This window comes from Lachnoclostridium sp. An131, from assembly GCF_002160825.1.
GTDB lineage: Bacteria > Bacillota > Clostridia > Lachnospirales > Lachnospiraceae > Laedolimicola.
The window spans coordinates 57672-173014 of record NZ_NFLI01000004.1; the positions used below are offsets into that span (position 1 = coordinate 57672).

Genomic DNA, 115343 nt, shown 5'->3' on the forward strand with positions numbered 1-115343 from the left:
GTCAGCATAATCTGGCGAATCCGCTCATCCGGATAATTCTGGCGGAGCTGCTCCAGAAGCTCCTTCGCAGAGACCTCCTTTTTCTCATACACAAGCTCCTTCAGGGCCGCCATGCTGTCAGCTACGTTCGCCACCTGGATCAGCTGTACGCCGGACTTATTGTAGACAGCTCCCCCTGCGGTCACATCCACGCCTCTCTCCATGCAGTTATCTATTACGCTGGAAAGCATCGGGGAAACCATGTATTTCTTATGCATCTCTTCGATGATCTGGAGTCCCGTCTCCATCTTCTCCAGGAAATAATACATCTGTTTTTTGTATGCTTCCTCCAGCTCCTCAAAGGTCTTGAAATCCTCCAGAGTGCCAAGCTTCAGGCCAAGCTGCTTTCCTGTCTCCATGCAGACACCGTCATTCAGCGTCAGCTCCAGGCATTTCACCATATTAAACATGCCTGCGTCACTGAAGCCAAGGGCATTGCCCGGAACGCTCAATTCCACGCAGCCTACAACTGCATAATTCATTGCGTCCTCATGCGAATAGCCGGCGTTTTCCAGAGCAGGGGTTACGGCCTCATCGTTGAAGAGCTGCGGCATACCCGTTCCCAGGCTGATTACCTGAGTCACATGGCGCAGGAAGGTATCCGGCGAATTTTTATGGACGCGGGCCGACAGATTCGGCTGCCGCATCCTCACATGCTCCTGCGCATGCAGGAACAGATGGCTCAGCTCGTTGACGGCGTCGCTGCCGTCCGCCTTCCTTCCGCCCACCGCGATGTTGAAGCCGATGGGAAAGCCTGCGAAAAAGGCGGCTCCATCCGTATTTCTCATATATACAATCTGATTAAACTTGATAAAGACTGCATCCAGAATCTCCTGGGCTTCCTGAAGCGTCAGCCTTCCTTCGTCGATGTCCTTCCGGTAATAGGGATACAGATACTGATCCGCCCGTCCCGGAGAAAAGGAAGAAGCATTCGACTCCAGCTGCAGCAGCACGATCAGAAACCACATGGACTGTACTGCCTCGCGGAAGCTTTCTGCCGGCTTCTCAGACAGATTCCGGCAGACCGAAGCGATATTCCGGTAATCCTCCTTTTTCTCTTCCGGCGCATCCTTTAAGAGCTCCTCCGCCAGATCCGCGTACCGCCTGATAAAATGGCAGGCGCCCTCCAGCACAATGCATTCTGTCCTGTAAAACTCTTTATGCTCCTCATCTGCCGCCTCAAGCTTTTCCTGCGCCTTCGCAAGCAGACCCGCAGGGCCTTCCGCGATCCACTCCTTTACGTTCGGGCAGATATGTCCCTGGGCGTGATCCTTCTGGTTCAGCTTGCCGACTACCTCCCGTTCCTTGATATCAGAAGGCAGAGCCGCGCTGACATTATCCTCCAGCGTCATTCCCTCCCAGAACGGAACCAGCTCTTGAAAGAAATACTCCCGATCCTCCGGCCTTACGTGAAACTGATCCTGGGGCCTCGTCTCCAGCTCGTCGATCTCTTTTTCCAGCCATTTGATGCCGCCCTCCGGAAATACGACTCCGGCGCAGGACTCCCTGGTTCTGTTGCCGACGATGATCTCTCCGTCACGGATGCAGATTCCTATCTTCTCCATGGCCTCCCGCAGCGCCCAGGCCCGTTTCATCGCTACAGACTCTCCGCTGTGCTCCCGGTACGCCCGGGTAATCAGCTTCGCCTGCTCCACAGAAAGATATCTGGGCTCATCCAGCGTTTCCTCCCGAAGCTTCCGGATTCTCTCCGTCATCGGTATCTGCCTTACCTGTTCCACAAATTTTTTCATATGGCTGTCTCCTCCTTCCGCCTTGATCCAATTCTGTCCTCTATAGAACTCTACTCCGTCCTGTCATTTATACAATAATCAGCTTTGTCTGCTGTTCTATTCGTCTTCTGTCCTCCTCTGGCATCCCATCGTCTGTGATCACCAAATCGATATCGCTCCAGGGAACGCCGTCTACCATAGTGCCGCGCGTACATTTCGAGCTGTCGAAAGCCGCGATCACCAGCCGGCTGTTCTTTGCGTAGAGCTTTTTCACATCCCGGTCGTCAAAAGAAACCGCTCCGATCCCGTCACACTCCATAATCCCCGAGGTGCCCAGGACCGAAACGCTCATGTTGACGCCTTTCAGGTTTTCTCTTGTCCAGTAGCCGTAAAAACCGTTGTCAATTATCCGGAGCGCTCCTCCCGTAAACTGGATGGCGGAGTTTTTCTCCTGGGCATAGAGCTGGGCTATATCCAGAGAATTCGTCACGACCGTAATGTTAAGCTTCTTTACCAGCAGCTTCGCTACATGCCAGGTCGTGTTGCCCACATCGAGGCCGACGCTGAAATCTCCGTCCGGTATGTGGCGCATCACCTCTGCCGCAATCCTTTCCTTGGCCTCCTGGTTCTGTGACGCACGCTGCCAGATCGCTTCATCCTGATTGTCATTTTTTCTAATCAGCTGCACTCTTCCATGCATTCTCTGTATCATGCCCTGTCGTTCCATCTCAATCAGATCCTTGCGGATCGTCTCGTCAGACACCTTCAGTGTGGATATCAGATAGCTCACAGGAAGCTCGTCCTGTTCTGCCAGCATTTCAAGTATCCTGTTCCTTCTGTCTGTCAGCTGCTTTCCTTTCATAATTTACCAGCCAGACCTCCTGCCAAAATCACGCAAGGGTACCGCAAAGTCAGAAACCGTCTCCCTGAGACCTGTCTTTACAGCACCCCTGCCATCTGCATTATACTTCTCCTGAGACGTCCAGTCTAAAAAAATTGATTACTTACGCTTTTTTCTTTTTCTTTCTGGACGTAACCATACTCTGGAAGATTTCCACATAAGCAGCCACAACGATCACAAGGCCCGTTGCCACGTACTGCCAGTATGTGTTTACATTCATAACTACAAGGCCTACCTTCAATCCCGAGAAAAGAATCGCGCCCAATACAGTTCCCCAGGGATTTCCGCGTCCGCCTGCCATACTCGTACCGCCGATAGCGGCTGCTGCGATGGCGTTCATCTCCCATCCGTTTCCGGTCGTGGGATCTCCGGTTCCCAGCTTCGCCACCTGGATAACGCCTGCCAGCGCCGTACCCAGCATACCGATTGCGTAAGCCATCATCTGAATCAGCTCCACGCGCACACCGGAGAGTCTCGCCGCTTCCATATTTCCGCCGATTGCATAGATATATGTACCAAGGCGGGTTTTCCGAAGCAGAATATAGACAATCACAGCCCACACCAGGAAGATTACAATAGAAATGCGGATATCGCCGATAATCTTAAAGTTCAGCATATCACGGTAGGAATCCGGAACGCCAAGCACAGGATATCCATTTGTAATGATGTAAGCAACACCGCGGTATACAGACTGGGTACCCATGGTAGCGATGAACGGCTGCAGCTTCATCTTCGAAATCAGGAAGCCATTCAGCAGGCCTGCGAGGAAGCCTACAATCAGGCCTACCAGCATACAAAGCACCGGATTCACGCCTGCCACTGCAAGCTGCGCCACCACGCAGCCGGCAAACGCCAGCGCGGAGCCTACAGAAATATCGATACCGCCGGTGATAATCGGCAGCATGATGCCCACACCCATCAGGCCGTAAATCGTCGCCTGATCCAGAATATCAATCAGGTTCACAGGGCGGAGATAAGCGGGATTCAAAACACCGAAAATCAGCGCCATTGCCAGGATGGCGATAATAACGCTCAGCTCCCGGAAATTGTTTTTAAAAAGCTTTTTCATCATGTCTGGCTACCTCCTACTGCATAGGTAATAATACGTTCTTCTTCAAATTCTTGACGTTCCAGCTCTCCAACCAGATGGCCCTCTCTCATAATCAGCATACGGTCACTCATGCCGACTACCTCTGTCATCTCAGAAGACACCATGATAATGGATTTTCCAGAAGCGACAATCTCCTCCATCAGCTTGTAAATCTCCGCCTTCGCCCCGATATCGATACCTTTGGTCGGTTCGTCCATAATCAGGATGTCCGCATCTGTGGAAAGCCACTTTGCCAGAATTACCTTCTGAGCGTTGCCGCCTGAAAGGCTCACGGTCATAAATTCCGGATCGTTGGGCGTCAGGCCTACCGTCTTACCTACCTTCAGCGCATTGTCATCCTTGATCTTCCGGTTGACAAAAATGCCCTTCATATACTTTTTCAGGCTTGCCAGCGCAATATTGTCTGCATTATTGAAGTTCTTTACAAAGCCCTCTTCCTTACGGTTCTCAGATACCAGGCCGATGCCCATTTTTACAGTCGTGTTCGGCGTACGGTTTTCCGGAAGCTTCTGCCCGTTGTAGTACACATCGCCTCCATAGGTCTTATCTGCCCCAAAGATCGCGCGCATCACCTCAGTACGCATAGCTCCTACAAGTCCGAAAAAGCCCAGAATCTCGCCCTTATACAGCTCAAAGCTGATATCCTCAAAGCCTGCGGGGCCGCTCAAGTGCTCTACCTTCAGGACTACCTTGCTTCTGTCAGCGCAGGACGGCTTCTGCCGGCGCGCAAACATGGACACGTCACGGCCCACCATGTTCTGCACCAGGACCTCCTCCGTCGTGTCTGCAAGATTCAGCGTTGTGATATACTGTCCGTCCCGGAGAATGCTTGCCCGGTCACAGATTTCAAAAATCTCATCCATCTTATGGCTGATATATAAGATTGTTATGCCCTGTGCCTTCAGGTCCCGGATAATTCCAAACAGGGTCTTAACTTCCGCGTTACTTAAAGATGATGTAGGCTCGTCAAAGGAGATAACCTTTGCATGGCGGTACAGAGCCTTTGCGATCTGAATCATCTGTTTTTTTCCGGCTGAAAGACTGCCCACCTTGTCATCCGCCTTAAAATCGCAGCCCAGCCTGTCCAGCAGCTCCTGTGTTTCCTGCTCCATCTTCTTTTTGTCCAGCAGCACTCCCTTCTGGGGCTCGCCGCCCAGCATCAGGTTCTGAGCTACTGTCAGTTCAGGAACAACATTGATTTCCTGATGCACCTTCGCGATTCCGAAATCAATCGCGTCCAGCGCGTTTTTAAATTTTACTTCTTTCCCCTCAATAAAAACCTTACCTTCGGTGGCCGGAAACATTCCGTGCAGAATATTCAACAGAGTTGATTTACCGGCACCATTCTCGCCAAGCAGCGCATGCACTTCCCCTTCCTTCACTGAAAAGGACACGTCGTCTAACGCCTTCTGGCCTGGAAAAATCTTGGTGATATGCTGAAACTCAATATATTTTTCCACTGATACGCCACCTCTCTTAGTCCAATGCTTCTTGCTTCCGTATAAATGTCCGGAGCAGCCATGCTGCCCCGGACATCCTTTCTGCTTTACCTTCTCTGTAAACCGGGTTTACTTGTCAAGATTATTCCTCTACAGTGAATCCAGTCCATCCAAGAACTTCCTCATTGCTCAGGTCGCAGTTCTCAGAATCGATAACAGCGTGCGGAGAGTAGATCTTTTCCGGAACGTCCTGTCCAGCCAGTGTACGAACCAGCATCTCTACTGCTACCTGTGCCTGATAATACGGGAAGTCATTGACAGTCGCGCTCAGCTCTCCAGCCTTGATGGAGTCCAGAGCCTCAGTCGTTCCGTCTGTACCAACTACCAGAACCTTGCCCAGCAGGTCAGCTTCCTTTACAGCCTCCAGAACACCCATTGCCATGGTGTCATTGTTTGCATAGAAAGCGCCGATATCCGGATTGTTCTGAATGATTGTCGTAGCGATATCCTTTGCCTTGGTGCGGTCCCAGTCAGCGTTCTGCTGTGCCACTACCTCGATATCCGGATAGTTTGCTTCCATGTAGTCTACAAAGCAGTCTGTACGAAGACGTGCAGCCTCTGCAGTCGGAAGACCCTGGATTACAGCTACCTTTCCTGTTCCGCCAAGCTTTGTGGCAATCCACTCTGCTGCCATCTCAGCAGTCTCTTTGTGGTATGCTACTACTTCCGGAAGGTCTACGTTCGCATCCTTATCATTTACATAGGTCATCGGGATGCCTGCTTCCTGTGCCGCCTCGATAGCAGCTGTCAGGTTTGTATCGGAAATCGGGGCTACCATCAGCGCGTCATAATCGCCGTTGCTCATAGCCTTCATTACGGTTTCCTGACCCTGTACGTCAGACTCGCCTGCCGCAGACTGTGCTGTTACGGTTACATCCAGTCCAAGCTCCTGAAGAGCCGCTGCCGCTGCCTCTGCGCCTTCCTTCTCCATTCTCCAGAACTCGTTCTCGAAGGCCTTGCCGCAGAATCCGATGTTGAAGGTCATATCCTTTGCTGCTGCCGGAATCGCTCCAAGCTCTTCCTTAATGTCGTCGTACCTTACATGAGTATCTGCAGTCTCGGCTGCATCCTCTGTCTCAGCTGCGTCCGTCGTCTCCTCTGCCGCTGCATCGGTCGTCTCTTCCGTTTCTGCCGCGTCTGTCGTCTCCTCGGTTGTGGTGCTCGCCGTATCATCTGTTCCACCGCCGCAGCCAGCAAGCAGTGTGGCCGTCATAGCGCAGGCAAGCAATGTTGCAAGCAATCTCTTCTTCATTTTTGCTTCCTCCCTGATAGTATGAAGTTTTTGTCTGGTCAGCAGCTCCATTCTTTCCAACTCAAAATCCAACAAACTCCACTCTATTCCAACCGAGTTTGGGGTTTTCTTTTGGAAAATTGGATTTGCATTCCCAAGTGATGTTATGATTTTAACACTGTCTCCCGGTCTTGTCAACCGAAAATAGAACTTTTCTACAATTTTTATTGTGTTTTATCTCCATTTTATGGGAATTACGACAATTTCCATTTGCTTTTTCCATCCATTTATTATATAATTTCATGAGAGCCTGTTTCAAATCCAAAAGCACGGTTTAAAACTTGGATTTCCAATTTTGTTTTGTGTTTTCCAACTTTTATCCTTTTTTCTTAAAACAGGAAAAATACCAGTAGAAAGGAATCTGCAGCTATGAGCAAACAAATCGTTATTCTTGGCAGCATCAACTATGACATCACAGCCTCTGCGGAACGGCTTCCCGCCCGCGGGGAGACGGTAGCCGGCTTCTCTGTCGATATGTTCGGAGGCGGCAAGGGCGCAAACCAGGCCGTTCAGTCGGCTCAGATGGGCGTTCCCACCGCCATGATCGGACAGGTCGGAAACGACATGCAGGGCAGCGCCGTACTGGAAGCCCTCAAATCCAAAGGCATCAACTGCAGCCGCATTCATGTTTCCGAAACGAACCGGACCGGCTGCGCTTCCATCTACGTCGATCCGAACGGAGACAACATGCTGGTTTACGCTCCGGGAGCAAACCACCATATTACAAAGGAAATGATCGACAACGGACGCGACGTCATCGAGCAGGCAGCCGTTTTCATTACCCAGACCGAGATCAATATGGACGCTGTGATTTACGGCCTGAAGCTGGCCCGCGAGGCAGGAGCCATCACAATCCTGAACCCGGCGCCGGCCCTTCCCCTTCCCGAGGAGGTGTATCCTCTTGTGGACTTCATTACGCCGAATGAGACAGAAAGTGAATTCTACACCGGCATCCTGCGTTCCGATATGCCCATCGAAGAGTGGAAAGAAAAGACCGCCCAGTGGTTCATGGACAAAGGCGTAAAAAATCTCTGCGTCACCATGGGAGAAAAGGGCGCTTTCTATTCTAATGGAACAGAAGCCATCAGCGTTCCCGCCTTCCCCATCACAGCAGTGGATACCACCGCTGCCGGAGACTCCTTCCACGGCGGACTGGCCTACGGACTGGCAAACGGCTATGACATCGAGACCTGCCTGAAGATCGGAAGCGCCTGCGGCGCTCTCTCTGCGATGACTCTCGGCGCACAGAACTCGATCCAGCCGGAGGAGCGCGTGCTTGCCTTTTTGAAGGAGCGCGGAGTGGAACTCTGATTTCCACCCGAATTCTTACAAAACATCAGGATATAAAAATACAGAAACGCAAAAATCCGGAAGAGCTTCCTGCGGCTGCAGGCCTGCTCCTCCGGATTTTTTCTCAGCCTCTGAGGCGTTCTACAGCCGCCATAAACGCCCGGGCGCGCTCCGGATCGACCTCGTTCTTCCAGTTTCCGTCCTTCTTAAAATAGCTTCCCACGATCGCTCCGTCTGCACAGCCCAGAAGCTCCGGAATATTTTCCACAGTCAGTCCGCTTCCCAGGAAAATCGGCAGTCCGACACGCTTCTTGCAGCTTTCCACCTTATCTACGCTGGGCGGCATTCCCGTGTCAAATCCCGTGACGATCACTGCGTCTCCGTCCTGCGCCTCGATATCCATCGCCTGCTCTTCCACGCTGCGGTCATGAATAATATAGTGGCTTCCGTGCTTTACATTGACGTCGCACAGGAACGCGATATCCTCTGCCTTCAGGCTGCTTCTCATGCGCGCCAGCTGTCCGCCGATGGCCTCGATATATCCCGACTGGGAAATGAAGGCGTTGCACCATTCGAACACCCGCACCCAGCGGGCTCCGCCTGCCACCGCGCAGGCCAGCGCCTTGTCCGCTCCGTTCATATGAATCTCCGCGCCCACAGGGATGGAGACAGAATTCGCCACCTCATAGACGCCTACGGCCACAGCCGCCACCGTCTCCGGCCCAATCTTTTCTCCCTGGAGATAGGGAATGTCCCACATATTCTCCACCTGAACGCCGTCCACGCCGGCGTCCTCCAGCATTTTTGCCTCTTCCTTTGCAGTCTCAAGGATTTTTTTCATTCCCATCGACGCCGGATCATACAGCGGCGATCCCGGAAGCGGGCGCAGATGCACCATTCCGATAATCGGCTTTTTCTTTGTAAATATCTTGTCCAGTCTCTGCATCTTAAAACCTCCCTTTTACTCTCCCATAATCCTTTGAATCAGTTCCTTTTTCTGCTCAGCCTCTTCCGAAGCCAAATACCCTGCCGTAATTTCAGACACAAAGGTCTCTCCGCCCGGAAGGCTGCGGACATTTCCTTTCTCCTTCTCCGCCAGGTAGCCTTCCGGCTCTGCCGTTCCGGGAAGCACCATGCCCATCGCCTGCCAGTCCCTGTGATATACGATCCAGCGCACTGCACAGTTCAGCACATTCGCGTCATAGGTCGTATAATCCGCACTTCCGTCCGGATGCTGGTACAGATAATGTACAAAGCCGTTTTCATCCTTCACCGGACTGCGCAGGAAGGTTACGATCTCCGGATCGTAGACGTCGTCCTTCCCGATAACGCGGGTTACCGACACATCCTCTCTTACCCGGTCCAGGAGCTCCAGGAACTTCGGATTCACCTCGCTGTACTGCGGAATACTCAGGCGGGCAGACATATGCTCCTCATCCCACGGAAGAGTCTGATAGATTTTCGCCCCGGCCTCCGCCGCATTGTTGATATGGCACTGGTACATCAGATCCATCGGAGCGCTTCCCATATTCTCCACCTCCAGGCGGATATCGATAAGCGAAGAGCCCGCATACAGCTTCGTCATCGGGCGGGCGGCATAATGATCCGCAAAGACCTTATAGTACTCGTACAGCCCCGTCACCGCCAGGTAGCGCCCCTTCTCATCCTCTCCGGAGACAATGGCTGCCTCGTCGTAGGTCACGTAAGGAAGCTCCCCATGGTGCGGATGCGTATCCTTCTCAGACGGGCAGCCCATGCGGAGGATTCCGCAGTGCATGACATAGCAGCCATACGTATCGCGGAATTCCTTCCGGAATTTCGGAATACGGCAGGCATTTTTCATCTTCAGGGATCGTCCGCAGAATACGGCGTCCCAGACCATCTGCCCCTGATAGGGAAGTACGACGATATAACCCTTGCTGTTCTCAAGCTTCACCCCGCAGACGCCGCTGTCGTACCGGAACAGATAGGCCTTCAGCTCTCCGTCGTCCAGAAACAGCTGTTCCTTATCGGAAAACATCTGCTCTCTTAACTGAATTTTCATACCCTTCTCCTTTCCTGCTCCTCCAGATACTCCCGCATCACCTCAGCTGCCAGGGCATGATCCTCTTCCTCCGTAAGCCCGGAGACTGTGACCGTCCCTGCGATTCCCATACCGCGCACCTGCACCGGCACACTGCCTCCGGCAGCCGCGTAGTCCGCTCCGTTTAATCCGTACCTGGGACCGATGGAATCATTTTTCAGCTGCATGTACAGCGATTTCTCATAGGAGCTTTCAAAAAAAGTATACACCGTATTTTCCTTGCGCGCAATCCATCGTTCGTTGACCGGCGCCGTACCGTCCATCGCCATATAAAACAGCCTCCTGCGGTTCAGCGTCACACTGGCCGCAATGCAGAGCCCCCGTTCCTCAGCCTTCTGATGAAGCCTGCAGCCAAGCTGCCAGGCCACTGCGCTGTCAAAGCGTTCAAAGACCAGATCCTCCCAGCACGCTCTGGCAGCCCTGGTTTTCTCTTCCCATTCTGTTTTTTCCATCTGTCTGATACCCCCGTTTCTTCTGTTTTGTAAGCAAAAGGCCCGGACAGGGAAGCTGCGCTTCCGGGCCGGGCCTTTTGAAAAAGCCTTTCAGGCAGGACTCCTTCTGCCCCTTTACCGGATCACTCCGAACTCCTTCAGGCAGATTTCCACGGCGTCCCAGGTATCGGTCCATACCATTCCCGCCTCTTTCGCCTTTGAGGTATCAAGCCGCACGTCCCGGTTATGATCCAGATACTTCACCGTATCCTCCTTCAGTACCTGAGGCAGCTTATCCTCCATACCAAGCAGGCGGATAATATGCTCCACAATCTCATAACGGCTGTGATTATTTGTCGCGCCCAGGTGATAGGTTCCGTAGGGGCTCTCGAACAGCCTCTCAAAATTGGCAATCGTCTCATAGACGTAAGCCATACCGCGGAATTCGTGCCGGGACGCCACGATCGTCTCCTGGTTCCAGAGCTTGGTCAGCGTATCCCAGAGGATTCCGTTGGACATGTTTTTTCCGCGCTCAGGAAGGCCGAACATCCAGGTAAACCGGGCAATCCAGAGCTCTCCCAGAATATTCCTCAAAAGTCCTTCCGCTTCCAGCTTGTTTTCGCCGTATACGGTATTGGGCACTGCCTCGTCCTCCTCCTGAAAGGGTGAGCCTGCCGTATTGCCGTTGAATACCTGCTCAGAGCTGATAAATACCATTGCGCTTTTGTATTTGGCTGCCGCCTCTGCCACATTTACCGCGCCGTCCACATTGATCCGGTGAGCCACATCCGGATGCTGATTACAGAAATCCGTCACCGCAATCGCGCCGGCGTGAACGATAATGTCCGGCCGGTATTCACCCACGCAGGCATCCACCGCTTTCGCATCTGTAAAATCCAGCTCCTCCTTATCCGTTACCAGAAATTCATACTTGTCCCTGTAGTAGTCCGCCAGTCTGGAGCAGAAAAATCCCTTTCCGCCAGTCAGCATAATCTTTTTCATAACTGCAAATCTCCTTTCTGATTCTCGTCCTGATTTGACCGGAAATCCTTCCTGTGTCTTCCGAAATTCCATTTCTGTCCTTATTATAATTCCGATCTGACTTATTTTCCATAGATTTTCTGCAAAATTCCCGACAACTTTCAAGGAAAAACTTGAAGTTTCAAGTTTTCCCTGTCATTTCTTGAAATTACATGCTATAATGTCGTCAAGCATTATACCGCGCCGCATGGCATCCCCCGGGAGAACCAATTTTCACATTCCTATCAGCGGTAATAAAGAAGGAGGAAAACTCTTATGAAGGCGTCCGAAATCTCCGAACGCAGAAATCAGATCGTAGAGCTTCTGAAAGAAAAGAAATTTCTTAAAATCACAGAAGCAGTAAAGCTTCTGGACGTATCGCACGAGACCGTGCGCCAGGATTTCAATTACCTAGAAAAAAGAGGCCTTTTGAAAAAGGTGTACGGCGGGGCGCAGCTCGCCGAAAACGGCCCGACCGCCGATCTGCAGTTCCGGGAAACCTCCCATTACGCCGAAAAGCTCGCTATCGCCCGGGAGGCCTTAAGGCTGATCCCTTCCGGCCCCTGCACCATCGGCCTGGACAGCGGAAGCACTGTGGCATTCCTGGCCTCAGAGATGAGAGCGCTCTCGCCCAAAACTATCTTTACCAACTCCTGGGCAAGCATGACCGCTCTCCTGGACAGCGGACATGACCTGTATTTCAGCGGCGGCCGCCTGATACGGAGTGACATGTCCTTCCATGGAAATATCACCCGGAACGCCTTTGAAAACATTGCCATGGATCTCTGCTTCATGGGCTCCAGCGGCGTCTGGAACCACAGCGGAATCTGCTCAGCCTCCTATCCTGAGCTGGACGCCAAGCGCCAGTTTATAGAGCGGAGCAGCACAAAGGTGGTGCTGATGGACAGCTCCAAATTTGCCACCTCATCCTTTATCGAGGTGGCCAAATGGAATGAAATCGATATTCTGATTACTGACAGCCACATCGCCGCGGAGATGAAATACCGTCTGGAGCAGGAGCTTAAGGTCATCACGGCAGTCCCTGCGCGCTAAACGCGCAGGGACTGCCGTGCTTTGTTTGAATAAGGCTGTGTAAAACAGGGCCGCTTAACCGGACTCTCCCAGGTGGCTGGAGTACACATTCAGCGACTGCTCCAGCTGCGCTGCGGCACCCTCCGTATCATCCGCCAGCCCACTCACATCCTGCCAGCCCAGATGAATCTCACTCTTCTGCCAGCCGGAAAAATAGTTGTCCGCCGCACTCTCATACTCCTCTTCTGAGATAGCGTTCCCGTCCGCATCCTTGCAGCTCACACTCATATCCGGCCATATCGGAGACGATCACCTCGTATCTGCCATTGCGGTCCAGATCCGCCACCGCATACTGGCACAGCTCGCCCGCGTATTCCAAATCCGGGCACCACTGACTTCTGTTCTCCGCAATCACCCGCAGCTGCTCATCGACACTCCTGTGCCCGTTCAGGGAATCCAGGTAATCCCAATATTCCTCCTTAACGCTCATGATGGTCTCTATGCTGTCCGTATAAGAGTTTTTCATCAGATATTCCGTCATGATGTAATTTATAAAGGGTGGATTACACCACCGAAAATTACATCATGACTGCGGCTCATTTGTGGCGAATGAAAAGACCGTTGTGATGAAGGAGGGATGCCCTGCACCTGACCGTAACTGTCAACTCCACACATTCCCACAAAGGAGGCCGTTATGAAACTGACCTACACCCAATATGGGGATTATCTGATTCCCAATCTCGTATTGTCAGACACAAGGGAGTACCACATCTGCAAATATGGCCGGATGCGCCGTGTCTATCTGAAAGACCACCGTCCGGCCCTTTACAGTATCCTGCTGCTCACGGAAAAACTCTTTCCCCATTTGGCAGAGATCGACGCTGCCTGCAAAACCCGGCTGGACATCATCGAGACTGCCCTGATGCGCCGGGAAGGCGTGACCGAGGCACTGAAAGCCGCCGATCAGATGGAGTGGGTGCGCCGGAGAAATGGCATCCACAGCCGGGCAGAAGAAATCGTTCTGCATGAACTTGTGTACGCAGAATAAGCAGCAATGCCCTCACAGCAAGCCGTATAAGCCTGCCGTGAGGGCATTTTTCGTTATTTCAGCAACTTCCAGTATCCTTTGCGGTCGGAACCGATGCGCTCAATCAAGCCAGCCCCTTTGAGCATTTTTAATCTAAGCGACACGGTTTTCCGGCTCAGAGACAGGTTTTCGGCAAGGAAAGTCGTTGTGTATGCTGGATCGACGGCAAGGAGATTCAGAATTTTCAGTGATGTCTCATCCAGCGTATCTGTCACCTTATCTGTTACCTTTTCTGTCACCCTGCCGGTAACAGAACGGATGACCCGATCTTCCGGTGCGGTGAATTTTATCATAATGTCACCGGGATTGATGGTATATTCCGGCTGTGGTACGCCGTCCTTTTCACAAGCAGAGCAGATTTTCTCAATGCCACGTCCCCAGCTCTCAATAAAGCCCGCCAGATAGAACACATGGGCAATGTTGGGGTTGTAGGGGCTGGAAGCGTGCTTGTTCATCAGGTTTTCCAGCGTCCAGTTTTCCGGCAGGCATCCGCAGTTGGCGATGTACAGCTTATCTTCGTAGACACTGATCTGGATGGGTACGCCGGATTGGTACTGCTTGTGGCATAAGGCGTTCAGCAAGGCTTCCCGCAGGGCTTCTTCCGGCACAAAGTACCGCTCGATCCGCTGCATCCCCTCATACGTGATTTTGGCCCTCATGTACTTGAGATACACCAGCTCCACGATCTTGTCGATCTGTTCCAGAATGGAACCGTGGATTTCATCCTGATACAGCAAATCCGAGTCTGTCTCAAAATAGCCGATTTTCACATACGCACCCAGCTGCCATTTCTCCGGGTCTTTGCTAAACAGGAGCATGGCTGCATTGGTCAGATACGGGCCGTTCATCAGGTGCAGCTTTTCCATCAGCACGTCTTTTGGCTCATCCAGCACGCTTCGGTCAATGCGTCCCTTTTTGGCGGCCCACTGCTTAAAATGAGCCACCGTTTCGTCATCCACATCGTCCAGCGAAAAAGCCGGTAGCGGCAGATTGTCCCAGGTAGCACCCCGCTTGCGCATGAGGAAGGCCTCCAGCGCCGGGCCGGTCAGAATCTGCCGGGTGCTGCCGCTGCGGTAGTAGTAGACGCCCTTGCAGGAGATGCCGATGGGATACGGCGGCACGTCGATCTCAATGTATTCCTTGCCGTCCTCGTCCAACAGGTTGACACCGACAATAATGCCCATTGCGTCCCGGATTTTATTGGGAATGTCCTCCAGCAGCTTGCGGGCGTTAGGCAGGCCCACGACATTCCCTTCGTCATCGCAGCCGATATAGATTTTGCCGCCCTGCGCGTTGGCGTAGCCGCAGATCCATTCGAGATATTCGTCCTTCCACTTGCTTTTCCATTCCGTATTCTGGCTCTCAGGCATTTTCGTCACCATCCTGTTCTTTCTGTTTTCCCCGGCTTTTATAAACATTATACTGGTTTTTGCACCGTGCGCTGCAAAAAACGGCGTTGGCGCGGCTGCTCATAAACACCTTCTGGCAGTGCTTGCACAGCCGCAGCGGTCTTGCCTCGTCCACCAGCATGAAGCTGAACATCATCTGGATACCCAGCAAAAGCGAGTGGAAGTCCCAGTAAATCGTCGGCTTTTCCAGCAGCTCGATGTGGTAGCTGGGCGCGATCCCGCCAAAGGCCGCCATCGCCTTGCGGTACAGGTTCCGAGTTCCCTCATCGATGGAATCGTAATCGTGGTAATACAAAATGGAAGTCGTCAGCGTGAAGGCCCAGTCCTTGAGCTGCTGGGCGATCCAATCGTAGGGTTCCGCATATTCACGTTGGAAGCTCATCGTTTTCGCCATTGGCTCGTCGGCAAAGGTCATGGTCAGCGCGATCATCGTGCGGTCATTTGAAACCGTCCAGTCAGATTCCACGCCCTTTTTCACCATGTCCAGTTGCTCAAAGGGATAGAACAGCGCCAGATAATCCTCCGTCTCCATCGTCTCTGCCTTGATGAAGTGATTCTTCGGCAGGTAAACAGCCTCGTAATCCATGAAAGACGGCGTGGTGGGCAGCGCCGTCATCAAGCCCAGCAGGCCGTACTTTGTGACAAATTCCAGAATGGCCGTTTCCACGTCCACATCTTTCCTGCGGCCCATCATCAGCATCCCCACATTAAGCGCGTCCAGCACCATACCGGGCATCTCCTTCATGGGGTTATACACATCGGGCTTCGCGTCTTTCGCCGGTGTGACGTACCGCTTTCCATCAGCGGCGGTTTTCAGCTCATAGCGGTCATACCGCACCCAATGAGAACGGGACTGTTCAAACAGATTCTTCATGCCACCGTTCCTCACTTCCAATCGTCAATACCATACTTTTCGAGTAGCGACTGGGCGTATTCCTTGCCCGTTTCGGTCAAATAAACGCTCTTGCTCCTGCGGCTACCCTGACGGATCAAATCTTCATCGTCCAGTCCATTCAGCACATCAAAATCGTAACCTTTCCAGGCATAGAAGTGTTTGGCTTCCGCGAACTTTTCCCGTTCGCAAAAACGGGAAAGATAAATCAACATCATGGTCAGTTCTTTCATGGCCTGCTTTGCTTCGGTATGTTCCATGAATACCCTCCTTCTACCATGTAATCTTACTTCATAGTTTTATATTACTCGCTGCCCTTGCCGCCGTCAAGGGCGGCTTTTTTCCTGCGCCGTTTGGTCTTGTTCTCCCGGCGTATCACAGCGTCTTTTCCCTTTTCCCCAAGCAACGCAGCATATTCCTCCATAAACTGCCGCTCCCGCAGCGTCAGGCTTTTGCCTTCATCCTGCATCTGACACAGATGGGCATACAACTTCTTTTGCAGTTTCTTTCGGATGGTGTTGCGCACCTTGCGGATCTCTGCGCGGTGGAACAGCGAAGAACAGCTGCTTGCCTGGAGGGAGGCGTGGGCCACAGCGGCGAACCGCTGCCTGGAGCTGGCCGGTCACGACAGCCGCATCGATCACCGCAGCCATGCCGAGCGTGGCCTGGAGGAACGACCTACGATCCACGAGGGCGTAGTTGCCAGAGCCATGGAGAAAAAAGGTATTATCTTTGACCGGTGTGAACTGAACCGGCAGATCAAGGCGGACAATGCCTTGCTCCGGGAGCTGAGGGGACAGGTCAAAAAGCTGGCTCAGACAGTCAAAAATACCATCCCGGCACTTGCCGAGGCCATGGAGAATCTGCGTAAAAATCTGCTGCTGTTCTGTTATCAGCTGGGGTATCTCCGCAAGGGCAAGGAACGCCTGAACGCTTCGCTGAATACGTTGCGCCCTGCCCTCACGCAGTACAATCAGCTGGCAAAGGACATACGGAATAAGATGAAAGAACGCCGCAGTCTGCTCTCCGAGAAAAAGTCATTCCCTGCTGTCCATGTGTTCCGGCACCGGGAACTGGCGGCTAAAATTGCGGCGCTGACAGAGGATCTGGAGGAACTGCGTTCGGAAAAGAATCTGCTTCTGGCGTCGCTGGCATATTCCGAGGAAAATGCTGCCGATCAATTCCCTAAAGACATCGCTGCCATGGAGCAGAACCTGAAACGACTGGAAGAACAGGAGCAGAAATATTCCGCTGAGTTGGATGCTGCCCTGAATGAGTATGCCGGGCTTCGGGAGCAGGCCCACGGCTTCGACCCGGTGCAGCTGCATGAAGCAAGGCATGCCATCCGCCCCGGCAAGGAGCAGGAAGCGGAGAACCGGGTACAGCAGGTTTACGGCGAGAAGTACAGCCCGCTTTTGATGTTTGACAGCAAAAAGGCGGTTTCTCGGATGCTGAATGAAGATATAGAACAGCAGGCAGTACGGAGAATGGTGCGGCAGGCGCAGAAAGAGCACCCGATTTTTAAGTCAAAAAAAGATGATAAGGGACAGGAGCGGTGATGCCATTTCTGTCCCTTATCTTTTGTTATTGGTTATAGGTTTACCGTATACAGCGCAGACAGCTATCCCGCTTGGCGCAACACATCCGTCTGCGCTATTGATTTAGGGAAAACATAACAGTAAGTCGTGTTAAAATCAGACATTTAACGGGAATAGAAGTTTGAGAAAAACGCGCTGGGCGTTTTGCTCGCTGTTAAAACTGAAGTATCGCTTCTCGCCGCTCCCATCGTATAGCTCAAACTCTGATTCGGATATTTTCAAGGCGTACTCCAGTTGGTTCAGGGCTACATATACGGCCAGCTCCCATTCGATTCGGTCGTTCAGCTCCTGTGCGAAAATTCTGTCATAGATCCATGCAAATTCCTCATAATCAATTCCATTTTCCAGGAATTGCAGCCAGAGTCCGACCTTCTGCGGGAAGGATAACACGTCCAGGTAGTCCTGCTGTTCCTGATCTTCTGACAGATTCCCATAACAGTAGCAGGTACTCTGATGTAACCACGGGATGTACTCCCGTTCAAATGCCTCGCACAGATCCCAATCTGCCACAAGAATCCCGCTCTGCCAGTCCATATGCTGACAGAGCAAGTTCACCATCGCAGCGTCCTCTGTGTCGGCACATTCAATCCGCAGGCAGAGAGAACGGATGCTGTCCGCATAGCAGCCTGAGATTGTTTTTTGAACCGCATAGAATTTTCCGTTTTGCTGGTCCAGCAACAATGCTGCCGTTTCCTGTGAAGAAAGTTCTGTGCCAAAGATGCCGATTTTCCATTTTGGTCGGAGAGCGATCAGATACCCGCCGAATGTCTGCCAGAAATCCTGCTCGGAAAACGCAAAATTGCGAAAAAGGATATAGAGGCTATGCGCATCTTTTTTAATTCCAACGCTGGTGACCGGCATAGCCTGCGCCCAGGTGCAAAGGTCGCACAGAAATTGCAGCAGGAGTTTCCGTGTAATGTTACCCTTAAAATCGGGAACGGGGATTTCTTCCCGTTGCGATTCTTTAAAATAGTGCATCTCCTCCATAGCCGTCCACCTCTGTCACAGGATTCCCATCCGCTGTGCGATCTCGATATTGATTTTGAGCACATTGACAGTCTCCTCGCCAAAGACGCCAAAGACTTTGCCCTGGGTATTTTCTGACACGATATCTTCGATCTCTTCCTCTGTAAGCCCGGACGCTTCAGCGATCCGGGGGATCTGTATTTCGGCGGAAGCCGGGGAAATGTGCGGATCCAGGCCGGAACCGGAGGCCGTCAGCAAATCGGTGGGGATATCCTCCCGCTTTACGCCGGGATTTTTCTCCAGAAATGCCTTGATGTCCGCCTCCACGCGTTCGGCCAGCGCCGGATTGGTCGCCGCGTAATTGTTGGAACCGGAACCGATTCCGGGAAATTCCGTGCCGTCATTGTAGTACAGCTTCCCATCCTCCCCTTCCACATATACATTGTAATGATACGCAGAGGGACGGCTCCACATATAATAATCCTCGGTAAATTCCTGGCCGACATATTCCGCGCCTACCGTTTGCCCGTTGACCGTGAGAAGATTCCCGCCTGCCTGGTGAGGGAAAATCAGGGCGGACAGCCCTGTCAGCAGGCAGGGGAACAGCAGGCCGCAGACCAGCATCAGAATAACCGTAACGCCGATTGTTTGACGTGCGCTATGTAATATACGTTTAACAGATTCTTTCATCCCATATCCACCTTTCTTTAAAAACCAACCACACCGATTGCCGTAAGCATCGGAGCAATCAACGTATCAATAATCTTGATTCCGACAAACGGCGTGATGACGCCGCCAAGGCCATAAATCAGCATATTCCGTGCCAGCAGTCGCCCGGAGGACATAGGCCGGTATTTTACGCCCTTCATGGCCAGGGGAATCAGGCAGGGGATAATGATGGCGTTAAAGATCAGTGCTGACAAAATCGCACTGTAGGGCGTCGCCAGGTGCATGATGTTCAAAACGCTCAACTGCGGGATCGCCATCATAAACATGGCGGGAATAATGGCAAAATATTTTGCAATGTCATTGGCGATGGAGAAAGTCGTCAGGCTGCCTCGCGTAATCAGAAGCTGCTTACCAATCTCCACGACCTCCAGAATCTTCGTGGGATCGGAGTCCAGATCCACCATATTGGCAGCTTCTTTGGCCGCGGTGGTGCCGCTGTTCATGGCAAGGCCCACATTCGCCTGCGCCAGCGCGGGCGCGTCGTTGGTGCCGTCGCCGGTCATGGCAACGATTTTGCCCTCTGCCTGCTCTTTTTTGATGATGTCAATCTTATCTTCCGGCTTGCATTCAGCAATAAAACCGTCCACGCCCGCTTCTTTGGCGATAGTCGCTGCGGTCAGCGGATTGTCGCCGGTACACATAATGGTCTTGATGCCAATGGCGCGCAGGCGCTCAAATCGCTCCACCATGCCGGGCTTCACAGTGTCTTTCAGATAGATAACACCCAGAATTCGGTTGTTTTCACAGACCGTCAGCGGCGTACCGCCAAGGCTGGAAATTTTGTCAACCTGCTCATGCAGGTCGGCGGGGATCGTACCGCCCATAGACTTTACATACTGCTCAATGGCTTCGGCCGCCCCCTTTCGTACTTTTGTGCCGTCGGGCAGGTCCACGCCGCTCATCCGGGTCTGCGCAGTAAATTCAATATATGCAGCGCCCGCCGCGTCCTGGCTCGTATCGCCCAGATGACGAGCAAGCTCCAATGTGGACTTGCCCTCTGGGGTATCGTCATGCAAGCTTGTCAGGGCGGCGCAGCGGATCAGTTCGCTGCGGGAGGCGCCTCCCACGGGGAAGAAATCGGCGGCCAGGCGGTTGCCGTAGGTGATGGTGCCGGTTTTATCCAGAATCATGGTGTCCACATCGCCGCAGGCCTCCACAGCCTTGCCGGACATAGCGATGACATTGAACCGGGTCACGCGGTCCATACCTGCAATGCCGATGGCGGAAAGCAGGCCGCCAATGGTCGTCGGGATCAGGCATACGCAAAGAGCGATCAGGGTAGAAGTTTGCAGCTGTACGCCGGAATACAGTCCAATCGGATACAGCGTTACGATAACGATCAGAAAAATGATGGTCAAAGAGACCAAAAGCGTATTCAGCGCGATTTCGTTGGGCGTCTTTTTTCGGGAAGCGCCTTCGACCAGAGCGATCATGCGGTCAAGAAAGCTGCTGCCCGGGTCAGAGGTGATGCGGATTTTCAGCCAGTCGGATACGATCGTTGTGCCGCCGGTCACGGAACAGAAATCGCCGCCGGATTCCCGCACCACCGGAGCGGACTCACCCGTGATGGCCGACTCGTCTACCGAAGCGATGCCCTCAATAACCTCTCCGTCGCCGGGGATGATCTCGCCCGCCTTCACCATGACGACATCGCCTTTTTTCAATTCGCTGGACAGAACTGTTTTCTCCGTGCCGTCCTCCAGCAGCAGACGGGCCTGTGTATCCTTCTGCGTCTTTTTCAGACTGGCGGCTTGCGCTTTGCCCCGTCCTTCCGCCACTGATTCTGCGAAGTTTGCGAACAGGACGGTGACAAACAGCACCGCACAGACGATCATATTGTATGCTCTCAAATTTGTACCCGAACTGACATCCCCAAAAAGGCCCGGGAAAAATGAAAGTACAAATGTGATAAAGAAGCCGATTTCCACAACAAACATGACGGGATTTTTCATCATGTAAACAGGATTCAGCTTTGTAAAGGAGCCGATAACTGCTTGGCGTAAAATTGCAGGCGTGACCAGCTTCTGATTCCTTTTGCTCATGGTAATTCCTCCTTATGCCCAAAGGGTCAAATGTTCGGCAACGGGGCCAAGCGCCAGCACTGGGAAGAAGGTCAACGCCGCAAAGATGTAAACGACAAACACCAAAATGACGGCAAAGCCCATGGTATCGGTATGAAGCGTACCTGCCGATTCACTGACAAACCGCTTTTTCATCAGAGACCCCGCAATTGCAAACTGCAAGACGATCGAGAGATAACGGCCGAAGAACATGACAAGACCGGTGGTAATATTCCAGAACAACGTGTTGTCCGCCAGACCTTCAAAGCCAGAGCCGTTGTTGGCTGCCGAAGACGCGAATTCATAGAGCACCTGCGAAAGCCCATGGTAACCGGGGTTGGTGATACCAGCCAGACCGTCCGGCGTAGCTACCGCCAGCGCAGAGAACGTCAGGATCAGCAGCGGGTGAATGATGATGCAGAGGGCCGCCAGCTTCATCTCCCGGCCTTCGATTTTTTTGCCGAGATATTCCGGCGTGCGTCCGATCATCAAACCGCAGATAAAAACGGCCAGGATCGCATAAGTGATCATATTCATAAGACCAACGCCCTTGCCGCCGAATACCACGTTGAGCATCATGTGGAGCAGGGGGATCATGCCGCCCAACGGCGTGAGCGTGTCGTGCATATTGTTGACCGTACCGGTCGTGAAAGACGTCGTTGTGGTTGTGAACATCGCGGATTGGGCGATACCAAACCGCACTTCCTTGCCTTCCATGCTGCCCATGGACTGTGCCAGCCCGACTTCTGCCAGCGCCGGGTTGCCCTGGCTTTCCGCCCAGAAGCAGACCCCTAGCCCAATCAGAAACAGGATTCCCATTGCCATGAAGATGCTTCGGCCTTCACGGCCAAAGATTCTTGCCGTCAGGCTTTCCCGACCTTCGATTTGGGGGATTGCAGCGGCTGCACCATCTGTGACAACCGCAGCCGCCAGATCCCGTTTGCGGTCCCGAATCATCTTGCCAAAGGTGATCACACAGGCTCCGGGAAGGAGCATCATGGAATACAGCTCAATCAAGTTGGAGATGATGGTCGGGTTTTCAATCGGCGTGGCCGAGTTCGCGCCCAAAAATCCGCCGCCGTTTGTGCCGAGATGCTTGATAATTTCCAGCGCCGCCACAGGCCCCATGGCGATCACCTGTTTTGCGCCTTCAATGGTATCCACCACCACATTCCCAGAAAAATTCTGCGGCACGCCCTGCCATACCAGCAGCAGGCCGCCGATAATGGAGAACGGAAGCAACACGCGGATCGTGATGCGAACCAGATCGACAAAGAAGTTTCCGACGTTATCCTTCGTCCTGCCTGCCAGGCCGCGGATGAATGCGATGCAGGCAGCGTAACCGCTGGCGGCGGATACAAACATCATGAATGTGATGACCAGCATCTGCGACAGATAGGACAGCCCCGACTCGCCGGAATAATGCTGCAAATTGGTATTGGTCATAAAGCTAATGATGGTGTTAAAGGAAAGGGATTCCTCCATCGCTCCGATCCCATTGGGATTGAACAGGCCAATACTCTGAATTCTCAGGATTATGTATCCCAGCAGAATCATAATCCCATTGGTTATCACCAGAGAAACGGCATATTTCTTCCAGTTCATTCCATTTTTGGGATTGACGCCGCAGACTTTATAAATAGCGCCGTCCACCCGGTTGAATACCGGATCGGCAAAGGTATGTTTTCCGGCGGCAATATGATACACGTAAACTCCTGCCGGGATGACCAGAATCAAATAGATGAGAATGGTCAAGGCAATTTGTAACATCTGATTTTCCTCCTGTTGGACTTAGAATTTTTCCGGGTGAAGAAGTGCATAGACCAAATAAACACCCAGCAGTAAAATGATGATTCCTAAAACAATCATGATTTCCCTCCTTACTCGCTTTTATCCACCTGCTTCTGGCACCAGCCGATCAGCAGGATAATGGAACCGATACAGCCTGCCAACACTGCAAGCATGATACAATCCATCATAAAGGTCCCCTCCTCTCCGCTTTTCTGGAGAGAATCTTACCATATAAACCGTGAAGGTGCTCTTAACATTTCCGGGCAAGGATTAAAAGCATATAAAGGCCCACCAAAACAAAAAGCCGCCCGCAAAAGCGGACGGCTCTGAAACGCAGAGTCTATTGACGGATCATCCTGTACCCAACGCCAATGTGGGTCTGAATATACCTGGGGGCAGATGGGTCACGTTCAATCTTTTTGCGCAGGGTGGCCATAAAAACGCGCAGGGAAGGGATATCGGCGGCAAGGGCAGTTCCCCACACCTCTTTCAGAATGTAGTTGTGCGTCAGTACCTTTCCCGTGTTTTTTGCAAGTACGCACAGGAGTTTGTACTCGATGGAGGTGAGGTGGATTTCTTTTCCCCCCATATAAGCGCATCCCGCCGCATAATCAATCCTTAATTCCCCGTTCTGATACAGGGAGGACTGGGCCGGCCCGGCAGTCTGGTCGGTTCGGATGCGGCGCAGGGCCACGCGAAGCCTGGCCAGAAATTCATCAATGCTGAATGGCTTTGTCAGGTAGTCGTCTGCTCCAGCGTCCAATGCCTCCACCTTGTCCTGATCTTCGCTCCGTGCGCTTACAATAATAATGGGCACGCTGCTCCATCCGCGCACCTTGCGGATAATCTCCACACCGTCCATATCGGGCAGCCCCAGATCCAGAATGATAACATCGGGGTTATAGGAGACGGCGTCCAGGAGCGCGCCTGCGCCGTTTTTGGCGGTGTGGTACTGGTATTCCTGTGTATCCAGCGTGGTTCGGATTAAATTGGTGATGGCAGGGTCGTCCTCTACCACAAGAATTTTGGGCTTATACATTTTGAATTTTCACCTCCTCCAAGGGCAGTGTAAAAGAGAACACTGAGCCATGGGGCTGGTTGTCATGAACGGTAATAGACCCGCTGTGCGCCTCTACAATGGATTTGCACAGGCTTAAACCCAGTCCAAGGCCCCGGCGGCTGTCCGCCCCGGCGCTGCCGGTGTTCACTGTATAGAACATATCAAACAGCCGTTGTTTGGCTTCGTCGGATATGCCCGGGCCGTTGTCAGCAATTTCGATGCGGACCATGCTGTTTTCCTTTTTTGCCGACAGGCAGATATCCGAACCTTCAGGCGTATACTTGACGGCGTTGTTCACGATATTGATAATGACCTGTACGATCAGGCGGGCGTCCATATTGGCCATCAGCATATCGTCCTCAAGTTCTACGCGAATCTCGTGTTCCGCAGCCCTGCGATCCACATGGGAAAGCGCTTCATGGAAAATGTCGCCAATCATCTCTGCGTCCCGCCGCAACGGCAGGGTCCCGTTTTCGATTCGGGTGATGGAAAGCAGATTCTCCGTCAGATTGACCAGCCACATGGAATCGTCATAGATGGAACGGTACATTTCCTGTTTTCTATTTTCATTCAGAGAAACGCTTTTTTCCATCAGCATACCGGCGTTGCCGCTGATGGCGGTCAGCGGTGTGCGCAGATCGTGGGAAATGGCCCGCAGCAGGTTGGCCCGCAGCTGTTCACGCTGGGTTTCCATCTCGGCGGCCTGCTTTTCAGCGCGCAGTTTGCGGCGCTCCAAAATCAGGCCGCATTCGTCCAGCATGGCGATCATCAGGTTTTTTTCAAAAGTATCCAACGGCGGATAAAACTTGGATGGTATGCCGACCACCGCCATGACCTCCTGATTGCCCCGGACGGACAGATACAGATTTTGCGCATGAGAAAGGGTGCTGGTCGTAGCGCCCGCGTGCTTATCGTTTTTGGCGACCCATTCCGCCACCCCAAGCTCTTCGGCAGTCAGCCTGCCCATGGTCTGTTCTGATTCAGAGGCTGGGACCGCATGAAATCGGAGCTGTCTATCCTTTTCCAGCAGTGCATACAACACTGGACGTCCCAGAAGAGATTGGAGCTGCTGCGCGGCAATCCGGATGATTTCCTGTTCGCTTTGGCCCTGCTGCATTTTTTGATTGCTGCTCATCAGGAGTTCCATATAATAGGCCCGTTGAGCAGATTGCCGCCCCTGCCTTTTCACGCGGGTAGCCAGAGAGCAGGAAAGACAACTTGCCAGCATCATCACTAGAAAGGTGATCGGGTAGTTCGGGTCGAGCGCTGTCAGGGAAAAACGCGGAATTGTAAAGAAAAAGTTAAAGGAGACTACGCTTAGTAGTGAAACCAAAACCCCGTAGAAATACCCGTTCGTCCAAACCGCTGTGAGCAGAACCCCCAATAGGTAGACAATGATGATGTTCGCTTCACGCAGGCCGAGTTCATAAAACAAAAAACTGATCCCCGTAGCGGCAAGGGTGAGCAGGAGGGATTTCCCTAAATCCTTCCAATCAAATTTCTGTTCCGGTTTGCGAAGCAGTGCCCTTTTTTTCTTATATAGAGGTTGGACATCCGGAATGATATAGACGTCCACATCCTCCATCCTGCTGGTAAGCCGGTCCACCAGCGGCTTGCTTTTCATAAAAAGGGATGCAGAGTGGTTTGTGCGCCCCAGCACGATTTTTGTGACGCCGCTTACCTTGGCATATTCGGCGATTTGCACAGCCGGGTCGTCCCCATACACGGTGGCGATCCGCGCTCCCAACTGTTCAGCCAGACGCATATTGTCCCGCAGGCGTTTCAGGTTTTCGCCCTTCAGATCCCTGGTCTCGGGAGTTTCTACAAACAGCGCCGTGAATCCGCTGTGAAAGGCCTCAGCCATGCGGGCTGCCGTGCGGATCACCTTTGCGTTGGATGGCGCACTGGAAAGGCAGGTGAGAATGTGTTCCCCGGCTTTGGCGGCAGTCTCATTTTCCGCTTTCTGGGCTTTTTTGCTTAGTTGGTCAGCGGTGCGGCGCAGCGCAATTTCACGAAGGGCCGCCAGATTATCCCTTGTGAAGAAGTGATTCAAGGCACGGGAAGCCTGCTGCTTTTGGTAGACTTTTCCGGATTGCAGCCGCAGGATCAAGTCGTCCGGCTCGATATCCACTAATTCTACCTGGTCGGCGGAGTCAAAAATCGAATCAGGGATACGCTCGCTGACGGCAATATGAGTGATGGAGGCCACCAGATCATTCAGGGATTCCAGATGCTGAACATTAACGGTGGTGTACACACTGATACCGGCTCGCAGCAGTTCCTCCACATCCTGATATCGTTTTGAATGGCGGCACCCGGCAGCATTGCTATGGGCAAGCTCATCTACCAGCAGGATATTGGGGCGGCGCTGTAAGGCGGCATCCAAATCCAGCTCCTTGAGGGAGATTCCCTTATATTCAACTATTTTTTCGGGCAGCTGTTCTAGCCCTTCCAGCAATGCCAATGTATCGGGGCGGGTGTGACGTTCAATGTAGCCCACAACAACGTCTATCCCTCTGTTTTGAGCCTGGTGAGCGGCCTCCAGCATAGCATAAGTCTTGCCGACACCCGCAGCATATCCAAAAAAGATTTTTAAATGTCCTTTTTGAAAAGCTCCTGGGCGGTATTGATTTTGCGCCTGATAATTTTCCAACCCTGCATCTCTCCCCGCCTGTTACAATAAATTTGTCCTCTAGGTAATTTATTATAGCATAAGAGACCTTGTTATGCCATAAAGATGGCAAGACTGACATTAAGACGAAATTAAGATACCCATGGGACATGAGGTGTAATTTACCCTTGACAAATCTCTTTCCAAAAGGGCGTGTTCCTCGAATCCCTGCTGTTCCTCCAGCTGAAAATAAATCCTGGGCAGCTGATACCCCTCCCCGGACATGGTCTCATATTCGCAGAGCGTGATCACATCCTGCAGACCATCGTCATTATAGTCCCGAAACGCGACCGCAGACACTGCGAGGAACAGATCCGAAATCCCGTGCTCTTCATTCCAGCCCGGAAATTCATACAGTGCCGCTCCGTCTCTCATAAGATAAAATCTCACATCCGGATTCCGTCCGTCTGCCGCAAAGGAATGGTTCTCAGGCGCAAAGCTTGCAAACGTTACAGTTCCCCATCCGTCCAGCTCTACTTCGAAGGTCTGCTCCGGCACAGGGATGCCTGATACCTCCAGTCCCGGCATATCGTTTTCCGCAGCTTCCCCATCCCCGGCGTCTGTGTTCTCCGGCGCTGCTGATTCTGTTTCCCCACTGCTGTCCGTGCCATCCTTCATGCTGCTTCCGCACCCGGATGCCGCAAACGCCAATGCTGATACCAGAATCATTGCCCACGGCGCTACTCTCTTCCACACCATAGAATCAATCCACCTATTCCAGGCCTTATTCCAGATTCGCGTGAAGCGCAAACATCTCTTCCTCGGTCCTTCCAAGGCGCTTCATCAGGATAATCACAACCGTATCGCAGATAAGCCACAGCATCTGCTCAAAGGCATTTCCCATAGGCTGAACGGAAACTGCCGTGTCAGCAAGCTCGCTTTTGGGCGTGGAGCCCGGCACGGCAATCACCGCGTCCGCAAGGCTTCCTATGGAGGCCTGGGGGAAAATCGTGATTGTCGCCAGGGAGGCTCCCTGCTTCTTTGCCTTCTGCGCCATGACCTTCAGGCTTCCCGTCTCGCCGGAGCCCGAGGCGATCACCAGAAGATCCCCTTCCTGAATCGACGGCGTCGTAGGCTCACCCACAAAATATACGGTAAGCCCCAGATGCATCAGCCGGTTGGAAAAGGCTCTTGCCACAAAGCCTGAACGTCCGGCTCCTGCCACAAACACCCGCTTTGCCTTCTGTATCTGATCTGCAAATCCTTCCAGCTCCTCCTGGCGGATCTGCTCTGCGTTACGCGTCAATTCTCCCAGAATCTGTTTCAAAAGCACTGCCTCTGCCATTACTCTCTGCCCTCCATACTTCTGTTCATGCTTTCCTTGATCTGTCTCGCCGCTTCCTTCGGGTCCTCCGCATGGGCAATCCCGCTTCCAACAATCAGGACCTCCGGCTTCAGCGCAGCGTATTCCGGCACTGTCTCCGGCTTGATTCCTCCTGCTACGGAGATCTTCGCGCTCCTGCAGTGCTCTGCCATGACCCGCAGATCGTCAATCGGCTTGCGGCCGGCTGCCTGCTGGTCTGTTCCCACGTGCACAGCAAGGCCGTGAGCGCCAAGCTCCTCCAGCTCCCGGATTCGCTTCGGGAGATCCGGAACGCAGATCATATCCACAACAATCTCTTTGCCATACTGTTCTGCCGCTTCGATGCAGCCTTTAATTGTCAGGTTATCTGTGACGCCCAGCACCGTGACGTAATCCGCTCCCACCTTCAGGGCTTCCTCCGCCTCATAATATCCGGCGTCCATGATCTTCATGTCCGCAAGGACTTCCTTGTCCGGAAATCTCTTCTTAAAGATCTCAACCGCCTTCATCCCCTCCTGGTAGACGAAGGGCGTGCCTATCTCAATAATATCGATATACTCCCGCACGCTTTCTGTCAGCGCGAGAGCCTCCTCCATGTTTAAATCATCCAGTGCCAGCTGCAGCTTCATCTTTCCCGTCTCCTTTCTGTTCCCAGAACATCCGCCTGGTCTCCTTCTCCTTTTCTGCTTTCCCGTCGTTCCTGTGCTTTTGTCTCTTCTTTTTGTCACTCCAGGTTGGCGTGGTACTGCCACAGCTCCTCTATCCGGATACCCCGGTCCTTTACAAGCATCAGCGCAGTCACATCGCCAAAGAGCAGAAGCGCCTGTTCAAAAAGCGAGGTCATCGGCTGCTGGGAGTGAATCTCATCCGCCTTTTTGGCGCGGCTCTCCACCGGAATCCGCACAAAGACGTCATCAATCTCCTTCATCTGGCTGTCAGGATTGCTGCCGATATGTACGATTTTCGCCCCAACCGCCTTAGCCTTCTTCGCAATGCCGGACGGATACAGGGTCTCTCCGCTGCCGGATCCCACGATCAGAACGTCCTGATCGGTGATCGCCGGCTCGGTAATCTGTCCCACTACAACGGTCTGAATGCCTAGATGCCCATAGCGCTTCGCTATCGCCTCCAGGGAAAGCAGCACGCGTCCGACTCCCACGAAAAATACTCTTTTGGCTCCGAGAACAGCATCCAGATATCTCTGTACAGCCTCCGGATCCACTGCTTTCAACGCCTGGCTGCATTCCTCGAGCACGATCTGCGCCGTCTCAAGATACAGTTCCTTATTCAACAGTTATCCCTTCCTTCTTTAAAAATTCAAATACTTCCTCTTCCCTCGGAATCGAAACCTGCGCTCCCAGCCTGGACACACAGATTCCTGCAGCCGCATGGGCAAAACGGATGGCGTCATGAATCTCGTCCCCCTTGCAGAGCCGGATCGCCAGCGCCGCGCCAAAGGTGTCGCCGGCGGCAGTAGAATCCACTGCCTTTACCCGAAAGCAGGGAATCACCTCCGCTGTCTTCCCGTCATAGAGAAGCGCGCCCCTGGAGCCCAGCTTCAGAATCACATACTGAGGCTCTGCCTGCTCATACAGCCACTGCGCCGCCTGCCTTGCATGCTCCTCTGTGTCCGGATAAATGCCGGTCATGGCCGCCGTTTCCGCCTCGTTCGGAGAAAGAATATAGAGCCCCTTCAGCCTCTCCAGAGGAATCGATTTCGCAGGACCGGCGTCCAGAAATACCGGAATCCCCTTCTCCCGCGCCAGCTCATAGGTTCGGTACACGGTTTCCAGCGGCATCTCCAGCTGCATGACGACCATATCAAAGCTTCCGCCCTCCAGCGCCCGCTTTACATCTTCCTCTCCGATGTAGTCGTTGCCTCCCATAGCGCAATAGGATACGTAACGTCCATCCTCGTTCAGCAGCATCAGCGCCAGTCCCGTCTGATGATCCGGATCCGCCGTCACATAATCCGCACAGATCCCTTCCTTTCTCAGCGCTTCCTGCAGGGCCCTGCCATACTCATCCGCCCCAACACGCCCTACCATCGTCACATTGGCGCCCTGCTTGCTGGCTGCGATCGCCTGATTGGAGCCCTTTCCTCCTGTCGCGTATCCATAATGCCCGCAGGGAACCGATTCTCCGTATTTCGGAATCCAGTTAGCCCCCTCCACATAGAGATCCATATTCATGCTTCCTACTACCAGAATATTTGGTCTGTCCATATATGCCTCCGTCTGTCTTCTATCATACTGTATTTTCACTCAGGCTTCCACGACAAAAAATGTATCTCATCAAAATTTTGTCTGCACCAAAACAAAAAACCGGCGGAACCATCAGGAGATCCCCAGAGGCTCCAGGACGATTCCGCCAATTTTATGTACCGAATTCCAGCGCAGCCGCCGCAGGGAGGCTGACCGGAATATCTGTTTTTTAGCTGGTTTTGCTCAGCTTCTGTGTTCTTCTCTTATCCAGGATAAAGTTCATAATCAGAACACCAATCAATGCCACGCCCCAGATCAGGTTGCGGTAGTAATTGCTCACGCCCGGGAACATGTTCAGATAAGAGGACATCATCTGAAGAATCAATACGGCAATCGCAATTCCCGGAATCGTTCCGAAGCCACCGTTGGGATTCACGCCGCCCAGTACGGCGATCAGGATACACTGCATCGTATAGCTGCTTCCAAAGTCAGCCTTTGCAGAATTCAGACGCGCCAGGCTCAAAAGACCCGCGATACCGGAAATCAGTCCGGAAAGCAGATAGGTCTGAATCAGAATCTTGTTGCAGCGGATTCCCGCAAATCTTGCAGCCTTCTCATTCGTACCTACCAGATACATACGTGTGCCGAATTTCGTCTTGCTCATAACAAAGGTCATGGCAGCGCAGACCAGCACAAATACTACGAAGGAAAGCGGAATGTAGCTGAACAGGGCTGTTGTAGCGAAGCTGGTAAAGCTCGCCGGGATACCGCTGACAGTACTTCCCCCGGATATTACGATCGCGATTCCCTGGAACAGCTGATAGCTTCCCAGAGTCGCCAGCATGGCCGGTATCTTCAGATAAGATACGAGGAAACCGTTGAAGGCTCCGCATGCCGCGCCGACTACAAGCGCAATCAGGACTGCCACTGCATTATTTCCGCCGCCCTGCAGATAGAGGCCGGACAGAATGCCGCACAGGTTTGCAATATATACGGTAGACAGGTCGATTCCGCCTGAAATCATACAGATTCCTACGCCGACCGCCATCAGGCCGTACTCGGAAAGTGCCTTCGCCATGGTCTGGAAGTTTGCGATCTTGATGAACTGGGAAGGCTTCGTCACACAGGCCAGCACAATAAACACAAGCAGGATGATAAGCAATCTGACAATATTGCTGTCAATCTTTATCTTCTTATTACTCATAATTTACGCAGCCTCCTTCTTTAACCTGGTCTTAACCTTGGCCCCCGCATGGCTCTGGATTGCAGAGACTGCCGTACCAATGATAATGATAGCTCCGATAAAGACCTTCTGCCACTCGATCGGGATGCCCAGCATAATCAGGCTGTTGGTCACCATGGTCAGAAGCAGGGTTCCCAGAAGGCAGCCCTTCAGTGTTCCGACGCCGCCGGTCATACGGGTTCCGCCTAGGATTACCGCAGCGATAACCTCCATCTCAGCGCCTTCGTACTCAGTAGGCAGATAACGGATTGCCTGTACCGCATAGCAGAGGCCGCCGATCGCCGCCAGTCCGCCGTTCACGACGAACACACCAAAGCGGATAGCTTTTACATTGAAGCCGGCGCGTTCTGCCGATACCTCGTCGCCGCCTACCGCGTAGACGCCGCGGCCTACCATGGTTTTATTCAGTACAAAATATGCCACTATGTAGAGGAACACCATAATCAGGAAGGTCATCGGCAGCGTCGAGCCCAGGCCCGTCTCTGCATTCTTTACTGTCAAAAGCGGTGTCCTTGCAAAGTTCTCCAGGTTCTCCGGCAGATACATTCTTCCCGCCTCAAAGGCTCCCAGCAGGATGCCGTTGAAGATCGAGCTGGTGCCCAGCGTCACGATCAGGCTGGGGAAGCGGTATTTTACGATAATGAATCCGTTCAGGGCGCCCATCAGGCAGCCGAAGAACGTGCCGATCAGGAAGGATACGATCCAGGGAGCTCCGGCCAGGCCCAGCCCCTCTGTAATCACGATTGCCAGATAGCTGCTCAGAGCGCCGATCAGCGGGAAGGATACGTCCGGTCCCGTGCTGACGAAGGCAAGCAGGGCGCAGAGCGCGTAGATCGAAGGCACGATCATGGAACGAAGCCTGTCAACCAGGTTGTTGTTTGTAAAGAACAGTCCGGACTTCGCCTCAATGATCAGCGCAAATACGATAATAATCAGAAAAACATAAAATTCTGACTGCTTCAGCATTCTTTTGAAAGTCTTATTCATATTCATTCCCTCTTTCACCCCTTCCTAAAGCGCTGCCTGCGCAAGCGTGTCTGCGTTGAGATCCTTCTCAGACAGATTTCCGGTCACTCTTCCTGCCTGCATGACAATCGCTCTGTCGCAGGTTGCAATGACCTCCGCCGTATCATCGGACACAACGAGAATCGCCATGCCCTGGGCAGCCAGCTGCCGAAGCAGGTTGTGAATATCGTATTTCGCTCCAATATCCACACCCACGGTAGGACCATTCAGAATCAGCACCTTGGGTTCGCTCGCAAGCCAGCGGGCCAGCACAACCTTCTGCTGATTTCCTCCTGACAGCGTCTGCACAGGAAGCATGTGATCCTTTGTGGCTACGCCAAGCTCCTTCACCCATTTTTCGGACTCTTCCTCTACCTTCCTGCTGCTGAGGAAGCCAAGCTTGTTCGCCAGGCGGTCGAGAACGCTGACTACATTATTGCGCATGATAGACTGCGGAAGGAAAAGTCCTTCTGTCAGACGATCCTCAGGAACCAGGGCGATGCCCAGCTTCTGCGCCGCAGTCACGCTTCCGATCTTTACTTCCCTGCCATCCACAAGAATCTGTCCGCCCGTAGGCTTGAGCATGCCGAACAGCGCCAGGGACAGCTCCGTACGTCCGGAACCCAGCTGTCCGGTTACGCCCAGGATCTCACCCTTGCGGAGCTGGAAGCTGACATTCTCAAATCCGGGAGCTGAGAGATTTTTTGCTTCGAGAACTACATCTCCTATCTGATCCGGATTCGTCTTTTTCTCCACCTGCGTATCGAAATGACGGCCGGTCATGTAGTACGCAAATTTTTCCTCCGTCATTTCAGACGTCGGGCAGGAAATCACGTTCTCTCCATTCCGAAGAATTGTGATGCTGTCGGAGATCTCAAATACCTCATCAAGCTTATGGGATACGAACAGGATCGTAACTCCGCTCTTTTTCAGATCCGCAATAATCTCAAACAGCCGGTTTACCTCTTTTTTGGTCAGAGCCGTTGTCGGCTCATCCATGATGATCAGCTTCGCATTGTCCAGAAGAGCCCTGGAAATCGCAATCAGCTGCTTGTCAGCCACAGGCAGGGTCTCCACTCTGGCGTCCAGGTCTACGTCGAAGTTGATCTTCTTTACCGCTTCCTCGGCAATCCTGCGGAACTCTTTCTTATTTACAAATTTTTTCTTGTTGGCGAGCACCTGGTTAAACGCCAGATTCTCAATTACTGACAGATTCGGGAATACCGAAAAGTCCTGGTAGATTACCTGGATTCCGGCTTTGATCGCTTCTGCCGGAGTCATGACGGGATACCCTTTGCCGTCCACCTCGATGCTTCCCGCATCCGGCTTATAAAAACCGGATATAACCTTGATGATTGTGGACTTGCCGCAGCCGTTTTCGCCTGCCAGACAGTGGGTTTCTCCGCGCTTGATCGTCAGATCCACACCCTTAAGCGCGTGGACGCCGCCGAAGGATTTTTTAATGCCTTTGACGCAAAGAATGTTTTCACTTTCCATAATTCACCCTCCTTATTTATTTCCCGGGTTTCCCACTGGGGTAACGTAAACAGCCTGCGCTTCTGCTTACGTTGCCCCAGTCTGGAAAAAGAGCCGCACACCCCGCATGGATGCAAGATGTGCGGCTGCTTTCATTCATCTCTGAAGCCTTCTTCTCCGTAAGACCAGTCTTCCGGAAATTCAAGCCGCGATTTCATCATCGATTTAGAAGTCGTAATCGTCGATATTGTCGATGGTGATGGTGATATCAGCATCTCCAACGAGGCAGCGGTTGTCGCCTTCTACCAGAGTAACGCTCTCATATCCAGGAGCAACCAGGTTAGCGCCTTCGCCTACTTCCTCACCTCTCAGAATCATAGCTGCGGTCTGGCACATTGCATAGCCGGCATCCTTCGGATCCCACAGCTTGATGGTGGAGATGGTTCCGGACTCTACGTACGGTCTGAACTCGTTCGGTGTACCAACGCCTACTACCTTAACATTCAGTCCAAGCTCCTCTACAGCCTGAGCGATGCCCGGGCAGTCTGTGGAAGCCACGCCTGTAAAGCCTGCCAGATCCGGATTTGCGTTCAGGATCTCTTTTGCTCTCTCATAAGCAGTGTCGATAGACTCTTCAGACTCTGCGGACGGGATAGCACCGTCATTGATCAGCTCCATGTTCGGATAAGCTTCCTGCTGACGAGCGTACTGAGCGTTCGCATACTCCATATGTGTGGTGGATGTGGTGTAAGCAACCATCATCGCATACTTGCCTTCCTCACCCATGTCTGCTGCCAGAGCATCCATGATAGCTGCGCCGAAGTCCTCAGCTGTGAATGCCTCGATATCGAACAGCGTGTTAACCTGGTTGGAAGCCTCATGTGTTACAACTACAATTCCCTGCTCCATTGCGTTCTGCAGAGAAGCCTCGATTGCGCCCGGGTCGATCGGAACTACGCAGAGAGCATCTACGCCCTGAGCGATCATGTCATCGATAACCTGTACCTGGGAAGCAGCGTCAGCGTTAGCCGGGCCAGTCTGGATTACGTTGATTCCTGTAGCCTCGCCGAACTCATTTACGCCTTCCTCCATGCGCTGGAACCAAGCTGCGGTGTTGTCCTTTGTAACAACTGCGATGGTCCACTCTGACTCATCCTTGTCAGATTTGTAGTTGGCCAGATCAAACAGATCTCCGCTTGCCGCTGCGTCGGTGGTCTCTTCTGCCGCATCTGTTGTCTCTTCCGTAGTTTCTGCTGCGTCAGTCGTTTCCTCAGCTGCCGTATCATCAGAGGATACGGTTGTCTGCTCCTGTCCGCAGGCTGCCAGTGACAATGTCATTGCTGCAACAGCCAGCAGCGCCATAACTTTTTTGAGATTTTTCATACTTTTCCTCCTTTTTATTTTTAAAAGCTCCGCAAATCTCTGCGGCCCTATTATGGGTGAAGTAACATTACTCTACATTCCTGTGTCTTGCTACCATCTCTTCCGGGGCGATTCCCATCTCCTCCCGGAGCATCATCACCAGAACGTCATAGAAGATGAAGAGCGCCTGCTCAAACAGGTTTCCCATCAGCTGCCCGCTCGGCACGAAATCACCGACAGCCTTGTATGCTGCGGCCGGAACCTTTGTCACCAGATCCGCTATCGTCAGAAGATATCCTTCATTGGAGGGAGTAATCAGCGCCAGATCTGCTCCGTTGTCCTTTGCCATCTTCGCAATGTAGTTCTCATGGCCTACATTGGCGGAACCGCAGGCGCAAATCATCAGGTCGCCCTTTCCGATAGACGGGGTCGTATCATCCCAAATCCAGTAGGACTTTTTCCCCAGATGCATCAGGCGCATTGCGAACGACCGGGTCGCCAGTCCCTCACGGCCTGCCGCAAGCAGGAAAATGCGGTCTGTCTTCTTGATTTTCTCCAGAAGCTCGCGGACGTTTGAATCATCCATCTTCGCAAATACCGCTTCCAGCTCCTGTAAAGCCATTTGTGATAACTCTTTAAATCTGTCTCCCATTTTTATGTACTTCTCCTTTCTCTGCCTTCCGGCCTCACCAGCCGGCGACCGCTTTCCTGTCATCCCGCAGGCGATTCGATTTACAGCTCCCGGATTCTAAGAGCCGGGTTTAGAATAATATGCTTCAAACACTGATCCGGACAGGCAATTCGTTCATTCAGAAGCCGTATCGCCTCCCGCCCCATCATCTTGGCGTCACGCTCAATATAATTGAACTTGCTGTCGATGATATCGAGGGCTTCTATCCTGTCCAGCCCGATGCAGGCAATATCCTTCGGGAGGCTCTCATGCCTCTCGTAAAGCGCCTTCAGGAATCCGAGGCTCGTACGGTTGTTTCCGGTGATCACCGCCGTCGGCCTGTCCTCCATGGAAAGCATCTCTCTGGAAAGCTGGTAAGCCTTTGTCATATGGTAATCTCCTTCAAAGACATACCGGCGGTCCAGAGGGATTCCCGCCTCCTTCAGAGCCTTCTCATATCCTCTGTAACGTGTACGGGCCAGCACCCGGTCCATCGTCGCATTCAGCAGCGCTATCTTCCTGTGCCCTTTGCCAATCAGACACATGGCTGCTTCATAAATTCCTTTTTCATCATCAAAGAACACACCGTCATATTCATCCAGACTGTCTGCCTGCCTGTCCATAATTACGACCGGAGCGTTTAAATCCTTCAGCAGCTTTCCAATCTCCCTGCGCTGTTCCTTTGTAGTATAATCCACGGCAGGCGTATACAGAAGCCCCCGGATCCTGTGGCCCTTCAGCATCATCAGCGCCTTCCGGTCCTTCTCCAGGCTGTCATCGGAATTGCAGCAGATTAAGGTGTAGCTGCATTCATCCGCTATCTCTGTGACGCCCCGCAGAATCTCTCCAAAAAAGGGGTTATCAATATCCGGTACAATGATCCCGATCGTATTGGAGCTTTGCTGGGAAAGATTTCTCGCCATTGTAGATGGCGTAAAGTGCCGGTCGGCCATCACCTTCAGCACCCGCTCCTTTGTTTCCCGTTTTACGGAAGCAGAGTCATTCAGCACCCTGGAGACTGTAGCTTTTGAGACGCGTGCTTCTTTCGCAATGTCATTGATGGTAAACTCCTTTGGCACGCTCCCCCTCCTCACCCAGTTTCTCTGTAAATTTGTAACCGGTTTCATTTTTCTGTATTATGGCATATTTCTCTTTCTCTGTCAATGAAATCTCGCTGCAAATATTATTTTTGTATAGTTTGTCAGTTTTTATCCTCATATTTTGTGCATATTGCACTTCCTCTTTCTTTCCATGCTCTTCTTATTTTTTCCTCTTTCTCCACTAATCGCCAGAAAAAGAAAGCGGTTTCTTTTTCCTGGCCTCCGAAGCAGAAAACCCCCGCGGGATACACAGGCTTTTCCTTTGTATCCCGCGGGGGTTTTTGCTTTCCTTTTATCCAGACAGCGCGGCCTTTTCCGGCCGCCGGACTTCTGCCCGTCCTACGCTTCCGGATATACCGTCTTTTCGAATTCGACCAGCTCGTCGTATTCCTTTTCCACACGCTTTGCCATCTCCGGGTCAAGTCCTTTGAGATGCTCAGCCTCCAGCCATGCGTTTGCCATCTCGATCCCCATCTCTTTTCCGATGATGAAGCCGCCCATGCAGAGCACGTTGGTATTGTTTACCGTCTTTGCACGGCGGGCCTGGTACAGGCTTTCGCACAGCGCTGCGTACACGCCTCTGTGCTTGTTGCAGATGATGCTGACTCCCATGCCTGTGCCGCAGATCGCGATTCCCCGGTCATATTCCCGGCTCTGAACGCCCCTTGCCACTGCTACGGCCGCGTCCTGGAACAGCACCGGCGTATCCGGATCCACATCCGTGATCTCATACCCCTTTTTCAGCAAGTCTTCTTTAATCGCGTTTTTCAGCTCGAATCCGGCCGGATCCGCTCCCATGATGATTTTCATGTCCTTTTCCTCCTGCTTTTTCATTTTGTAACCGGTTACAAATTATGCTATCAATATAAACGCCACACGTAGCTCTGTCAACCTTTATTTTGAGCGCTGCTTCAGCTGCAGCGCTCTGTGTACACCTTGATCTTCGGTTCTGTGCCTGAGGGCCGGATCTGGGCCTGGGAACCATCCTCCATCCAGAGCTGCAGCACATTCGAAGCCGGAATCCCGTCAATGCCGTCCCTGTAGTCCTTATAGCGGACCACCTTTGATCCGGCGAATTTCATGCCCTCCGGGCTTTTCAGCCCTTCCCGGATCCGGCTCATGCGGCGGTCCGCCTCTTCGCCGGTAAACTCATAGGTCCTGAGGGTCGTCTCATAGCGTCCGTACGTCTGGTACAGCTCCTCCAGATAATCCCAGAGTGTCTTTCCTTGCGCCTTGCAGGTATCCGCCAGCTCGCAGAGAATCATGGCGGCGCCGACCGCGTCCTTATCACGGACATAGCTTCCAATCATGTACCCGCAGCTTTCCTCAAAGCCATAGACAAAGCGGTCTGCCTCTCCGGCCTCCTCCAGCTTTCCGATGGCTCCGCCGATCCACTTAAAGCCGGTCAGTGTCTGAATCACCTCCGCGCCGTAATGCTCCGCGATCCGGTCCGTCATGGTGGTCGTCACAATCGTCCGGATCACAACGGGCCTCTCCGGGAGCGTACCGGCTTCCTTTCTGCTCTTTAAGATATAATCCAGCAGAAGAATTCCCACCTGGTTTCCGTTCAGGCGCTTATATTCGCCGTCCTTTTTGGCGACGACGCCCAGACGGTCACTGTCCGGATCTGTCGCGATCAGAATATCTGCGTCTGTCTTTTTGCACCATTCGATACCCAGCTCCAGCGCCTTCGGATCCTCCGGATTCGGATAAGGACAGGTCGGAAAATCCCCGTTTGGCTTCGCCTGCTCCGTGACAATCTGCAGATTCTGGACTCCGATGTATTTCAGAATGCTGGTCACACAGCTTAAGCCTGCGCCGTAAAGCGGAGTGTACACCACCTTCAGATCCGACTCCAGCTTCTTCTTTGTCCTTTTACGGATAATCGCTGCCAGAAACGCCTTGATGGTTTTCTGATCAATCAGTACGATGCTTCCCTTTTCCACATAATCCTCAAAGCTCTCTGCGCCGTCCGCTTCCTTTCTGTCCGCGGCCCAGATATGCTTCTGGATGCTGTCTGCAGCCTCGTTCGTCACCTGGCAGCCGTCCGGGCCATATACCTTGTATCCGTTGTACTCTCTCGGATTATGGCTGGCAGTCACACAGATTCCCACCGTACATTTCAGATGGCGCACGGCAAAGGAAAGGGTAGGCGTAGGAGACAGCTTCGGATAAATATATGCCTTCACGCCCTTACATGCCAGCACGCGGGCCGCCTCTCTCGCAAATTCCTCTGAATGATTCCGGCTGTCATAGGCGATTGCCGCGCTGGGCTCCTTGCTCTGTTCCTTCGCATAAGCCGCCACTCCAAGCGTGGCTTCCTGAATGGTTTCCAGATTGAGATGATCCGGCCCCGGCCCCATCGTGGCTCTCAGGCCTCCCGTACCAAATTTCAGATTCATATCATTCTACCTTTCTTGTCTCATATAATACCAGGGCTTCCGTCCGTCTCCCGCTTTTGCCGCAGGCCTCCGGATGAAATGAGCAGCTGCAGATTTCCTTCTGCCCGATAAGCTTCCATGCCCTTCGGAAGGTACACGCTGTCCCCGGCCTTAAGCTCCAGCCTCTGTCCCCCTCCTGTAAGCACACCTTCTCCTTCCAGCACGAGCAGAGACAGAAAGCCCTGCAGCGTATCTCCCTCAAAGCTTTTCTCTATTCTGTATAATTGTACCACAAAATATGGACATTGCACTAATAAAGTTCTGGAATATCCGTTTTTTTGAATTCTGGGCCCCATGGGATGATGCCCGGCCAAGGGCGGCACGAAGCCGGCCACCTGCTCAGCCTTTCGGATATGCAGCTCGCGCTTTCTGTGCTCCTGGTCTTCTCTGTTGTAGTCGTACACCCGGTAGGTCACATCTGAGCTCTGCTGTATCTCAGCGACAGTGATTCCTGCCCCGATGGCATGCAGAAGCCCTGCCGGAATATAGAATACGTCACCCTTCTTGACAGGCACCTTCCGGCAGACCTCCAGAATGGTCTGGTTCTGAATCCGTTTGCGGAATTCCTGCGGTGAAATTCTGTGCTTCAGCCCATAATAAAGATATGCGCCGGGCTCACAGTCCAGCACATACCACATTTCCGTCTTTCCGTTTTTTCCTTCCTCCGTCCGTGCAAACTCATCGCCCGGATGCACCTGTACGGACAGGGCCTCTCTGGCACGGATGATTTTGATCAGGAGCGGACAATCCTCCAGCCCCTCCTGCAGCCAGGACAGCATCCAGTCCTCCGTTCCCCAGATATACTCCTTCCTCACAGGCTCAAGCTTCACCGGCCCCGGCCTCTTCTCTGCTTCTGCTTTCATCTGACCTTCCGCCCTATCTCTCGGCAAACTCCCCTGTCTCATATCTCTCGCAGAACCATTCATAGGTTCTCCTAAGCCCCGTTTCCAAATCAATCCGCGGCTCCCAGCCCACAGCCCGGAGGCGGCTGATATCCGTGAGCTTCCGGGGCGTTCCGTCCGGCTTTGAAGGATCGAGAACGATTTCTCCTGCGTATCCCGTAACCTTCTTTATCAGCTGGGCCAGCTCCAGAATCGTAACCTCTTTTCCATAGCCCACGTTAAAGAAATCGTTTCCGTCATAATGGTCCATCAGATAAAGGCAGGCATCCGCCAGATCGTCCACGTTCAGAAACTCCCGCAGAGGCGTGCCGCTTCCCCAGACTGTGACTGACGGCGCTCCGTTTTTCTTCGCCTCATGAAATTTTCTCATCAGGGCCGGAAGGACATGGGAGTTCTCCAGCCCGAAATTGTCGTTGATTCCGTACAGGTTGCAGGGCATCACGCTGATATAGTGCGTTCCGTACTGCCTGTTGTAATAGGCGCACATTTTAAGTCCCGCAATTTTGGCCAGCGCATACGCCTCGTTTGTCTTTTCCAGATAGCCTGAGAGCAGGTATTCCTCCCTGATCGGCTGCGGACAGTCTCTCGGATAGATGCAGGAGCTTCCGAGAAACAGAAGCTTCTTCACCTGATTCTGAAAAGCCGCGTCAATCACATTGCACTCTATCTGAAGATTCTTCATGATGAAATCTGCCGGGTAGGTATCGTTGGCATAGATCCCGCCCACCTTAGCTGCCGCCAATATGACATAATCCGGCTTTTCCTGTTCAAAAAAGGCCTCCACATCCGCCTGGCGGGTCAGGTCAAGCTCCGCATGGGTTCTTGTGATAATATTCCGAAAGCCGTCCTGCTCCAGCCGCCGCACGAGTGCGGAGCCGACCAGGCCCTTATGTCCTGCCACGTAGATTTTTTTATTCCGATCCAGCGGCTCTGCCGCACAGCTCTGTTCCATAGATTTCTGCACTGCCTGTTCCATTTTCATCCTTCTTTCCTGTATTCGTTTCTCTTTTCCGCCTGTAAACGGACATTTTACTTCAATACGCCGGCTGCGCCGCCCCTTCTGACCAGCTCCATATCATGCTCTACCATGATTTTTACAAGCTCCTCAAAGGAGGTTTTTCTCGGATTCCATCCCAGAAGCTCCCTGGCCTTTGACGGGTCCCCCAGCAGCAGATCCACCTCGGCGGGCCGGAAAAATTCCGGAGACACCTCCACCAGTGTCCTTCCTGTAGCCTGGTCGATCCCCTTTTCCCTTACGCCCTCTCCTTCCCAGCGAAGCTGCATTCCCGCATGGGCAAAGGCCGCCTCTGCAAATTCTCTGACTGTGCGCGTCTCCCCTGTGGCAATTACAAAATCCTCCGGCGTGTCATGCTGTAAAATCATCCACATGCACTCCACATAATCCTTCGCATAGCCCCAGTCGCGTTTGGCGTCCAGATTTCCAAGCAGCAGCTTTTCCTGGCGCCCTGCCGCAATGTTTGCTGCTGCCAGCGTGATTTTCCTGGTCACAAAGGTCTCTCCCCGCCGCTCTGACTCATGGTTAAAAAGAATCCCGTTTACCGCGTACATCCCGTAGGCTTCCCGGTAATGCTTTGTAATCCAGTAGCCATAGAGCTTTGCCACCGCATAAGGCGACCGGGGATGAAACGGCGTCGTCTCCCTCTGCGGAATCTCCTCTACCTTTCCAAAAAGCTCTGACGTAGACGCCTGATAGATCCGCGTGGTCTTTGCAAGCCCCGCGATCCGCACGGCCTCCAGGACGCGCAGCACTCCGATTCCGTCTGCATTCGCCGTGTATTCCGGCTCCTCAAATGAAACTGCCACATGGGATTGAGCAGCCAGATTGTAGACCTCATCCGGCCGGATCTCCAGCATCAGCCTCACCAGATTCATCGAATCTGTCATATCGCCGTAGACCAGATGAAGGCCGTCTCCCTTTTTTTCTCTTTCCTCCAGCAGATGCGCGATGCGCTCCGCCGTGTTAGTCGAGCCCCGGCGGAACAGTCCATAGACCTCATACCCCTTTTCCAGCAGAAGCTCCGCCAGATAGGAGCCGTCCTGTCCTGTGATTCCTGTGATCAGCGCTGTCTTTTTCATATTCTGTTTTCCTCCGTTATCCCTATAATATATGGCTCAGCTCAATTTCATCCCAGTCAAACGTAATCCGGTTGATATCGTCGCTTCCGGTACTTGTTCCCACATGGATCTCTATATATTCAAAATCCTGAAAGGCCTTGACCGCATGGCGCTGATTTTTCCGGATGCAGACAGCCTTTCCAGAGCTCAAAGGAATCTTAGTCCCCTCCAGAATCAGCTCTCCCGTTCCGGAAAGAACCGTCCAAATCTCGTCACGGTCTTTGTGGTAATGATAGCTGGAGGTCATTCCATCATAGATATGAATCTTGCGGGTCAGCGTAGAAAGTCCCTGGTATTCGGAGCTGTCCAGCGTCTCCAGCGTTCCCCAGCGGCGTTCCTCAAACATCGGCCGGGAGGTGAAGGCCGCCGCAGCTTCCTTTACCTTTGCACTCATGCTCTTGTCCGCCACCAGAATCCCATCCTGAGAAGCCACAACCACCAGATCTCTGGCTCCCATTACGACTGCAGGAGCCTTCAGCTCGTTGATTACCTGTGTGTTTTCACAGCTCTCGTCCAGGACGACGTTTCCGATGGCGTCTGTGCTCATCTGCTCTGCCAGCGCATCCCAGGTGCCGAGATCCTTCCAGTAGCCCCGGAATTCCGTCACGGCCAGCCTTTCCGCCTTTTCCAGCACCTCATAATCGAAGCTGATTTTGGGAAGGCGCTCATAGGCGGCGCAGAGGCCCTCATAGTCCTTCGGAACGCCGTATGCCGCTGCCTTTTCCAGCATATCGCCGATCCGGACACAGAAGACGCCGCAGTTCCAGAGCGCGCCCTTCTGCATCAGCTCCTCCGCCTGTTCCTCATCTGGCTTTTCCACAAAGCCCTCCACCTCTCTCCAGCCGTCTCTTGCTTCTCCCGGCAGAATATATCCGTATTTCACAGCGGGATAAGAGGGTACCGCTCCCATCAGTCCCACTTCCGCGCCCGAACGGATCATTACCTCCTCCAGGCTCTTCACTGTCTCAAAATAGGAGCCTTCTGTGTAGGGATCGACTGGCATGATCGCTGCGTAGTCCTCTTTCCCTGCGCCCAGCTTCGTATACAGCCAGGAGCAGCTCAGCAGCACGGCAGCAAACGTGTCTCTCCTTCCCGGCTCCACCGCAATTCTGGCTTCCTTCACCTGGCTTTTGATCAGCTCCGTCTGATCTCCGCCCGCAGTGATCACAGCGTGGCTTGAGATTCCTGCTTCCTTCATCTGATCCCAGACCCGCTGAAGCATGGAACAGCGTTCCATCGAATTCATCTCTTTGTTGACTACCTTCAGATATTGTTTCGGCCGCGCCTCGTTCGACAGCGGCCACAGCCTTTTTCCAGAGCCCCCTGACAGCAGAACGTAATACATCGTTTTTCCTTTCCGCCATATCCGGTACCAGTTTCTCCCGATATGGTATTTTATTGTAATTATATTTTTTTATTTATCTGTTGCTTTAGCAAGTATATATCTGTATATTTATATTAACAAGTGAGTATATTGCCGAAAACAGGTATTTTATTGCTCTCATAAATCCTGACCATCTTCTCCTCTATGGAGAACCACTCACAGTAAGGAGATACTTTTATGGATAATTATTTTGACCGATTCCCGGATTCCTATGTAGAAAGCTCCCGCCGCAGAATTCAGACTCCCAGCGCCTTTGCCCGTTCCGCTTTTTTCTATGTGCAGGAGACCGGATACCTGAAGCTGAAGGAAAGCCATGTGGCACGCCGCAAAAACCTGGAATCCTACCTCATCGTTCTGGTTCTCTCCGGGAGCGGTGTCCTGATGTACGACGACAGGATCTACCAGCTGAAGGAAGGCTCCTGCTTCTTTATCGACTGCATGACGCCCTACTATCACCAGAGTAGCAATACCGATCCCTGGGAGCTTATCTGGGTCCACTTCAATGGTTCCTCCTCCAGGGAGTACTATCAGTTTTTTTCTTCCGCAAGCCTCCCGGTCTTTTCACCGGGGAGCTTTCCGGAGCTGCGGGAAAAGCTGAACAGCCTGCTGGACGTAAATTCTGCCTCCGATTTTCAGGCCGAAATTGCTTCCTCCCGCCTTATTGTAGATATTCTTTCCATTCTGCTCCAGGACATTACAGAATCCAAAGAAGAAAAAAACCCCGGCCATTTAAAAATGGCCGAGGTGCGCAGCTATCTTGATACGCATTATACAGAAAAATTTTCTCTGGATGAGCTCTCTGAGAAATTCTTTATCAGCAAATACCATCTTTCCCGGGAATTTCATCAGTATTACCACACTACGCTGAACCAGTATGTCATTTCGAAGAGACTGACCCATGCGAAAAAGCTCCTCCGGTTTTCCGGCTGCACGCTGGAAGAGATTGCGCGCAGCTGCGGCTTCTATGACGCCAGCTATTTGAATAAGCAGTTCCGGAAGTCGGAAGGGATCAGCGCGTCCGAATTCCGCAAGAAGTGGATAAATTAACGTAAATGATTCGCAAAACGAACGCTGCCGGTTTTCTGTATCCTGTGTTCGGCCCAGGCCGCAGCGTAAACCTTATTTATAAATCAGCATCTGGACCGCAGGGTCGCTTAGATTTTCGGCGTCGATCCAGCAGTAGCCTGTATCGATGACAGAAGCATTTTCCATCCGGGCAATCTCGCGGAAGGCCGCTACGGCTGCCGCGTAGCCCATTCCATACGGATTCTGGACGATGGCGCCTGCCAGCTTTCCATCTTCAATGTCACCAATCTCTGTGGAGGAAGCGTCAAAGCCGGCCGCTATGACAGTCCGGTCCTCCGGGCCATACAGCTCAAGGGCTGATACGAGAGCTTCCGTCGTCTCCTCGTTCATGGCCTGATACGCCTTCAAATCCGGATACTCCGACAAAACAGCGGCGACAATGTCATCCACGCTTCTCTCATCCTGCTCCTGGTATGAAATGTTTACAATTTCAATATCCGGGTGATTCTGTTCCATCTCATCGATAAAGCCGCGTTCCCGCTCTATGCCTGTCTCCGTCTCGGAGCTATGTACCAAAAGGGCAGCCTGGCCGGAATCGCCGATCAGAGAGGCCAGCTGCCGGGCAGCCTCTGCTCCGGCCTGATAGTTATCTGTCTGGCTGGTGCTGACAATCAATGAATTTTCAATTGCAGAATCTACGGAAAACACAGGCACTCCGTTGCTTTCCGCCAGCTCAAGCTGCGTCCTTCCTGAATTGATATCTACAAATCCCACGATCAGGGCGTCCGGATTTTTATCCAGCATCTGATCGATAATATCGATCTGCTCCGCCACATCCCCTGCAGCTGAAGCATCGTAAATCAGCTCTGCCTTCGCGTCTCCTGTATATCCCAGCGCTGTGTTCAAATCCTCGACTGCCTGTTCCGCTCCGGCATGAACCTGCTTCCAGAAGCCGCTCTCCGAATCCTTACCCACCATCGTTACCGTCACGCCCTCGGGTATATGGATTCCTTCCACAGAAAGGTAATCAATTCCTTCCGCCTGTATCTCAAACAGCTCCTGAAAAGAAGAGCTGTCCTCTTCCTCCGCAGCCTCCGCCCCGCCGGACGAGGCCTCCTGCGCCTCATCTGACACGGCCTTCTCCGCAGCCTCTGATGCTGCACAGCCCGCCAGTAAGCTCAGCGCGAGCAGCGCCGCCAAAACCTTTCCTCTCATCTCAATGCCTTTCCTGTCTTCCTGCATATCCCATGCCGGCAGCCTTCCCTGCCCGTAAGGAGGCATGCTGCCAGCGTTCTTCAGTACCGATGTTCCCAAGTATAGACTAAAAAGGGATATGCCGCAAGACATATCCCCCAAATACCGAAAATATTAAGAAATTGTTTCGTTTTTATTAAGGCGCCATCCTCTTCTGCGCAGGCTTTTGCCCGGAGGCCCGGATGTTTTATACCACTACGCCCTTCTGAAGCATAATATTTGCGTACAAGGCCTTCTCGCTGGTGGCGATGATCGCATATGCCTTCTTCGCTTCCTCATAAAAGGCAAAACGCTCGATATTTCCTACGCAGGCGTCTCCCCTGGAATCATACTTTTTGATGATATCCTTATAGGTGTCCCAGATCGGCGTCTCCACATCGTCACCCGGCACGACCTCCATCAGCGTCACCGGCTTTTCCACATAGGTGTCAAGGGGCACCAGCTGCAGAATCGCATCCAGAAGCTCCGGCACGCCGTGTCCGTCGCACCGGATCACGATGGCGTCCTTTCCCATCGACTCAGCCGGGAAATTGCCATCGGAAATCACAATGCGGTCTCCATGTCCCATCTCGCACAGCACCATCAAAAGCTCCGGTGATAAAATCTGCGGAATTCCTTTTAACATATCCTTCTCCTCCTTATTCCCGTCCGGCGCAGCCTGGCTGCAGAGCTCCCTGCAGACGCTTTTGTCCCACTGGCCAGACTTATCAAAGGGGCACACCGGATGGTGCGCCCCTCTGTATTTACTTCAGATTTTGTGAACTGAATGTTCCGATTACTCGTACAGGTTCTGTGCGATCTCCGGATCGTCCATGTTCTCAGCTGTGTACCACTGGCATCCGGTGTCGATATCCTCTACGGTCTCGCCGTTTGCAGCCTTAACCAGAGTCTCTACCAGCTGCTCGCCCATTGCTACAGGAGCCTGGGTAACAGCGCCTGCGAATACTCCGCTTCTTACAGCCTGCATGATACTTGCACCAGAGTCAAATCCAGCTGCGATAACCTGTCCTTCACCGGTTCCGCACTTGTTCAGGTTCTCGTTAGCAGTGATGATTCCGTTTGCAGAGTGCTCGTTGGAACCATAGATAGCGATGGTGTCTTCCTGCTCCAGGATAGCAGAAGCGTCTGCTGCGGAAAGCTCGGAAGTAACGCTTGCCGGTACACGAACCTCGATAACCACGTCAGCCTCGTCGTTTACTTCAACGCCGGAGTCGGTTACGTAACGCTCGTTGGATACGGAAGCCATACCAACTGTCTTGCCGGAATCTGCAACCAGAGAAGCCATCTCCTGGATGAATCCAAGGCCGCGGTTTACAACGGACTCAGAAGTAGCGTCCTGAGCAACTACGCCGATACGAACAGTGCCTTCTGCATTGGCGATTCTGTCAGAGATCAGCTTGTATACTTCCTGTGCTGCGATTCCGCCTGCTGCCAGGTTGTCAGTAGAGCAGTTTGCTACGATAGCGCCTTCCGGAGCGCCCGGAACACCAGAGTCGAATCCAACGATCGGGATTCCGGAATCAACTGCAGTCTGCAGAAGATCCATTACAGAGTTTGTATCCAGAGCTGCCAGTCCGATTGCGCTCGGATTTGCGTTCAGAGCTGTCTCCAGCTGCTGTACCTGCTGCTGAATGTTGGACTCACTGTCCGGTCCTACAAAGTTTACAGTAACGCCAAGCTCTTCTGCCTTGGAATTCACGCCGTTCAGAACTGCCTGCCAGTATGCATGCTGAAGTCCCTTGGATACGATCTCCAGATGAAGTCCGGAATTGTCGGTTGTCGCTTCCGCATCTGCCGTCTCCTCAGTCTCAGCCGCATCCGTGGTCTCCTCGGTCTCAGCTGCTGCATCGGTTGTTGTGTCTGTTGTCGTGGTGTCTCCACCGCCGCCGCAGCCTGCAAGCAGAGTTGCTACCATTGCTACGCTGATAAGCGCTGCTAAGAGTTTCTTTTTCATTTTGAATCCTCCTTTTACTTTGTTCTCCCTTTTGGGTTTTATGTAAGCCGCCTTGCCTGACGGTACATATCTTAAACTGAAATCACTGAAATCCTGCCGCTTTCCGCCGCTGCCCTTCCGGGCGCCGGATTCAGGAAAGCTTCTTATTCTTCAGGACATCCACGTATACTGCCACCAGCAATACAACGCCGATGATAATCTGCTGATAGTTTGCCTGAAGTCCAACCTTCGGAAGACCTGTCTGCAGAATCGACATGATGAATACTCCAAGGATGGTTCCGGCTATGGTTCCTGAACCGCCGCTCATGGAGGTTCCTCCGATAATCGCTCCGCCGATGGCGTTCAGCTCTACTCCGCCGCCGCCTCCGGGCGTCATGGACTGGAATGCCGAGCTGTAGGCCAGCGCTGCAAGCCCTGTGAAGAAGCCGCAGATCAGGTACGCCAGCGTCTGGTATTTCGCCACATTGATTCCGGAAAGGCGTGTCGCCTCTTTATTGCTTCCAATAGCGATGATATAGCGCCCCGGACGTGTCTTATTCAGGATAATGCTCATAACCACTGCGGCAATCAGCACCCAGAGAAAGCCCAGCGGAATCTTTGTCCCGGACGGCAGCGTGAACTTGAAAAGATTTCTCGTCCAGCCTTCCGGAGTGCCTGCAATCGGCCATGTGATACTGGATCCGCCTGTAATGATGGCGCCCAGACCCCGGACAATCATCATCGTACACAGCGTCGCCAGGAAAGGAGCATGCCCTCCCTTTGAGACAATCAGTCCGTTCACCAATCCTACCAGAACTCCCATGCCCACCGTCACCAGAATTCCTACGATAACCGGCATATCCATCTTTGTAATCAGATAGCCGCCTGCCAGCGCATAACAGAACATTCCTGTTCCGATGGAAAGATCTACGCCTCCCGTGATCAGGCAGAAGGTTACGCCGATCCCCAGGAAAGCCAGATAGTATGTATAATCCATGATACTTAACAGCGAAGCGTAGGTCCAGAATGACGAGCTCTTCACACTGAAGAAGATAAGCAGAAGAATCAGCACCAGTACAACGACGACTTTCTGCACGCCAATCGCTCTCACTATCGGATTGTTCGTAAATGCATTTCCTTTTTTCTTGTTTGTCATTGCTCTGCTCCCTCCTAATTCCTAAGCGTCGCCGCATGCATGATCCGCTCCTGGGTCGCTTCCTCGATTCCGAGCTCTCCAGTCTTTCTTCCTTCACACATAACGACGATCCTGTCGCTCATACGCAGTATCTCAGTCATCTCTGAGGAAACCATGATAATGGACTTTCCTTCCGCCACCAGCTCGTTCATCAGATGATAAATCTCGCTCTTGGCTCCTACGTCGATTCCGCGTGTTGGTTCATCGAAAATCAGGATATCGCAGTTCCTTACCAGCCACTTGGCGATAACCACCTTCTGCTGGTTTCCTCCGGACAGGTTTACTACCAGCTGATCCACGCCCGGCGTCTTTGTCTTAAGGATGTCTACATATTTCTGCGCCACCTCGTTCTCTTTTTTCTTGTCTATGAAGAGTCCCTTCATATACTCGTCCAGAGTAGCCATCGTGGAGTTTTCAGCCACCGTCTTGTCTACGATAATGCCAAAACGCTTCCGGTCCTCGGACAGGTATCCGATTCCGTGGCTTACCGCATCCCTCGGCGTCTTGATATCTACCTTCTCGCCATTGATATAGATATCTCCGCTCTGCTTGGGATCCGCTCCAAACAGCGCTCTCATGGTCTCGGTACGTCCCGCTCCCATCAGCCCGGAGAAGCCTAAAATCTCACCCTTGCGAAGCTCGAAGCTTACATCCTGCACCATACGGCCTGCATTCAGATGCTCTACCTTCAGAACCACCGGAGCATCCTTTGCCACCTGGCTCTCTGTCTTCGGATCCTCGTAAATTACACGGCCTACCATCATGTTGATGATATCTTCCTTGGTACAATCCTTCGTAATCAGCGTTCCCACATATCCGCCGTCACGCATGACGGTTACGCGGTCTGTAATGACCTTGATTTCATCCATACGGTGGGAGATATATACGATTCCCAGCTGCCTCTCTCTCAGATCCCGGATGATTTTGAACAGCTCTTCAATCTCCGCCTCTGTCAGGGCCGCTGACGGCTCGTCAAATATGATGACCTTCGCGTCATGGGAAATCGCCTTCGCAATCTCACACATCTGCTGCTTACCTACGGTCAGCCTGCTCATGGTCTCCGTCGGGTCGATATCGATGCCCAGCTGGTCAAACAGCTTTCTGGCCTCCTCGTTCATCTTCTTATCGTCGATGAATTTCCCCTTCATAAATTCACGGCCGATAAAGATATTCTGCGCTACGGTCAGATGGCCCAGCATATTCAGCTCCTGATGCACGATTACGATTCCTGCATCCTGCGCCTCTCTCGGATTGGTAAACTCCACTTCCTTTCCTTCAAAAGTAATGGTTCCTTCATCCTTGCTGTAAATACCGGTCAGCACCTTCATCAGAGTGGATTTTCCCGCTCCGTTCTCGCCCATCAGCGCATGTACCTCGCCCTTACGCACCTCCAGATCTACATGATCCAGCGCATGTACACCGGGGAATGATTTGTCAATGCCTTTCATGGTTAAAATTACGTCGCCCATTTTTTCGCTTCCCCCTTTCGATTAATTGCGCCGGCGGCGGCTTCTCAGGTCCGCATATACTACTACCAGAACGATAAGTCCGGTGATGATATACTGATAATTAATCTGCAGGCCCATGGTCATAATGCCCTCCTGCAGAAGCGCCATAATCAGCACTCCAATCAGAGTTCCGCCGATGGAAGCTACTCCTCCGGTCATGGACGTCCCGCCCATAACGCAGCCTGCAATCGCTTCATTATTGAAGGTGTCGCCCAGGCCCGGCTGAACGGTCGTATAAACTCCCACATAGAAGATAGCCGCGATACCTGCCAGTGTTCCGCAGAGAATATAAGCCAGCGTCTCCCAGCCCTTTGTATTTACACCGGACAGGCGCACTGCCTCCCGGTTGCTTCCGATACACAGAATATAACGTCCCGCTTTTGTCTTATTGAGAATGATCGCGCAGATGACTGCTCCAATCAAAAGAATCACCAGGCCGGTCGGCAGCGTAACGCCTCCCACCTGCAGCCTGACCAGATTGCGGTACCAGCCGTTTCCGCTGGGATCCGTCAGCTGCGGCCAGCTCACCGGCTGGGTCTTCGTAAATACGGAGCCAAGGCCCTTGGCAATCATCATGCTGGCCATGGAGGTGATAAAGGACGGCAGTCCAAGATAGGTCACCAGAAGTCCGTTCAGGGTTCCAAATGCGGTTCCTACCAGAATGCAGAGCACCAGGCAGAGCACCAGAGGCCATCCGTTCATCGTGAGCTGGTATCCTGCAATCAGCGCTGCGCAGAACATCACCGGCCCAATGGAGAAATCGATTCCTCCGGTCGCGATAACAAAGGTTACGCCCAGGGACAGAAAGCCCATAAAGCAGGCATAGTTCATAGCGCTTAAGATATGCGCCCAGGTCACAAAATTAGCGTTCGCGTCAGGATTCACGATCGGCACCAGTACTGCAAATAATATGTACAGCAGTATCAGAATGCAGAACAGCACCAGACTGTTGAATCCGATCTTTTTCACGAATGCATTCTCTTTAATCTTATCCACGTTCTTCCCTCCTAGTTACCGGGCGACCGAACGCCCGTCCCGTCCAGTATCCTTGAGAAACAGGGCCGAAGGGGGAGACTTACCCCTTGTCCGTTTCTGAATCTGTGTACATTATATGTCTAAATTATGAATAAATTAATAGAAAATCTTATTTGAAATGGTAAAAATTTTACTCCGCCACCGGAAACAGCAGCTTCTGGTTCTCCTCCGTATACATATTCTCCTTTGTAATCAGCTCAGAACCGGAATCAATACTCTGTTCCACCGCCTCGCCCTGCACGGCGCGGACCGCCGTTTCCACGCCCAGGTACCCCATATTAAACGGCTTCTGAATGGCAAGCGCCTCATAGACGCCTGCCTCCAGCAGCTGAATCTGCTCTATGGAGCTGTCGATGCCTGCCATGCGGATCTGGTCAGACAGCCCCAGCTCCAGCACAGCCCGGGCCGCCCCCACGGCAGAATATTCATTGAGGCCTACAATCATATTCATATCCGGATATTTTTCCAGAAGCTCCCGGGTCAGCTCCGAAGCCCTCTCCGTCACAGAATCGCAGAATACAATTTCCGCTACCTGGGCCTCGGCGTCTCCCAGCCCCGCCCGGAAGCCAGCCTCCCGTCCGAGAGCCGTAGAGCTTCCCTCCACATGGCCGACGATGCCGATCACAGTGTCCTCATCCACAAACTGCTTCATATAGCTTCCCATTTTATAGCCGAGCTCATAGTTGTCCGTGGCTACGGCGGCCGTTCCCGCTTCCTCTTCCATCGTCGAATCCAGGAGAATCAGCTCAATTCCGGCCTCCTCTATCCGGCGCGCATAGGGCAGCGTCTCCCTGCTGCTGCCGGGGGCCAGAACGATTGCGTCCGGCTTCTCCGCAATCGCCTCCAGGATCATCTCATTCTGCCGTTCAATATCCTGTTCCCGCTCCGGCCCGGTAACAGTCAGGACGGCGCCGTGCTCCTGAGCCGCCATTTCGCCCCCCTGATATACGGATGTCCAGAAATCCGTATCGTCCATGGCCTTTTGAATCATGATAATCCGGCAGGGGCTTTTCTTTGTCCCCGTAAGGCTCAAAAGCAGGAGCGCAAGCGCCGCCAGAAGCAGAAGCGCTGCCAGAAGCAGCAGAATTCTGCGGTTACGTCTGTTCATCCGTCTCCTCCCTTCTTCCCGGAAGCCGGATTCTTACTGTCGTCCCTTTTCCCGGCTCGCTTTCGAAGCTCAGGCCATAAGCCGTCCCGTAATAGAGCCGGATGCGCTCATGGACGTTCTGCAGGCCTACTCCGTTGGATTTTGTGTCCCGCACATGCTTTTCAAAAATATGCTCCAGGGTATCCTGATCCATCCCTCTTCCATCATCCTGCACCCGAAGGATGATGCTGCCCTCCTCCCGGAAGCCCCGGATCTGAATCAGGCCCTTGCCTTCCTTGTATTTGATTCCATGATAGATCGCGTTTTCAACCACAGGCTGAAGAACCAGCTTCACAGTCTCTTCCTTACGGATATCCGGATCCACCTCAATCTCATACTCCAGCTTATCCTGGTAGCGCATCTTCTGTATGGTCAGATAGGCCTCGGTGTAATCGATCTCTTCCTCAATTGTCACCACCTCCTGCTCATTGCTGATGCTGCGCCGCAGAAGCCGTGCCAGGGAGGACGTCATTTTCACTACCTCCTGATTTTTTCCCCACTCCGCCATCCAGATGATGGAATCCAGCGTATTATAAAGAAAATGCGGATTAATCTGAGACTGAAGCACCTTCAGCTCATATTTCCGCTTTGCCTGCTGCTCCTTCTCACTCTGCTCCATCAGATTCTGAATTTCCCGGGTCATCGTGTTGAAATTGCGGCTCAGCCGCCCGATCTCATTGTTTTCCCGGACCTCCAGCGCCACATGGGAGAAGTTTCCCTTCTCTACCTCCTTCATGGAAAGCTCCAGGGACTTGATAGGCCTTGTAATCTTATCGGAAAGGACAAAGGCCAGCAGCATGGCAACGGCAAGCAGCACCATAGCCACCAGAAGATAGGTGACCCGCGCTTCGTCCGCTCCTGCCATCAGCTCCGACACATAGGAAACGCCCACCACGATCCAGCCTGTGGCCTCAGAACGGGAAACCGTGTACAGCCTTCCGTCATCCGTCAGGAAGGAGGGGGTGTCTGTATCCATAACCTCTGAAATAAGCTCATCCTTCATCCCGCTGTAAATCAGCTGCTGCTGGGGATGGTACACGATTCCTCCGTTCTCATCCAGAATATAGATGTACCCCCGGTCGCCCAGGCTGATGCGTTCGCACAGATCACTGATGGAATTATAATTCAGGTCGACAAAAAAGACCCCTTGAACCCCAGGACTTGCCTTATTTGTGATGCTCCGGCTTAAGGTTACAACCCAGTCATATTTCTCGGCTATGGCATTCTGTACATGGGAGGTGGAAATCACCGCCTGGCCTTCCGCTGCCAGGGCCTTCTGATACCACTCCAGCTCCGCGATATCCGTATATGGATTCAGCTCCGCCCTTCCGTCATTGATCAGCGGCTCTCTTCTGTCCGGCAGAAGCGCTATGTTCGTGATATCCTCACGGGTATCGGAAACCGTCTGGAACAGCGTTACGATCCGCTCCTGCAGCTGTCCGGAGCGCTCCCAGGTCAGATTTTCCGTAAACAGATAGTCCCGCACGTCCGAGTTGTTCGCTACGATAAAGGAAATATTTTCCATATAGCTGATGTAGGAATCGATGTCATTGTTGACCTGACCGATCAGCTGGGAGGTATATTCCGTGGAATTTTCCAGTACGGTGCTCTGTGTGTACTGAAGCGAAATGATAAAATAGGTAAACAGTGCGAACGCCACCAGAGCGCCGAAGGACACGACGATGGAGGTGCGGACGCTCCGAAAGCGCATCAGCAGATTCTTTTTCATCTGTTCCGTTTCTCCTTCGCGTATTCCGTAGGGGTCTTGCCTGTAGCCTTTTTAAAGGAGACGCTGAAGTAATGGGGATCGGAAAATCCCACCTCCTCCGCCACCTCATAGGCTCTTTTCGAGGTGTTTTCCAGAAGACTCTTTGCTTTCTCCATACGCTTCTTTGTCAGCGCCTCGATGAATGTCTCCCCTGTGTGGGTCTTGAAAAGCGTGCTGAAATAGCTGGTACTCATGGCAAGGTAGCTGCAGACAGAATTCAGGGTCACATCCGAATTCATATAATTCTGCTCAATATATTCCAGGGCCCGCATCGCCTGCTTCTTTCCGTAGCTGTCCCGCTGTTCATTCAGAAGCCTGGACAGGCTGCAGCAGATGGCAATCACATCCGTGGCCATATCCCGGAGCCTTTCATAGGTATAAAGCCGGTTCATCAGCTCCTTTTCCTCCTGCAGGATGCGGTTCTCCTGCTCCTCCGCCAGATCCGCCGCATTTACCACCGTCAGCAGAAGATTCTGCATGTAAATAATCGCCCGGTTCCTGTTGATTCTCGCTTCCCGGAGCACCTGCGCAAAGTCACGGATCGTCTGCTCTATCTCTCCGGGCTTTGCCGCCTTCACAGCCTGAGAAACCCGCTCAGCCCAGTGGGAGACGTCCACAGGCGTGCTCCTCCCTGCGCTCAGCATACGGGAACGCAGCACCTGGTTCCCGCCCAGCAGCCATTTCAGCTCCAGGGCCGCCCGGGCCATTTCATAGGACTGATAAAGCTTCGAAAGCTGTGAAACCGCCTCTCCCACTCCTGCCGTCGTTTCAATAAACAGAAGCTCCCGGATCGTTTTCCGCACAGCTCCCAGGGATTCCCCCGCATTTTTCTCAAGCTCCTCTTCCGTGCTTCCGCAGAAAATCACGACCGTCTTCTCCTCCATATTCTGAAAGACGACGCCCATTCCCTTCTGTTCGATCAGCTCCTGGGTAATATTAAAGATCGAAAAAAGCGCGAGCTCATCCCGCACGCCCGGATACCTGCTGACAAAGGGCGACAAATCATCGCCCTCCACAATCGCAGTATTGAAAACAGAACCCGGCAGCGAGACCTCCAGCTCCCGCATTTTTCCTTCCAAATCCTCTGTCCGCTCGTCGCCCTTAAGAAGGCTGTTCAGAAAACGGCCGCGCAAAAAAGGCCTGTTGCTCCGGTAGGCCCCCTTCAGCTTTTTCAGCGTCTCATTTTTCGCGCGCGCCTCGTCAAGACTGGCTCTGGCCTTCTCCAGAACCTCCGTCAGCTCTGCAGGCGTAACCGGCTTCAGGATATATTCCATCACCTGATAGCGCACTGCCTGCTTCGCATATTCAAATTCATCATAGCCGCTGATAATTACCGTCCGCGTATCCGGGCAGTGCTCATGAATATAACGGGCCAGCTCGATCCCATCCACATAAGGCATATAAATATCTGTGAGAACCAGGTCTGGAGGCGTCCTTTCAATCACCTCCATCGCTTGCTTCCCGTTTTCGCAGCTTGCTATCAGTTCAAACCCCATCTCTTCCCAGTGGATGTTCTCCCGGATTGCTTCCCGGATCAGGACCTCGTCATCCACCAGCAGTACCTTATACATAAACCTGCGCTCCCCCAGTGCTTTTCTACTCGAACAGGCTGCTGATCAGATCCACGATCCTGTCAAAAAACCGCGTGATGAAATTACCCACCTGCTCTGTATCGATGTTGTCCAGGTCAAGCCCCATTCCCTTCAGCTTTTCATAAAGCTGAGACGCCTGCTGCGCCAGGGCGTTCACATCGATATCCAGCTTGCTGATCTTATCCATCAGCTCTACCAGCTTTGCCACATCCTCATCCGACAGGCTGATGTCAAACTCCTCCATGGCATTCCGGATAATGGTCTCGATATCCTCCGCACTGTCTACTCCCTGCTCAACAATCTGCTGCTTGATGTAAGCAATCATATCGGATGCTGTCTCGGAATCTCCCAGTACGTCTCCAATCTCTCCCGTCACCACCAGCTCGTTCACGGCCGTCTCCAGCGCCTGCTCATTCACAGAGCTTCCTGTCATATCCGCATATCCCTTGACCGCTCCGATCAGGGCCGAGGTTCCGGAAATATTGGATGGTGCCGCCACATACACATCCGCATCCTCCAGTCCTGCCGTCAGCAAAGCGTTCGTATACATATCAATCGTACAATAGCTGATATTGTAGGTCGTGACGTTGAGCCCCGATCCCTCCTCTGCCGGACGGATCAGAACAGAGGACAGCGCTCTCGTTCCAATCACGCTGGAGCTCAAATACGCGTCCAGATACTGATGCTCCTCCTGGTTCGTCACATAAATCACGTCATAATTTTCCAGATCTGCTTCACTCACTCCCAGGAGTCCCAGTACCGTCGCGCGCTGGTCTGCACTCAGATCAGAACCAAGCGCCAGGATCGGGCGGTCGCCTGAAGCAGCTCCGGCAGTCATCCCAAGGCTCAGTGTCAGAGTCACTATCAAAAGTAATGATACCAGTTTTCTTATTTTCCGCATTTCATTTTCCTCCTGCTTTCGCGGCGCGGGTCAGAAGCCCGCACATAGAGCCAGGCATACAGATCGCGCAGAACCGTGCTGCGGTCTGTCTCATTCAGGATCTCATGCCTGTCGTTTTCATAGAGTATCCAGGTGACATCGGTCATGCCTGCAGCCTCAAACTGCCTTCTCACCTGCTCTACTCCCTTTCCGAATCCCCCCACAGGATCCTCTGCCCCCGACATAAACAATACCGGCAGATCCTTCGGCATCCTTTCCAGATTTTCCTGCTTTGAAGCCTCTTCTATACTGACAAACAGATTATAATAGCCATTCACCGTGAACCGGAAGGTACACCGCTCGTCAGCCAGATAGGCATCCACTCTGTTCCCATCCTTCGTAAGCCAGTCCTTTTCTGTCCTGGCCGGATGGAAGTGTTTATTATATCCCCCGAAAGCCATTCTGTCAACCAGAGGACTGCGGTAATGCCAGCCGCGCATCCTTGCCAGCAGGCTGCAGAGCCTCTGCCCTGCCTTCAGCGCCGATGCAGGCTGCGTCCCCGTGCCCATGATAACAGCCCCGTCCAGCTCATCTCCATACATACAGAGGTACTGGCGCAGCAGAAACGATCCCATGCTGTGTCCCAGAATATAATATGGAACCTTCGGCCATTTCTTCCTTGTTTTCTCATGAAGCCTGCGCAGATCGCCCAGCACCACCGCGTTTCCGTTGTTTTCGCAGAAGAATCCATACTCCTCCTTCGAGACAATGGATTTTCCGTGTCCCAGGTGATCGTTCCCGACTACCACAAAGCCCCTTTCGGTCAGATATTCTGCTGTTTCCTCATAACGCTCTATAAACTCCACCATTCCATGGAAAATCTGCAGCACCCCGCAGATCTCCCCCTTCTCCGGCTTCCATTCCACCGCATGAATCTTTGTCCGTCCATCGCCGGAATCAAAAGTAAATTCCCGTTTTACCGACATTCGTGCAGTTCCTTTCTCTTTTGTATTTAGCCATTATACCATATTTCCCGGGAATGGGAAAGGGGCGGCCTGAAAACATGGCCTTCGCGATCGAAAAAGGGATCGTCCTTTGCGGACAACCCCTTTTTCCTGCCGTTCTTTCCTGTTTTTCCGCCCTGGCTTATCTGTTCCAGCCAAGCATATTTGCCGCAAAGTCCTCAATGGCCTTCGCCGCCTGCTCAAAGGTCAGCGCCGTGGTGTTGATGCACAGATCGTAGTTGCGCATGTTCTCCCACTCCTGCCCTGTGAAATAGCGGTAGTAATCGCGGCGGTACTTATCTGTCTTGGAAATAAATCTGTCCGCCCGCTTCCAGTCGATCTTCTGGCGGTTCATCTCCTTTTCAATGCACTTCTCTCTGGACGCGTAGATAAAGACGCGCACCAGATTCGGCTTATCCCGCAGCACGTAATCTGCGGCCCGGCCGATGACCACATACGAGGACACATCCGCCAGCTCCTGAAGAACCTTGGCCTGATAGTTGAACAGGTTGTTGTTCGATGTGAAATCCTCTCTCTCCGGAGGAATCACGCCTCCCTTATATACCTTCTGGGATACCCGGAACAGAAGGCTCTGCTTCTGATCCTCATCAGCCCTGGCAAACAGCTCCTGGCTGATGCCGCTGTCGTCGGAAGCCAGTCTCAGAAGATTCCGATCATACAGCTCCACCCCCAGATTTTTTGCAAGTATTCTTCCAATGGAAGTAGCTCCGCTGCCGCTGGTTCTCGTTATCGCAATCACGAAATTCTCCATATGCATACCTCCCGTTTTTTATTTTTCCCCGCCGTCAAAGAGGCTCTCGCCGCCCTGCCGCACAGGGGCTTTTCTTCTGATTTAATCATAAAATTTTTCCAGGGTTTTGTCAATTCCCGCAGCCCGATCCCGAAAAATTTCGCCTGTGAGCAGACGAAATTTCTTCTCTCCGGGCATATCCTGGCGATTGACACCTTATAACGCCTCTGCTATGATCGAGGTGACTAAGGCTGCCGCGGCCTGGCGTCTGTACAGCCGCCGCGCTGTCCCGAAAGGCAGCCTGCAAGATGGAGGCATCAGCTTATGAAAAAACTTCTGCAGCATTTCCGCCGGACTCCCCAGGCAGCTCAGGCAGCGATTCTGGTGATCGCCGCGGGCGTTCTGGCTCTTATCCTGGAAATCGGAGTGTTTCACTTCTCCTTTTTCACACAGGACCCGGAGACATACCCCGAGACAGAGATAGATTTATCTTCCATGGACGGATGGAACGGAGAGGCTCTTCCCCTCCTTCCGGAAAATGCGACCGTTTCTTTTGACGGGCTTTCTGTGCCTGTACGCAGCGTAACAGTCCGCACGTCGGGACCCTCGGCGGTCCTGTCCGGCAATATCGGCATCTGCGATGAAGCCAGCGCTTACAAAACCGTAGGCGCAGGCAGCTTTCAGGTCAATCCCGGCGGCACGGAAAACACCTTTACCGTGCGGCTTGACAGCCACGGCAGCCTGTCAAGGCTTCGAATCAATTTTACGGACGGGCTGGAAGAGCCTGTATTTCTTCTGTCGGTGACTCTGAACGCCCGGCAGCCGCTTGCTGTCAGCTGGATGCGCCTCGCCCTTATGGCTGCCGTTCTGGCCCTTCTCCTTCTGACACTTTATTTCCACCTTTACCGGAAAGATTATCAGCCGGACAGGCCGGCGCACCGCCTGATGAACGCAGGCGTCCTGCTTCTGTGCCTGCTGATCTGCGGAGGTGTCTTTTACGCGCAGGATTCCGAACATACGCTTCTGCGCCCCTATCCCACTCTGGAGGAAATCCGTTCTCCGGAAATGATCGTAGACGCTTATATGCAGCAGCTCGACGCCTTTGAAAAGGGCCAGATCGAGCTCGATCTGGATGTGAGCCCCGAGCTGGAAGCCCTTGACAATCCTTATGATACCGGCGAACGGGAGAAAAAGGGCGCCTCCTTCCATTGGGACCGGGCCTACTATAACGGAAAGTACTACTCCTACTTCGGCCTGGCCCCGCTCTTCATGGTCTACTATCCGGTATACTGGCTGACCGGCATGCTTCCCACGACAGCCTTCGCAGGCTTTCTTCTGTCCGTGTTTGCCGTGATAATGATTTTTGCAGCCATTCAGGGGCTCCGGCGTCTCCTGGCGCCCCGGGCAAACCTGCTGCTTTTTCTGATCGGAGAGGCCGCAGTCATCTGCGGAAGCTTCCTGTATCTGATGCAGGCCTCCTCCTCCAGCTTTTATTATCTGCCGCTGCTGGCAGCGGCCGGCTGGCTCGGAGCCTTTGCGGCCCTGGCAAGCTTCGCCTTCTGTGCCTGCCGTTCTGCCTCTGCCCTCTCGCCTGCCGCCGTCTCGCAGAATCCTGCCCCGCAGACTGCGTCTGTCCGGCTTTCATCCGGGGCTGCTTCCGGAGCCTGGAAACGGAGCCTGCTTTTCGCGCTCTGCGGCCTATCCCTGGTGATGCTGGTTCTCTCCAGGCCCAATATGGCCCTGCTGGCAGCAGCCTTTGCAGCCCCGCTGTTTCTGTATATCCTTTTTGACAAGGGCTTAAGCCGGCGGCAGCGGTTTCTGGAAAGCGCCTGCCCGTTCCTGATCCCGGTTCTGGCCGGAGCAGCCGCCATGATGTATTACAATGATATCCGTTTTGATTCTGTATTTGAATTCGGAACTGCCTATCAGCTCACAGAAAGCGATATCCGCTGGAACGGACTGTCCTTGAGCCTGCACCATTTTGGCTCCATGCTTTACCATTATTTTGTGGAATCCTTTGTGTACACAGAGTTTTTCCCGTTCCTTCGCTTCACTGCAGAGCGCTGCACAGATTTCGGAAACTACCTTTACCAGGAATACAGCGCCGGCCTCTTTCAGATGCCTCTGAATCTTGGCATCTTTCTGGCTGCGCCTGTCCTTCTGACCAGAACACACAAAAAAAAGAATTCCCTGAAAAAGGTAAGCCTCGCCTGCCTTCTGCTGGGAATCCTCGTTCTCGGTTATATCAACTTTCTGCTTGCCGGCATCCATATCCGTTATGTATCCGATCTGAGCCTGGCTTTAAGCCTCTGCGCCTTTCTTCTCATACTGGAGCAGATTCATTTTGACGGAACCCGTTCAGCCCGCATCCTCTATGTGATCGTCCTGTGCGCCCTGCTGCTCACGGTATGCCGCGGACTTCTCGTCATATTCTCCAACGAGACCAACGACGTGCTTTTCAATAATCCGGATTTTTATCTGAAAATCAGCCGTATATTCCACGGATGATGCGAAGCGTCAGATCCGTCGGAAGGATCCGGCCCAGAAATCCGAGAAGCTTGCTGGACACCCCCACTATCCGGTGCGCCGGCAGCTTCTTCTTTTCTGCCAGCCGGAATATTTCTTCTGCCACCCGTTCCGGCGCCATCCCCTCTCTCTCCGAACGCTCCATCTTCTCCACGGAAGCCCGGATTCTGCCGCCGTAAATATCATCGCCCCGAACTGATTTTTTCCGGCTGTCTGTAAAATCGGTCCGCACATCGTTCAGCATCACGGTACAGGTCTGTACGCCAAAGGGCTCCAGCTCAATTCCCAAAGCATCGGAAAAGACATTCAGCCCCGCCTTGCTCGCAGAATAGAGGCTCTGGAACGGGAGCGGAAAAACAGCAGCCAGGGAAGAAACAAAGATAATTTTTCCAAATCCCTGCTTTCTGAGCGCTCCCGCCGCTCTGCCCGCACAGCGCACGGCGCCCAGCAGGTTTACCTCTATCTGGCGCGCCGCATCCTCCTCAGAGGTAAATTCCACGGCCCCGGATATCCCCATGCCCGCGTTGCAGACCAGAAGATCCAGCCGTCCCGCCTGCATACAGGCAGAATCCAGCGCTTCGTTTACACTTTCGGGATTCGACACATCGCAGGGAATCCACTGCACCCTCTCATCCGGTCCTTCCGTGCGGGAGAGCCCATATACCTGCCAGCCCGCATCAATCAGCCTCTTTGCCGCCGCAAGGCCGATTCCTCGGGACGCTCCCGTTATCACTGCCGTCTTTCGTGACATGATACACCTCCGTATATTCTGCGCAGTCCGCCATTTTCTGCGGACTGCAAAAAAAGAATCCTTACGGCACACATAAGGATTCTTTTTTCTTTATTCTGTAAGTCGGCGTGACAGGATTTGAACCTGCGACCTCTACGTCCCGAACGTAGCGCTCTACCAAGCTGAGCCACACGCCGATTGTCTGCTGCACTCGCTGTCAGCAGTAGATATAATATCACATTCTTTTTCGTTTGTCCAGCAAAAATTTAATTTTTTGCAAATTAATTCTGCCGGTTCCTTCCGGGCAGGCTCTCTTCAGTTTTCCCTCACCAATTCCCTGGCCCTCTGGGCGCATTCCGCCGCATCCTCCGTATAGGCGTCAGCTCCGATTTCGTCCGCCAGGGCCTGGGTGACCGGAGCTCCCCCCACCATAATTTTAATGTTTTTGCGGAAAGCAGCCTTGTTCAGATATGTGACGGTATCCCGCAAAGCCTGCAGTGTCGTCGTAAGCAGAGCCGAACAGCAGACCAGGCTGATATCCGGATTCTTTTCAATTGTCTTTGCAAATTTTTCCCGGGATACATCCACCCCCAGATCCAGAACCTCGAAGCCGGCGGATTCCAGCATCATCGCCACGAGGTTCTTTCCTATGTCGTGAAGATCGCCGGCCACCGTTCCAATGACGGCCTTCCCGGCGCTCCCCACAGCCCCTGTAACCAGATGGGGCTTCAATACCTCTACGCCCTTTTTCATGGCCCGGGCAGACATCAGCATCTCCGGCACAAAAATTTCGCCCATTTTAAATTGCGCCCCTACTTCATCCATGGCCTTTATCATCCCGGCATTCAGTATCTCCACCGGGGTGCAGCCCTCCGCAAGGGCCTCCTGAACCGCCAGCTCCACCGCCTTTGTCTTGCCCTTTACCACCATTTCATATACTTCCTGAATTCCCGCCATCTGTACTCCCCTTCTTCCCCCGTCAGGCCCGTTTTTTTCTTCTGCTCAGCGGGCGGAATACGGTAACCCGTCCGATAAAGCAGATTATCTGCACCAGGATGACTCCTGCGGCGATCCCTATGCTGTCTATCATCACATCCCGCTTTGAAGGCCCGCGTCCAGCCACAAAGGACTGGTGGTATTCATCCAGGCAGGCAAAGCCCACGCAGATCGTTCCCGCCAGAAGCAGAAGCCAGATGCCCCTTACCCTGTAGACATACAGCGGGAAGGACACGCTGACTGCCAGCAGAAAATATTCTGTCATATGAGCCAGCTTCCGCACCGGATAATGGATTCTCTCTATATAATACTGCTCCTGTTCTGCCGACCAGTTCAGCTCAAAGGCCTCGTTTGCCGTCTCTACAATGATTTCGCTGACCTGATAGCTCAGGTTTCCCGACGTCGTCCCATCCTGGGCCGAAAAGCTGTAGATCAGATACATCATCAGGATTGCCGGGATAAAGGACAGGGGTTTCAGGACTGCCCGTAATATTGCTTTTACCATACTGTTCTCACTTCATTTCTCTGTCTGAAAATATCCTGCTCTGTAAAAATGCTGCGCCATCCCGCGCTGACGCTATCATAGCACTAAACCCGCTTCCTGTCCAGCAGTCATCAGAGAATTAAGAATTTGGTGTCCCGGACCGGCAAGAGCATACACACCTCAAGCAGCATGGTTTCATGAAAGTTCCTTTACAGCCTCCTTCATTTTTCTCACATATTCCCGGACCGGCGGCACGCAGTCCCGTCCATAGGTCTCACAGAGCCTCACGATGGCCGAGCCCACGATAGCGCCGTCAGAGCATGCGGCCATCTCCTTCGCCTGCTCCGGAGTGGAAATGCCGAAGCCCACAGCGCAGGGGATATCCTTTTCCTGCTTTACCAGCCCTACCATCGCTCCCACATCCGTCGTAATCTCCGCCCTCATTCCGGTGACGCCCAGAGAAGATACACAGTAGACAAAGCCCTCCGCCTCCCGCGCGATCCGCGCAATTCTGTCCTCCGAGGTAGGCGCAATCAGAGAAATCAGATCTATTCCGTATTTCCGGCAGACACCGCCAAACTCCTCCTTTTCCTCAAAAGGAACATCCGGCAGAATCAGCCCGTCTATACCGGCCTGCGCAGCCCGCTTTACAAAACACTCTGTGCCAGAGTCCGCCGTTTCGTCTCCCTTATGATAAGAAAAAACTACATTGGCATAAGTCATAAACGCAAGGGGAAGCTGCGTATTCTTCCGAATCCGTTCCACCATCTCAAGGATTTTATCTGTAGTCGTACCGCCCGACAGCGCGCGCATATTGGCAGCCTGAATGACAGGGCCCTCCGCAGTCGGATCCGAAAAGGGAATTCCAAGCTCCACAAGATCCGCGCCCGCCTCCCCGCAGGCATACACCAGCTGCTCCGTGATTTCCAGGGACGGATCCCCGCAGGTGATAAACGGGATAAACGCCTTCCCGTGGGCAAACGCTTCTGCAATTCTTTTATTCATGGATATCCTCCCCTCTGTACCGGGCGATAGCCGCGCAGTCCTTATCCCCGCGCCCGGATATGGTAATGACAAGGATCTGATCCCTGCGCATGGACGGAGCCAGCTTTCTGGCATAAGCCACCGCATGGGCGCTCTCAATCGCCGGAATGATTCCTTCCGTCCGCGACAGATATTCAAAAGCGTCCACCGCCTCGCTGTCCGTCACCGGCACGTACTCGGCTCTTCCCGTGTCATGGAGATACGCGTGCTCCGGACCTACCCCCGGATAATCCAGGCCTGCGGAAATCGAATAGACCGGTGCAATCTGCCCATATTCATCCTGGCAGAAATATGACTTCATTCCATGAAAAATCCCAAGCCTTCCCGTGGAAATCGTCGCCGCCGTCTCTGCCGTGTCTATTCCGCGTCCTGCCGCTTCACAGCCGATCAGCTGCACTCCCTTCTCCTCTATAAAATGATAAAAGCTTCCGATTGCGTTAGAGCCTCCCCCAACGCAGGCCAGCACTGCGTCCGGCAACCTCCCCTCCTTTTCCTTCAGCTGTTCTTTGATCTCTCTGGAGATTACAGCCTGGAAATCCCGGACGATCGTAGGAAACGGATGGGGGCCCATAACAGACCCAAGAACATAATGCGTGTCCGCGATCCGGTTTGTCCATTCACGCATGGTCTCTGATACGGCATCCTTCAGTGTCGCCGTCCCGCTCTCCACCGCATGCACCTTCGCGCCCAGAAGCCGCATCCGGTATACATTCAATGCCTGGCGCTCCGTATCCTCCTTTCCCATGAACACTTCGCATTCCATGTCCATCAGAGCAGCCGCCGTCGCCGTCGCCACCCCGTGCTGTCCCGCTCCGGTCTCCGCAATCACACGCGTCTTGCCCATTTTCTTTGCCAGCAGCACCTGCCCCAGCACATTATTAATTTTATGGGCGCCCGTATGGTTTAAATCCTCGCGCTTCAGATAGATTTTCGCTCCTCCCAGATCCTCTGTCATCCGTCTGGCATAGTAAAGCCTCGACGGCCTTCCGGCGTACTCATTGAAAAGCTCTGTAAGCTCCCGGTTGAAATCCGGATCCCTTTTATAGTGATTGTAGGCCTCCTCCAGCTCCAGCACCGCGTTCATCAGCGTCTCGGGAATATACTGTCCGCCGTGGATTCCAAATCTTCCTCCTGACATGCCACTGCTCCTTTCTTTCCATTCATGATTCCTTTTCCGGCACAGCCGCTGCTTCATTCAGCCTCCACGCACTCTGCTGCACACTGCTTCCTCATGGCTCAGCTTCCGTGCCAGCTCCACCGCGCGCCGCCTCTCCCTGGTTCAGCCTCCGCACCAGCTCTGCCGCGCGCCGTATCTTCTCCGGATCCTTTCTTCCATCTGTTTCCAGGCTGCTGCTTAAATCCACCGCCCAGGGCCTGACCTTCAAAACTGCTTTCTCCAGATTCCCCTCTCCCAGTCCTCCCGCCAGGAAAAACGGCCGGGTAACCTCCAGGATCAGGCTCCAGTCAAAGGTAAGCCCCGTCCCTCCGCTTCCCTGATCAAAAAGCAGATAGTCTGCCTCACTTTCAAGAGCGCGCCTCACATCCTTCTTTGTCCGTATGGAGAAGGCCTGGATCAGCGGTTTATCCGTCAGCCTCCGGAGTCTTCTGATATAAGCCGCGTCCTCCTGACCGTGAAGCTGAGCCACCCCCAGGGTTCCCTCCTCCAGCAGCTCTGCCACAAGCTCCGCCGGCGCATTGACAAATACCCCTGCAGAAATAATCTCTTTGCCGAGCTTTCCCGCCAGCTCCCGAAGCTCCCTTCTGTCCACAGAACGCCGGCTTCCCGGCGCCTCCACCACAAAGCCTGCAAAATCCGGACCTGCCGCGTTTACTGCCTCGATATCCCGCAGGCTTCTGAGACCACAGATTTTAATTTTTGTCATACATCCCTCCCTGTAAGCGGCCCTCCATTCAGTTCTTCCAGGGCCCTTTTCCTGTCAGAGCTTCTCATCAGGGTCTCTCCAATCAAGACCGCGTTTACTCCATTCTCAAGCAGAATCCGGACATCCTCCTGCCTCTGGATTCCGCTTTCCGAGACGAACAATACCTCCTTCGGCGCCAGGCCGCGAAGCCGGAGGCTGTTTCCCATGTCCACCTCAAAGGTCCGCAGATCCCGGTTATTGACGCCCATGATCCGGGTTCCGGCCTTCAGGGCACGCTCTGCCTCCCGCTCATCGTGGGCTTCTGTCAGCGCGTCGAGCCCCAGCTCTTCTGCCAGCTCCCGGTACGCCTTAAGCTCCGCGTCATCCAGAAGCGCGCAGATCAGAAGCACCGCAGCCGCTCCCTGGGCCTTCGCCTGGTACACCATATATTCGTCCACAGTAAAATCCTTTCGGAGAACGGGTATCTGAACCTTCTGTACAATCTCCCTCAGATACCTGTCCTCTCCTTGAAAATAATACGGCTCAGTCAGGCAGGAAACCGCCGCGGCCCCGGCTGCCTCATACTCCCGTGCGATTTCCAGATACGGAAAATCAGGGGCGATAAGGCCTTTGGAGGGCGAAGCTTTTTTCACCTCACAGATATACGACATTCCCGGCGCGGCCAGAGCTTTCCGGAACGGAAAGCTCCTGTATCCGGACAGGCCTTTCTGATCCGCCCTGTCCTGGCCTCTTCTTTCCTGAAGCTCTGTCTCCTGAGCGTGTATCTGCGCCTTCAGCTCTGCAAGGGGAAGCCTCCGCTTTTCCTCTGCAATTCTTTCCCTGGTCCTTTCTGCAATCTCGTTCAAAATATTCATGCGCTTCCTCCTTTTCCCAGGACCGCCCGTCACGCTGCGCTTTCCCTGATAAATTCCTCCAGCTTGGCAAGGGCCGCTCCGCTGTCGATAAGGCCTTCCGCCATGCGGACGCCCTGCTCCATCGTTTCCGACTTTCCTGCGATATAGAGGGCCGCGCCAGCGTTCAGGCAGACCGCGCAGCGTTTTGCGCCCTTGTCGGCTCCATTCAGGATCGCCCGCGTGATCGCCGCGTTTTCCTCCGGCAGTCCTCCCTGGAGCTCTCCCTTTTCGCATCGGGTATATCCAAACTGTTCCGGCGTCAGCTCGTAGGACTGGAACCATCCGTCCCGGATTTCACATACTGAGGTCGGCGCGCACATGGAAATCTCATCCAGCTTATCCTGCCCGTAGACCACCATGCCCCGCTTTACTCCCAGCTTCATCATGACCTGGGCCAGCGGCTCCACCAGCATATCGTCGAAGACACCCATCAGCTCCATGTTGGCTCCCGCCGGATTGCTTAACGGCCCCAGGATATTGAATACCGTCCGGATTCCCAGCTCCCTGCGGATCGGCGCCACATACTTCATCGCGATGTGGTAATTCTGCGCAAACAGAAAGCAGAGATTGATTTTTCTCAGGAGCTCAGCGCTCTTTTCAGGAGGAATCGTAATCTTCACTCCCAGCGCCTCCAGCACGTCTGCCGCCCCGCACTTCGATGACGCGGCCCGGTTGCCGTGCTTCGCCACCGGGACGCCGCCCGCCGCGATTACCATGGAGGCAGTCGTGGAAATATTGAAGGAGTTCGATCCGTCTCCGCCTGTTCCCACGATCTCCAGCACATCCAGGTCGTGGAGCAGCTTCACACAGTGGGCCCGCATGCCTGCTGCCGACGCCGTGATCTCGTCGATCGTCTCTCCCTTCAGAGAGAGCGCCGTCAGGTAGGACGCCATCTGTACCGGCGACGCTTCCCCGCCCATGATTTCATTCATTACCGCTTCCGCCTCCTGATAGGTCAGATCCTTTTTCTCTGCCAGCTTTAAAATTGCCTCTTTAATCATTTTTCACTGCCTCCATAAAATTTTTCATTATTGCTTTTCCGTCCGGCGTCATCACCGATTCCGGATGGAACTGCACGCCGAATACAGGATATGCCGTATGCTCCACTGCCATGACCTCCCCGTCCTCCGACCAGGCCGTTACCCGCAGCTCCTTCGGGAGAGTATCCGGATCTGCCGCCAGCGAATGATAGCGGGCCGCCGGAAACGGGGAGGAGATTCCCCGGAAAAGCCGGCTTTCCTTTTCCGGATATACAAGCCTCTGTTTCCCGTGCATCAGCTCCTTCGCATAGGATACCGTTCCGCCAAAGGCCTCACAAATGGCCTGATGGCCCAGGCAGACGCCCAGGATCGGGATCCTCCCCGCAAAGCGGCGGACAGCCGGTATGCAGACGCCTGCGTGCTCCGGCCTGCCTGGGCCCGGCGAGAGAAGCAGAGCCTCCGGCTTCATGCTTTCGATTTCCTCCGGCGTGCAGGCGTCATTTCTTATCACCCGGATATCCGGCTCCAGAGAGCCTGCAAGCTGATACAGGTTATAGGAAAAGCTGTCGTAGTTGTCAATCAAAAGTATCATATGAGTCCCTCCTGTGCCTGTTCGATCGCATTTACCACGGCCCTGGCCTTATTGCAGCATTCCTCGAACTCCTTTTCCGGATCGCTGTCCGCAACGATCCCCGCGCCGGAACGGATGCAGATTTCTCCGTTTTTCCGGTAGACCAGGCGGATCGCGATGCAGGTATCCAGGTTCCCGGCAAAATCCAGGTAGCCGACGGCCCCTCCGTAGACGCCTCTCGGGGAATGCTCCAGCTCCTCGATAATCTGGCAGGCCCGGAATTTCGGCGCTCCGGAAAGGGTTCCTGCCGGGAGCACAGCGTCCACTGCGCCTACCGCGTCCTTATCCTCCCTGATCTGCCCGCTCACGGTGGAGCCCAGATGCATTACATGAGAATATTTCTCCACGCTCAGATAGCTTTCCACCTTCACCGATCCGGTTCTGCTTATTTTCCCGAGGTCATTGCGTCCCAAATCCACCAGCATATTGTGCTCTGCCAGTTCTTTTTCGTCCTGCAGAAGCTCCTGCTCCAGCCGCCGGTCTTCCTCTCTGGTCCTGCCCCTCGGCCTGGTTCCCGCCAGCGGGAAGGTACGCAAGGTCTGTCCCTCCAGCTTCACCAGCGTCTCGGGCGAAGCGCCCGCAATCTCAATATCGTCACTGGAAAAATAAAACATATAGGGCGAGGGGTTGCTGGCTCTTAAAGCCCGGTAGGTATCGAAAAGGCTCCCATCCGCCTTCGCCCGCATGGGATTCGAGAGCACGGCCTGGAAAATGTCTCCCTCGCGGATGTATTCCCTGGCCCGTTCTACCATGCGCCCGTATTCCTCCTTTGGAAACGCCGGCTTCAGCTCCGACTGAAGCCTGAGAGGCGGGAACTCCTTCCGCTCCCCGTTCCGTATCAGGTCCGCGAGCCGTTCCAGCCTGCGGCCGGCCTCCTCATATGCCGCTCTCAGGCTGTCCGGGGCTTCCTGGGGCTTCGGCTCTGTCCTTTCTGATGTCCCTGTTTTCACGCCTGCTGTCAGATATATCTTCTGGCGGTAGTGATCAAACGCTATCACCTCATCAAACAGCATCAGATCCATGTCCCGGAAATCCTGCCTGCCCCCGCTCTCCAGCTTCAGCTTCGGCTCGCTGTATTTGATATAGTCATAGGAAAAGTACCCGACCAGCCCGCCGGTAAAGGGCGGCAGTCCTTCCACAGCCGGACTTTTGTATTCCCGGAGAATTTCCCGGAGCGCTTCCCCGGGATGCGCTGTCCGGCGCATTTCTATCTCCTCTGTCCCGTCCGGCCCCGGCTTCCGGATGTGGAGCTCGTGGTCCGTCAGATTCAGCTCCAGGGCCGGATTACAGCCCAGAAAGGAGTACCGTCCCCAGACCTCGGTCTGGCTGGCGCTCTCCAGCAGGTAGCAGTGGCGGCTGGCTCCCCTTAAGGTACGGAGCACCTCCACCGGGGTGTACCGGTCCGCGTAGAGCTCCATCCACACCGGGATCCGCCTGTATTTTCCTGATGACGCTGTTTTTCTGACCTCTTCAAATGTGGGATGCAGTTGTATCATGATCCGTTCCTCCTTTTTCCAAGCTGTATAGGCAGATTCCGCTCCGGCTCGCTCACGGGCTTATATGCAAAAAACGCCCGTCCTGACAGATAGATCTCTATCTGTCAAGGACGAGCGTATGATTCACCCGCGGTGCCACCTTGATTCACGGCATGACCCGTGCGCTTAGCGGAATACCTTCATATTCCCGGCAACTGACGTATGCCCCACGTCGCAGAATACTCGGCTTATGACATCGCGCCCTGTACAGCATGTACTCCGCTCTCTGTCATTTTGTCTCCAGCCTTTGGCTGCGCCCTCAGCGGTCCATTTGACAATCTGCATCTCGATCCGGCTTCCACCTGACCCGGACTCTCTGTACGCGCATAACTGCCGTTACTTCCGCTTCATCGGTTTAACTGTTTACCATGTTAAATTTTCTATAAATTATCACAATTCTTATTTGTTGTCAAGAAAAATTTTATCGTTTTTTCTTACTGATAGTCCTTCCACACGGCCTCTTCGCTCTTGTAATTCAGCACTGCTGCGGAATACGGCGGCATAAAGATCTCAATCTCGCCGTTCAGAACCAGATAATATGCCTTTTCCAGCGTAAACCCGTCCTCCACGGACATGATCTGCCGGTTCATCAGCACGCCGTCCGGCGTCTCCAGGCGCCAGACCGGAAGCTCCAGCCTGCGGCCTTCTTCCGTATTGTTCAGCACTGTGACCACATAGTTTCCCTCCAGAAATCTTCCAAAGGAGATACAGCCTCCATCTGCAAACAGCCATACGCTGCAGCCCCGGCGGCAGGCCGGATTTTCCTTCCGGATCCGAATCAGCTCCTTGTGAAAGCGGATCAGCTCCCTGTCCTCATGACCCCAGGGATAGGTCCTGCGGCTGTCCGGGTCCGTAAATCCGCAGACGCCGGCTTCATCTCCGTAATAGATCGTAGGAGCTCCGTGCCAGGTCAGCATAAAGGTAACCGCCTCACGGAATACAGCCTTTGAAACGCCCTCCTCAGCCGCCCTGCTGCCCAGCTCTCCCACACGGCCCACCATATGGTTGGTCCTGGTCAGAAAACGGGAATGGTCATGGTTGGAAAGCTGGTTCATCGCTACCTGATAGGACTGTCCGTAAAAGGCCGGCGTCTTATCCTGCAGAAGCCTCAGGAAAAAGTCCGCGTTGTTCATAAGCTCCGGATGGTAGGCGTCGCTGTGCTTCTCCATACCCGTCAGATACCAGGTAACCGGCTCCATAAAGGTATCGTAATTCATCACGGAATCCCACTCGTCGCCCTGCAGCCAGGCTGAAGCGTCCCCGTAATGCTCTGCGAAAATCACCGCGTCCGGGTTCGCCTCCTTCACATTTTTCCGGAAATCCTTCCAGAATTTGTGATTGAATTCCTCGGACCAGCCCAAGTCCGCCGCCACGTCAAGCCTCCAGCCGTCCACATTGTACGGCGGAGACACCCATTTCCGCGCGATTCCCATGATATAGTCATACAGCTCCTGTGAAGTCTCATAGCTGAGCTTGGGCAGCGTATCATGTCCCCACCAGCCGTCGTAATATTTGTTGTACGGCCAGTCGTGCTTGTTGTTAAATTTAAAAAACTTCCTGTATGGACTGTCCGCAGAGATATAAGCGCCCTTCTCGTAGTCACTGTCGCCCTCATACAGACGTTCCCGGTCAAGCCATTTATTAAAGGAGCCGCAATGGTTAAATACGCCGTCCAGAAGCACGCGCATGCCTCTTTTGTGCACCTCTTCCACAAAATGAATAAAAAATTCATTGCTGGCCTCCAGGTTCTCCTTACAGACCACACGCTTGATGTACTTGGTAGCCTTTGTGTTGTCCAGCTCTCCCGGAGGCAGAAGCTCTCCGCCGTCATGCTTGATTACCGTAAAATGCGGATCGATATAGTCGTAATCCTGCGTGTCATACTTATGATTCGAAGGCGATACGAAGATCGGATTCATATAAATGACCTCGATCCCCAGATCCTGAAGGTAATCCAGCTTATCCAGAATTCCCTGAAGATCGCCGCCGTAAAAATACCGGACGTCCATAGGCTTCGGGTATTCCTCCCAATTTTCCACACGCTGTACCTGCTCTCCGATATAGCTGTACTCCCCGGTCAGCACATCATTGGACGGATCCCCGTTGCAGAAGCGGTCCACATAGATCTGGTACATCACCGCTCCCTTCGCCCACTCCGGCGTGGAAAAGCCCGGAACGATGCCGAAGGCATAGCAGCTCTGCAGATCGTCCGTCACGTTCTGCTTGTTATAGAAAAGCCTTTCATCACCGGAACGGACCTCAAAAAAGTACGGAACCAGCTCCGTTCCCACATCTATCTGTGTTTCATAATAATCAAAATATCCGCTTGAAGAAACCTTTTCCATGGGCCAGCGCGCTTCCCCGCTGATCACATATACATTATCGACATTGTCTTTTCCTGTGCGGAATCTTAAGGTCACCTGATCTCCCGGCTTTGCCTCAAGCGGTATCCGGTAAACGCCGGATTCATCCGCATAGAGCGCCTGCTGATTAATTTTTCCCATATATTCACTCTTTCTATCGTTCTCCCCTATGTTCTATTCTATACTACCTAACTATCAATTACAACCATTTTCAGAGAAAGCGTACAGGACGTGCCTGCCTTTCCATCTGGCATTCACCGAGCCTGCACGCTTTTTGTACAAAGTGAAACAGACAGCTTACGCTGTCTGTTTCAGGAGAAGGTATTTCTTTTACTTATGGGGTGTAGCAAAAACTATATAATGTATTGGGGGTTTTACGAGTATTATTATAGCATAGTTCCGGAATAAGTGTGCACAAAGTTCACAAAAAAAGCAACTTGTTTTTGTGAATAATTCACATACCATTTCCGGCATTATGACGAAATATACAAAAATCCGGCTGCAGGAACGGTAAAAACCGGTTGTCAGGCCATTTCCGGCGCATTTCCATTCTCTTCAAACAGCGCCTCAAACTCTTCCCGGGAAATCTTTTCCTTCTCCAGGAGCAGCTCTGCCGCCGCATCCAGCACCTTCCGGTTTTCCAGAATAATCTTTTTCGCCTTCTCGTAGCACTCGTCCACGATCCGCTTAATCTCAGCGTCGATCTTGCCGGCTACATCCTCCCCGTAGCCCTTGGTGTGTCCAAAATCACGCCCGATAAATACTTCCTCGTCAGAATCATAGCTGACAAGGCCAAGCTCATCGGACATGCCGTATTTCGTCACCATGGCGCGGGCCACGCGGGTCGCCTGCTTGATATCCTGGGACGCCCCTGTCGTAATATCGTCAAAGACCAGCTCCTCCGCAATGCGGCCGCCCAGGGAAACCTCGATATCCTGAAGCATCCGGCCCTTTGTATTAAACATCTCGTCCTTCTCAGGAAGCGGCATCGTATAGCCCGCGGCGCCGATGCCCGTAGGGATAATGGATACGCTGTAGACCGGTCCCACGTCCGGCAGCACATGGAACAGAATCGCATGCCCTGCCTCATGATAAGCGGTAATCCGCTTCTCCTTCTCGGATACCACGCGGCTCTTCTTCTCTGCTCCGATTCCCACCTTGACAAAGGATTTGCGGATATCCTCCTGAACGATATAAGGCCGGTCGTCCTTTGCCGCAAAGATCGCGGCTTCATTCAAAAGGTTTTCCAGATCAGCTCCAGTCATCCCGGCAGTCGTCTGGGCGATCTGCTTCAGATCCACGTCCTCAGACAGCGGCTTATTCTTTGCGTGTACCTGAAGAATCTCCTCTCTTCCACGCACATCCGGCCGGCCCACCACAATTTTTCTGTCGAAACGGCCGGGCCGCAGAATAGCCGGGTCAAGAATGTCTACCCGGTTCGTAGCTGCCATCACAATGATTCCTTCATTTACGCCGAATCCGTCCATCTCTACCAGAAGCTGGTTCAGCGTCTGCTCTCTCTCGTCATGGCCGCCGCCCATGCCGCTGCCGCGGCGTCTCGCCACCGCGTCGATCTCATCGATAAACACAATACAGGGATGGTTTCTCTTCGCGTCTGCGAACAGATCCCGGACGCGGGACGCGCCCACGCCGACAAACATTTCCACAAAATCAGAACCTGAAATGCTGAAGAACGGCACTCCCGCTTCTCCTGCCACTGCCTTTGCAAGCAGCGTCTTACCTGTTCCCGGAGGCCCCTCCAGAAGCACTCCCTTCGGAATACGCGCGCCTACGCGTACGTATTTCTCCGGAAGCTTCAGGAAATCTACAATCTCCTTGAGCTCCTCTTTTTCCTCCTGAAGACCTGCCACATCCTTAAACGTCGTGTGAATCTGCTCCTGGGTTGTCATCCTGGCGCGGCTTCTTCCGAAATCCATCATCTTTCCGCCGCTGCCGCCGTTCTGCCGGTTCAGAAAGATCATCATAACCGCCACTACGGCTACCGACACAAGCAGGGATATTCCCACAGAGCCAAACAGACTCTCCCCCCTTACCTGCGTGAACGATACGACTGCCCCGCTCTGCTGAAGCAGCTCTCTGGCTTCCACAGTATCCGGCACATTTATCTGGCGCTCCGCTCCATCCTTCATGGTCAGGCGGACCGTTCCTGTAGGCACAGCCTCAGACTGCTGAATCACCGCGCTTACGACCTGCCCATTCTCCACGTCTGTCTCAAACTGATCATAGGTATACACATTGCCCATATCCATGTTTGCAATCCACCGTGCAAAAAACAGAAGCGCAATCATCAAAAGAAGCATGGACAGTCCTGATACCCGAAATTGTCTGCTGTTCAAATCCTTTCCTCCGTTACCCTTTCTCTCTAATCCACAAATTCTATCACACCGATATAGGGAAGATTCCGGTACTTCTGATCGTAATCCAGTCCGTATCCCACCACGAACTCATCCGGAATCTGGAAGCCGGTGAACTCCACATCCACATCCACGACTCTCCGGGAAGGCTTATCCAGAAGCGTACAGAGTGTCATAGTTTTGGGACTTCTCTGCGCCAGCAGCTTTACCAGATGATTCAGCGTTCTTCCGGAATCAATAATATCCTCCACGATAATGACATTCTTGCCCTGAAGCGGCTCGTCCAGGTCCTTGCTCAGGCGCACCACTCCGCTGGATTTGGTCTCTGCGCCGTAGCTCGATACCTGCATGAAATCTATGGTCACGGGAACTGTAATCCTCTTTGCCAGCTCGCAGACAAAGAACACGCTTCCCTTTAAAATACAGATCAGATGAACTGCTTCCCCCTCAAATTTCTCACTGATTTTCCTGCCCAGCTCTCTGATTTTGGCGTCTACCTCTTCCTCCGAAATCATCACTCTGATTTTCTCAGCCATTTTCTTCTCCTCCATCGATTTGTACTTTCAGGATTCTTTCCGTATCGTCCGTCACCTTATAGCCTTCGCTGATTCGATGTCCCGGAATCCAGACAATATGGGACCCGTCTGCAAGCAGGCGCAGGCGCTCCCGTTCCGAAGCCGGTATTTTTTCATCCACCAGATACGCCTTCAGCTTCTTTCTGCCGTGCTCTCTGTTGATCTCCAGGTAATCTCCCGGCCGTCTTCCCCGTATTTCCAGACATTTTTTTATTTTATCATAGTCAAACCATTTCGTATATGTTTTTTGAGGAATAATTTGATCTTTTTGCGCTTTTTCAAGGGAAAAGCGCCAGGTCTTCCCGCCGATCGTAAGGCTTCCGGGAATCCTGGGGCGCAGTGCCTGTTCTGCGGCCGCACCGGCCGTACCCGTACCGGTTCCGCCTTCCCCGCCGGGCGCCTCCTGCGTTCCCCTTCCTGCTTCCGTCCGGGATTTTTTTTCTATCCGGAGCCCCTGGTACTCCCTTCGGGCGCTCCGCCCTCCCGGCAGATCCGCCCTGCTTCCCGTCTGCTTTTCCATAAGCTCCCGGAGAATCCGGATATGAATCCGCTCTACATCCTTCAGTCCTCCTGCCGTCTCCATGCAGCGGCGGAGCAGCCGGTCCTGCAGAACAGGATCGAGAAGCCGGTAGCCGGACTCAAAAAGAAAGCAGCCGTTCTCCTCTTCCCGGACGCACAGCCGGAAGGCCTCTTCTGTCTTTCGCCTCAAAAAGCCTTCTATCTCTGAGAGCTCCTGCGCAGCCTCCGCCACATGGCGCCCGGCCTGGGGATTGACATGGGCTTGAGCCCAGGGAAGAAGCTCGCCCCGAATCCGGTTTCTCATATACTCGCTGCTCTCATTGCTGCTGTCCGTCCTCCAGGAGTGTCCCTCCCCCCGGAGCCATTCCAGAATTTCATCCCGGCAGACGCAAAGAAGGGGCCGGATCACATCGCCCCTCACAGGCTCCATGCCGCTAAGGCCCCGGATGCCAGCCCCCCTGAACAGATGAAAGAGGACGGTTTCTGCCTGATCGTCCATGTGGTGCGCCACAGCGATCCGGGCGCCGCCAAGCTCCGAAGCGGCCTCCCGGAAGGCTTCGTAGCGGCAGAGCCGCCCTGCTTCCTCCAGGGTAAGCCTTTCCCGGGCTGCGCGCTCTCTCACATCATACGAAAAGACCCTCAGAGGAATCTGCTCCCGGGCGCAGAGCTCCCGGACAAAGCTCTCGTCGCCATCTGCCTCTGCTCCACGGAGCCCGTGATGAACATGGACCGCAGAAAGCCTGGCTCCAAGCTCCCGGCAGATATCCTTCAGCAGAAAAAGCAGGCAGACGGAATCCGGGCCGCCCGATACGCCTGCCGCCACATTTTCTCCCGGCCGAATCATCTGATGCTCCTTGATATATGCCTGTACACGTTCCCGCATGCCTTTTTGCTTCCTTTCCTGCCCTTTTCCTGCCGGCGGCAATTCTGCATTTAGTATACAGGCTTTTCTTTCCGGAAGTCAATACTTTACAAGCCCCATGACGAGCACTGTCATATCGTCCGAAGGCTCCTTTTCCCGGTACTGGCGGACCCTTCCCAGAATATAGGCCGCAAGCTCGGAGGGATTTCCCGTATCATGCTCCATGATGATGTCCTTCATCATGCTTTCCTGGTGGGCCGCCGGAAGCGCGTCCAGTACACCATCCGTCACCATAATCACCATATCGCCGGCATACAGCTTTTTGCTGGCGCAGTCTGGCTCCAGCTTGTGAAACACCCCTGCCGGAAGGCTCGTGGACGAGATCGTCTCCACCCAGTTGTCCCTGCGGATAAACGTCGTAGACGCCCCCACCTTCAAAAATTCACACACGCCGGTATACAGATCCAGCGAAGCGATATCAATGGTAGAAAATACCTGGGCGTCTGAACGCACAATCAGCGCAGAATTGATCATACGCACTGCCGTCTCCTTGGAGAATCCGGCTTCCAGAAACTGCTCCAGAAGATCGATCACCAGCTCACTTTCCCGGTAGGCCGTGATTCCCGAACCCATTCCGTCCGAAAGGGCCCCGATGAACTGCCCTTCCCGGCAGCACCGCAGAGAAAAATTGTCCCCCGAGATCCGTTCCTTTCCCTTCACCGCCTTCTCCACGCCGTACAATACCTGAAAATTCGTGCGCTCCACAAAAAGTACGGTAACCTTTTCACTTCCCACAAAAGCACGGCTGTCCCTGGCCGGCATCATTGCTTTCTTCATAAGCCTGGTCAGCGCTGCGGCAATGTCTTTGACCGCTACGCATTTACGCCTCCTGGTATTCATCGTCAGGTAGACCTCCTGGCGTCTGTGCTCCTCGCAGTACACCAGCACGGAATGGACCGAGAGTCCCATCGCTTTCAGCTTTTTCCTCAGGTGCTCTTCCAGATCCTCGTCGCTTTTCGTATCCCAGGCATGCTCCACGGTGTCAGTCATAATCTGAGCCATTTCATTCAGCTGCGCGGCCATAGCCTCCCTGTTTTCCTCCAGCCTGGTATTCCACAAAAGCTTCATCTTCGCCGGCGCGTCCAGCACTGCAGCCCCGTCCTCCGGATGAAGCTCTGCTTCCCTTTCGCTTTCCGGGGCCCTTTTGGCTGAAAGGCCGGTAAAGCTCTGTGCCAGGCTTCGGAAAGCCTCCTCATACTCCCGTACTCTTGCGCGGGCCGGGCTCAGATGGCCCCCCAGCTCTCCCTCCTGCGCCGGCAGCGGGCGAAGCAGCCATTCCATGATGCTGCCGCAGATAACCGTCAGCGAGCATACCAGCAGTCCCTGGGCCGCGCCCAGAATAACCGCGTAGTCCTGTTCCATCTGAAACATTCCCACGCCGATCTGCATGGCTGCCACGCAGGCTCCGGCTGTAATGCCGTACAGCCAGCCCCAGCTTCCGTTTTTTTGCTGTTCCTCTTCCCTCTTCATTTTCCAAGTCCTCCTAATCTTCTGTGTGTGTCTGTGTGATTGGGTATTATAGAGGACGGAAAACAAATAATTTGTCAAACCATAGAATCAAAGACTGGAAATTTTAGACATTTTAGGACATAGAATCCGCTTTAAGAGCTTGAGACAAAAAAAACGAAGCTTACGCTTCACGACAATTCTCTCCTTCATAAATTCCGCGCGCCCTGTATCGGCAAAAGCGCCGGCGTGCGCGGGCTGTATGCCCTGCACGCCGGCGCCAAAGCCGCTTAAAAGCTATTCCCGGCTATTCCTCCGCCTTAAAAAGAATCTCATCCTCATAGACCAGTCCCAGCCGCTCCTTGGCGACCTCTTCCACATACTTTTTGGTCTGAACATATTTCTTAAGCTCCTCGATCTCCTCAGTTCTCTCCTCTTCCTCGGAAATCTGGGCCAGAAGCTCCTCTTCCTGCTGCTGGTACGTCTCATTTTTCTGCTGGAGCCGGAGCTTCCCGAAAGAAGCCACAAGCAGCAGACAGAAAACCGCCGCCAGAACCAGACGAAATTCCATGCGCTTTTTCCGCTTCATCACGCGCCGCGTCTTTGTGGTCATGACTTCTTTCCTCCCTGGGTAGACTTTGAGCTCATTATACCTCTTTTAACTGAATTATGCAATTTCTTTCTCACTTTTTTTAAAAGCTTTTCTAATTGCAAACACAATAACATGCCTAAAACGACTGCTGCGATGGCAAACCCCCGGATCGCCCCGCTGTTTTCCTGGTAAAGCATCCGGAAAATCAAAACGCCGCAGGCCAGCCAGTACAAAATGTCCTCCACAGCCAGAGCTGCCGTCCCGTGGGAGACCAGGCGCCGGAAAATACGGATCAGGTCATAGACCAGGGCAAGAAACATTCCCCACAGAAACGCCCGGACAAAAAACTGCAGCTCCAGCAGGATCTCCCCGCTCATCTCTATTTAAACAGGCGGCCCAGAAGAGACGCGCCCGTCTTGTGAAAGTCCGTAACCTCCGAATAAGCCATGCTGTCGATTCTCCCCTCGATATCCACCTCGCCCTTTTCCAGTGTCAGGCGGTTTACATGGAGATCCGCGCCCTTTATCGTCAGCATCCCCTGCTCTGTCTCCAGCAGAATCTCTGCAATGTCAAAGGAAATCACGTCTGTTACGCCGCTTACAGTACCTGTCCTTCTATTGTTCAGCAAAAGCTTATGCGCCTTTGCATACTGCTTTTCCTCCACAAAAAGACCTCCTAACATATTTAATCTATTATTAAATATATTAGAAGGTCTTACTTTTTATGTCTTATGTGACTCAAAGATATCGGTACAGCTCTTTTGCTTCCTCCTTGCGTACAGTCTCCTGCACGTTCAGAACCTCTACCTTGACGGCCTTGCTTCCGAACTGTATCTCTATCACGTCCCCTTCCTTGACATTCACCGAAGCCTTGGCTGTCTTGCCGTTCACCAGAACCCGTCCGGCATCGCAGGCCTCATTCGCCACAGTTCTCCGTTTAATCAGGCGGGAAATCTTTAAATATTTATCAAGGCGCATAGATTAGTTCAGAGCGTCCTTCAGTGCCTTGCCGGCTGTGAACTTCGGAGACTTGGAAGCCTTGATCTGCATGGTCTCGCCAGTCTGCGGATTTCTTCCCTCTCTTGCGGCTCTCTCAGATACCTTGAAGGTACCGAAGCCTACCAGCTGAATCTGCTCACCCTTCTTCAGCTCCTCTGCCACTACGTCAGTGAAAGCCTTCAGCGCCTTCTCTGCGTCCTTCTTGGATAACTCGCTCTTTTCTGCAATAGCAGCAACTAATTCCATTCTGTTCATTCGGATAATTCCTCCTATCAAAAATACTTCTTCTTTGTTTCGATGATATGTCTGTGTGTGCGTTCTCCATATCTTCTTTCCTATTTATACCCGTTTACCGTACGTTTGTCAAGGAGTTTCCCTCATTTTTTGGCGCCGCTTCGGACATATGAAAAAATTACCAGCTGTTTTCCGAAGCCTTCTGCTTTTTCCTGCGCTCCTTTTCTTCCTTCTCCTGCCGTTTTACAGCCTCCCAGCTGGCCAGGCCCTCTTCCGCAGTCAATGCCTTCTGATCGCCGAACACATGAGGATGGCGGCGCACCAGCTTGTGGGCCAGCATGTCCACCACATCCTCTATCGTAAACCGCTGCTCCTCCGCCGCGATCTGGCTGTGCATCAGCACCTGCAGCAGCACGTCGCCCAGCTCCTCGCAGAGATTCTCATCGTCCTTCTTCTCGATTGCCTGCACGACCTCTTCGCACTCTTCCCTGAGGCATTTGATCATGCTTTCATGGGTCTGCTTCCGGTCCCAGGGGCAGCCATGCTCGCTTCGAAGCTCTGCCACGATATCCAGAAGCTCTTCATAGGTATATCTTTTTTCCTGTTCCATCCTTTTCATCCACCTTTTAACGCCGGCGTACCAGGGCAGCCTTTTTGGCTTTCCCTGATATGCCGGCGCTTTCTGCCTTTTTCTTGAAATGATCTGTCTTTTTATGCAAGCATCGGCTTCAGCGCTTCCGCCAGCTTATCCTTCTGTGCCTGTGCCTCCTCCAGAGTCCTGCCCAGAGTCGTAAAGTACGTCTTGATCTTCGGCTCTGTTCCTGACGGACGGATGATTACCTCAGCTCCTCCATCCAGCTTGTAGGTCAGCACATTCGCCGCCGGAAGCCCGGTCTCCTCCGTATTCTTATAATCGGTCGCCTTTACCACCCGGCAGCCGCCGATCTCCGCAGGCGGATTTTTCCGTAAGCCTTCCATAATCCCGGCCATCTTGTCCATACCGGACAGACCCGGAAACTCAAAGCTGTCTACCTTATTCAGATAGCGTCCGTATTTCTCATAGATCTCTTCCAGCCTCTGCTTGATGGAAGAACCGATGCTTCTGTAATATGCCGCCATCTCGCAGATCAGCATGGAACCGATGATAGCGTCCTTGTCGCGCACATAGGGGCCTGCCAGATATCCGTAGCTCTCCTCAAAACCAAAGATAAAGCGGTCTACCTCGCCTGCTGCCTCCAGCTGCGCAATCTGATCTCCGATCCACTTAAATCCGGTCAGTACTCCCCGGAGCTCTACGCCGTAGTTCTCCGCCACCGCATCTGCCAGCGGGGTAGATACGATGGATTTCACCGCCACCGGATTCTTCGGCATCGTGCCGTTCTCGATACGTCCGGCGCAGATATAGTCCAGCAGCAGAACGCCCATCTCATTTCCGGATACCAGCTCATAGCTTCCGTCCGGACACTTCATCGCGATTCCCACGCGGTCAGCGTCCGGGTCGGTGGCAAGCATCAGATCGGCGCCGCATTTTTCTGCCAGCTCAAGGCCAAGCTTCAGCGCCTCAAAAATCTCCGGATTCGGGTAGGGGCAGGTCGGGAAATTGCCGTCCGGCTTCTCCTGCTCCGGAACAATGGTAACATCTGTAATACCGATATCCTTCAGCACCCGCATAACCGGAACCAGACCCGATCCGTTCAGCGGAGAATATACCAGCTTCAGTCCTGCTGTTTTGCAGATTCCCGGACGCACGCTGCGTGCCTCGATCGCTGCATAAAGCGCTTCCTTGCAGTCGTCGCCTACATACTCGATGAGTCCCTGCGCCTGGCCCTCCTCGAAGCTCATCAGCTTCGCGCCGGTCAGAATATCTGTCTTCTGAATCTCCGCATAGACGATATCAGCCGCCTCATCTGTCATCTGGCAGCCGTCCGGGCCATAGGCCTTATATCCGTTATATTTGGCAGGATTATGGGATGCAGTCACCATAACGCCTGCATTCGCCTTATAATAACGCGTCGCAAAGCTCAGAGCCGGAACCGGCATCAGAGCATCATAAATACGTACCTTAATTCCGTTTGCCGCCAGCACGCAGGCTGCAGTCCTTGCAAACACATCGCTGTTAATCCGGCTGTCATAGCTTATCGCCACCAGCTGGTTTCCCCCCTGGGTCTTTACCCAGTTTGCCAGCCCCTGAGTCGCCTGACGCACCACATAAATATTCATGCGGTTTGTTCCTGCGCCCAGCACGCCGCGCAGACCCGCCGTTCCGAATTTCAGGGCCACCGCAAAACGATCCTTGATCTCGTCTTCCTTCCCCTGAATCGACTCCAGCTCTTCCTTCAGAGCCGGGTCCTCCAGATCTGCTTCCATCCAACGCCTGTAGTCATCCATGTACATATTTTTTGCACCTCACCCTTCCATAATTCCGGGCTGCCGTGGACTATCCTGTCTGTACTCCTCCAAATCCGCGCCTCCGGCGGCGATCCCGGTCTTTTTTCATTGTAAAATGTTTATAGTTAAAAGTCAATGAAATATGCCCGGTTCATGAAAAACTTACACAAAACAGGCCCCGGATCATCCGCTTCCTTTTCTCCTCCTGGGCCAGAAATACCTCCAGCTTTTCTGTGCTCTTTTCCGGCACCCAGGCCTTGCTGGTATTATAATAATGGTGGATCAGCTTCCATACCTTTTCCGGATAATACAGGCTGACCGCCAGATAAAGCCGTTCCTGCTCCGACAGCGGCTGCTCCCTTTCATAAGCCGAAAGCATGCGGGCTGCAAGCCCTTCATTCCAATTCTGCTTTTCCATGATTTTTCTTAAGAAAAGGCAGATATCTCCCACCTGTACATTGATTTCGAAGCGCTGGAAATTTACCACAGCCGTTTCCTGACGGCTGATCAGGATATTATGATGAATATATTCCCCATGGCAGATGTGCTCCTCCTGGCAGGCGCGCTCGTAGAGCGCGCCTGCTCCGTCAGCCTCCAGCCTTTCCTGCGCCAGCCGCCCGTCCCGAAGGACGCCCTCCGCGCATTTTAAAAACAGAAGCTCAAAGCTTCCTTTTCTGTGCCTGTTCCGGATAAAATTCTGTGCCCGGCGGAGCTCACGGTTCCGTTTTTCCAGCTCCCGGCACTGTCCTGTTCCGGTCATGCGCCGTTTGTCCTCTGCGGATATGGCCGCCGCTTCCGGCAGACCCCGGAGAACCCGATGAATCCGGGCCAGCGTCCGCATGCTGCGCAGAAGCTCCTCTTCGTTTTTCGGATCGCATTCCCGGCCCGGAGGCCAGTTTTTCAGAATATACGGCGTATCGTACTCTCCGACAGAGATCAGGCTTCCTTCCCGGTTCGGAACCACCCGGTCTGTCCTGCAGACCCCCTGCTCCTCCAGCCGTTTCAGCAGCTCCTGCTCACAGGGGAGCTTATGTCTGGAGCCTGCAAATTCCTTCAACAATTTCAGTCCCCTGTCGGTCTCCAGCATCAGGCTTCCGCGGCCGCCGAAGCTCTTCTGAAGACAGATATCATACTGCTCTAAAATTTGCAGTCCCTTTTCGTTCACACAAATCCCCCCGTTCCTTTCAAATCTATGAAGAAACGGGGGGTATTATTCTCTCCAAAAGAGATTCTTTTGTATTATATTCCGGATGCTCAATCACAAGCTCCAAAAGCTGATTCAGGGTTCTTCCAAGCTCCGGCCCCGGCTGCATTCCCGCCTCGATGAGATCCCGGCCTGTCACTGCCAGGTCCTTCAAGGAAAGGCACTGCTGAGCCTCAAGAATCTTCTGGTACATCTCCTCTATCCGGGCAAGCTCGTTCAGCTTTTCCTGGCGTACGTCCGGATTCTGCGCCATGATATCCGCCCGGCGTACCTTCAGGTAATCCGGAAACAGATCGGCCCCAATCCGGTATACGGCCCGGCGCACGCTTCGCTGCGCCGCAGCAATCTGCAGGTCGTCATGAACCTGCACCAGCCTCGCCACCCTCTTCCGGGTATCATTGTCAAATTTCAGGCGGCGCAGAATACTGCCAGCCATCTCCGCTCCCTTCTGCGCGTGGCTGTAAAAATGATCGACACCGCACTCATCCGTAGTCCGAACCGGCGGCTTTCCGATATCATGAAGGAGAACTGCCAGACGCAGCACCTTGTCAGGCTCCACGAAGGGCAGAGCGCGCAGCGTATGCTCACCCACAGACCAGCAGTGATGCGGGTTGTTCTGGGGAGTATCCATGCAAGCGTCAAATTCAGGCAGAATCACTGCCGAAATTCCTGTTTCCCAGACCACACGGAATACCTCCGGATGAGAGGATGTAAGAAGCTTCACAAGCTCTGTCTGGATCCGTTCCGCGCTGACCTTCCAAAGACGGGGCGCAAACTCGGAAAGCGCCGCCCTCGTCTTTTCCTCTATCGTAAAATCCAACTGGGCGGAAAAGCGCACAGCCCTCAAAATCCGCAGCGCATCCTCCGTGAATCTCTCCCTCGGATCGCCCACGCAGCGAATCCGCCTGCGCTCCAGATCCTCCAGGCCGCCGAAGGCGTCCACAAGGCCCTCCTTCTCATTATATGCCATGGCATTGACTGTAAAGTCCCGGCGCTTCAGATCCTCCAGAAGGCTGGGCGTAAACGTCACCCTGTCAGGATGGCGGCCGTCCAGATACTCGCCGTCGATCCGGTAGGTCGTCACCTCAAAGCCTTCCTTTCCCTGCATCACCGTCACGGTTCCATGCTGGAGTCCAGTATCCAGCGTTCTCGGAAAGAGCGCCTTCACCTGCGAAGGCAGCGCGTTCGTCGTAATGTCCCAGTCCGCCGCGTCCCGCCCCAGAATAGCATCCCGGACGCAGCCGCCCACCACGTAGGCCTCAAAGCCGGCTTCCGTGAGGACTGAAATAATATGGCTTGCTTTTTCCGGGATCTGAATCTGGGGCATGGAGCGTTTCCTTTCCGAAATGGATTCTCTACTGATTATTCTATTGGTTCTTCTATGGCCCTTGCCTTAGTACGCCTTGCCCCAGTAAACCATGGCCTTCGCAGGCTTTCCGCAGCAGACGCATACGTCTGAAAGCTTCTCCTGCTTAAAGGGCATGCAGCGGGCAGTGGCTGTAGTATCTTCCTTAATCTTATCCTCGCAGGCCTGATCGCCGCACCACATAGCACGCACAAAGCCCGGCTTTTCATTGATGGTCTTCACAAACTCCTCATAGGTCAGCGCGTCATAGGTGTGCGCGTCTCTGTGAGCCCGCGCGCGCTCCAGCATATCCTTCTGCATGGTATCCAGCACCTCTGCCAGCTTCGCGGACAGCTTATCAAGAGAAACCACGATCTTCTCGCGGGTATCGCGGCGCACGATCACTGCCTGATTCGCCTCGATATCCTTCGGTCCGATCTCAATGCGGACCGGAATGCCCTTCATCTCCTGCTCAGAGAATTTCCATCCCGGGCTCTTGTCAGAATCATCCACCTTAACTGTAAAGCCGGCCTTCAGAAGCTCAGACTTAATCTCATAGGCTTTATCCAGCACACCCTCCTTGTGCTGGGCGATCGGGATCACCATCACCTGGGTCGGCGCGATCCGCGGCGGCAGAACCAGGCCGCTGTTGTCTCCATGCACCATAATGATCGCACCGATCATACGGGTCGTCATACCCCAGGAGGTCTGATGCACATACTGGAGTGTATTATCCTTTGCCGTATACTGAATGCCGAAGGCCTTCGCAAAGCCGTCGCCGAAATTATGGCTGGTTCCTGACTGAAGCGCCTTGCCATCATGCATCAGAGACTCGATCGTGTAGGTCGCCTCTGCTCCCGCGAATTTCTCCTTGTCCGTCTTGCGTCCGCGAATCACCGGAATCGCCAGAACCTCCTCACAGAAGTCCGCATACACGTTCAGCATCTGCTGCGTACGCTCCTCTGCCTCCTCTGCAGTCGCGTGAGCCGTATGTCCTTCCTGCCACAGGAACTCTCTGGAGCGCAGGAACGGACGCGTGGTCTTCTCCCACCGCACGACAGAACACCACTGATTATATACCTTCGGCAGATCCCGGTAGGACTGGATCTCCTTCGCGTAGAAATCACAGAACAGAGTCTCCGAGGTAGGACGCACGCACATACGCTCCTGCAGCGCTTCCGCGCCTCCATGAGTCACCCAGGCCACCTCCGGAGCAAAGCCCTCTACGTGATCCTTTTCCTTCTGAAGCAGGCTTTCCGGAATAAACATAGGCAGATAAACGTTCTCCACGCCCGTCTCCTTAAACCGCCTGTCCAGCTCCTTCTGAATATTTTCCCAAATCGCATAGCCTGCCGGCTTGATTACCATGCAGCCCTTTACGCTTGTATAATCTGTCAGCTCCGCTTTTTTTACAACATCCGTATACCACTGGGCGAAATCCACATCCATCGATGTAATCTCTTCCACCAGTTTCTTCTCCTTCGCCATTTTCTCTCTCCTCTCGCCGCCCCGGGGCAGAATTTTCTATCATTGAGACTGCCCGTCAACAGGGCGTATCTTCTAGTTATTCTATCGCCCCGGCACAGGCTTTGTCAAGACTTCTCTATAATTCCCGTGATTCCTGCATACCGCTTTCTCTGCGTCTTTCTCACAATTCCCGCGCTCCGCTTTCTCTGCATTCTACTCACAGTTCCCGCGTTCCGCTTTCTCTGCATTCTACTCACAGTTCCCGCGTTCCGCTTAAGCCCTCTGCCGCCGCTGCGTCCACCTGCCGCCAGAGCTCCTGAATCAGGAGCACGGAAAGAGGACCGAGAAGAATTCCGCCGAAGCCATAGAGCTTTACGCCTGCGTACACGCTGGCCAAAATGACAATAGGAAGAATGCCAAGCCTTCCTCCTATCAGCTTAGGCTCCAGAAGCTCCCTCGTCAGGACGCAGATTCCGTATGTGACCGCCAAAATCAGAGCCGCAGAATAATTTTTCTGAATGAACAGGAGAACCAGCGCCCAGGGGAGAAACACAGTTCCTGTCCCGAACACAGGCAGGGCGTCAAGGAAGCCGACGCCGATCCCCGCCAAAACAGGGTTCGACACCGTGCCGGACAGCCAGATGCCAGCTATGCAGAGCAGCATGACAAGACCCATGATTATGCACTGCGCCCGCAGATACCCGCCTACCGATCGCAGAATTCCCCGGATCACGGATACGATAGGTTCATATAGAGGCCATTTTTTTCCCATTGCGTGGATTTTTTCAAAGTCTGAGGCCATCAGAAGTACAGCGACTCCTGTTACCAGAAGGGCCGCTCCCCAGGAGCCCGCGCTCTTCAGAAACTCCCAGGAGCCGCCGAAAGCCCCGGGAAGAATATTCTGCCTGGCGTGATCCCGGAACACATTCAGCTGCTCTGTCACAAAGACACGCACATTCTCGGCATCCAGATGCATCAGCTCACTGATTCCATCACAGCATTCATAGAGAATACGCTCCGTCTCACCAGGATTCCCAAACCTTTCTGCCAGCCATTCAATCAGGCTTCCGATTCCTTTCCCAAGCCAGACGCCTCCTGCTGCCAGAAGCGCCGCCGCAAGAATCAGAATCACCGCCATCACAACCGGAGGCTTCATATGAAGGCGCCGGTGAATCCAGCTAAGCCATGGCCAGCACCAGCATACCAGAAGGGCCGCAACAAAAAACGGAACCAAAAGAGGCACCAGGTACTTCATTCCCAGGTAAACGCCTGCTATGATTCCGATTTTTTTCCACAATACCTGATTCTTTCTTATCTGATCCATGGGCAGCCTCTCCTTCTGGTCCGTCTCCGAATTCATTTCCCGGGCCTTACCCTAAGTTGACAAGGGTATACACGGTCAGGACAGGGCTGTTTCGGCGTCCTGCTGCGTTGCTTTTCGCTCCGCGTACGTCCAGTACGCGTCGTTCATGCGCCTTGCAGGACGCCGAAACAGCCGCTGCCTGACTCTTCGACCTCCAGTAGGTCTGCTCCCGGTATTTTCAAGGAAACGGAATGAGGCGTACTGGACGTACGCCGATTGACGGTGACGCAGAAAATACCGGGAGCAGACCGCTGGAGGCGTGTATGCCCTTATCAACTTAGGGTAAATATATCTCGTCTCAGGCACATCATGAATTCAGAGGTAGTATGCGCAAATCAGGAGATTTTACCCTGCTACATTCATCCAGCCGCAGCCAGTTCTATACATGCTGCGGCAGAAGAAAGTGGATTACCATGTGGATAACTCGCTATTTTGTGGATAAAAAAGTGGAAAACACAGGATTTTGTGGTTTTATCTCAAATTTCATACATTTTCCGCTGATGGGATGCGTAAACTTAAGCCGATATGCACACAGAGCCGGAAAGGAGTTGTCCACATTATCCACACAGTTTTCGACATGGGCCGGTCCGTATTTCCGATCTCCGGCAAGGGGCGTTCCCATACCGGCCATCTGCACACGGATTTGATGGTGCCGTCCCGTCTCCAGCCTGATTTCTACCAGCTCCCAGTCTCCTGACCGCTCCAGGATCCTGTAAAACAAAACCGCCTTTTTCGCCCCTGAATGGGAGGGCGGAACAATCTCAGAACGGTTTTCCTTTCCATTTTTACACAGGTAATCCACGCGTTTTACCCAGTTTTCCACCTTCTTTTCCACATTTTCAGGGGGTTTTCCACATGGATTCTGACTATTTGAGATATCCACACCAAGGTTATCCACAATATGGCGGACAGCCAGATAGGTCTTTTCCATCCTTCTCTCCGCCGACTGCCGGCTTAAGCCCGCTGCCGCCTTCGGCGTCAGCGCAAATACGACCAGTCCCTCCACAGGCTGGTCAAGGCGGTGTACAATCCCGAGGTACGGCGCTCCCTTGCCGGGATTTTTGGCGTGCAGATAATTTTTTACCAGACTTTCGCAGTCTTTTACGCCCACACGGGCGCTCTGAACGGGAACACCCGCTGGCTTGTACAAAACCAGCAGGTGCTCATCCTCATAAACAATGTGTAATTCCATAGCTTACAGTCTCTTCAGAAGCTCCTCGCGCTCCTTCTCATAGCCGGGCTTTCCAAGCAGGGCAAACATATTCTTCTTGTAAGCCTCCACGCCAGGCTGATTGAACGGATTTACGCCCAGAATATATCCGCTTACGCCTACCGCGAACTCAAAGAAGTAGAAGAGCTGGCCCAGGCAGTACTCGTCCTGGCACGGGATATTGATGCGCAGATTCGGTACGTTTCCGTCTGTATGAGCCAGAACCGTTCCGTTCATCGCGTTCTTATTCACAAAGTCAACAGTCTTTCCGGCAAGATAATTCAGGCCGTCCAGATCCACCGGCTCCTCCTGAATCGTCACCTCTGCCGGGCTCTCCTCCACATTCAGTACCGTCTCAAACATGTTGCGCGGTCCGTCCTGGATCGTCTGTCCCATAGAATGAAGATCGGTAGAGAGATCTACGGAAGCCGGGAAGATTCCCTTCTGATCCTTGCCCTCGCTCTCTCCATAGAGCTGCTTCCACCATTCCGACACGTAATGCAGGCTCGGCTCATAGTTTGCCAGTACCTCAATGAGCTTGCCCTTGCGAAGCAGGATGTTGCGGATCGCCGCATACTGAAGCGCGCTGTTCTCCGCAAAGGGAGCGTTCAGGGCCTCTTCTCTGGCTGCTGCCGTTCCTTCCATCAGCTTCTGAATATCTGCTCCGCTCACTGCGATGGGAAGCAGGCCTACTGCAGTCGTCACAGAGAAGCGTCCGCCTACATTGTCCGGGATCACGAAGGACTCATATCCCTTCTCATCTGCCAGCTTCTTCAGGGCTCCTCTCGCCTTGTCCGTCGTCGCGTAAATTCTCTTCGCAGCCTCAGCCTCGCCATACTTCTTCTCCAGCATTTCCTTGAAGATACGGAATGCAATGGCGGGCTCCGTGGTTGTTCCGGACTTGGAGATTACATTGATGGAAAAGTCCCTGTCCCCAATCACATCGATCAGGTCTTTGATATATTTGCTGCTGATACTGTTTCCTACAAAATAAATCTCCGGCGCCTTGCGCACTTCTTTGGATACCACATTGTAGAAGCTGTGCTTCAGGAAATCAATCGCCGCTCTGGCTCCCAGATAGGATCCTCCGATACCGATTACCAGCAGAAGCTCAGAATCCTCGCGAATCTTGTCCGCCGCCTTCTGGATGCGCGCAAACTCTTCCTTGTCGTAATTCACCGGAAGATCAATCCAGCCGATGAAATCATTTCCAGCTCCCTTGCCGGATACCAGAAGCTCCTTTGCGTTCTCCGCAATCGCCTGCATGCTTCGAATCTCGTCCTCGCCAATTACGTTCAGTGCTTTGGAATAGTCAAATGAAATCTTATTGCTCATTTTTGTTTTCTTCCTTTCTTTGCGCTGGCTTATGCCGCCTATGCTTTCATTCTAGCAAATGCTGCCATACGGATCAAGTTCCAGTCCAAAAATTCTGAGCGAAAAGACAGCAAAAACCATAAGTTCAGCCCAAAAATTCCGTCAGCACCTCGTCCAGCACCCGTTCCTCCGATGCGCTCAACGGAGGCTTCTCAGATTTTTCTTCCGCCGCCTCTGCCTTCTGCCCTTCCTCCGCGTCCCTCTCTTCCTGAAAATTCGGATAGCTCTCCGCCGCTCTCACACTCAGATTGCTCCTTAAAAGCTCTCTTTTACTTTCCTTTACAATCCCGGAAATTTCCCGGACATCAGCCCACAGATAAAGCAGAATCACCAGCAATACCGCCCAGGCTGCTATGATAAACACCCGAAACATTCCAATTCCTCCCCGCTTGTCCTGATTTTCCTTCCCGGACGGCAGTCCCGCCGGCTCCGGATCCTGCTTCCATTATACGCCTGCCCGGAACAGATAAAAAGAGCAGGCGCCTGTCAGAATACGTCCCACTCTGACAAAATGCCTGCTCATTCCTGCTTTTTCCTTTTTTATTCCCGCAGCCTCTCCCCTGGAGACCTTCCCGTCCTGCGTCACGACGCCAGTCTTAAAACGCGTCTTCCGGAATCCGGGATACAAAATTCTCTACCAGCTTCACACTGTGCTCGATCGCCTTCTTTTCAAATTCCGGATAATCCATCGACGCGCTGTCGTCTGCCTTATCCGAAATAGCCCGCACAATCACAAACGGCACCTTATTCAGATAAGCTGCCTGCGCGATAGCCGCTCCTTCCATCTCCGTGCAGCAGCCTTCCGTCCAGGAGGCGATCTCTTCCTTTATCTCACGTCCCGCCACAAACTGATCGCCTGTCACAATCCGGCCCACAAATGCATGAATCTCCGGATTCACCTCTTCACATGCCGCCTTCGCCAGCGCAATCAGCTCCTCATCTGCCGGAAAGCTGAGCGTGTCCATGCGCGGAATCTCTCCCCTTGCATATCCAAAGGCTCTGGCATCCATATCATGCTGCACCGCATCAGAAGAAATCACAATATCTCCGATGTCAATCTCCGCTTTCAGGGAACCCGCGATTCCCGTATTGATCAGCCGGTTCACATTGAACACATCCACCAGTATCTGAGCGCACAGCCCTGCGTTCACCTTTCCGATTCCGCTCCGCACCAGCACGACCTCATGACTGTTCAGGCGTCCCTGATAAAACTCCATAGACGCCTTCTTCACTACAACCTCTATCTCCATCTTTTCTTTCAAAAGAATAATTTCCTCTTCCATCGCTCCGATGATGCCTGTTCTTCCCATATCCGTCCTCAACCTCACTTTCCGCATTCATTCCCGTAAGCTGTAAGCCAAATGCCTCTCCCGGGCGCCATTTGGCTGTTTTCATCCGTTTCCAATTATTTTACCAACAGTTCCATATAATTTCAACCCATTTCGGGTTTCTGCATTTCCGCCCTTTCTTTTCTCTCTTTTTCATATTCTTTCCGGAACAGAAAAACCGGCAGGGATATAACGCCCTGCCGGTTTTTCTGAGTTCTTTTCAGAACTTTGAAAAGGTGTGTTGAGTGTTTTGTTAATAGTTTTTTATCAAGTGTGTGTTACCTTATATAAGGATTTTTTTATACCATATTCAGTTGTCTTTTGGTTTTGCTGTTGCTTTTAGGTGATTTGATCCCGGTGGGGTATGGATGGCGGGATCAGGATGCTTTCAAAGCACGGGTTTGCGTGCTGCTCGTTTCTGTTGTGGAACCTTCTGTGACGCTATGCACACCGCGCGCGCAATACCATCTACCAGAAGTTACGCTGATATTAGCCTCGCTGCCATGACAGGATGATGCATTCTGTTTCTCAAAATGATACACACCAATAGTTCCAAAGCTACTTCCGCCATTGGTACTTTCATCCAGATACACACCAACTTTGACATAGTCACAGACAGAATGGGCATTTGTCGTACCGGAAACGCTTACCTTCCCAGTCCCAGCTTTCTTTATCCCGCTAGTTCCACTTTGCAGATAGGTCCCTCTTGCTATTCCAAACCAATTGTCAATCGCTTCATCTTCTGTAGTGATATATTCATGGTATCCAGGCACTGACACCTCTTCCGCCCTACTTGTCAATACCTGAGTATTCCAAAGGCAAATTCCCAGCGCAATGCACATGATATCTACTACCACTTTCTTGATATTTCTCATTACCTCCCTCCTTTCATATAAATTTTGAAATTAGCAACTACAATAAAAATACGAATAGAAACTAAAAAATCACACATTTTCAAAATAGATTTCCTGCAATATTTCTTTCAATCCTTTTATGTCTAAGCTAGAAGTAATACAATAATATGCATTTCCCCGCGCTATCTCTACCGCATAAAAGAAACTTTTTTCATCATTCTCTATCTCCAAAATATTGATTTCTTCATTGTAATAAAATGTTCTAACAACATCAACTATCTTTCCATCAAATTGCGTATCAAAGGCTGCTTCGTCTCCCTGTTTGTTTTCATAAATTTTTAAAATATGTTCGTCATAGCTGAACTCCATCAGCGCCTCACCCATATTTTCATCTATATAAACATTTTCCATTTCCATCCCCTGCGGCTTATAACCAAGCCTCAGTGCCAAAATTCCCAGCCTTTCTTCAATCTCTTCATAAGCCTCTTCCTCTGTGACTTCCAGATAAATTTCCTCACCGCCAATGAATATTTCTACATTATACTCCCCATCCTCCATCCGGCTCTCCACCGTCGGAGAAAAGAGCCTCTCACCACTGGCTCCCACGCCAACAGCAGCCAGCAAAATTGCCACAAGGGCAACCGCAAGAAGCGTACGGCGGCGGATATGAAAAGCCTTCGGAGCCGGAGCCGCGCTGCTTTTTTCTCTGGCCTCGATTCGTTTCATCAGATCCGCATAGGAGTCGTCAGGCATGCGAACCGAAGAGAGCTCTTCATTTGCCTCAACCTGTTGTTCCAACGCTTCGGCTTCTGTCTCGATTTCTTTTTTTATCCATCTGCGGAATTTATTTTCCCTCATTTTCTTCCTCTTATTTTCTTTCAATATGAATTGACAGACCAATCAGAACCTATCATAATAAACATAATAAAACTGACTGTTTATCATGGAGGTGGAATCTTTGAAACGAATACTTCTGACCGGCGGCGGCACTGCCGGACATGTCACTCCCAATATTGCTCTGCTTCCAAGGCTGCGGGAGCTCGGCTATGAGATCTCATATATGGGCTCCTACAATGGTATAGAAAAAAAGCTGATTGAAGAGCTTCAAATTCCTTATTACGGCATTTCCTCCGGAAAGCTGCGCCGTTATTTTGATCCCAAAAACTTTACAGATCCGTTTAAGGTTCTGAAAGGCTACGGGGAAGCCAGACGCATCATCAAACAGCTGAAACCGGATGTGCTGTTTTCCAAGGGCGGCTTTGTGTCTGTTCCTGTCGTGCTGGCCGCCAGGCATTTTCATGTCCCGGTCATCCTGCACGAGTCCGATCTGACCCCGGGCCTGGCAAATAAGCTCTGCATCCCGTCGGCCTGGAAGGTCTGCTGCAATTTCCCTGAGACACTCCAGTATCTCCCGGCTGACAAGGCCGTGCTGACCGGTTCTCCGATCCGCCAGGAGCTTCTGAAGGGGGATCCTGTCCGGGCCCTGAAGTTCACAGGCCTGTCTCCGGATAAACCTGTCATCCTCGTCATGGGAGGCAGCCTGGGAGCCGCTGCAGTCAACGAAGCTGTCCGCAGCATTCTTCCGCAGCTTCTGAAGGATTTCCATGTCATTCACCTCTGTGGTAAAGACAAGATAGATCCTTCCCTGAACGGTCTGTCCGGTTATGTTCAATATGAATATATCAAGGGCGAACTGAAGGATCTGTTCGCTCTCTCAGACATTGTGGTTTCCAGAGCGGGAGCCAACGCTATCTGCGAGCTGCTGGCGCTGAGAAAGCCGAGCCTTCTGATTCCGCTTCCGGCAGCCTCCAGCCGCGGCGATCAGATACTAAACGCCCGCTCCTTTGAAAAACAGGGCTTCAGCATGGTGCTGGAGGAAGAAAAAATCACTCCGGATTCCCTTTTTGACGCAGTCCGGTCTCTCTACGAAAACCGGGCTGAATTGTCCTCCGCCATGGCCGCAAGCAAACAGACAGATTCTATCGAAACCATTATCAGCCTGATCGAAGAGGCCGCCAGCCGTTCGTGAAAAACGCTCATCCAAACCGGAAAGGGAATGCGCTTCCTGCGTTCCCTTTCTAAATTCAAAGCTTCTAAAATTCTTCGTATTCCTTCTGGAAATTCGCTTTCATCCATTTCTTGCTTTTCCGGAGATAGTTGTCTATCGTACTCAATGAAACGCCGCGCTTTCTGGCTACGACCTTTCTCGGAACTCCAAGATATTCCACAAGCATCAGAACCTCGTACCAATCCTCATTCTTTTCGCGCAGAGCTCTCAGCATGCTGCCGCACAGCTGTTTCTGTTCTGCCTGTTCCAGATAAATGGACGCCTGATCGTCTATCACACCCGTGTCGGAGTCGCGGGAACCGTCTGTCAGAATCTCTCTGCGGCTGCTCGCCTTTTTCATGTAGTCGTAAACCAGATGTGAGGAAACAACCAGAAGCCAGCCCTTCACCTTTGAAACAATAATATTGTCCTGATACCCATGCAGTCTCAGAAATGTTTCCTGACAGATATCCTGCGCAAGATGAAAATCTCCGGTCATATCATAGACGCTTTTCAAAACCAGATTTTTATACTCTTCATAAATTTCCTGAAATTTATCTTCTGTATTCACCATTCCTACTCCCGGGGCAGATCCTGGGACAAAAGAGCCGTCAGCTCTTCCTTATCCTCAGGAGTGAGGCTGCCCGGTTTCCAGGTGATTCCCACGCCGTCGTCCTTATACCGCGGAATCAGATGCAGATGAAAATGAAATACGGTCTGCCCGGCCGCCTCTCCATTATTCTGCACCAGGTTCAATCCGTCACATCCCAATTTTTCTTTCATATGTTTCCCAATCCTCTGAGCAAGCACGATGAGCTTTTTCAGATGCTCCTCGTCCATCTCAAAAAGATTTGCGAAATGCTCTTTCGGCACTATCAGCGCATGACCCCGGGACGCCGGATTCAGATCCAGAAAAGCACGGAACTCTTCATCCTCATAGATCGTCGCTGAAGGGATCTCGCCATCCGCGATTTTACAAAAGATACAGTTATTTTCTTTCATCACACTTCTCCTCCTGAAAAAATCTTTATATTTTGTCGTATTTTGCCGAATTGTTCTGTGTTGTAAATTTATTCCTCCCATGTTAAAATCAGGTACAGGAGTGATACGAACATGGAAGACATCAATTTCACAATCGCAAAAATGACGCATGAAATACGCAATCCACTGACCCTGATTAACAGCTCTCTTCAGCTTATAGAAAGGACTCATCCAGAGGTCAAAGACTTTCCATTCTGGTCCCAGACGCTGGAGGATGTGGAATACCTGAACCAGCTTCTGGACGACCTTGCGGCATACAGCGATGAACGCCGCTTTTTTATGTGCGAAGTCGATCTGAAGGAGGTATTCCTTGCTTTGGAAGAAAGCCTGCAGCCCTATATCCTTACCAATAAAAAGAATTTTTCCGTTCATCTGCCGGCTCAGCTTCCGCCGATCTTCGGCAACCCCATAAAGCTAAAACAGGCATTTCTGAACCTGCTCAAAAACGCCTTCGAATCTACGGGCGAAGATGGATGTGTATCCCTCTCTGCCAGAAAGTACCTCGATCAAATCATTATCCGGGTGTCTGACGACGGCTGCGGCATAGCGCCCGAGGCGCTGGAAACAATTTTTATGCCTTTTACCTCCTATAAAACGACCGGAACCGGACTTGGCCTCGCCATTACCCAGAAGATCATCAAAGCCCATTACGGAGACATCGACATCAGCTCTTCACCTGGCCGCGGTACTACTTTCACTATTACTTTGCCTCATTTATAGTACATATTTTATATTAATTATATGGATAATACAAGAAATTTTTTTCATTATGACAGTATGCTTACCGGCTCCGCAGACATGGAGCCGGTAATTGTCATTTTAAAATGACATTTTATTTTTGGAACTTTAGAATTTCAAAGACTTATTCACATCAGAGATAAAGATCGTCGCTCCGCCAATTTTCAGAGTACGCTCCGTCTCAATCATCACATTTCCATTATACTCCCATACCTTGCACTCTTCCTCGCGCTCCGTACAGCTCTGGCGGATATAATCCAGGATTTCCTCCTCGCGCTCCGCCTCCACACAGATAAGCAATGTAATGTTGGTCCTGCTGGAATACAGTCCCTCTGTTTTGAATTTTGTCGCCCGGATTCGGTTTCTGATCAACAGTCTTGCCAGAGCATCAAAATCCTGCTCCTGCACAATCACGATCATCAGCTTCATTTTTTTATTTCCTCCTGAATTCGGCAGCGCGGCATATCGCCTGCTGCAGTCTATCCAAAAGTATAGCCGACTTCTTTTCAAATTACAATAGTTTTCTACATTACTCTGTATTGGAAGAATCTTTCCTGAAAAAGGACAGAAAAAAGCACCGCCCCCGCGCTCCATGTCGCAAAAACAGTGCCCTGCGTGCGCGATCAGGGGTTCGAACCCTGGACACCCTGATTAAGAGTCAGGTGCTCTGCCAGCTGAGCTAATCGCGCATATTTTCTTTTGTTTCTTTGCCGTTGTCCTCAACGCAAAAGTTATTATACTGTATCGTTTTCAAAAATGCAAGTACTTTTTTTATATTTTCTTGATTTTTTTTTTAGATTTATATACAATGAAGAAAATGCGGCCCTGGAAGCTGTTCCGAGCCCCATAAAATAAAGTAAATTTCGTATTAAAGGAGTAGACGAGTGAGACTGAAGCATATCAAAGGAGCGGAGGAGGCTGTGGCCTCAAGTCCCTTTGTCATCCATGATGCAAAGGAGCGCCGGGGAGCCTGGCGTGAATTGTTTGGAAATGAGGGGGCTGTCCACATAGAAATCGGCATGGGAAAGGGCCGCTTTCTGATGGAGCTGGCAGCGCAGAATCCTCACATTAATTATATCGGTATCGAGCGCTACAGCAGCGTTCTGCTGCGCGCCATCCAGAAGATGGAGGAGGAGCCTCTGCCAAATCTGTATTTTCTGTGCGAAGACGCCTCAGAGCTGGAGCAGTTTTTCGCCCCCGGAGAGGTAGACCTGATTTATCTGAATTTTTCCGATCCCTGGCCGAAAGCCCGCCACGCAAGGCGCCGGCTGACCTCTACAGAGTATCTGAAGCGCTACGCGGCTGTTCTGGCTTCAGACGGACGGGTAGAATTCAAGACGGACAACGAAACACTCTTTGACTTTTCCCTGGAAAGCGTGGAGGAGGCCGGATGGACACTTCTGGGCTGTACGAGAAATCTCCACCAGGATTCCCGGATGAATGAGGGAAATATTATGACGGAATATGAGGAAAGGTTTTCTTCGAAGGGAAATCCGATATACAAGCTGATCGCTGTTCCGCCGTGCGGACCTTCCTGAAGCCCTGCAAAGAACAGCTGTTTTGCCTGTTTTTTCAGATAATTTCTTTTAATTTTCGACATTGTACTTGTCAAGGAAATTTTTACGATTTGAATCCTTTTCCTGCAATTTATTCAATCTGTACAAAACATTCGTTTCGATAAATACTATGTAAACCGGTCTTTTACACATTCAAAAATGTGGATAAAGTGGATAACTTCGTTGATAACTTTCTTTCCCGGCTTTTTTCTTTGGATAAGATGTGGATAACTTTTCAGTTATCCACTCTTTTTGGTTAAAAATTTGTAAACTTCATTAAAAGTTTGTGCAAAATGCAGTGTTGGTATTTTATTCCATCCTTTTTGTTTTTTTGCGTGTCTGACAATAATACGCTATTTTCAAAAAATACCATCTCTTTTCCGGCGCGAAAAAAGCAGGAGCCTTTCGGCTCCTGCTGCACATTACGATATGTTTTTTCAAATATATTAAAAGATTCTTCTTACACAGATTACGTTTCTGTAATTTGCCGGAGATGTGTACTTGATGCCGGTAGCCGCTGTGCTTGCGTGAACAATTGTATTGTTTCCACAGTAGATAGCCACGTGGCCGCTGTAGCAGATAATATCTCCCGGCTGTGCGTCCGCCAGACTTACCTCATATCCTACGCTTCTCATAGCACTGGAGGAATGGGGCAGGCTTACACCGAAGTTCGCGTATACGCTCATGACAAATCCGGAACAATCTGCTCCATTCGTCAGGCTTGTGCCGCCATATACATACGGATTGCCGACAAACTGGCTGGCAAAGCTTACAACTGCGTTTCCGCTGCTGCTGCCGGAGCCGCTTCCTACTACCGTCTGAGTAGAGCTTTCGGAAGAGCTGTTTGCCTTGGCCTCCACCTCAGCCGCTCTTCTTCTTCCTTCTTCCTTCGCCGCTTCCTCTTCTGCCAGGCGCGCCTCCTCCTCTTCTTTGGATTCCGCCTGTACAAAATCAGTTCTCAGATCTACATAATCGGTAGATACCCATCCGTCTCCTTCCTCGATGGAGACCTGAACCCAGCCGTCCTGCTCGTTTGTAACAGTCAGCTCCTCGCCTTCTCCAATCAGTCCCAGAACGCTGGCATCTGTGCTGGCGTCTGTTCTGACGCGAAGAGTCTGGGTCGTAACCGTAGCGACTCTCTCGCCTACCTCTGCGGCAAGCGCTTCCGCTTCATCACCTGTAACTACGTAATCAGCCTTCACATATCCTGTCACGCTTCCGGAAGTAATTTTATACCATCCATCTGTCTCTTCCTCGATAGTTCCGGCAGAATTATCATAAAGCTTTCCGAGTATCTCGCTCTCCTCATTCGGTTCGCTTCTGACGTTCACATAATCATTTACCTGCGCAATGCAGATTCCGTCATATTCAGAAGGCGTCATCTCCTCCAGTACCTTTTGATCCGCTTCCGGGTCTGCCTCATAGGCCTCCGTCATAACAGAAGCGATTCCTTCCTCCGCCGCCGGCAGAAGATTGCTTGCCTCTGCCCTGCTTCCGCTTATCAGAAAGCAGAACGCTCCGGCCAGGCATACCGCCGTAAATCTGTGCATATCGTTCTCATCCTCCGTACAGTCCTGAACTCTCGGACTTAAATATTACAAATTTGTTAAGACTTATGAAAGAATTATAACAGTATGCTATGCGCTTGTCAACCGTTTCTGTCCACTCTTTAGGATTCTTTTTGAATAAGCCTTTGTTATTTCCATGTAAACTTTTTCTATTGACAACAAAAGCATTTCTGAATAAAATATAAGAAATGATAACTGTTATTATTATTGCAATGTGAAAGGATGTTTTTATGGCAACATTAAAATACAGCCGTCAGAGGGAATCTATCAAGCGGTTTCTGCTGTCCCGGTACGACCATCCGACTGCCGATACCATCTATCTGCATGTACGCGAGGAATTTCCGAATATCAGCCTGGGAACCGTATACCGCAATCTTTCTCTTCTGACTGAACTGGGCGAGGTTATTAAAATCACGACGGACGGCCCCGATCGCTTCGACGGTCATACGGAACCCCACTCCCACTTTCTCTGCCGGAAGTGCCATTCTCTTCTCGACATTCATCTGAAAGACGAAAGCGCGATCGACAAGCAGGCCCAGGAAAGCTTTCCGGGTATTATCGACGGCCACTCTGTTCTATACTATGGAATTTGCTCTGACTGCGCAGGTTAAATGTTAAATGCAGGAGACGGCTTGCCGGAAGCTTTCTGCCAGGCTGTCTTATGAAAAAGCTCTCAAATAAACAGCAAACAGCCTGGTCTATTCACAGGAAAAGAAACTGGTAAAAGAATTTTATTTCATAATATAGAAATAGTGCTTGACGAAATCAAAGATCTGTGATACATTAATATCAGTAACAGGAATCATTACTGTTTTTAGCAATTACTAATTAAATTCTATATCAAAAAGAAAAGGAGACTATCATTATGAAGACATGGGTATGTACAGTATGTGGTTATGTATGGGAAGGCGAGAGCGCACCGGAGAAATGTCCTCAGTGCGGCGTAGGCCCGGACAAGTTCAAGGAGCAGAGCGAAGGCCTCAGCTGGGCAGCTGAGCACGTAGTAGGCGTAGCACAGGGCGTTAGCGAGGACATTCTTGAGGATCTGAGAGCAAACTTCAACGGAGAGTGCTCTGAGGTAGGTATGTACCTGGCTATGGCAAGAGTAGCTCACAGAGAGGGATATCCGGAGATCGGCCTGTACTGGGAGAAGGCTGCCTGGGAAGAGGCTGAGCATGCTGCTAAGTTTGCAGAGCTTCTGGGCGAGGTTGTTACCGACAGCACCAAGAAGAATCTGGAGATGAGAGTTGCTGCTGAGAACGGCGCTACCGCAGGCAAGTTCGACCTTGCAAAGCGCGCTAAGGCTGCGAACCTGGATGCGATTCATGACACCGTACATGAGATGGCACGCGACGAGGCTCGTCATGGCCGCGCATTTGAGGGTCTTCTGAAGAGATACTTCGGCTAAATAACACTTGATACATCAGGAAAGAGGAGTGAACCTCAAGGTTCACTCCTTTTTCTTATCTTTTTCTAAATCTCCTTGACATTCGAAACAGCCAGGTATAATATGAATACAATATAACATAGTTTTTAATACTATATATAAAAGTATATAAGACTTTTTCGAAAAGGAGGAGAACATTATGAAATTTGAAATCAAGGATCCGGGAAGCGCCATTACACATTTTATCGGCATGCTGATGGCTGCCTTTGCGGCGACTCCGCTTCTGATACGCGCCGCCCGCAACCCGGATAAGGTACATCTCATCTCGCTGGCCATTTTTATCGTAAGCATGATTCTGCTGTACGCGGCAAGCACCACCTATCACACGCTGAATCTCTCAAAACGCACGAACCGCATTCTCCGCAAGATAGATCACTGTATGATCTTTGTGCTGATTGCCGGTTCCTATACGCCGGTCTGCCTGATTGTTCTCGGAGGCCGCACCGGATATACCCTCTGCGCACTTGTATGGGCCGTGGCCCTGGCTGGAATTCTCCTGAAAGCCTTCTGGGTGACCTGCCCGAAATGGTTTTCTTCTATATTATACATCGCCATGGGCTGGCTGTGCGTACTGGCTTTCACCCAGCTTTTGAACGCCCTTTCCCCGGCAGCCTTCGGATGGCTCCTGGCCGGCGGCGTCATCTATACCGTAGGCGGCATTATCTACGCGCTGAAGCTTCCGATTTTTAATGCCCGCCATAAAAACTTCGGCTCCCATGAAATCTTTCATCTGTTTGTCATGGCCGGAAGCATCTGCCACTTTATTGTTATGTATGTATTTGTGGCGCCTATGCCGCTGCCCGTCTGAGTCCGGATATCCGGACCCGGACAGCCTCAGAAGCGTAAGCCCTCCGGAAGCCTCCGGAGGGTATTTTTGAATAGCTTCCAGAACAATCCTGCTCTTTACAGGCAAACTCTCTCTGCGTATAATATATCACAGGCGCAGCCTGTGAGCGCCATTCACCGCCCGCCTCGCGTGAGCAAGCTCCCGCAGGCTCGCTTGCGCTCATTTTATCATAGACTGCGGAGGGGGCTTTTATGAATTACACCTATATCCTGCGGTGCGGCGATGGCTCTTACTACACCGGATGGACGAACAACCTGAAAAAACGCCTGGAAGACCACAGCCAGGGACGGGGAGCCAAATACACGCGCGCCCATCTTCCTGTTTCGCTCGTGTACTATGAGTGCTTTGACAGCAAAGAGGAAGCCATGAAAAGGGAAGCTGCCATCAAAAAATTAAGCCGCCCCCAGAAGGAACGGCTTATCGCTTCTCATACTGCTGATTTATCCATTATTGAAGAAGAGCCATAGGATCGATGCTCTCTCCATCCTTTCTGACCTCGAAATAGACGTTGCAGCCTTCCTTCGTGTAATAACGGGTAGGCTCACTGACATATCCCACGGTCTCTCCGGCCTTCAGATAATCCCCTTCTTTCACAGGAAGCTCCTTGAGCTGGCCATAGATAATCTCATATCCATCTCCGATGTCCATCGTGACTGTCATGCCTGTCTCTTCCAGAGTCTCGATCTTGGTGATTTTTCCCGGAGCTGCGCTCATTACATTTTCATCCAGACTCCCCTGAATAATAATGGCAGGGTTGTATTTATACTGATCCAGAGTCGTAAAATAAACAGTCTTGTCCATGCTGTAATCCATAATAACATTGCCGGCTACAGGCCAGAGCAGATGATCCGTTTCTGCCGAAAAGGAAAGCTCCGGCTCCTCGGAAACCGCGTCTGCGGAAGCTGCCTCCTGCGCCTCATCCAGAATTACGGTCTCTCCTGTTCCGGAAGGATCCGGATCTGCCTCTGCAAACTCACTTTCCAGCTCTGCTCCATCTATGGCAGCTGTTTCCTGGCCCTCTGTGCTCTTTGCATCTGCAAGGGCTTCTCCTTCCTTATCACGGGACGCAGAGCCGGAGGCCGCCTCCTGCGCAGCCTCTTCCTGCTGCTCTTCCTCTGCCTCCTCCTGTGCTTCCCTTGCGTCCGCCTCTGCCCGGGCCTGCTCGCGCGCCTTCGCTTCTTCCTCCGCTTCCGCCACCTTCTGCTCCAGTTCCTTTTGCTGCTGGTCCGACTTTCCCACCGAATACATGCCGATCATCGTCACGACCGCGAGAAGGCACAGACTGAAAGCGATCGTAACGGTTCTTCCGCTGGAAAAACCGCCCTTTTTCTTTCTCTTTACTGTCATAAGCTTCACCTCTACACTGTTTTCCACACATTTTCTGTGCTGCTGTCACTGCTCATCCTTCCCGAACAGTTACCTGCCGCTATCTCTAGGATAGCCAGTTTAAGAGTAGCTTATACACTCCAGGTTTTTATAAAAATATTGCAGAATTTCCTGATAATTCTTGCCCTCGATCGCCTGCAGGTTCGCCTGGTACATGCTCAGGCCCAGACCGTGTCCCAGGCCCTTTGTGACAATGCGAACCCCTTTTTCTGTCTGTTCAGCCGTAAAGCAGCTGGAATTCAGGCCATACAGGCTGCGGAATTCCTCGCCTCCCAGAATCTGTGCACCCATACGCACCTCTGTCACGTAGCCTGCTTCATCCCGGGCCAGAATCTCCGGCGTCTCCTGCAGATCAAGAGTCTCTATTTTCAGGTAGTCTGAAGACTGCAGATCCTCAGGGCACTCTGCAGACTCCAGCCAGGAATAGCTCTCTCCCAGTACGCTTCCGCCCCTGGTCCGGCCTGCACTGACTGCATGATAAGGCAAATCATCAGGCAGCTGCGGCTCTGCCGCCCCGCCAGACAGCTGTCCCGGCTGTTCCTCCGCCTGAGCATCCCCATTCTGGAATGCCAGCACCTGGCCTGCCGTCTCTTCAGCGGCCTCCCTGCATTTCTCCGTATAGCGCTCCCAGTTCTCAAAACCCCAGAGCGCTATCTGCTCCTCCTGGTCATAAAAAGAAAAGCCCAGCTGTTTCAGATCGGTTTCCTGAACAGCCGCAGACGCCTCTGCCAGGGTTCCGGAGCCATAAAAATCTGCAGCCTTGGAAAGCAGGTTCGTACGGATAACGACTGCCTGGGCCTTGAGCGCTTCCTCCTCATAGTGGACAGGCATCTGGGAGGGCAGAATCTCCGCCACAAAATCTTCCAGGCTCCTCTCCTGCGCCATGCTTTCCGTCCCTCTCATGCTCCCGGTACGGAATACGGCGGCCACGTAGGGAAGCAGCATTAAAATGATCAGTACTGAAATTCCTGTTTTTATTTTTTCCTTCATTCTACAATCTATGAACGCAAAAAAAGAGATAGACGTAAGCTTTTACGCCTATCTCTTTTTTCGGTTCGCTGTAATCCGCTTTTTTCTGCCCCCAGATCCAATTATTTGGAAGAAGCAGACTCCTGCGGAAGACTTACCGTCATTTTATCCAGGTGCCAAATCTCATCTACATACTCCTGAATCGTACGGTCAGAGGAGAACTTGCCGCTGCAGGCCGTATTCCAGATAGCCTTTTTCGCCCAGCCCTTTTCGTCACGGTACGCCTCTTCTACGCGCTTATGAGCCTCCGCATAGGAACGGAAGTCCTTCAGAATGAAGTAGGTATCCGCGCGGTCACTGCTCTTTGTGTTCAGCAGAGAATCGTAAAGATCCCGGAACATCTCCGGATCCTGAGGCGCATAATAGCCATTGATCAGCTGCATCAGGACATGGCGGATTTCCTGATCGCTGTTGAAGATATCCATCGGATTGTAGCCGCCGTTCTGTTCGTAGTTAATGACCTCATCTGAGCTCAGGCCGAAGATAAAGGCATTCTCCTCGCCCATCTCCTCTACCATTTCCACAGTAGCTCCGTCCATGGTTCCAATGGTCAGCGCTCCGTTCAGCATGAACTTCATATTTCCGGTACCGGAAGCCTCCTTGCTGGCTGTGGAAATCTGCTCGGATACATCAGCTGCCGCAAAGATCAACTCTGCGTTGGACACGCGGTAATCCTCGATAAAGACTACCTTCAGCTTTCCATTGATAGAAGCGTCGTTGTTGATCACATCTGCCACAGAATTGATCAGCTTGATCGTCAGCTTTGCCCTGCGGTAGCCTGCCGCAGCCTTCGCTCCGAAAATGAAGGTTCTCGGATAGAAGGGCATATCCGGATGCTCTTTGATCTGATTATACAGATACATCACATGCAGAATGTTCAGAAGCTGGCGCTTATACTCGTGGAGACGCTTCACCTGTACGTCAAAGATAGAGCGCGGATCCACGGTAATGCCATTGTGCTCCTGGATATATTTTGCAAGGCGGACCTTGTTCTGATACTTGATATTCATAAACTCCCGCTGAGCCTTCTCATCATCCGCATAGATCTTGAGCTTGGAGATCTGAGACAGGTCGGTGATCCACTCGTCACCGATGTGCGCGGTTACCCAGTCAGCCAGCAGCGGATTTCCGTGAAGCAGGAAGCGGCGCTGTGTGATGCCGTTGGTCTTATTGTTGAATTTCTCCGGCATCATCTGGTAGAAATCCTTCAGCTCCTGATGCTTCAGGATCTCTGTGTGAAGCCTTGCCACACCGTTTACAGAGTAGCCGGCAGCGATAGCCAGGTGAGCCATCTTTACCTGTCCGTCGTAGATGATCGCCATCTTGCGGATCTTCTCCTGATCACCCGGATATTTCTTCTGGATCTCAATCACGAAACGGCGGTTGATCTCCTCAATGATCTGATAGATACGCGGAAGCAGGCGGGAGAACAGCTCGATGGGCCACTTCTCCAGAGCCTCTGCCATAATGGTATGGTTCGTGTAAGCGCAGGTCTTTGTGGTCACATCCCATGCCTCGTCCCACTCCAGGCCTTCCTCGTCCACCAGCACACGCATCAGCTCTGCCACCGCTACGGTCGGATGGGTATCATTCAGCTGGAAGGTGGCCTTCTCATAGAATTTGCGGATATCGCTGTGCTCTCTCTTGTAGCGGTCAACCGCAGCCTGCACGCTGGCAGAAATGAAGAAATACTGCTGCTTTAAGCGCAGCTCCTTGCCTGCCATATGGTTATCATTGGGATAGAGCACCTCCACCAGAAGCTTCGCAAGGTTCTCTTCCTCCACTGCCTTCTGGTAATCGCCCTTATCAAAGGCGTCCAGACGGAAGGAATTCATGGCTTCCGCATCCCAGATACGCAGGGTATCTACCACGTTGTTGCCATAGCCTACGATGGGCAGATCGCAGGGAACCGCGCGCACGCTCTGATAGCCCTTCTGAATGAAATGGCTCTTTCCTCTCTCGTCTACCTCAATATCTACATAACCGCCGAATTTTACAATCTTTGCGTACTCCGGACGGCGAAGCTCAAAGGGATTGCCGTTTTTCAGCCACTCATCCGGAACCTCTACCTGATAGCCATCCTCGATTTTCTGCTTGAACATGCCGTAGCGGTAACGGATCCCACAGCCATAGGCTGCATAGCCCAGAGTTGCCAGGGAGTCCAGGAAACAGGCTGCCAGCCTTCCCAGGCCTCCGTTTCCAAGCGCTGCGTCCGGCTCCTGATCCTCGATCACGTTCAGATCACAGCCCAGCTCCTCCAAAGCTTCCTTTACCTCGTCATAATAGGTCAGATTAATCAGGTTATTGCCCAGCGCGCGTCCCATCAGGAACTCCATGGACATATAATATACAATCTTCGGATCCTGCTTTTTCATCTGCTCCTGGGTAGCCAGCCAGGCGTCAATGATCGCATCCTTGGTAGCCAGAGCCACGGCGCTGAAGATCTGCTGCTGGGTAGCCTCTTCAATGGTTCTTCTGTACAGCGTCTTTACATTGTAAACCACGCTTCTCTTGAAGAGCTCCTTATCAAAAGGTCTCTTGCTCATATCAGTTTCCTCCTCGTCTGCCATTTTGAGTGTTCCGCGCAGGCGTGCCTGTTATGCACGCTCTACGCCAAGGGTTACGTCTTCCCCGTTAATATTCCAGTCTTTCACATAGCCAGTCGTCTCATCTGTCTTTACTTCCACAGCCAGGACCTCCGACTGAATCTCTTCTTTATGATCCTGCAGGATCTTTTCAATCTTTCCATTTCCGCTGCAGGAAAGAATAATTTTGTCGGTTACCTGGAAATCTGCCTCTTTCCGCATGGTCTGCACCTTGCTGATGATCTCGCGCACAAAGCCTTCCTCGATCAGCTCCGGCGTCAGCTTTGTATCCAGAACAACGGTGATCTCATTATCTCCGTCTGATACATAGCCTTCCGTCTGTGCCATGTCGATCAGCAGATCCTCTTCTGATAATACCACAGTGGTGCCATTTACGTCAAATGTAAGGTTTCCATTTTTTTTCAGCTCGTCCATGGCGCTGTTGCCGTCCATAGAGGAAAGATGCTCACGGATGCCGTTCAGGAACTTGCCGTACTTCGGTCCTACCGTCTTAAGCTGCGGCTTAAAGCTGTAGGTGGTAAACGCGCGCACGTCGTCTGTAAACTCCACGGCCTTCACATTCAGCTCGTCCCGGATAATATCGCAGTAATAGCCGGCAAGCGAGGAGGGCGCCTTCACGTACATCTGCGCGATAGGCTGACGGTTCTTGATGTTGGCGGCGTTCCGGCAGGCACGTCCTGTCACGACGATGCGCAGAACCTCATCCATATTTCTTTCCAGCTCCAGATCGATCCATTCCTTCTTTACCTCCGGGAAATCGCACAGATGGATGCTTTCCGGAGCGTTCTTATCAATGCTGCGCACCAGGTTCTGGTAGATGCTCTCTGTCATAAACGGAATCATCGGCGCCGCCGCCTTGCTGATGGTGACCAGAGAAGTGTACAGGGTCATGTACGCATTGATCTTATCCTGCTCCATTCCCTTCGCCCAGAAACGCTCGCGGCTGCGGCGCACATACCAGTTGCTCATATCGTCCACGAACTCCTGCAGGGCTCTTGCGGCCTCCGGAATCTTATAATTTTCCAGATCGCTGTCCACCTCGCCGACTACCGTGTTCAGCTTGGAGAGCAGCCATTTATCCATGACGTTCAGAGAATCGTAATTCAGCTCATATTTTGTCGCGTCAAAATTGTCAATGTTCGCATACAGTACAAAGAATGCATAGGTATTCCACAGAGTACCCATGAACTTGCGCTGTCCCTCCGTCACGGCCTTTCCGTGGAAACGGTTCGGCAGCCAGGGAGCGCTGTTGACATAGAAATACCAGCGGATTGCGTCCGCGCCGTAGGTCGCAAGTGCGTCAAAGGGATCTACTGCATTTCCCTTGGATTTGCTCATCTTCTGTCCGTTCTCATCCTGCACATGGCCCAGCACGATTACATTCTCATAAGGTGACTTGTTAAACAGCAGCGTAGATTCCGCAATCAGGGAATAGAACCAGCCTCTTGTCTGATCAACCGCCTCAGAAATGAACTGGGCCGGGAACTGCTGCTCGAACAGATCCTGATTCTCAAACGGATAGTGATGCTGTGCGAACGGCATGGCTCCGGAATCAAACCAGCAGTCAATTACCTCCGGCACGCGGTGCATATCCTTTCCGCACTTCGGGCATTTGATCGTGATCTCGTCAATATACGGACGGTGGAGCTCCACGGTCTTCGCCTTCTCATCGCCGCTCATCTCGTAAAGCTCTTCACGGCTTCCGATAGAATGCTGATGGCCGCATTCGGAGCACTCCCAGATATTTAAAGGAGTTCCCCAGTAACGGTTCCGGCTGATGCCCCAGTCCTGAATGTTCTCAAGCCAGTCTCCGAAGCGTCCCTTGCCGATGCTCTCCGGAATCCAGTTAACTGTGTTGTTGTTGCGGATCAGATCCTCCTTCACAGCTGTCATCTTGATAAACCAGGATTCCCGCGCATAGTAGATCAGCGGGGTGTCGCAGCGCCAGCAGAACGGATAGTCATGCTCGAACTTCGGCGCAGAGAACAGCTTTCCTTCCTGATCCAGATCCTTCAGGATCTCCGGATCCGCTTTTTTCACAAAGAGCCCCGCGTAAGGAGTCTCCTCTGTCATATTTCCTTTTCCATCCACAAACTGTACGAAGGGTAGCTCATATTTTCTGCCGACACGGGCGTCATCCTCACCGAAGGCCGGAGCGATATGAACGATTCCGGTACCGTCTGACATGGAAACATAGCCGTCGCAGACTACATAGAAGCCCTTCTTGTGCTGCTTCTCGGCAGATGCTCCCGCGCAGGCAAAAAGCGGCTCATATTCCTTATACTCCAGCTCCTTTCCTTTATAGGTCTCCAGGATCTCGTATGCCGGTTTTCCTTCCTCAGCCAGCTCTCCCAGCACCTTGTCAAGCAGAGCTTCCGCCATGTAGTACACATAGCCGTCCGCAGCCTTTACCTTTACATAGGTATCCTCCGGGTTCACACAGAGGCCCACGTTGGAGGGCAGCGTCCAGGGTGTCGTGGTCCATGCCAGGAAATAGGCGTTCTCGCCCTTCACCTGAAAGCGGACGATGGCAGAGCGCTCCTTTACAGCCTTATAGCCCTGGGCCACCTCATGGCTGGACAGAGGCGTGCCGCAGCGCGGGCAGTAGGGAACGATCTTGAAGCCTTTGTAGAGAAGCCCTTTCTTCCAGATCTCCTTCAGCGCCCACCACTCGGACTCGATGTAATCGTCATGATAGGTGACATAGGGGTTGTCCATATCCGCCCAGAAGCCGACAGTGCTGGAGAAATCCTCCCACATCCCCTTGTATTTCCACACGCTTTCCTTACATTTTTTGATAAATGGATCCAAACCGTATTCCTCGATCTGCTCCTTTCCATCCAGGCCAAGCTCCTTTTCCACTTCCAGCTCTACCGGAAGTCCATGGGTATCCCAGCCGGCCTTTCTCGGAACATAGTATCCCTTCATGGTGCGGTAACGGGGAATCATATCCTTGATGACACGGGTCAGTACATGGCCGATATGGGGTTTTCCATTCGCCGTAGGCGGCCCGTCGTAGAAGGTATAGGTCTCTCCTTCCTTGCGGTGTTCCATGCTTTTCTCAAAAATGTGGTTTTCTTTCCAGAATGTTTCCACATCCTTTTCGCGTTCTACGAAATTCAGATTTGTTGATACTTTGTCGTACATAATAACCTCCTTATAGAATATGCATCCTTGCGGAGTACTGTCTCCAGGATGATAAAAAGGCTTCCGTCCTGTAACAGGACGGAAGCCTTAGACTTTCGTTATACCACCTAATTACAGCATGCAGACACATGCGTCTCCCTGTAACGGGGGAAATCCGTCGGTACCTAAGAAGCAGCCTGCCTTTCGGAAGCCCTTCCTTCAGTCCGCAGCTCAGAAGTGATTTTCGTAAAAACCGTACTCGCACCGGGCTTCCACCATCCCCGGCTCTCTTGGCCTTTCCAGATTTTTCTACTCTCTTCGTCTCTGCCTTTTCATCATTCGGGCATATCTGCCAAACGTCCCTAGTATACCCTGTTTTTGCGGGCTTTGTCAACCTTCCGCAGCTTTTTTCATGATTTTTCTTAAGGAAATGTGAACTTTTTTGATTTACCCTTGCGTATCAAAGGGAAATGACATATACTTTATTTGATAAATATTACAAAATTGTTTCATTCTACGAAATTTCAGATAAAACACCTGATGAAGCTTAAGGCTTCCGCAGCGTGTCAATTTACTGTACACAGGATTACATTTTCTGAAGGAGCTAATTCAAAATGAAGTTTTCACATAAATTCTGGGCAGGGGCGATCGCCCTGTCTGTTCTTGGTACACTCTGTTTCCACCCCATCACGGCTGAAGCCAGAAGAATGACCGCAGCGGAGCAGGCCGCAGCAGAGGCGCTCGAGCAGGAACGCCAGGCCGCCTATAATAAGGCCATTGACTCCAATTCCATAGAAAACTGGCCCCAGGGCCCGCAGATCTATGCGGAATCCGCCATTGTCATGGAGGCCTCCACAGGAACCATCCTTTACAATAAGGATATGGATATGGTCACCTATCCGGCCAGCATTACCAAGATCATGACGGCGCTTGTCACCCTGGAGCACTGCTCTCTGGATGAGGTTGTGACGTATTCCTACTACGCGACTCATTCGATCGAGGCCGGAAGCAGCAGCATCGGCACGACAGAGGGCGAAGAGCTGACTGTGGAAGAATCTCTCTACGCCCTGCTTCTGGAATCTGCCAATGAGTGCGGAAACGGCCTGGCTGAGCACATAGCAGGCTCCATAGATGCCTTTGTGGAAATGATGAATGAAGAAGCGGCGGCGCTTGGCTGCACCAACACTCACTTCAACAATCCCCACGGCCTCCCCGACGAAAACCATTATACAACAGCCCATGATATGGCTCTTATCACGCAGGCCGCCCTGCAGTATGAGGATTTTGCCCGGATTTCCGGCACAGACCGCTACCAGATGCGGGCTACCAACAAGGATGACGAAATCACCTACATGACAAATCATCATAAAATGATTGCTTCCAACGGCGGAGACACCCGCTTCCTGGACGACACCGTAATCGCCGGAAAGACAGGCTATACGTCCGTCGCCAAAAATACCCTTGTCACAGTGGCGGAGCGCGGAGGAATGACGCTGATTGTCGTCACCATGAAGACAGATAACACTGCAGAATCCGGAATACCTCTTTACACGGACACGGCCCTGCTTCTGGACTATGCCTCAGAAAATTTCAGTAAGGTCAATGTGGCTGAAAATGAAACCAAGTTTTCTGTGTCAAAGACAAACAGCTTTTTCGCAGGAAGCTCCATTTTCGGACAGACGATGCCGCTGATCAGTATCAATCCCGACGACAGCATCATTCTCCCGAATAATGCAGCCTTTACCGATGCTTCCCCGGAGCTGGCCTTCGCAGATGACAGCACAGATTCCGATATTATCGCAACCCTGTCCTACACCTACCAGGGACAGCCTGTAGGCTCAGCCTCCATCATGAGAGAAGAGGCCAATATCCAGGAATTTACCTTTGACCGGGAGATCACTTCGGAAGAAGACGCTGAGGCTGTGACTGCCCTTAGCACAGGCGTACAGCAAAAACGTTTCATCAAGATCAATGTACGGCTCATTCTGATTTTTGCGGCAATCATAGCAGTGGTCTTCCTGCTGTACCGGCTAATCCGCCATCTGATGAAAAGCTTCCATTTTTCTCTGGGCTTTTCATCCAGGCGCAGCCATTACAGATATACCCGCTCACGCCGGCGTGGACGCTTTTCGCTGAAAAGGAAAAACAGGAGCCCCGGCGCCAGATACCACAGAACTCCTAAAAACAGAGGGTCCTCTCTGGATGACATTGATCTTTAAAAGGAATGATTGGAACAGAAAACTCCGGTTTTCAAAAGCGGGCCGCGGCAGGAACTCCTGCCGCGGCCCGTGTTTTACTCTCTGTTCTAAACCTTCAGGATACTTTTTGCTTCCTCCAGCCTCTCATGAAACTGCTCATAGAAATCCCTGTCCAAATCCCATGGCTTCTGATAAAAGCTTTTCAGAATATACAGGCTGACCGTCTTCTGATATTCCCCGCTGTCCGCCGCCCGAAGACTGGCAGTAAGATCCTTTAAAAAGTAATGCCAGTCAATAATAAATTTCTCATTCTTCTTCACGTCCGGCGTATCGATCCACTTCTGTACCCTCACCTTCAGCTTGGGCTCCTTTTTGCATTCATGCACCTGAAGAAAATACTGAAAGCTCCGGTTCTCATAATAGCGTCCAAGCGGAAAGATTCGGCACAGCCCCGGCCGCAGCGCATGGACGCTGCAGCGGCCTTTCTCATCCAGAAAACCGCAGCGCTCGCTCTCTCCCTCCGTCTTCATATTCGGAAGAATGATTCCCTCCTGCACGTTCAGCTCCAGCTTGTCCTGAAGAAGCTCGTCAAATGAGATTTGCAGACCGGTAGTCAGCCGCCAGACATCGTAAGGATCCAGAATAATGGTACTTCCCATGCTCTCACAGCAGTCAGAACAGCCCTGGCAGCCGCCGCAGTCTGCCTTTACCATATCCCGCAGACCGTACAGCCGTCCGTCAGAGACTTCTTTCATATCAATCTCTCGTTCCATTTTCTTAAGCTCCTCCCGCGTTTTCACCCTTCAAATCGATCCCGGAGGCTTTGCCCCGGCCTCCAAATCATTTAAAATTACCCTTGTCGGATTTTTTATTTTATGGTACACTCTTTACTGGAAGTTCGTCAAGAACGACTTTGTATCTTTGTTTCCGTAGCTCAGCAGGATAGAGCGACCGCCTCCTAAGCGGTAGGTCGGGTGTTCGAATCACCTCGGGAACGTGAAGAAAAACGGAAACTTTTAAAGGTTTCCGTTTTTTATTTATATGAAATATTTTATCAGGGCAGATAAGATAAATTCCTTTTTGCCAGATCATTTAAAAAGTTTGCAGCAGCCAGTCCGCTATATCGTAGATCTCAATGCCTTCATAGCTGTATTTCGGATGTTTTGTCCGGGCAATGATCATTTTGGGATAAGCGTCTCGAATCTGAAGCAGCGGCGAACATTCTCTTACAAGAGTTTCCTGGCCTGAGATATTATCACTAACCTGAATATAAATTTTTTCGCTTCCTTTCTGCGCTACAAAATCAATTTCCTTCTGATACAGCTTTCCCACATATACATCATATCCCCGGCGAAGCAGTTCAATGCAGACTATGTTTTCGTATACTCTGCCATAGTCCATATTTCTGCTGCCGAGAACCGCGTACCGGATACCTGTATCGCAAAGATAGAATTTCTCTGTACTCTCCAGATACTTTTTTCCACGGATATCATAACGCTTGATATCGTAAAAAACAAAGGCATTGCACAGATATTTGATATATCTGCCCACTGTCACATGATTCGTCGCTGTATTGCCCGCCGTCAGTATCTGACTGACTTTATTTGGAGATGTCAGATTACTGATATTGTCCATCAAAAATTCACTCAGCCGCTGTAAAACCAGTGTATCCGGAAGAGAATATTTCTGTACAAGATCTCTTGTAACAATCGTTTCATAAACCTCTTTAATATAATTTGTCCTGTCTTTCTCCGTCTTGTAGGGATAAGATCCTGCCAGGCCTCCCTGAACCGTATACATGTCAAACATCTTATCCTTATCCTCTACATTCTCATAATACTGGCAGTATTCCGCAAAGCTGAATGGGAACACATGAATCTCGATATATCTCCCGGTAAAAAGCGTAGCCAGATCGGCACTCAGCAAAAAGGCATTAGAACCGGTCATATAAATGTCATATTTTCCTTTAGAGTGCAGCGCATGATATTCCTTGATTTCTTCATACGCCAAATCCATAAAATCAATGAAGATGATGTTAACATCTTTGAAATGATTTTTCAGGTAATCCATATAGGCCTGCATCAGTTTTGACTTGCCTGAGCGGCGAATCCCCGTAATAATTTTAATATCCGGAGTCCCGTTCAGTTCGATTATCCTGTTCAGATACTTTGTCCTTGTGATTGTTTTCATATATCCACTCACTTTCAAAATCATAATTATTTTCATTTTTCGAAACCAGACAAGACACACCGCCTCCTAAGCGGCAGGCTGTGCGTTCGAATCACCTCGGGAACGTGGGAAAAGCCGAAGGCCTGATTTTACAGGAAAATCTGACCTTCGGCTTTTTTGATCTCACATTTATTTTTCTATATTTACTAAATATAATCTGTCTTCCTGCTGGCAGCATAATTTCTGCTGTCTTCTTCACATGATTGGAAATAGTACACCATATCCTCAAAGGTGTCCTCTCCATCTGCAGAAACATA

The 115343-nt window shown here is 52.3% G+C and carries 107 protein-coding genes and 3 tRNA genes (2 of these 110 cut by a window edge); 15 read left to right on the forward strand and 95 right to left on the reverse strand.

Features of this window, described 5'->3' with window-relative positions:
• The 5 genes from B5E77_RS04120 to B5E77_RS04140 all read right to left on the reverse strand — a co-directional run.
• Nucleotides 1-1790, reverse strand: the 5' portion of a protein-coding gene (locus B5E77_RS04120) for a glycyl radical protein (RefSeq protein ID WP_242963601.1). Its footprint begins 583 nt before the window's first position; only the first 1790 of its 2373 coding nucleotides appear in the window; its start codon is at nt 1788-1790; the stop codon falls past the left edge of the window.
• Between the two features lie 67 nt (nt 1791-1857).
• Nucleotides 1858-2631, reverse strand: coding sequence for a DeoR/GlpR family DNA-binding transcription regulator (locus B5E77_RS04125; protein ID WP_087164120.1), 774 nt, complete (start codon nt 2629-2631; stop codon nt 1858-1860).
• 142 nt (nt 2632-2773) lie between these two features.
• Nucleotides 2774-3742: an ABC transporter permease gene (locus B5E77_RS04130; protein ID WP_242963603.1), complete on the reverse strand. Its 969-nt coding sequence runs from the start codon at nt 3740-3742 to the stop codon at nt 2774-2776.
• Nucleotides 3739-5241, reverse strand: coding sequence for a sugar ABC transporter ATP-binding protein (locus B5E77_RS04135; RefSeq protein ID WP_087164121.1), 1503 nt, complete (start codon nt 5239-5241; stop codon nt 3739-3741). The genes B5E77_RS04130 and B5E77_RS04135 overlap by 4 nt, the downstream gene beginning before the upstream one ends.
• 121 nt (nt 5242-5362) lie before the next feature.
• Nucleotides 5363-6532 (reverse strand): sugar ABC transporter substrate-binding protein, encoded by a 1170-nt coding sequence (locus tag B5E77_RS04140; RefSeq protein ID WP_162609639.1) that lies wholly within the window; start codon nt 6530-6532, stop codon nt 5363-5365.
• A 408-nt stretch (nt 6533-6940) separates the two neighbouring features.
• On the opposite strand from B5E77_RS04140, the gene rbsK reads away from it, so the two are divergent.
• A complete protein-coding gene (gene rbsK / locus B5E77_RS04145) occupies nt 6941-7882 on the forward strand; it encodes a ribokinase (protein WP_087164123.1) in 942 nt (313 codons plus the stop codon).
• A gap of 103 nt (nt 7883-7985) precedes the next feature.
• Here rbsK and B5E77_RS04150 read toward each other — a convergent pair whose 3' ends face one another.
• The 4 genes from B5E77_RS04150 to B5E77_RS04165 form a co-directional block, all read right to left on the reverse strand.
• Nucleotides 7986-8807 (reverse strand): BtpA/SgcQ family protein, encoded by an 822-nt coding sequence (locus B5E77_RS04150; protein ID WP_087164124.1) that lies wholly within the window; start codon nt 8805-8807, stop codon nt 7986-7988.
• 15 nt (nt 8808-8822) lie between these two features.
• Nucleotides 8823-9905: a DUF4432 family protein gene (locus B5E77_RS04155; protein WP_087164125.1), complete on the reverse strand. Its 1083-nt coding sequence runs from the start codon at nt 9903-9905 to the stop codon at nt 8823-8825.
• Nucleotides 9902-10396 (reverse strand): heme-degrading domain-containing protein, encoded by a 495-nt coding sequence (locus tag B5E77_RS04160; protein WP_087164126.1) that lies wholly within the window; start codon nt 10394-10396, stop codon nt 9902-9904. The genes B5E77_RS04155 and B5E77_RS04160 overlap by 4 nt, the downstream gene beginning before the upstream one ends.
• Before the next feature lie 114 nt (nt 10397-10510).
• Nucleotides 10511-11377 carry an SDR family oxidoreductase gene (locus B5E77_RS04165; protein WP_087164127.1) on the reverse strand — a complete coding sequence of 289 codons (867 nt, stop codon included), beginning with the start codon at nt 11375-11377 and terminating at the stop codon, nt 10511-10513.
• Between the two features lie 294 nt (nt 11378-11671).
• Between B5E77_RS04165 and B5E77_RS04170 the strand changes: the two genes are divergently transcribed.
• Nucleotides 11672-12448: a DeoR/GlpR family DNA-binding transcription regulator gene (locus tag B5E77_RS04170; protein ID WP_087164128.1), complete on the forward strand. Its 777-nt coding sequence runs from the start codon at nt 11672-11674 to the stop codon at nt 12446-12448.
• Nucleotides 12449-12502: 54 nt separating this feature from the next.
• On the opposite strand, the gene B5E77_RS04175 is transcribed toward B5E77_RS04170, so the two are convergent.
• Together B5E77_RS04175 and B5E77_RS04180 are read right to left on the reverse strand one after the other, a co-directional pair.
• Complete coding sequence (locus tag B5E77_RS04175) at nt 12503-12709, reverse strand: hypothetical protein (RefSeq protein ID WP_087164129.1); 207 nt, start codon at nt 12707-12709, stop codon at nt 12503-12505.
• Nucleotides 12660-12953 carry a hypothetical protein gene (locus tag B5E77_RS04180; protein WP_143468575.1) on the reverse strand — a complete coding sequence of 98 codons (294 nt, stop codon included), beginning with the start codon at nt 12951-12953 and terminating at the stop codon, nt 12660-12662. The genes B5E77_RS04175 and B5E77_RS04180 overlap by 50 nt, the downstream gene beginning before the upstream one ends.
• 168 nt (nt 12954-13121) lie before the next feature.
• On the opposite strand from B5E77_RS04180, the gene B5E77_RS04185 reads away from it, so the two are divergent.
• Nucleotides 13122-13475: a TnpV protein gene (locus tag B5E77_RS04185; protein ID WP_087164131.1), complete on the forward strand. Its 354-nt coding sequence runs from the start codon at nt 13122-13124 to the stop codon at nt 13473-13475.
• 53 nt (nt 13476-13528) lie between these two features.
• Here B5E77_RS04185 and B5E77_RS04190 read toward each other — a convergent pair whose 3' ends face one another.
• Genes B5E77_RS04190 through B5E77_RS04200 form a run of 3 tightly spaced genes read right to left on the reverse strand, consistent with a single transcriptional unit; the run spans nt 13529 to nt 16075 of the window.
• On the reverse strand, nt 13529-14884 hold the full coding sequence (locus tag B5E77_RS04190) for an ATP-binding protein (protein WP_087164132.1): 1356 nt from the start codon (nt 14882-14884) through the stop codon (nt 13529-13531).
• Nucleotides 14877-15797 carry a hypothetical protein gene (locus tag B5E77_RS04195; protein WP_087164133.1) on the reverse strand — a complete coding sequence of 307 codons (921 nt, stop codon included), beginning with the start codon at nt 15795-15797 and terminating at the stop codon, nt 14877-14879. The genes B5E77_RS04190 and B5E77_RS04195 overlap by 8 nt, the downstream gene beginning before the upstream one ends.
• Before the next feature lie 11 nt (nt 15798-15808).
• Nucleotides 15809-16075: a DUF6429 family protein gene (locus B5E77_RS04200; RefSeq protein WP_087164134.1), complete on the reverse strand. Its 267-nt coding sequence runs from the start codon at nt 16073-16075 to the stop codon at nt 15809-15811.
• Between the two features lie 267 nt (nt 16076-16342).
• Here B5E77_RS04200 and B5E77_RS04210 point away from each other — a divergent pair, with 267 nt between their 5' ends.
• The gene (locus B5E77_RS04210; RefSeq protein ID WP_330394616.1) at nt 16343-17374 is read left to right on the forward strand and encodes a MobA/MobL family protein; all 1032 of its coding nucleotides are present in this window, start codon (nt 16343-16345) and stop codon (nt 17372-17374) included.
• Between the two features lie 135 nt (nt 17375-17509).
• Here the strand turns inward: B5E77_RS04210 and B5E77_RS04215 are convergent, their stop codons facing one another.
• The 24 genes from B5E77_RS04215 to B5E77_RS04330 form a co-directional block, all read right to left on the reverse strand.
• Nucleotides 17510-18400, reverse strand: a complete 891-nt coding sequence (locus B5E77_RS04215; RefSeq protein ID WP_087164135.1) for a hypothetical protein — start codon at nt 18398-18400, stop codon at nt 17510-17512.
• Nucleotides 18401-18415: 15 nt separating this feature from the next.
• Nucleotides 18416-19069: a potassium-transporting ATPase subunit KdpC gene (gene kdpC, locus B5E77_RS04220; protein WP_087164136.1), complete on the reverse strand. Its 654-nt coding sequence runs from the start codon at nt 19067-19069 to the stop codon at nt 18416-18418.
• Between the two features lie 17 nt (nt 19070-19086).
• Nucleotides 19087-21150 carry a potassium-transporting ATPase subunit KdpB gene (kdpB, locus tag B5E77_RS04225; RefSeq protein ID WP_087164137.1) on the reverse strand — a complete coding sequence of 688 codons (2064 nt, stop codon included), beginning with the start codon at nt 21148-21150 and terminating at the stop codon, nt 19087-19089.
• Nucleotides 21151-21162: 12 nt separating this feature from the next.
• Nucleotides 21163-22938 carry a potassium-transporting ATPase subunit KdpA gene (locus tag B5E77_RS04230; protein WP_087164138.1) on the reverse strand — a complete coding sequence of 592 codons (1776 nt, stop codon included), beginning with the start codon at nt 22936-22938 and terminating at the stop codon, nt 21163-21165.
• Nucleotides 22939-22959: 21 nt separating this feature from the next.
• Nucleotides 22960-23037 (reverse strand): K(+)-transporting ATPase subunit F, encoded by a 78-nt coding sequence (gene kdpF / locus B5E77_RS17760; protein WP_087154834.1) that lies wholly within the window; start codon nt 23035-23037, stop codon nt 22960-22962.
• 262 nt (nt 23038-23299) lie between these two features.
• The gene (locus tag B5E77_RS04240) at nt 23300-23998 is read right to left on the reverse strand and encodes a response regulator (protein ID WP_087164139.1); all 699 of its coding nucleotides are present in this window, start codon (nt 23996-23998) and stop codon (nt 23300-23302) included.
• Nucleotides 23991-26672 (reverse strand): sensor histidine kinase, encoded by a 2682-nt coding sequence (locus B5E77_RS04245; protein ID WP_242957559.1) that lies wholly within the window; start codon nt 26670-26672, stop codon nt 23991-23993. Before B5E77_RS04245 ends, B5E77_RS04240 begins: the two co-directional genes overlap by 8 nt.
• Before the next feature lie 99 nt (nt 26673-26771).
• On the reverse strand, nt 26772-27389 hold the full coding sequence (locus B5E77_RS04250; protein WP_143468576.1) for a hypothetical protein: 618 nt from the start codon (nt 27387-27389) through the stop codon (nt 26772-26774).
• 25 nt (nt 27390-27414) lie between these two features.
• Nucleotides 27415-27975, reverse strand: coding sequence for a 6-phospho-3-hexuloisomerase (hxlB, locus tag B5E77_RS04255; protein WP_087164141.1), 561 nt, complete (start codon nt 27973-27975; stop codon nt 27415-27417).
• Complete coding sequence (gene hxlA, locus B5E77_RS04260; protein WP_087164258.1) at nt 27975-28622, reverse strand: 3-hexulose-6-phosphate synthase; 648 nt, start codon at nt 28620-28622, stop codon at nt 27975-27977. The genes hxlB (B5E77_RS04255) and hxlA overlap by 1 nt, the downstream gene beginning before the upstream one ends.
• A gap of 95 nt (nt 28623-28717) precedes the next feature.
• On the reverse strand, nt 28718-29284 hold the full coding sequence (gene hxlB / locus B5E77_RS04265; protein ID WP_087164142.1) for a 6-phospho-3-hexuloisomerase: 567 nt from the start codon (nt 29282-29284) through the stop codon (nt 28718-28720).
• On the reverse strand, nt 29277-30218 hold the full coding sequence (locus B5E77_RS04270; protein WP_087164143.1) for a PfkB family carbohydrate kinase: 942 nt from the start codon (nt 30216-30218) through the stop codon (nt 29277-29279). The genes hxlB (B5E77_RS04265) and B5E77_RS04270 overlap by 8 nt, the downstream gene beginning before the upstream one ends.
• Before the next feature lie 208 nt (nt 30219-30426).
• Complete coding sequence (locus B5E77_RS04275; protein WP_087164144.1) at nt 30427-31401, reverse strand: ABC transporter permease; 975 nt, start codon at nt 31399-31401, stop codon at nt 30427-30429.
• 3 nt (nt 31402-31404) lie between these two features.
• A complete protein-coding gene (locus tag B5E77_RS04280; RefSeq protein WP_242963606.1) occupies nt 31405-32427 on the reverse strand; it encodes an ABC transporter permease in 1023 nt (340 codons plus the stop codon).
• A gap of 24 nt (nt 32428-32451) precedes the next feature.
• Entirely contained in the window at nt 32452-33942 is a 1491-nt protein-coding gene (locus B5E77_RS04285; RefSeq protein WP_087164146.1) for a sugar ABC transporter ATP-binding protein, read from the reverse strand.
• Between the two features lie 204 nt (nt 33943-34146).
• Entirely contained in the window at nt 34147-35304 is a 1158-nt protein-coding gene (locus B5E77_RS04290; RefSeq protein ID WP_087164147.1) for an autoinducer 2 ABC transporter substrate-binding protein, read from the reverse strand.
• 67 nt (nt 35305-35371) lie between these two features.
• Nucleotides 35372-35935, reverse strand: coding sequence for an SIS domain-containing protein (locus tag B5E77_RS04295; RefSeq protein WP_087164259.1), 564 nt, complete (start codon nt 35933-35935; stop codon nt 35372-35374).
• 80 nt (nt 35936-36015) lie between these two features.
• Nucleotides 36016-37032 (reverse strand): LacI family DNA-binding transcriptional regulator, encoded by a 1017-nt coding sequence (locus B5E77_RS04300; RefSeq protein ID WP_087164148.1) that lies wholly within the window; start codon nt 37030-37032, stop codon nt 36016-36018.
• 360 nt (nt 37033-37392) lie between these two features.
• The gene (locus tag B5E77_RS04305) at nt 37393-37863 is read right to left on the reverse strand and encodes an RpiB/LacA/LacB family sugar-phosphate isomerase (protein WP_204248013.1); all 471 of its coding nucleotides are present in this window, start codon (nt 37861-37863) and stop codon (nt 37393-37395) included.
• 101 nt (nt 37864-37964) lie between these two features.
• Nucleotides 37965-39455, reverse strand: coding sequence for a phospho-sugar mutase (locus tag B5E77_RS04310; protein WP_087164149.1), 1491 nt, complete (start codon nt 39453-39455; stop codon nt 37965-37967).
• Between the two features lie 20 nt (nt 39456-39475).
• Complete coding sequence (locus B5E77_RS04315; protein ID WP_143468577.1) at nt 39476-40357, reverse strand: class I mannose-6-phosphate isomerase; 882 nt, start codon at nt 40355-40357, stop codon at nt 39476-39478.
• A 13-nt stretch (nt 40358-40370) separates the two neighbouring features.
• Entirely contained in the window at nt 40371-41378 is a 1008-nt protein-coding gene (locus B5E77_RS04320; protein WP_330394617.1) for a GDP-L-fucose synthase, read from the reverse strand.
• A 47-nt stretch (nt 41379-41425) separates the two neighbouring features.
• The gene (gene gmd / locus B5E77_RS04325; RefSeq protein ID WP_087164150.1) at nt 41426-42493 is read right to left on the reverse strand and encodes a GDP-mannose 4,6-dehydratase; all 1068 of its coding nucleotides are present in this window, start codon (nt 42491-42493) and stop codon (nt 41426-41428) included.
• Nucleotides 42494-42515: 22 nt separating this feature from the next.
• Entirely contained in the window at nt 42516-43877 is a 1362-nt protein-coding gene (locus B5E77_RS04330; RefSeq protein WP_087164151.1) for a sugar phosphate nucleotidyltransferase, read from the reverse strand.
• Nucleotides 43878-44093: 216 nt separating this feature from the next.
• On the opposite strand from B5E77_RS04330, the gene B5E77_RS04335 reads away from it, so the two are divergent.
• Complete coding sequence (locus tag B5E77_RS04335; protein ID WP_087164152.1) at nt 44094-44963, forward strand: helix-turn-helix transcriptional regulator; 870 nt, start codon at nt 44094-44096, stop codon at nt 44961-44963.
• Between the two features lie 72 nt (nt 44964-45035).
• Here B5E77_RS04335 and B5E77_RS04340 read toward each other — a convergent pair whose 3' ends face one another.
• From B5E77_RS04340 to B5E77_RS04395, 12 genes are all read right to left on the reverse strand, one after another.
• Complete coding sequence (locus tag B5E77_RS04340; protein ID WP_162609640.1) at nt 45036-46157, reverse strand: ABC transporter substrate-binding protein; 1122 nt, start codon at nt 46155-46157, stop codon at nt 45036-45038.
• Between the two features lie 226 nt (nt 46158-46383).
• A complete protein-coding gene (locus B5E77_RS04345; RefSeq protein ID WP_087164262.1) occupies nt 46384-46821 on the reverse strand; it encodes an RbsD/FucU family protein in 438 nt (145 codons plus the stop codon).
• A gap of 150 nt (nt 46822-46971) precedes the next feature.
• The gene (locus B5E77_RS04350; protein WP_087164154.1) at nt 46972-48150 is read right to left on the reverse strand and encodes a substrate-binding domain-containing protein; all 1179 of its coding nucleotides are present in this window, start codon (nt 48148-48150) and stop codon (nt 46972-46974) included.
• A gap of 130 nt (nt 48151-48280) precedes the next feature.
• Nucleotides 48281-49285, reverse strand: a complete 1005-nt coding sequence (locus B5E77_RS04355; protein ID WP_087164155.1) for an ABC transporter permease — start codon at nt 49283-49285, stop codon at nt 48281-48283.
• A gap of 14 nt (nt 49286-49299) precedes the next feature.
• Nucleotides 49300-50793: a sugar ABC transporter ATP-binding protein gene (locus tag B5E77_RS04360; protein WP_087164156.1), complete on the reverse strand. Its 1494-nt coding sequence runs from the start codon at nt 50791-50793 to the stop codon at nt 49300-49302.
• A gap of 21 nt (nt 50794-50814) precedes the next feature.
• Nucleotides 50815-51828 (reverse strand): ABC transporter permease, encoded by a 1014-nt coding sequence (locus tag B5E77_RS04365; RefSeq protein ID WP_087164157.1) that lies wholly within the window; start codon nt 51826-51828, stop codon nt 50815-50817.
• A gap of 169 nt (nt 51829-51997) precedes the next feature.
• Nucleotides 51998-52975: a substrate-binding domain-containing protein gene (locus B5E77_RS04370; protein ID WP_087164158.1), complete on the reverse strand. Its 978-nt coding sequence runs from the start codon at nt 52973-52975 to the stop codon at nt 51998-52000.
• Nucleotides 52962-54743, reverse strand: coding sequence for a cache domain-containing sensor histidine kinase (locus tag B5E77_RS04375; RefSeq protein ID WP_087164159.1), 1782 nt, complete (start codon nt 54741-54743; stop codon nt 52962-52964). The genes B5E77_RS04370 and B5E77_RS04375 overlap by 14 nt, the downstream gene beginning before the upstream one ends.
• The gene (locus B5E77_RS04380; RefSeq protein ID WP_087164160.1) at nt 54740-56353 is read right to left on the reverse strand and encodes a response regulator; all 1614 of its coding nucleotides are present in this window, start codon (nt 56351-56353) and stop codon (nt 54740-54742) included. Before B5E77_RS04380 ends, B5E77_RS04375 begins: the two co-directional genes overlap by 4 nt.
• Nucleotides 56354-56378: 25 nt before the next feature.
• Nucleotides 56379-57275 carry a DUF1002 domain-containing protein gene (locus B5E77_RS04385; protein WP_087164161.1) on the reverse strand — a complete coding sequence of 299 codons (897 nt, stop codon included), beginning with the start codon at nt 57273-57275 and terminating at the stop codon, nt 56379-56381.
• A complete protein-coding gene (locus B5E77_RS04390; protein WP_087164162.1) occupies nt 57263-58240 on the reverse strand; it encodes an alpha/beta fold hydrolase in 978 nt (325 codons plus the stop codon). The genes B5E77_RS04385 and B5E77_RS04390 overlap by 13 nt, the downstream gene beginning before the upstream one ends.
• A 160-nt stretch (nt 58241-58400) precedes the next feature.
• Nucleotides 58401-59030: a cytidylate kinase-like family protein gene (locus B5E77_RS04395; protein WP_087164163.1), complete on the reverse strand. Its 630-nt coding sequence runs from the start codon at nt 59028-59030 to the stop codon at nt 58401-58403.
• A 303-nt stretch (nt 59031-59333) separates the two neighbouring features.
• Between B5E77_RS04395 and B5E77_RS04405 the strand changes: the two genes are divergently transcribed.
• Nucleotides 59334-61517 (forward strand): hypothetical protein, encoded by a 2184-nt coding sequence (locus tag B5E77_RS04405; protein ID WP_087164165.1) that lies wholly within the window; start codon nt 59334-59336, stop codon nt 61515-61517.
• Here B5E77_RS04405 and B5E77_RS04410 read toward each other — a convergent pair.
• From B5E77_RS04410 to B5E77_RS04575, 33 genes are all read right to left on the reverse strand, one after another.
• Entirely contained in the window at nt 61495-62286 is a 792-nt protein-coding gene (locus B5E77_RS04410) for an SDR family NAD(P)-dependent oxidoreductase (RefSeq protein WP_087164166.1), read from the reverse strand. The two genes, B5E77_RS04405 and B5E77_RS04410, sit on opposite strands and share 23 nt — an antisense overlap.
• A 102-nt stretch (nt 62287-62388) precedes the next feature.
• A tRNA-Pro gene (locus B5E77_RS04415) sits at nt 62389-62462 on the reverse strand.
• A 118-nt stretch (nt 62463-62580) separates the two neighbouring features.
• Nucleotides 62581-63222, reverse strand: a complete 642-nt coding sequence (locus B5E77_RS04420; protein WP_087164167.1) for a corrinoid protein — start codon at nt 63220-63222, stop codon at nt 62581-62583.
• Nucleotides 63223-63244: 22 nt separating this feature from the next.
• Nucleotides 63245-63766 carry a VanZ family protein gene (locus tag B5E77_RS04425; protein ID WP_087164168.1) on the reverse strand — a complete coding sequence of 174 codons (522 nt, stop codon included), beginning with the start codon at nt 63764-63766 and terminating at the stop codon, nt 63245-63247.
• Between the two features lie 174 nt (nt 63767-63940).
• Nucleotides 63941-64750, reverse strand: coding sequence for a tryptophan synthase subunit alpha (gene trpA / locus B5E77_RS04430; protein ID WP_087164169.1), 810 nt, complete (start codon nt 64748-64750; stop codon nt 63941-63943).
• A complete protein-coding gene (gene trpB, locus B5E77_RS04435; RefSeq protein WP_087164263.1) occupies nt 64743-65927 on the reverse strand; it encodes a tryptophan synthase subunit beta in 1185 nt (394 codons plus the stop codon). The genes trpA and trpB overlap by 8 nt, the downstream gene beginning before the upstream one ends.
• Before the next feature lie 91 nt (nt 65928-66018).
• On the reverse strand, nt 66019-66672 hold the full coding sequence (locus B5E77_RS04440; protein WP_087164170.1) for a phosphoribosylanthranilate isomerase: 654 nt from the start codon (nt 66670-66672) through the stop codon (nt 66019-66021).
• Nucleotides 66669-67526 carry an indole-3-glycerol phosphate synthase TrpC gene (gene trpC / locus B5E77_RS04445; protein WP_087164171.1) on the reverse strand — a complete coding sequence of 286 codons (858 nt, stop codon included), beginning with the start codon at nt 67524-67526 and terminating at the stop codon, nt 66669-66671. The genes B5E77_RS04440 and trpC overlap by 4 nt, the downstream gene beginning before the upstream one ends.
• Nucleotides 67527-67555: 29 nt before the next feature.
• Nucleotides 67556-68566 (reverse strand): anthranilate phosphoribosyltransferase, encoded by a 1011-nt coding sequence (trpD, locus tag B5E77_RS04450; protein ID WP_087164172.1) that lies wholly within the window; start codon nt 68564-68566, stop codon nt 67556-67558.
• Complete coding sequence (locus tag B5E77_RS04455) at nt 68559-69137, reverse strand: anthranilate synthase component II (protein WP_087164173.1); 579 nt, start codon at nt 69135-69137, stop codon at nt 68559-68561. The genes trpD and B5E77_RS04455 overlap by 8 nt, the downstream gene beginning before the upstream one ends.
• On the reverse strand, nt 69134-70663 hold the full coding sequence (locus B5E77_RS04460) for an anthranilate synthase component I family protein (RefSeq protein WP_087164264.1): 1530 nt from the start codon (nt 70661-70663) through the stop codon (nt 69134-69136). The genes B5E77_RS04455 and B5E77_RS04460 overlap by 4 nt, the downstream gene beginning before the upstream one ends.
• A gap of 482 nt (nt 70664-71145) precedes the next feature.
• Nucleotides 71146-73215, reverse strand: coding sequence for a glycoside hydrolase family 13 protein (locus tag B5E77_RS04470; RefSeq protein ID WP_242963608.1), 2070 nt, complete (start codon nt 73213-73215; stop codon nt 71146-71148).
• Between the two features lie 383 nt (nt 73216-73598).
• Nucleotides 73599-75395, reverse strand: a complete 1797-nt coding sequence (gene ftsH / locus B5E77_RS04475; protein ID WP_204248017.1) for an ATP-dependent zinc metalloprotease FtsH — start codon at nt 75393-75395, stop codon at nt 73599-73601.
• A gap of 62 nt (nt 75396-75457) precedes the next feature.
• Nucleotides 75458-75985 carry a hypoxanthine phosphoribosyltransferase gene (gene hpt, locus B5E77_RS04480; protein ID WP_087164175.1) on the reverse strand — a complete coding sequence of 176 codons (528 nt, stop codon included), beginning with the start codon at nt 75983-75985 and terminating at the stop codon, nt 75458-75460.
• Complete coding sequence (gene tilS / locus B5E77_RS04485) at nt 75978-77426, reverse strand: tRNA lysidine(34) synthetase TilS (RefSeq protein WP_087164176.1); 1449 nt, start codon at nt 77424-77426, stop codon at nt 75978-75980. Before tilS ends, hpt begins: the two co-directional genes overlap by 8 nt.
• 78 nt (nt 77427-77504) lie before the next feature.
• The gene (locus B5E77_RS04490; RefSeq protein ID WP_087164177.1) at nt 77505-78935 is read right to left on the reverse strand and encodes a SpoIIE family protein phosphatase; all 1431 of its coding nucleotides are present in this window, start codon (nt 78933-78935) and stop codon (nt 77505-77507) included.
• A gap of 283 nt (nt 78936-79218) precedes the next feature.
• A complete protein-coding gene (locus B5E77_RS04495; protein ID WP_087164178.1) occupies nt 79219-79524 on the reverse strand; it encodes a septum formation initiator family protein in 306 nt (101 codons plus the stop codon).
• Entirely contained in the window at nt 79521-79880 is a 360-nt protein-coding gene (gene yabQ / locus B5E77_RS04500) for a spore cortex biosynthesis protein YabQ (protein ID WP_087164179.1), read from the reverse strand. The genes B5E77_RS04495 and yabQ overlap by 4 nt, the downstream gene beginning before the upstream one ends.
• A gap of 2 nt (nt 79881-79882) precedes the next feature.
• The gene (gene yabP / locus B5E77_RS04505) at nt 79883-80167 is read right to left on the reverse strand and encodes a sporulation protein YabP (RefSeq protein WP_204248014.1); all 285 of its coding nucleotides are present in this window, start codon (nt 80165-80167) and stop codon (nt 79883-79885) included.
• A gap of 73 nt (nt 80168-80240) precedes the next feature.
• Nucleotides 80241-80480: an RNA-binding S4 domain-containing protein gene (locus B5E77_RS04510; RefSeq protein WP_087164181.1), complete on the reverse strand. Its 240-nt coding sequence runs from the start codon at nt 80478-80480 to the stop codon at nt 80241-80243.
• A gap of 3 nt (nt 80481-80483) precedes the next feature.
• Nucleotides 80484-80756 (reverse strand): HU family DNA-binding protein, encoded by a 273-nt coding sequence (locus tag B5E77_RS04515; RefSeq protein WP_087164182.1) that lies wholly within the window; start codon nt 80754-80756, stop codon nt 80484-80486.
• A 157-nt stretch (nt 80757-80913) separates the two neighbouring features.
• A complete protein-coding gene (locus B5E77_RS04520) occupies nt 80914-81345 on the reverse strand; it encodes a MazG family protein (protein WP_087164183.1) in 432 nt (143 codons plus the stop codon).
• A gap of 101 nt (nt 81346-81446) precedes the next feature.
• A complete protein-coding gene (locus tag B5E77_RS04525; protein ID WP_087164184.1) occupies nt 81447-83129 on the reverse strand; it encodes a phospho-sugar mutase in 1683 nt (560 codons plus the stop codon).
• A gap of 145 nt (nt 83130-83274) precedes the next feature.
• The gene (locus B5E77_RS04530; RefSeq protein WP_087164185.1) at nt 83275-84288 is read right to left on the reverse strand and encodes a phosphotransferase; all 1014 of its coding nucleotides are present in this window, start codon (nt 84286-84288) and stop codon (nt 83275-83277) included.
• Between the two features lie 25 nt (nt 84289-84313).
• Nucleotides 84314-85654: a CCA tRNA nucleotidyltransferase gene (locus B5E77_RS04535; RefSeq protein WP_087164186.1), complete on the reverse strand. Its 1341-nt coding sequence runs from the start codon at nt 85652-85654 to the stop codon at nt 84314-84316.
• 66 nt (nt 85655-85720) lie between these two features.
• Entirely contained in the window at nt 85721-87160 is a 1440-nt protein-coding gene (gene proS / locus B5E77_RS04540; RefSeq protein WP_087164187.1) for a proline--tRNA ligase, read from the reverse strand.
• A 232-nt stretch (nt 87161-87392) separates the two neighbouring features.
• The gene (locus tag B5E77_RS04545) at nt 87393-88463 is read right to left on the reverse strand and encodes an AI-2E family transporter (RefSeq protein ID WP_162609641.1); all 1071 of its coding nucleotides are present in this window, start codon (nt 88461-88463) and stop codon (nt 87393-87395) included.
• Between the two features lie 466 nt (nt 88464-88929).
• Nucleotides 88930-89694 (reverse strand): RluA family pseudouridine synthase, encoded by a 765-nt coding sequence (locus B5E77_RS04550; RefSeq protein ID WP_087164189.1) that lies wholly within the window; start codon nt 89692-89694, stop codon nt 88930-88932.
• A gap of 3 nt (nt 89695-89697) precedes the next feature.
• Entirely contained in the window at nt 89698-91047 is a 1350-nt protein-coding gene (locus B5E77_RS04555) for a glucose-6-phosphate isomerase (protein WP_087164190.1), read from the reverse strand.
• Nucleotides 91048-91171: 124 nt separating this feature from the next.
• Nucleotides 91172-91459 (reverse strand): hypothetical protein, encoded by a 288-nt coding sequence (locus B5E77_RS04560; protein WP_087164191.1) that lies wholly within the window; start codon nt 91457-91459, stop codon nt 91172-91174.
• A 223-nt stretch (nt 91460-91682) separates the two neighbouring features.
• Nucleotides 91683-92396 (reverse strand): 5'-methylthioadenosine/adenosylhomocysteine nucleosidase, encoded by a 714-nt coding sequence (locus tag B5E77_RS04565; RefSeq protein ID WP_087164192.1) that lies wholly within the window; start codon nt 92394-92396, stop codon nt 91683-91685.
• 395 nt (nt 92397-92791) lie between these two features.
• Nucleotides 92792-93289, reverse strand: a complete 498-nt coding sequence (locus tag B5E77_RS04570) for a DUF6147 family protein (RefSeq protein WP_087164193.1) — start codon at nt 93287-93289, stop codon at nt 92792-92794.
• A gap of 69 nt (nt 93290-93358) precedes the next feature.
• The gene (locus B5E77_RS04575; RefSeq protein WP_162609642.1) at nt 93359-93901 is read right to left on the reverse strand and encodes a DUF4367 domain-containing protein; all 543 of its coding nucleotides are present in this window, start codon (nt 93899-93901) and stop codon (nt 93359-93361) included.
• A 325-nt stretch (nt 93902-94226) separates the two neighbouring features.
• Between B5E77_RS04575 and B5E77_RS04580 the strand changes: the two genes are divergently transcribed.
• On the forward strand, nt 94227-95297 hold the full coding sequence (locus B5E77_RS04580; protein WP_087164195.1) for an undecaprenyldiphospho-muramoylpentapeptide beta-N-acetylglucosaminyltransferase: 1071 nt from the start codon (nt 94227-94229) through the stop codon (nt 95295-95297).
• Between the two features lie 64 nt (nt 95298-95361).
• Here B5E77_RS04580 and B5E77_RS04585 read toward each other — a convergent pair whose 3' ends face one another.
• The gene (locus B5E77_RS04585) at nt 95362-95889 is read right to left on the reverse strand and encodes an RNA polymerase sigma factor (protein ID WP_087164196.1); all 528 of its coding nucleotides are present in this window, start codon (nt 95887-95889) and stop codon (nt 95362-95364) included.
• A 2-nt stretch (nt 95890-95891) separates the two neighbouring features.
• On the reverse strand, nt 95892-96317 hold the full coding sequence (locus tag B5E77_RS04590) for an HIT family protein (RefSeq protein WP_087164197.1): 426 nt from the start codon (nt 96315-96317) through the stop codon (nt 95892-95894).
• A gap of 111 nt (nt 96318-96428) precedes the next feature.
• Between B5E77_RS04590 and B5E77_RS04595 the strand changes: the two genes are divergently transcribed.
• Complete coding sequence (locus tag B5E77_RS04595; protein ID WP_087164198.1) at nt 96429-97076, forward strand: sensor histidine kinase; 648 nt, start codon at nt 96429-96431, stop codon at nt 97074-97076.
• Between the two features lie 126 nt (nt 97077-97202).
• Here B5E77_RS04595 and B5E77_RS04600 read toward each other — a convergent pair whose 3' ends face one another.
• A complete protein-coding gene (locus B5E77_RS04600) occupies nt 97203-97523 on the reverse strand; it encodes a cyclic-di-AMP receptor (RefSeq protein ID WP_162609643.1) in 321 nt (106 codons plus the stop codon).
• Between the two features lie 187 nt (nt 97524-97710).
• A tRNA-Lys gene (locus B5E77_RS04605) sits at nt 97711-97783 on the reverse strand.
• A gap of 195 nt (nt 97784-97978) precedes the next feature.
• Here B5E77_RS04605 and trmB point away from each other — a divergent pair.
• On the forward strand, nt 97979-98632 hold the full coding sequence (gene trmB, locus B5E77_RS04610; protein ID WP_087164200.1) for a tRNA (guanosine(46)-N7)-methyltransferase TrmB: 654 nt from the start codon (nt 97979-97981) through the stop codon (nt 98630-98632).
• A 464-nt stretch (nt 98633-99096) separates the two neighbouring features.
• Here the strand turns inward: trmB and B5E77_RS04615 are convergent, their stop codons facing one another.
• The gene (locus B5E77_RS04615) at nt 99097-100200 is read right to left on the reverse strand and encodes a C40 family peptidase (protein WP_087164201.1); all 1104 of its coding nucleotides are present in this window, start codon (nt 100198-100200) and stop codon (nt 99097-99099) included.
• A gap of 248 nt (nt 100201-100448) precedes the next feature.
• On the opposite strand from B5E77_RS04615, the gene B5E77_RS04620 reads away from it, so the two are divergent.
• The 4 genes from B5E77_RS04620 (at nt 100449) to B5E77_RS04635 (ending at nt 102979) form a co-directional block, all read left to right on the forward strand.
• Nucleotides 100449-100829 (forward strand): Fur family transcriptional regulator, encoded by a 381-nt coding sequence (locus tag B5E77_RS04620; protein ID WP_087164202.1) that lies wholly within the window; start codon nt 100449-100451, stop codon nt 100827-100829.
• 254 nt (nt 100830-101083) lie between these two features.
• On the forward strand, nt 101084-101626 hold the full coding sequence (locus tag B5E77_RS04625; protein ID WP_087164203.1) for an NADH peroxidase: 543 nt from the start codon (nt 101084-101086) through the stop codon (nt 101624-101626).
• A 178-nt stretch (nt 101627-101804) separates the two neighbouring features.
• Nucleotides 101805-102473 carry a PAQR family membrane homeostasis protein TrhA gene (trhA, locus tag B5E77_RS04630; RefSeq protein WP_087164204.1) on the forward strand — a complete coding sequence of 223 codons (669 nt, stop codon included), beginning with the start codon at nt 101805-101807 and terminating at the stop codon, nt 102471-102473.
• A gap of 230 nt (nt 102474-102703) precedes the next feature.
• Complete coding sequence (locus tag B5E77_RS04635; RefSeq protein WP_087164205.1) at nt 102704-102979, forward strand: GIY-YIG nuclease family protein; 276 nt, start codon at nt 102704-102706, stop codon at nt 102977-102979.
• Here the strand turns inward: B5E77_RS04635 and B5E77_RS04640 are convergent.
• The 4 genes from B5E77_RS04640 to ileS form a co-directional block, all read right to left on the reverse strand.
• Nucleotides 102960-103859, reverse strand: a complete 900-nt coding sequence (locus tag B5E77_RS04640) for a murein hydrolase activator EnvC family protein (RefSeq protein ID WP_162609644.1) — start codon at nt 103857-103859, stop codon at nt 102960-102962. The two genes, B5E77_RS04635 and B5E77_RS04640, sit on opposite strands and share 20 nt — an antisense overlap.
• A gap of 99 nt (nt 103860-103958) precedes the next feature.
• Entirely contained in the window at nt 103959-104783 is an 825-nt protein-coding gene (locus B5E77_RS04645; RefSeq protein WP_162609645.1) for a SpoIID/LytB domain-containing protein, read from the reverse strand.
• 206 nt (nt 104784-104989) lie between these two features.
• Nucleotides 104990-107473: a glycogen/starch/alpha-glucan phosphorylase gene (locus tag B5E77_RS04650; RefSeq protein WP_087164208.1), complete on the reverse strand. Its 2484-nt coding sequence runs from the start codon at nt 107471-107473 to the stop codon at nt 104990-104992.
• A 51-nt stretch (nt 107474-107524) separates the two neighbouring features.
• Complete coding sequence (ileS, locus tag B5E77_RS04655; protein WP_087164209.1) at nt 107525-110680, reverse strand: isoleucine--tRNA ligase; 3156 nt, start codon at nt 110678-110680, stop codon at nt 107525-107527.
• Nucleotides 110681-111273: 593 nt separating this feature from the next.
• Here ileS and B5E77_RS04660 point away from each other — a divergent pair.
• A complete protein-coding gene (locus B5E77_RS04660; RefSeq protein ID WP_087164210.1) occupies nt 111274-112878 on the forward strand; it encodes a D-alanyl-D-alanine carboxypeptidase family protein in 1605 nt (534 codons plus the stop codon).
• Between the two features lie 86 nt (nt 112879-112964).
• Here B5E77_RS04660 and B5E77_RS04665 read toward each other — a convergent pair whose 3' ends face one another.
• On the reverse strand, nt 112965-113630 hold the full coding sequence (locus tag B5E77_RS04665) for a YkgJ family cysteine cluster protein (RefSeq protein WP_087164211.1): 666 nt from the start codon (nt 113628-113630) through the stop codon (nt 112965-112967).
• A 150-nt stretch (nt 113631-113780) separates the two neighbouring features.
• Here B5E77_RS04665 and B5E77_RS04670 point away from each other — a divergent pair.
• Nucleotides 113781-113854, forward strand: a tRNA-Arg gene (locus tag B5E77_RS04670).
• Nucleotides 113855-113949: 95 nt separating this feature from the next.
• Here B5E77_RS04670 and B5E77_RS04675 read toward each other — a convergent pair.
• Together B5E77_RS04675 and B5E77_RS04680 are read right to left on the reverse strand one after the other, a co-directional pair.
• Nucleotides 113950-115083: an ATP-binding protein gene (locus B5E77_RS04675; protein WP_087164212.1), complete on the reverse strand. Its 1134-nt coding sequence runs from the start codon at nt 115081-115083 to the stop codon at nt 113950-113952.
• A 149-nt stretch (nt 115084-115232) separates the two neighbouring features.
• Nucleotides 115233-115343, reverse strand: partial view of a hypothetical protein gene (locus tag B5E77_RS04680; protein ID WP_087164213.1) — the 3' portion only. The gene runs 939 nt beyond the window's last position; the window shows 111 of its 1050 coding nt (coding positions 940-1050); the start codon falls outside the window, past its right edge; its stop codon occupies nt 115233-115235.

Excerpts from the sequence above, each read along its gene's own strand:
- B5E77_RS04125 (WP_087164120.1), bottom strand. The coding sequence starts at position 2,631 with ATGAAAGGAAAGCAGCTGACAGACAGAAGGAACAGGATACTTGAAATG.
- B5E77_RS04130 (WP_242963603.1), bottom strand. The coding sequence starts at position 3,742 with ATGATGAAAAAGCTTTTTAAAAACAATTTCCGGGAGCTGAGCGTTATT.
- B5E77_RS04140 (WP_162609639.1), bottom strand. The coding sequence starts at position 6,532 with ATGAAGAAGAGATTGCTTGCAACATTGCTTGCCTGCGCTATGACGGCC.
- rbsK (WP_087164123.1), top strand. The coding sequence starts at position 6,941 with ATGAGCAAACAAATCGTTATTCTTGGCAGCATCAACTATGACATCACA.
- B5E77_RS04150 (WP_087164124.1), bottom strand. The coding sequence starts at position 8,807 with ATGCAGAGACTGGACAAGATATTTACAAAGAAAAAGCCGATTATCGGA.
- B5E77_RS04155 (WP_087164125.1), bottom strand. The coding sequence starts at position 9,905 with ATGAAAATTCAGTTAAGAGAGCAGATGTTTTCCGATAAGGAACAGCTG.
- B5E77_RS04160 (WP_087164126.1), bottom strand. The coding sequence starts at position 10,396 with ATGGAAAAAACAGAATGGGAAGAGAAAACCAGGGCTGCCAGAGCGTGC.
- B5E77_RS04165 (WP_087164127.1), bottom strand. The coding sequence starts at position 11,377 with ATGAAAAAGATTATGCTGACTGGCGGAAAGGGATTTTTCTGCTCCAGA.
- B5E77_RS04170 (WP_087164128.1), top strand. The coding sequence starts at position 11,672 with ATGAAGGCGTCCGAAATCTCCGAACGCAGAAATCAGATCGTAGAGCTT.
- B5E77_RS04180 (WP_143468575.1), bottom strand. The coding sequence starts at position 12,953 with ATGAAAAACTCTTATACGGACAGCATAGAGACCATCATGAGCGTTAAG.
- B5E77_RS04185 (WP_087164131.1), top strand. The coding sequence starts at position 13,122 with ATGAAACTGACCTACACCCAATATGGGGATTATCTGATTCCCAATCTC.
- B5E77_RS04190 (WP_087164132.1), bottom strand. The coding sequence starts at position 14,884 with ATGCCTGAGAGCCAGAATACGGAATGGAAAAGCAAGTGGAAGGACGAA.
- B5E77_RS04195 (WP_087164133.1), bottom strand. The coding sequence starts at position 15,797 with ATGAAGAATCTGTTTGAACAGTCCCGTTCTCATTGGGTGCGGTATGAC.
- B5E77_RS04200 (WP_087164134.1), bottom strand. The coding sequence starts at position 16,075 with ATGGAACATACCGAAGCAAAGCAGGCCATGAAAGAACTGACCATGATG.
- B5E77_RS04215 (WP_087164135.1), bottom strand. The coding sequence starts at position 18,400 with ATGGAGGAGATGCACTATTTTAAAGAATCGCAACGGGAAGAAATCCCC.
- kdpC (WP_087164136.1), bottom strand. The coding sequence starts at position 19,069 with ATGAAAGAATCTGTTAAACGTATATTACATAGCGCACGTCAAACAATC.
- kdpB (WP_087164137.1), bottom strand. The coding sequence starts at position 21,150 with ATGAGCAAAAGGAATCAGAAGCTGGTCACGCCTGCAATTTTACGCCAA.
- B5E77_RS04230 (WP_087164138.1), bottom strand. The coding sequence starts at position 22,938 with ATGTTACAAATTGCCTTGACCATTCTCATCTATTTGATTCTGGTCATC.
- kdpF (WP_087154834.1), bottom strand. The coding sequence starts at position 23,037 with ATGATTGTTTTAGGAATCATCATTTTACTGCTGGGTGTTTATTTGGTC.
- B5E77_RS04240 (WP_087164139.1), bottom strand. The coding sequence starts at position 23,998 with ATGTATAAGCCCAAAATTCTTGTGGTAGAGGACGACCCTGCCATCACC.
- B5E77_RS04250 (WP_143468576.1), bottom strand. The coding sequence starts at position 27,389 with ATGGTGTGGAAGAGAGTAGCGCCGTGGGCAATGATTCTGGTATCAGCA.
- hxlB (WP_087164141.1), bottom strand. The coding sequence starts at position 27,975 with ATGGCAGAGGCAGTGCTTTTGAAACAGATTCTGGGAGAATTGACGCGT.
- hxlA (WP_087164258.1), bottom strand. The coding sequence starts at position 28,622 with ATGAAGCTGCAGCTGGCACTGGATGATTTAAACATGGAGGAGGCTCTC.
- B5E77_RS04270 (WP_087164143.1), bottom strand. The coding sequence starts at position 30,218 with ATGGACAGACCAAATATTCTGGTAGTAGGAAGCATGAATATGGATCTC.
- B5E77_RS04275 (WP_087164144.1), bottom strand. The coding sequence starts at position 31,401 with ATGAGTAATAAGAAGATAAAGATTGACAGCAATATTGTCAGATTGCTT.
- B5E77_RS04280 (WP_242963606.1), bottom strand. The coding sequence starts at position 32,427 with ATGAATAAGACTTTCAAAAGAATGCTGAAGCAGTCAGAATTTTATGTT.
- B5E77_RS04285 (WP_087164146.1), bottom strand. The coding sequence starts at position 33,942 with ATGGAAAGTGAAAACATTCTTTGCGTCAAAGGCATTAAAAAATCCTTC.
- B5E77_RS04290 (WP_087164147.1), bottom strand. The coding sequence starts at position 35,304 with ATGAAAAATCTCAAAAAAGTTATGGCGCTGCTGGCTGTTGCAGCAATG.
- B5E77_RS04295 (WP_087164259.1), bottom strand. The coding sequence starts at position 35,935 with ATGGGAGACAGATTTAAAGAGTTATCACAAATGGCTTTACAGGAGCTG.
- B5E77_RS04305 (WP_204248013.1), bottom strand. The coding sequence starts at position 37,863 with ATGAAAATCATCATGGGAGCGGATCCGGCCGGATTCGAGCTGAAAAAC.
- B5E77_RS04310 (WP_087164149.1), bottom strand. The coding sequence starts at position 39,455 with ATGAATCTGAAATTTGGTACGGGAGGCCTGAGAGCCACGATGGGGCCG.
- B5E77_RS04315 (WP_143468577.1), bottom strand. The coding sequence starts at position 40,357 with ATGAAAGCAGAAGCAGAGAAGAGGCCGGGGCCGGTGAAGCTTGAGCCT.
- B5E77_RS04320 (WP_330394617.1), bottom strand. The coding sequence starts at position 41,378 with ATGAAAATGGAACAGGCAGTGCAGAAATCTATGGAACAGAGCTGTGCG.
- gmd (WP_087164150.1), bottom strand. The coding sequence starts at position 42,493 with ATGAAAAAGACAGCGCTGATCACAGGAATCACAGGACAGGACGGCTCC.
- B5E77_RS04330 (WP_087164151.1), bottom strand. The coding sequence starts at position 43,877 with ATGTATTACGTTCTGCTGTCAGGGGGCTCTGGAAAAAGGCTGTGGCCG.
- B5E77_RS04335 (WP_087164152.1), top strand. The coding sequence starts at position 44,094 with ATGGATAATTATTTTGACCGATTCCCGGATTCCTATGTAGAAAGCTCC.
- B5E77_RS04340 (WP_162609640.1), bottom strand. The coding sequence starts at position 46,157 with ATGAGAGGAAAGGTTTTGGCGGCGCTGCTCGCGCTGAGCTTACTGGCG.
- B5E77_RS04345 (WP_087164262.1), bottom strand. The coding sequence starts at position 46,821 with ATGTTAAAAGGAATTCCGCAGATTTTATCACCGGAGCTTTTGATGGTG.
- B5E77_RS04350 (WP_087164154.1), bottom strand. The coding sequence starts at position 48,150 with ATGAAAAAGAAACTCTTAGCAGCGCTTATCAGCGTAGCAATGGTAGCA.
- B5E77_RS04355 (WP_087164155.1), bottom strand. The coding sequence starts at position 49,285 with ATGACAAACAAGAAAAAAGGAAATGCATTTACGAACAATCCGATAGTG.
- B5E77_RS04360 (WP_087164156.1), bottom strand. The coding sequence starts at position 50,793 with ATGGGCGACGTAATTTTAACCATGAAAGGCATTGACAAATCATTCCCC.
- B5E77_RS04370 (WP_087164158.1), bottom strand. The coding sequence starts at position 52,975 with ATGAACAGACGTAACCGCAGAATTCTGCTGCTTCTGGCAGCGCTTCTG.
- B5E77_RS04375 (WP_087164159.1), bottom strand. The coding sequence starts at position 54,743 with ATGAAAAAGAATCTGCTGATGCGCTTTCGGAGCGTCCGCACCTCCATC.
- B5E77_RS04380 (WP_087164160.1), bottom strand. The coding sequence starts at position 56,353 with ATGTATAAGGTACTGCTGGTGGATGACGAGGTCCTGATCCGGGAAGCA.
- B5E77_RS04385 (WP_087164161.1), bottom strand. The coding sequence starts at position 57,275 with ATGCGGAAAATAAGAAAACTGGTATCATTACTTTTGATAGTGACTCTG.
- B5E77_RS04390 (WP_087164162.1), bottom strand. The coding sequence starts at position 58,240 with ATGTCGGTAAAACGGGAATTTACTTTTGATTCCGGCGATGGACGGACA.
- B5E77_RS04395 (WP_087164163.1), bottom strand. The coding sequence starts at position 59,030 with ATGGAGAATTTCGTGATTGCGATAACGAGAACCAGCGGCAGCGGAGCT.
- B5E77_RS04405 (WP_087164165.1), top strand. The coding sequence starts at position 59,334 with ATGAAAAAACTTCTGCAGCATTTCCGCCGGACTCCCCAGGCAGCTCAG.
- B5E77_RS04410 (WP_087164166.1), bottom strand. The coding sequence starts at position 62,286 with ATGTCACGAAAGACGGCAGTGATAACGGGAGCGTCCCGAGGAATCGGC.
- B5E77_RS04420 (WP_087164167.1), bottom strand. The coding sequence starts at position 63,222 with ATGGCGGGAATTCAGGAAGTATATGAAATGGTGGTAAAGGGCAAGACA.
- B5E77_RS04425 (WP_087164168.1), bottom strand. The coding sequence starts at position 63,766 with ATGGTAAAAGCAATATTACGGGCAGTCCTGAAACCCCTGTCCTTTATC.
- trpA (WP_087164169.1), bottom strand. The coding sequence starts at position 64,750 with ATGAATAAAAGAATTGCAGAAGCGTTTGCCCACGGGAAGGCGTTTATC.
- trpB (WP_087164263.1), bottom strand. The coding sequence starts at position 65,927 with ATGTCAGGAGGAAGATTTGGAATCCACGGCGGACAGTATATTCCCGAG.
- B5E77_RS04440 (WP_087164170.1), bottom strand. The coding sequence starts at position 66,672 with ATGACAAAAATTAAAATCTGTGGTCTCAGAAGCCTGCGGGATATCGAG.
- trpC (WP_087164171.1), bottom strand. The coding sequence starts at position 67,526 with ATGAATATTTTGAACGAGATTGCAGAAAGGACCAGGGAAAGAATTGCA.
- trpD (WP_087164172.1), bottom strand. The coding sequence starts at position 68,566 with ATGATTAAAGAGGCAATTTTAAAGCTGGCAGAGAAAAAGGATCTGACC.
- B5E77_RS04455 (WP_087164173.1), bottom strand. The coding sequence starts at position 69,137 with ATGATACTTTTGATTGACAACTACGACAGCTTTTCCTATAACCTGTAT.
- B5E77_RS04470 (WP_242963608.1), bottom strand. The coding sequence starts at position 73,215 with ATGGGAAAAATTAATCAGCAGGCGCTCTATGCGGATGAATCCGGCGTT.
- ftsH (WP_204248017.1), bottom strand. The coding sequence starts at position 75,395 with ATGCTTCTTTTGATGATTGCGCTTCTGTTTTTTGCACGGTGGATTGCA.
- hpt (WP_087164175.1), bottom strand. The coding sequence starts at position 75,985 with ATGGCTGAGAAAATCAGAGTGATGATTTCGGAGGAAGAGGTAGACGCC.
- tilS (WP_087164176.1), bottom strand. The coding sequence starts at position 77,426 with ATGCGGGAACGTGTACAGGCATATATCAAGGAGCATCAGATGATTCGG.
- B5E77_RS04490 (WP_087164177.1), bottom strand. The coding sequence starts at position 78,935 with ATGAAGAGGGAAGAGGAACAGCAAAAAAACGGAAGCTGGGGCTGGCTG.
- B5E77_RS04495 (WP_087164178.1), bottom strand. The coding sequence starts at position 79,524 with ATGACCACAAAGACGCGGCGCGTGATGAAGCGGAAAAAGCGCATGGAA.
- yabQ (WP_087164179.1), bottom strand. The coding sequence starts at position 79,880 with ATGAGCGGGGAGATCCTGCTGGAGCTGCAGTTTTTTGTCCGGGCGTTT.
- B5E77_RS04510 (WP_087164181.1), bottom strand. The coding sequence starts at position 80,480 with ATGCGCCTTGATAAATATTTAAAGATTTCCCGCCTGATTAAACGGAGA.
- B5E77_RS04515 (WP_087164182.1), bottom strand. The coding sequence starts at position 80,756 with ATGAACAGAATGGAATTAGTTGCTGCTATTGCAGAAAAGAGCGAGTTA.
- B5E77_RS04520 (WP_087164183.1), bottom strand. The coding sequence starts at position 81,345 with ATGGAACAGGAAAAAAGATATACCTATGAAGAGCTTCTGGATATCGTG.
- B5E77_RS04525 (WP_087164184.1), bottom strand. The coding sequence starts at position 83,129 with ATGTACATGGATGACTACAGGCGTTGGATGGAAGCAGATCTGGAGGAC.
- B5E77_RS04535 (WP_087164186.1), bottom strand. The coding sequence starts at position 85,654 with ATGCCCCAGATTCAGATCCCGGAAAAAGCAAGCCATATTATTTCAGTC.
- proS (WP_087164187.1), bottom strand. The coding sequence starts at position 87,160 with ATGGCGAAGGAGAAGAAACTGGTGGAAGAGATTACATCGATGGATGTG.
- B5E77_RS04545 (WP_162609641.1), bottom strand. The coding sequence starts at position 88,463 with ATGGATCAGATAAGAAAGAATCAGGTATTGTGGAAAAAAATCGGAATC.
- B5E77_RS04550 (WP_087164189.1), bottom strand. The coding sequence starts at position 89,694 with ATGGAATTACACATTGTTTATGAGGATGAGCACCTGCTGGTTTTGTAC.
- B5E77_RS04555 (WP_087164190.1), bottom strand. The coding sequence starts at position 91,047 with ATGAGCAATAAGATTTCATTTGACTATTCCAAAGCACTGAACGTAATT.
- B5E77_RS04560 (WP_087164191.1), bottom strand. The coding sequence starts at position 91,459 with ATGTTTCGGGTGTTTATCATAGCAGCCTGGGCGGTATTGCTGGTGATT.
- B5E77_RS04565 (WP_087164192.1), bottom strand. The coding sequence starts at position 92,396 with ATGGGAAGAACAGGCATCATCGGAGCGATGGAAGAGGAAATTATTCTT.
- B5E77_RS04570 (WP_087164193.1), bottom strand. The coding sequence starts at position 93,289 with ATGAGAAATATCAAGAAAGTGGTAGTAGATATCATGTGCATTGCGCTG.
- B5E77_RS04585 (WP_087164196.1), bottom strand. The coding sequence starts at position 95,889 with ATGGTGAATACAGAAGATAAATTTCAGGAAATTTATGAAGAGTATAAA.
- B5E77_RS04590 (WP_087164197.1), bottom strand. The coding sequence starts at position 96,317 with ATGAAAGAAAATAACTGTATCTTTTGTAAAATCGCGGATGGCGAGATC.
- B5E77_RS04595 (WP_087164198.1), top strand. The coding sequence starts at position 96,429 with ATGGAAGACATCAATTTCACAATCGCAAAAATGACGCATGAAATACGC.
- B5E77_RS04600 (WP_162609643.1), bottom strand. The coding sequence starts at position 97,523 with ATGAAGCTGATGATCGTGATTGTGCAGGAGCAGGATTTTGATGCTCTG.
- B5E77_RS04615 (WP_087164201.1), bottom strand. The coding sequence starts at position 100,200 with ATGCACAGATTTACGGCGGTATGCCTGGCCGGAGCGTTCTGCTTTCTG.
- B5E77_RS04620 (WP_087164202.1), top strand. The coding sequence starts at position 100,449 with ATGGCAACATTAAAATACAGCCGTCAGAGGGAATCTATCAAGCGGTTT.
- B5E77_RS04625 (WP_087164203.1), top strand. The coding sequence starts at position 101,084 with ATGAAGACATGGGTATGTACAGTATGTGGTTATGTATGGGAAGGCGAG.
- trhA (WP_087164204.1), top strand. The coding sequence starts at position 101,805 with ATGAAATTTGAAATCAAGGATCCGGGAAGCGCCATTACACATTTTATC.
- B5E77_RS04635 (WP_087164205.1), top strand. The coding sequence starts at position 102,704 with ATGAATTACACCTATATCCTGCGGTGCGGCGATGGCTCTTACTACACC.
- B5E77_RS04640 (WP_162609644.1), bottom strand. The coding sequence starts at position 103,859 with ATGACAGTAAAGAGAAAGAAAAAGGGCGGTTTTTCCAGCGGAAGAACC.
- B5E77_RS04645 (WP_162609645.1), bottom strand. The coding sequence starts at position 104,783 with ATGGCGCAGGAGAGGAGCCTGGAAGATTTTGTGGCGGAGATTCTGCCC.
- B5E77_RS04650 (WP_087164208.1), bottom strand. The coding sequence starts at position 107,473 with ATGAGCAAGAGACCTTTTGATAAGGAGCTCTTCAAGAGAAGCGTGGTT.
- ileS (WP_087164209.1), bottom strand. The coding sequence starts at position 110,680 with ATGTACGACAAAGTATCAACAAATCTGAATTTCGTAGAACGCGAAAAG.
- B5E77_RS04660 (WP_087164210.1), top strand. The coding sequence starts at position 111,274 with ATGAAGTTTTCACATAAATTCTGGGCAGGGGCGATCGCCCTGTCTGTT.
- B5E77_RS04665 (WP_087164211.1), bottom strand. The coding sequence starts at position 113,630 with ATGGAACGAGAGATTGATATGAAAGAAGTCTCTGACGGACGGCTGTAC.
- B5E77_RS04675 (WP_087164212.1), bottom strand. The coding sequence starts at position 115,083 with ATGAAAATAATTATGATTTTGAAAGTGAGTGGATATATGAAAACAATC.